Origin of the sequence: Chromobacterium sp. LK1 (assembly GCF_001043555.1) — a bacterium.
In the GTDB taxonomy this organism is placed as follows: Bacteria; Pseudomonadota; Gammaproteobacteria; order Burkholderiales; family Chromobacteriaceae; genus Chromobacterium; species Chromobacterium aquaticum.
Map to the genome: position 1 here is coordinate 1 of NZ_LDUI01000006.1, position 110,136 is coordinate 110,136.

A 110,136-nucleotide genomic window follows, 5' to 3' on the forward strand; every position below is an offset into this window, starting at 1 on the left:
TGAGCTCGGTTTCAACGCCGTATCGCCGACGCGCAGCAGATCATAAACAGATTTAAGGCTGGTAGGCGAAGTAGACGTGGGTGTGAGCCGGTTTCAGATCCTTGAACAGGTCTTCCAGCCGCGGGTCGCCGAAGGTGGTGAGGCGTTCCCCGGCCAGCGACTGGCCGGCGCGGAAGAAGTACGGCCGGGTCTTGGCGCCGAACACGGTGACTTGCCACACCCAGGGGATGTCCGCGGTCCACAACTGCTGGCCGGCGCGGTTGATGCCGGCGCGGAACGGTTGCGGTTCGCTGATGGCGATGCGGTAGCCCATGCCGGCCGCCAGCCGGGTGAAATAAGGGATGGACAGGCCGCCGGTTTCAGCCAGCTTGGCCAGCACCGCCTGCTGGCGCTGCTGGTAGGGCGCGTCCGCCGGCGGGGCCAGCCCGCAGACGCGTTCCCAGTCCGGCAGCAGGCCTTCGGCCAGCAGCGGCGTGGTGGCGCCCACCAGTTGCCGCGCGCTGTTCTGCGTGCGGTCCAGCGCCGCGCCTTCGCTGCCCAGTTCGGCCAGCAGGCGCGGGCCGTCCGGGCTGTAGCTGGTGGGCGGCAGCAGCCGGGTCAGCAATTCGCTATGCGGGGTTTGCGGGTTCATTGCAGCCCCCTCACCGTGACTTTGCCCAGGCGCAGCCATTCCACGGTTTTCTCATTCACCGTCGGTTCGATATTGGTGGCCGGCGACAGCAGTTGGCGGTCCACCACGCCGGGCAGGTCGGAGATCAGCGCTTCCAGCCGGCTCTTGTACAGCTTGCTGCCGGGCGCGAGGCTGGAGAAGTGGGCGGCCAGCGCCTGGCGCAGCGGTTCGGTCAGCGCCTGCACCGTGGTGCCGTCCACCGCCAGCCCCACTTCGATGTCCACCGGCCGCGGCGTGGGCGCCAACACCAGGCAGTTCTTGGCGGTGACCGGGCGCAGGTCTTCGATATGGGCTTGCACCGCGGCCAGGGTATCGGCCGAGGGCAGGTTGTCCTGGGCGGTGATCACCACGTCCACGGTGCCGAGGCCGCGGCGCAGCGGGTAGACATAGGCGGCGGACACGCCGGGCACTTCCAGCGCCCAGCGGCGGTAGTCGTGGCGGTTGCCGCCGGCCGGCGGGCGGCGGATCAGTTCCAATAGCCGCGCCAGCAAGGCGGCGTCGTCTTCTTCGTCCACGCCGCCGTCCATGCTGACGAAGCTGACGCGGCTGGCCAGGCCGCTGGGCGCGGCCATCAGTTCGGCCACCGCGCCGGCCGGCCTGTTGCCGGCCAGACCGGGCAGGTCCGCCGCCACCGCCACGCTGCCCTGCCCGTCCGCGTCCAGCTGGCCGGCGGCCTGGGTGGTGTAGAGCTGCTCGCCCAGGCGCACTTTCAGGCCGGCGGCGAAGCTGGCGCCGGCATTGCCGCTCAGCTTGAGCTGCCCCTTGGCCGCCACCGGCGGCTTGCGGCTGAGGCCGCGCACGCGGGCATGCTGTTCCAGGTAGTCGCGGTCGGCGCTGTCCGGGAAGATCTGGCGGGCGATCCAGCTCTGGTGCTGGTACAAGCCTTCCACCGCGCTGGCGACCGAGCTGGCGCGCACGAAGAAGTCGCTGTCGGGGCCGACGTCGGCATCGGCGCGCAGGTTTTGCAGGTCGCGCAGCAGCGCGCCGCGTATGGTTTCAAAATCCGGGGTGGACAAAGGCATCAGGCTATCCTCACATGGTGTTGGAAATGTCGGGTCTGGCCGCCGGCTTCTTCCACTTCAACCAGCAGCAGCAGGCGGCCGCTGCCGGGGCGCTGCGCCTGCACGCCGACGCGGCGGGCGCGGCCGTCGCGCAATAGCGGCTGCAGGGCTTGTTCGGCGTACTGGCAGGCGATCAGGTCGATCTGGCTGGTGTCCTTGCTGCGCGACAACAGGTGCAGGCGCGAGCCGAGTTCGGGATCGGCCCACCAGCCGCCCAGCGGAGTCATCAGCCGCAGGTAGACGGCGTTGGCCAGGGTGTCGGTGGTGCCGCCGGCGTAGTCGCCGGTGATGGGGTCCAATAGAGGGTCCATGGCGTTATTTTCCGGGTTTGCAGGGGTTGGGGATAAGGGACGCGGGTCAGTGCCGGCAGGCGTTCAACAGCGCGATATCAACGGCGTTGTTGGCGAAAAGCTTGTGTTACAAAGGTGGACTGGTCGTACCGTGCACGCCGCTATGTTGGTGGCCCACCAGGCTCTTGCCGCCGGCCACCACGTCGCCGCTGACGGTGACGCCGCCCTGGATGGCCATGCCGCCATTGCCTTTGATCTGGCCCTGGGCCACCAGCTGCGCGCTGGTGCTGAGCGTGGGCGTGGTGAAGCTGGCCTGCTCGCTGGCGTTGACCTGCCAGTTCTTGCAGCGCAGGCTGAAGGTGTCGCATTCCACTTCGATCAGCCGGCCGCGCTTGAGCACGATCTTGCTGCCTTCGTCGCTGTACAAGGCCACTTCGCCGGGCTTGAGCTGTTTCAGCCGGTAGTTGCCATGCTCGGTGGCGATCACCACGCCGTGGCTGCTGCGCCCGCCCAGCGGCAGCACCACCGCCATGCTGCCCGGCGGCGGGTTGGCGCTGTAGCCGTAATGCTGGAACAGTTCCGCGTCCTGCAGCTGTTCGCCGGCCAGCGCGTCGGCCTGCACCGTCTGCACATCGCCGCTGCTGTCCACCCGGGTCAGCACCGCGCGGAAGCCTTGCCGCACATTGCTGAAGGCGCGGCGGATTCTTTGGTCTACGTCATTCCACATGGATTCAACCTTTCCGTTAGTTCTTGCGCATGACCGGCAGCCAGCGGCCGTCTTCTTTCAGCGTCAGCCGGGTGGTGCAGCCCTGCCCGCGCCCGCCGCTGAAGGTGCGCGCCATCAGGAAGTAAGTGCCGCCCTTGATGCCGTGCGGCTCGCTTTCCACCTGGATGCGCTGGCCGGGCTTCCACAGTTCGCCGGCGCTGTTGCGGTGGCCGGCGACGGTGGCGCTGAGGGTGTAGCCGGCCAGCCTGGCGTCGGCCAGTATCTTGTCGGCGCGCGCCGCCAGCTCCGCGACGTTGGCGGCGTCCGGCTCCACCATGATGCGCGGCTTGTGGTAGGGGACGTCCGGGTCCGCCGACTGGTGCTTGAGATCGTGGCGGCCCGGGGTCAAGGCCTGGCGATGGCCCTGGCCCAGCAGGGTCAGCTGCGAGTAGCGCGGCGCGTGGGAGCGGGTTTCGCTCAGGCTGAGCACATTATTGCCCTGGCCGTCGCGGCGCAGGATCAGCTTGGCCTTGGCCGGCGCGCTGTAGTCCGGGCCGCCCACCACCAGGGTGCCGTCCGGATCGAACCAGGCGGCCAGGCCATTGGCCGCGGCGGCGCGGTTGAGCACGTCCCAGGCGCTATTGCCCGGGTCCACGCTGATTTTCTCGATCTGGCCCTTGGCCTTGGCATCCACCCGCACCCGGCTGACGCCCAGCGGCTTGACCACGTTTTCCAACACGTCGCTCAGCGTCATGCCCTTGCCGGTGAACAGCGGCGCGCTGCAATCCAGCAGCATGCCGGCCAGGTCGCGCCCGGACAGCGTCAGCTGATGGCTGCCGGCGGCCACGCTGTGGCTGATGTCGTCCACCCGGCCTTGCAGCACGATGTCCGCGCCCACCAGCACCTTGACCTCGGCGCCCGGCGCCACGCTGGGCGGCATCTCGCCGCCGGGCAGGCCCAGCGACACCTGCCAGGCGTCGGCGGCCATCGCCAGGTCGGAATCGATGCTGTACTGGGTCCAATAGCGATGGGCCTTGCCGGCGATCTGCAGGCTGACTTCGTTTTTGTCCGGCGCGGGCTTAGCGGGCGTAGCCATGGATCAGCTCTCCTGCTTGCAGATGGTTGGGATGGGCCAGCTGCGGGTTCAGACGCAGCAGCTCGGTGGCGCGGCTGCTGTCGCCGTACCACAGATGGGCCAGCTGGCGCAGGTTGGCGGCGGACTCCACCTTGCGGGTGACGATGGGCGGCTTGGCGGCGATCAGGCTGGCGGCGCTGCGCTGCACTTGCAGGCCCAGGTCGCGCAGGCTTTCTATCACTTGGCGCGCGTCCTCGCCCGGCAGCGCCTTGCGCCATTGTTCTATCGTTTGTTGCAACGCGGCGCGCACGTCGCCGGCCACCTGCTCCAGCGCCACCGGCGTCAGCGTCGGTTGCGTGGCTTCGCCGTGGAACAGGCCGGCGGCGGCCTTGGCCAGCGAGGTGGAAGCGGTCAGCTTGAGCAGCGCGTCGATGCGGATTTCATCGGCGGTCCAGACTTCCAGCGCCTGGCCGGCCTGGTTCAAGGAGTCCGACGCGCGGCCGATCTTCTTGGACACGCCATTGAGCCGGTCGCGCATCGCGTTCCAGTCCGCCAGCGTGGCCTGCGGCCATTTCACCTCGGTTTCCCACGACAGGCCGGGCCAGACTTCCAGCTTGACGCCAAAACGCCAGCTGGCGATGTCGTCGACCAGCGAGGTGACTTCGCTGATGAAGGCCTGCGGATAGGCCAGCAGGTCCACCACTTGGGCGATGCCGCGCTGCGCCATGGACGCGAGCTGACGCACGGTGTCGTTCAGTTTCACCCGCAGCGTGCCCAGCCGGATCAAGGCGGTATTGGCGTTCTGCAACAGGCCCTGGGCCTTGGCGAAGGCTTCGCCGCCCAGGCTGCGCGCCTTGGCCGCCAAGGCGTCTATCGCTTCCACCTGCTGCAAGGGTTGCTGGCTGGCGAAGAAGGGATTGCCCGGCGTGGCTTCCACCCAGCTGGCTTCCACGGTGCAGGAGTCCGGCGCGTCGGCCTCGTGGCTGATCTGGTAATCCAGCAGCTGGGCCTTGGGCATGCTGCCGAACACCGGGTGGATCAGCTCGCCCGGCCCGGACTGGTCCAGCGCGGCGACGAAGTCGCGCAGCCGCTGCTGGTAATCTCGGCCCCAGAAGAACACGCTGAGCGACACCTTGCGCGCCTTGCGGCCCAGGTCCTCGACGTCGGCGCCGTCCAGGTAGGGGTATTCGTGCATTGCGTGGTCGCGCTGGGCGCTGTCCACGCTGCGCAGGCATTCAAAACGCACCCCGCGGAAACTGGCGTCCACCAGCGCGCCGGCGGCGGAACCGGCAAACAGACTGAGATTGAACATCAGCTTCTCCTTTGTTGTTGGCTATTGGCGGCGTTGACGGCGGCGACGATGTTGCCGTTTTGGACGTCGACGGTGATTTGAATGGGTTGGGACAACATGCTGCTGAGCTGGGACAGGGTGGCTTGGAGCTGACCAAGGACAATATTTATTTGCTCTGTTGGCAGTTGACTAGTTTCTGATAGCGCGTTCTTTTGGCTAGCGCTCTCGGAGCGGCCACTAGCTTCCGCAATATTAGGTTCTACCTTTTTAGGTTCTACCTTTTTAGGTTCTACCTTTTTAGGTTCTACCTTTTTAGGTTCTACCTTTTTAGGTTCTACCTTTTTAGGTTCTACCTTTTTAGGTTCTACCTTTTTAGGCTCTACCTTCTTAGGATCTGCCTTTTTAGGATCGATTCTGGGAGAACTGGCTTTCTTTGCCTTGTTTTTTTCTACCCCCTTAGTAAAAAACCCTTCAACATTGTTTACTAAAGAATCCACCCAACCCTCCTCCGCCTTTGTCGGAGGAACAGTATCAGCCGCCGCCCCTGGCCCGGCTTGACTTCCCTTCATTTTCCCAACAGCATACTCAGCCTGTTGTTGATAATTCTCACTCTCCATTACTTTGACTACAATTTTCTTCCCATCTTTTTTCCGCGTATATGAAAGCCCGGACATACCAGCAACATTGTATTTGTGCTCTTTATCATCCAGCTTCCCTATGTCTTTATAAATCTCAAAGGGGTTGCCGGTAATGCTGCTAACATCCTTATTTGCTCCCATGGAAAGATAGTCTGTCATTTTTTTCCCACTACCATCCACGGCGATTCGCTCACCATTAGATTTTAGGAAATTCCCTACTGAGCCCGCTCCGGCTAAGTGAGATGCAGCCAACAAACCACTCTCTGTGATAGTAATGCCCGCTACTTTCTTTCCAATATAATCTTTTAAATTCAAATTCGCCCTCTTCATCAGCCGCTGAAGAGTCTGCCAATTTAATTTAGTGTATTCTTTTAAAAATTCATCTTGCACCTGGCCATTTTTTAGCCAATCAGCTTTACTTTTAATATTATTCTTTCCAACCCAATTACCCTTGGCATCAACATAGCCAAGCTTCTTCCCAACAGCCGTAACTTCATTCCTACCAAACTGGTACTTCCCGGCATACCCTAATGTGTTAACTTTCCCAATTGCACCACCACCCTCGGCCTGCCACAAAGTAGCCCCATACGTGGTTTGGGCGGCAGCTTCCTGAAAGTGGCTTACCCCTTTGGCGTTTATTTTTTCAATACCTCCAACAAAAGGCATGCCCTTAGATTGAACCGTTCCCCCTCCTGCTTTTTCCTCTTTATTTTCTTGGCCCCAATACCCCAGAACCCCTTTGCTCAACTCAGTGGCTTTGTCAGCAATTGAGCTTACAATCTGAGTCACCCCACCTTCCGCTTCTTTAGTGGAGTTTGCGGTTGGTTTGGGGCCGTGATCTGGAAATGAAAACTTTCTTGGATCAGTGGAGGCATGGCCTTTTTTAATCGTCCCATCACCCGATTTTCTATCTTCCAAAATTTCAAAGTGGACATGGTTGCCTTTACTTCTATTCCCTGTATTACCCACCGGCCCGACTGACTGCCCCTTTTTAACTGTATCGCCCACTTTCAACGGCGATGGCTTCTGCATATGGGCATAAAGTGTCTGAACGACTTTACCATTCAAGTTGTGCTCAAGAATTACGGTATTGCCGTAACCATTCATATTGCCTTTAAAAACGACCTTCCCAGCCTCGGCAGCGGGTATATCTGTTCCTGCGGGAGCCGCCCAATCTTGGCCACGGTGTGCTTCATGCTTCCCTGTCACAGGATGTTTTCTATCGGGCGACCATTCGCTGGAAACTCGGAATTTTTTACCAGGGTTATATGTAGTCATACCATTTCCTTTGGGCATGCAGATGGCTCACCCGTTTAAGGGCGAGCCATTCAACTAATTAATTACTCCATTACTTTACGCAGCGACAGCAGCTTGATATCGCGGCGCGCTTCGCTTTCCACGCCGTATTTCTCGCCCACTTCCAGCGTGAAGCAGTCCAGGTAGCTGGTGCGCTTGCCGCCCGGCGCCACCGGGAATTCGGTCAACTTGGCGCCTTCGATCGCTTCCCAATCCAGTTCGCCGGACAGCGGGATGGAGACGGTGACGGACAGCTCGTATTCCGAGATGCCGCGCGCGAAACCGCGGGCGCGGCCGCTGCTGTTCATGGTTTTCACCAGCTTGCGGCCGGTCTTGCTGCTGACGTTGAGGTCGATGACGTCGATTTCCTGGCCGTTGACTTCCAGTACGATCGAACCTGCGTATTCTTTCAAAGCCATGTGAATGTCCTTTTCGGTTTCATGTGGGCGGCCCGGCCGGTTTGACAGCGGGCCGCCGGATCAAGCGTTAACGGGGAAAACTAGGCCCACTCGGGTAAGCGCGTTGGGGCAAGGCGGCACCCCGCGTGTTTACCCATTGCCGCTTACAGCAGCAGATCGATACGGCCGGCGAACACATGCAGGCCGTTGACCACGTCCACCGGGATCTTGGCGTCCAGACGGTTCACGTCTTGCGCGTCGCGCTCAACGATCAGGCCGTCCTTGTTGGCGTCCACCGCTTCGATGATTTCCAGTTCTTCCAGCTTGTAGAGCACGTCCAGCAGTTCGGAACGGACCTTGGACGGGGTGCGGTCGGACAGCTTTTCGCGCGGGAAGCGCAGCGCCACGCGCTCGCGGCAGGCGCGGCGCACGTAGTCCAGGGTGCGGATGGTGGTCAGATCCAGCAGCGATACGTCGTCCACACCCTGCGCGTCCTTGGTGTAGGTGCTGATGGAGCGCACGATCTGCACGCGTTCGCCCGGGCCCACTTCCAGCGGGGTCACGCCGTTGTAGAGGGCGTTTTCCTGCTCGGTGCGGCTGGTACGGGTGGCCAGTTCCACCACGTCCAGGCCTTTGAGTTCCAGGGTGTTCAGCGGACGGGCCGGATCTTCCTCGCTGGCGATCACCGCGGCGTAAGCGGCGGCCAGTTCGCCCGGCAGCTTGGCGGAGCCGCGATACCAGGCGGCGCTGACGCGGCCGCTGGCCAGTTTGGACGCGATGGCGCTGACTTCTGCCAGCGCGCCGACGGCGCCGACCACGCCGATGGCGCCGCGTTGCTCCATCGGGCCGGACACGAAGTCCAGGTGGGTGCGCAGCGCGGTGAAGGCGGTGTCGTTGTTGAACGGGTTGACCACGATGTGGTGGCCGCCGCTAACCACGGCCGCCAGCGCCGGAGCGATGTCCGGATCGGCGGCGCCGCCCTTCATCGCGGCCACGGTGATGCCGAGGCCGGCGATCTGTTCCTGCGCTTTCAGCACGATGGCGTTGCCTGCCGCGCCCTTGTGGCGGGCGGTCAGGGTCAGCACTTCCTTGGCGGCGGCGGCGGTCACCGGCAGGTCAGCCAGCTTGTCGACGGCGGCCTTGGCGGCGGCGGCGATCTTGGCGGCGTCGTCGCCGGCGGTCACGGCCACGTCGATGCGGCGGCCGCCGATGAACAGGCTGGCCACGCCGGCGCCGGTGGCCGGGCCGGTGAAGGTGAAGGAGCCGGCGGCGGCGGCGGCGCTGTCCGCGTCGTCAACCGCGATCACGCTGAGTTGCAGATAGGGGTTGGCGTTGATGGCGGCGCGAGCCAGCAGATGGGCATAGGAGCCGCGGCCGAAGGCCTGGGCGGCCTGCTCGTCGCTGAACACGTCCAGCGCGGCCAGAGCCGGCTGGGCCGCATCGGCGAAGCGCTGGCCGATCACCAGCACGCGCTGCGGGTTGCCCGGCAGGGTGCGCACTGCCAGCTTGGTGTTGAACTCGAAGTATTTGCCCGGTTTGCGGATGGATGCCGGGATCTGGTCGAAGCTGATGTTGGGGCTGGCCATAGAATATGGGCTCCTGGTTGATGCGGTTGGGGAAAGGCGCCGCGCCGGACGGCGCGGCGGGATACTGCGGAAAAATCAGGCGGATGGCGGCTGCTTGACCACGTCCTGGGCCTTAACGCCCGGCTTGCCGTCCAGGCTGTAGTCCAGGCGAGTGCTGCGCCATTCGGCGGCGGGGCCTTCCAGACGGCCGCCGAAGCGGGCGAATACTTGGTCGGGATCGGCCTCGCCCTGCGGCGACGGCCAGTGGCCGTTGTCCAGCGCCTCGTCCAGCCAATGGCAGGAGAAGTCGCAAGCCACCAGGCTCCACGGCTGGCCGTCGCGCTGAGCCTGGCCCAGCGGCCGTACTTGCTCGGGCATCAGCGGCGACACCGCCAGGCCGAAGTCCTGGGCCGACAGCAAACGGCGCACCGCGTAGACCAGCTGCCAGACACCGGCGCCGGCATAGCCGTGATCCGCCTGCAGCCGATCACCGACGATGACGGTGAAGCGCGCCTGCGCCTTGTAGCGCTGGCGCAGGCTGGCCGAGGGCTGGCAGGCGCTGATGCCGCCGGCCACGGTCCACAACGCCGGCAGCCGCGCCAAGGCCTGCGGATTCAGGCCGGGGCTGCCCGCCGCCGGCGTCAGCCGGCTCTGGAACGAACCTTGCGCGAGGTCCAGACCGCACAAACCGGTTTCGTCCAGATCGGCCGCCACTTCGCGCACCATGCGGCCCAGGCCCTGGCGCAGGCGATCGGCGATGGCGTCTTGCACTTGGATCAGCAGGGACATGATTTCCTCAATGATTCAGCGGTTTATCGATATGGCTATTGTCGCGCGCCCACGGTTTTGGGCTTAGCTGAGCGATGTCAGTGGGGCTTGCGGCCGCGGGCGCGGCCGGCGGGGATCAGGCCTTGATGCAGGCCAGCAGGGCGAGGTTGCGAGGGCGGGCGGCGCCGACCGAGCTAAGGTAATTGCTCAACACGCCCTTGACGCCGGTGACATAGTGCATTTCCAGGCCGGGGTAGCCGGCCAGGTCCGGGACATCCGCGCCGAAGGCGGCGGTGCCGGCGGCCGCCTGCCCAGTGCCGACGTTGGTGCTGATGTTGTACAGCTCGTTGTCGCTGAAATACTCGTTGGCGGCGACCAGCGTGCCTTTCTGAGCGCTGCCAAGCTTGCGAGCCGGGTCCACGCCGCGGCCGTCGTCCCAGCCGCGGATGAACTCGCCGCGCAGGTCGGGCAGTTGAAACTGTTCGCTGTTTTCCGGGCGGGACGAGCCGGTTTGTTCACCCGGCGGAGTGAACTCGGCTTGGTAGCGGCACTTCTTGGAGATCATCCAATCCTGGAAGTAGCCGCCGGCGGAATCGGCGTAAATCGGATCGTGTCCATCCACCGAGAACACAATGGTGTTGTCCGGAATATTGACCTTCAGCTCGGTTTTCAGACTCCACACCAGCTTGCCGTCGACAAACAGTCGATAGGTCGTTCCGTCGTAACACAGCGCGATGTGATACCAGCGGGGCTCAGGAAAGGCATTGGCCTGCCCCTGAACGCCTTCACAAATAAAACCGGAGCCGGGACCGGCCAGCCAAACCATCGGCGCCTTGGTCTGCGAGTGGATGCCAAGGCCGATCTCGCCCCAGGGTGCCGAAGCGTTCATGCCAAAAACCCAATTGGGGTGACCCGTAAACATCGGGTAATGCCAGCCCTCGATGGTGAACGCCTCCGGGTTGAACTTGCTTTGCATCGTGAAGCGGGCGTAGCTGCCCTTGGCCTTGGTCTGCAGGCTGGTCTTGCCAAATTTGCTTTGTTCGGAACTCAGGTTCGCGGTACCAACCAGCACGGCTTCCTTGCCGCTGATCAGGTCGATCAGCTTGTTACGATCATCAAACTTGAGCAGTGCCTGGATATCGGCATCCATTTCCTTGTTGGCGAACATATCGCCAATTGCCTGGTACAAGGACGGATATTGCTGTTTGGACACCAGGGAGCCATCCGCCTTGAGCCAACCCGCGGGCGCATCCTTACGGGCGAAGTATTGGATGGCCCCGCTGGGAAGAGCCCCCGTGGACGAGCCTCCATCGCATGAAACATCGCTACCACAACACTGGTTCATTTCGATACGCACTGGATTGGCCTCAGTTTGTCCCAAGACATTGACCTGAAATTGCGGTTTGATACAGACCGTCGTTTGCGACATCTGGATTCCTTTCACAAGGTTTGGAAGGGGGGAAATTCGACGCTGCGCCGGAGGCGGGCGGATGAAACGGCGGGCCGCCGCTCAGTGCAGCAGCCGCTTGAGGAATTCGCCCAGCAGCGTCACCGCCAGCGCGGACACCGCGCCGGACAAGGCGCCGCTGCGCGCGGCCTGGACTTCGACGTCGCGCAGGCGGCTGTCCAGTTCTTCCAGTTTTTTGTCTTGTTTGGCGAGATGGGCAACGATCATGTCCAGCTTGCCCTCTATGCGGCCCAAGGCCATCAGATTGTCATGTTCCACGTGAAACCCGCCTTTCAGCCTTCGGCCAGTTGTTGGCAGATCACGCAGCGGGTGCAGCTGGGCATCACTGTCCGGCGCGCGGACGGAATGGGGTCGCCGCAATCCTCGCAGTGGCTGTAGCCCGTCTGCTCGCTCTGCTGGTAATGGCGGGCAATCGCTTGCTCGCGGAACTCGGTTTCCAGTTCGCTGGCCCGGTCGAAAAAGTCGCTCATGGTTGTGGTCCTTCGGTTGAAAACAGCCCGCCGAGCGTTGTCAGCCTTTGTTCGAGCTGCTGACACCAGGCGCCGTAGTCGGCGGCATGGGCCAGGAGGTCTGCTGCCGGTAACCCGGCATCGGCGGCGGGGGTTTGATGGGAATCTGCAGTAGATACGGCGTCGGCTGCGGGCACTGCGGCGGCGGGATAGCCGAGGATTTGCCGGTAGAGGCGCAGGCTGTCAGGGCCAAGGCCGCCGTAACGGCCGCCATCCTGTTGCACGACATATTCGATCCTTTGTTTTTGGGCTTGCAGCCTTTGCTGCGCATCCTGTTGCTGACGCAGCAAGCGGCTCTCCTGCTCGCCGACCAGCTGCTGTAAGCGCCGTTGTTGCTGCAAGGCGGCCTGTAGTTGCCGCTGCGCCTGTTCGGCTTGCTCGGCCTGGCGGCGCTGCTCCGCCGCCTGCTGTTCCGCCAGCCGCGCGCGCCAGCTGTCCGCGCCGTGGCGCAGGCCCAGCGGATACACGATGCCGGCCGCCAGCAAGGGCGGCAGCAGCCAGGCGCCCAGCCGCGGCCAGGTTGGCAGCGGCGCCATTAGCGGCCGCCCCGGTCGCGCCAGGCGGCGATCAGACGCAAGCCGGCGGAGTAGCCACCGACGATGCCGAGGTAGATCAGCCAGATCTCCGCGTCCAGGGTGCCGCGCAGCCCTTCCACCACGAACAGCAGCGTGGCTGCGGCGCAGGCGATATTGGCCCATAGCCGGGAGTGGCTCAGGCGGCGGCCGCCGGGCCGGGTCATCAAGTCGGACAGACGCATCACTTTTTCTCCTTGTCGAGGTCGGTCGAATTCAGCTCAAAGTGGGGAAACTCGCGGAACGGCGCATCCGGGCGGCCATACCAGTTCAGGCCCAGCGCGGCGCCGATCTCGCCCATCAGCTGCCAGTGCGGGTGATGGGCGTCCCAGACTGGCTTGCCGCCGATCAGCGGCACCACGTCGAAGGCCAGCGCCGCCGGGCTGCCGTGCCGCATGGCGTTGTGCGCGGACTGGCCGGCGCGCGCATTGGTGACCTTGGGCCCGGGCCGGCTGCGGCCTTGCGCGTACAGCGCGTCCTGCTCCGCGCCGGAGCGCCAGGTGCAGGTGATCAGCGCCTCCACGCCGGCATCGCGGCAGCGCCGGACGAATGCTTCGGCCAGGGGTTGCAGCTGCGGGTGCAGGTCGGAAATAGCTCTACTGGCCATGAATGCTCCTTGCTGTTGACGAAAAGTGCGGGGCTCCGCGTCCGGCCCGCGACGCGCGCAGCCCTGCCAGGCTGAGACGCGCCGCTGTTGCGGGTCCGGCGAGAATCGAACAGGATGAAATCAGGAAGGAGAAAGACGGTTTGAAGCTTGCGCGCCGAGGACCCGGCGCGCCGCGGCGGGCGCCGGCGGCTTTAATGCAGTTCTTGGCTGGGGGTTTTCAGCACACGCCACACCATGCGGTCGCTCAGCTGGTAGCGGATGGCCAGCACGCTGACCGCTTCATTGGCGCCCAGGCCCTGTTCCAGTAATTGATCGAAGTCGTTCAACAGCTGTTGATTGCGCGCCAGCCGCAATGCCTGGCTGCAGCGCGGCACGTACAGGATGTCGCCGCCGAAATGATGGGTCAGACTGGAGGCGGCATCTTCGCCTATCACTTCCACCAGCGCGGCGAAACGCAGCTGGCCCGCCTTGCTCTGGTTCTTGGAGATGGGCAGAGTGGTGCCGCCCAGCGCCTGCACCAGTTGCAAGGTACGCGGCAAGCCTATCAGCTCGGCCACCAGGCGCATGGTTTCGGGCAGGGCCGGGGCGATATTGGCTACGGTCATCGCAAAATCTCCTTGTAATCACGGAACAAAGACGATAAGTTCTAAATGAGTTATAATTACTTCTGAAAGCATACGCAGGCGGCATTTAGAACCACTGTTCTATTTTGACGCAAGCCCATGAATTCCTTGATCAACGCTTGTTGCAACAAGATGTCACTGCTTAGCCTTGACCTGCGCTTTTTGTTTTTGAACTTCACTCTCAACGTAAGTGCTATTTTAGTTCAAAACATAAAACCTAGCAATTAGTACGATGTCACTACCTGACCTAACGTACAGGTCATTTGACATGACAGAACGGGGCTCTGCCCGCATGCCAAATGGAGTTCTATATGGAAAAAAACTTGGAACAAAGTGACTTCAAGCAGCGGCTGGAGTCGCTGATCGGCGCGGAAAAGCCCTATGCCTGGGCTGCTCGCATCGGTATCAATAAGGGCTCGTTCACCAATATGTGGTATCACGGCGGCGTGCCCCGCTCCGCAACCGCCAGCAAGATCGTGGAAGCCACCGGTTGCAGGCTGGAATGGCTGTTGCATGGCAGCGGCCAGCCTTACGACACCGCGCCCGCCGCCAGCGCGCCGCGCAGATTAGAACGGGATTCGGATTGTTTTGTACCCGACAATGTGCATGAAGAGTTCTGTTTCATCCCGCGCTATAACCTGAAGGCGTCGGCCGGCTTCGGTTCTAATGCCAGCGAAGAGGCGCCGATGTTCTATATGGCCTTCCGCAAGTACTGGATCAAGAACCATCTGAACGCTTCCGCCAAGGACCTGGCGGTGATCAGCGTCAAGGGCGACAGCATGAGCGGCGTGCTGGAGGACCGCGATACCATCCTGGTCAACACCGCCGAGCACTCTCCCGGCGAGGGCCTGTACGTGATCCGCATGGGCGAGGACATCTTCGTCAAGCAGTTGCAGCGCTTGCCCGGCGGCGCGGTGCAGGTGCGCAGCGCCAATCCCTTGTACGAGACTTTCACCGTCGATCTGCAGCGCAATACCGGCGAGTTCGAGGTGATAGGCCGCGTGGTCTGGTTCGGCCGTCAGATTGGCTGAGAACGGGTTCACGATCTGCTGCGCTGCGGCGTTGAAATCGTCTTCGAAATGCTCATGCACCACGGGTACATGCCGCTTTCTCAGCCGCAACGCCTTGTCTCGCTCTAGCTCGCGAGATCGTAAACAGGTTCTGGGCCCGGCGCAGCGGGTGTAAACTGCTGTTTTGCCGCACCGCATGAAACGGATACCACCATGATTCAACACATCGAAGCCAGCCTGGGCGAGGCGCAAACCGCCTTGGCCAATCTGCTGGCGAATCCGGAAGCGCTGGCCAGCATCGACGCGGCCGCGCAAACCCTGATCGCCAGTCTGGCGGCGGGCGGCCGCATCTTTTCCTGCGGCAACGGCGGCTCGATGTGCGACGCCATGCATTTCGCCGAGGAACTGACCGGCCGCTACCGCAAGAACCGCCGCGGCATGGCCGCGGTCGCCATTTCCGACCCCAGCCACATGACCTGCGTCGCCAACGACTACGGCTACGAGTTCGTGTTTTCGCGCTATCTGGAAAGCCACGCCCGCGCCGGCGACGTGCTGATCGGCATCAGCACCAGCGGCAACAGCCAGACCATCGTCAACGCCGCGCAAGTGGCGCGCGAAATGGGCGTCAAGGTGGTGATTCTCACCGGTCGCGCCGGCACGCGGCTGGAACCGCTGGCCGACGTCTACGTCAACACGCCCGGCGGCCAGTTCGCCGACCGCGTGCAGGAGCTGCACATCAAGGTGCTGCACATCCTGATCGAACTGGTCGAACGTCACTTCTGCCCGGAAAACTATTGAGCTTTCCTGCTCTGTCACGTTTGCCATTGTGCTGATATCGCGCGCCGCGCCCCAAGCGACGCCTGTCAGTACGCCAACGGCATGATGCGATAAAAAAACCGCCGCCCGGTTCTCCCCGGCGGCGGTTTGGTTTTGCCTGCGGCGCGGCGCTAGGGCTTGTTCAAAGGCTCGCGGGCAAGAGCGAGACAAGGCGAAAACGAGCGAAAAAGCGGAATGTAGTCGTGGCACATGAGCATTTTGAGCTTGTACTCACCGTGTAACGCTTCACGAACGCAGCAGACCTTGAACAGGTTCTAACGGTTTAGGAATTCCCCGATGCGCTGGTAAACCATGCGGCAGGCGTCCGGCACGATGGCTTCCAGATTGAGGAAGGCATGCACCATGCCGTCCAGGTGCAGGTGCTCCACCTCCACCGCCGCCGCGCGCAGCTTGTCCACATAGAGGAAGTCCTCGTCGCGCAGCGGATCGAAGCCGGCCGACACCAGCAGCGTGTCCGGCAATTTGCGCGTGAACGCCCAGTGCAGCGGCGAGGCCTGCAGACGGTTTTCCGCATGCTGGAAATAGTTGTCGAAATACCAGGCCACCCGCGCCTTGGTCAGCAGATAGCCCTCGCCATTCTCGTCCACCGAAGGCTGGCTCAGCGTGTAATCGACGCTGGGATAGATCAGCACTTGGCGCTTGATCTGCAAGGACGCATCGTACTGCCCCAGGCCGCTGAGGCTGGAGGTCAGCGCGCCGCCGGCGGAATCTCCGGCCAGCGACAGCTGGCGCACATAGGGCAGTTGTCGCGCGTCCAGCGCCTGCCACACGCCCTTGGCCACGGTGGCGGCATCCTGCAGGCCAGCCGGGTACGGGCTTTCCGGCGAGCGCCGATATTCCGCCGACACCACCACGTGCCGGCTGGCGGCGGCGAGGCGGCGGCAAATCGGATCGTAGACGCTGACGCTGCCCACCATATGGCCGCCGCCGTGGAAAAACACCAGCACCGGCAGCGGCCGCTTGGGATCCGGGTGATAGATGCGCACCGGCACGGTGTAGTCGCGACCCGCCACCAGTTCGTCGTTGACCCAGGCGATGTCCGGCCCCGGCGTCACCATCTGCCGGGTCAGATTGGCCAGCGCTTCGCGCGCGCCGATGGCGGTAGCCTTGTAGCCCTTGGCCACCAGATCGGCCAATTCGCGGTTGTACTCCTCCAGCCAGACGGCCAGAGCGGGATCGAGCTGATGCATGCAAGCTCCTATCGGCCCAGGCGTGGCATACGCGCGCGGGCGCAAGCGGGGAAAGTCGGGAGAAGGCCGGGCGCGGCGCGCTGGCGGATGATCCGGTGATGGACCTGGCCAGCTTATACCATTGGTATCGCAGTGCAAGCGCGGATTGCGCACCTGGCATGCCCTACCCGCTGCCTGCTCAGCCGAACAGCCTTTCCAGCAAGCTGGGTTTGCGCATTTGCAACAAGGGCTCCGCGCCCAGCAGCAAATCATCGATCAGGCCCGGATCGGCGCGCGGCTGGCGCGCCTGCGCCGGATTGGAGCGTCCGGAGGGCTCCAGCGCCAGGTTGGGACCGCGCCGCGACAGCCGATAGCCGCCGGCGCAGCTGGGACAGAACAGCTCGTCGCCGTCGGCCGCGCTGCGCGGCACCGCGATGATGGGGCCACAGCCCTGGCAGCACTGCAGCGGAATGCCCGGCTCGCTATGGCCGATGATGTGGTCGAAACGGCCCGCCTCGCCCAACTGGATGAAACGCTCTCCCAACTCGCTGTCGAACTGGCTGCCCAGGTTTTCCCGGATGATGGCCAGCGCGCGCTCCTTGGGCATGCCGCGCCGATACGGCCGGGTGCTGGTCATCGCGTCGAAGGCGTCGGCAATGCCGACGATGCGCGCAGCCAGCGGGATGTCCTTGCCCCGCAGGCCCAGCGGATAGCCGCGGCCGTCCGGGGTTTCGTGGTGGCGCAGCACCGCGTCCAGCGCCAGTTCCGCCAGCGGGTGGTCGCGCAGCAGGTCGGCGCCCACTTGCGGATGGGTCTTGATCACCTCGTACTCGGCGTCGCTGAGCTTGTCCGGCTTGTTCAGCACAGTGTCCGGCACGCCCACCTTGCCCAGATCATGCAGGAATCCGCCCAGCGCGATGCGCTCCACTTCCGACTGCGACAGGCCCAGGCTGTCGGCCAGCGCATAGCAAAAGCGCGATACCCGCCACAAATGCCCGCCGGTATAGGCGTCGCGCGCCTCCACCATCATCGCCATCGTGTACAGCGTTTTCAGCAGTTCCTGCGCCTGTCGCATCGCCATGTCCTCGCATGCGGTGAAACCCGGCCGCGAGAGCGATATCTGCAAGCGCCCCGGCGGCGTCTCGGGCCGAATGATTTCAATATGGCATATCAATGCGGCTTTGCTGCACTGGCAGCAATACGACAGTGTCGCGGCGAAAACTAGAGCATTCATTCCATTTGCATGAAGTTTTCATTTTTCTTGGCTAGCCTAGGCGACACGCGGTCCGCGCGCAGCGTCCGGGCCGCGCGTTCCACACGAGGAGACAACAATGAAATCACTGCTATTGCTGAGCCTTGCCCTGAGCCCGCTGGCGCAGGCCGCCGCCCAGGAACCGATACAGCCGGACCCGCGCTACAGCCACGTGCTGTCTTCGTCCGGCCCGCTCAGCCGCGAGCAATTGCTGAAGACGGCGCCGCCGGCGCCGATGAGCCGCGCCGCGCGCGGCGACGCCAATATCGAACTGATGTCGGTGCCCGGCCCGGCCACTTACACCTATCTGCGCTGCTATTACCGCACCGGCGGCAGCGCCACCAAGCCCACCACCGACTACGCATGGGCCCTGGACCCAAGCAGCGGCGACTACTACCGCTTGAACGGCTATTGGTGGTCCAGCAGCGCGCTGGACTGGAAGAATATGTATTACACCGATGTGGCACAGAGCACGCTGCAAACGGTCTGCCGCGGCACCTTGCAGAAAAAGGGCATCCAGCAGAACCCGGCGATGGTGTTCGCCGCCGACAACCAGCTGTCCTTCAATTACACGGTGTGGACCAATGACAAGGCCGGCCAGGGCGCGGCCATCAACAAGATCGTCGCCTTCGGCGACAGCCTGTCCGACAACCAGAACGTCTATAACGCCTCGATGTGGACGCTGCCCAACCGCAACAGCTGGTTCCTCGGCCATTTCAGCAACGGCCAGGTGTGGGTGGAATACCTGGCCGGCCACCTGCAGCTGCCGGTCTATAACTGGGCGGTGGGCGGCGCCGGCGTGGACACGCAAAAACTGGTGATCCCCGGCGTGCAGCAACAGGTGCAGTCATGGAAGGACTACATGAAACAGGCCCGCGACTACGATCCGGCCAGCACGCTGTTCACCATGCTGATCGGCGGCAACGACTTCGTGAACTACAACAACTCGGTGGACAAGGTGATCAGCGGCCAGAGCCAGGCGCTGACCAGCCTGATCGACGCCGGCGCGCGCAACATCCTGGTGCTCAATCTGCCCGACGTATCGCGGGCGCCGGTGTTCCAGTTCAAGTCCGGCGCCACCCAGGTGGCCGCCCAGGTACGTGACTATAACCAGCGCCTGAACACGCTGGCCGCCCAACTGCGCCTCAAGTACGGCAGCGGCCTGAATCTGCGGGTGTTCGACAGCTACGCGCTGTTCAACCAGGTACTGGGCAATCCGGCGCAATACCAGTTCAGCAACACCACCCAGTCCTGCCTCGATATCAACGCGGACTCCGGCGCCAATTATCTGAGCGCCCAGAACGCGCGCGCCAATTGCGTGAATCCGGACAGCTTCGTGTTCTGGGACACGCTGCACCCCACCACCCGCACCCATAAAGTGCTGGCGGACGAGGTATACGGCTTCCTGAACGGCCGCGCCGGCTTCGCCGCGCTGCCGCGACGCTAAGCACCGCCGGCCAACGGCCAAGCCGCACCATTCAACAGGCCGCCCGCGGGCGGCCTGTTGTTTTGCAAGGCCTTTTTCGGCCATGCATTTGAGCGCGGCCGCGGCAACGCATACAATGAAGGATTTTCCGGCGCGCCCGCCTCTATGCGGCGAGCCGGCCCGGAACCGCAAGCGAAGGCCCCCGATGTCCTCCCTGACCCCATTGCTGCAACGCGCCGAAGCCGCGCGCGCAGAATTGATCGCCCGGCTGCAAGCCGAAGACACCAACTGTTACCGGCTGTTTCACGGCAGCGCGGAAGGCGCCCCCGGCCTGACCGTGGACCGCTACGGCGAGCAACTGCTGGCGCAGAGCTTCCATCAGGCGCTGAGCGATGCCGAACTGGCGGAGATTCGCGCTCACTACCAGGCCAGCCATCCCGGCCTGCCGCTGATGTACAACGACCGCAGCGCCGGCAACTCGCGCATCGGCAACGCGCTGACGCTGGAACAGCAGGCCGAGGCCGAAGCCGACCACACCATCCGCGAACTGGGCGTCAACTACCATTACCGCGCGCGCCACAAAGGCCAGGACCCGTGGCTGTTCCTGGATCTGCGCGCCGCGCGCCGCCATGTGATGCAGCTGGCGGCCGGCAAGAGCGTGCTCAATCTGTTCGCCTACACCTGCGGCGTCGGCGTGGCCGCGGCCAAGGCCGGCGCCAGCTTCGTGATGAACGTGGACTTCGCCGAATCCAGCCTCAGCGTCGGCCGCGCCAACGCCAAGCTCAATCTGCTGGCCACCCGCCCGCGCTGCGTGCAGAGCGATGTGTTCGCCGCCATTCGCCAGCTGTCCGGCATCGGCCAGCCCGAGCGCGTGCGCGGCAAGAGAATGCCTCCCTTCCCCAAGCTGGAAGCGCGCCAGTTCGACCTGGTGTTCCTGGATCCGCCGCGTTACTCCAAGAGCCCCTTCGGCGTGGTGGACCTGATCAACGACTACCAGGCGCTGTTCAAGCCGGCGCTGCTGGCCACCGCGCCCGGCGGCACGCTGATCTGCTGCAACAACGTCGCGCAGGTGGATGGCGACGCCTGGCTGGAAGCGCTCACGCGCAGCGCGGCCAAGGCCGGCCGCGAAGTGCGCGCGGCGGAATGGATCACTCCGGACGCGGACTTCCCCAGCCCGGACGGCAAGCACCCCTTGAAGATCGTCGCGCTCAGCGTCTGAGCTGTGCTCTTGACGGCGGCGGGCCCCGGCCCGATTGCCGCGGCCAGATCCAATCTCGCCAAACGCCCGCCCTGCGCGGGCGTTTTTGCATAAAAAACCACAGCCATTCAGCCATATGGCATTTTTACGCATATCTTAAAATTACCGTTTATTTTCACCTGTAGATACTTAAAGATTCCGTTACGGCATCAAGCCGCGACTGCCGCGCTAGACGGCACACGACAGACAGCTTGACTCAAATCACGTATCGGGAAAGTACAATGAAACCTCAACTGCTACGCGGCCTGCTGGCCGCCGCCGGCCTGTTCGCCGCCAGCCAGGCCCATGCTCAGCTGGACCCGCAACTGGACTATCTGTCCCCGGGCGGGCCGCTCAGCGAAGCTCAGGTCAAGGCCGCGCCGACCAAGCCGGCCGTGGCGATGGGAGCCACCACCTACACCTATCTGCGCTGTTATTACCGGCTGGACATGAACGGCGCCAAGCCGCAAACCAGCTATCACTGGGCGCTGGATCCCAGCAGCGGCGACTACTACCGCGTCAACGGCTACTGGTGGTCCGGCAGCATCGTCGCGCTGAAGAATATGTTCTATAGCGACGTGACCCAGGACACCCTGGCCGGCGTCTGCCAGAAAACGCTGGCGGCCAAGGGCATCAGCCGGCCGGTGGCGCTGTACGCCGCCGCCAACAACCAGCTGTCCTACAACCACACCATCTGGAGCCAGGACAGCGCCAGCCAGCCGGCGCGCGTCAACAAGCTGATCGTGTTCGGCGACAGCCTGTCCGACACTCAGAATATGTACGGCGCGTCGCAGTGGAAGCTGCCCAACGCCAAGAGCTGGTTCATCGGCCGCTTCAGCAATGACCGGGTGTGGGTGGAATACCTGGCCGAGCAGTTGAACTTGCCGATCTACAACTGGGCGATAGGCGGTTCCGCCGCCGACCAGCACCTGGTGGTGCCCGGCCTGCTGCAGCAGGTGGAGTCTTGGTCGCAATACATGCAGAAAGCGGCCAACTACCGGCCGGAAAACACCTTGTTCACCATGCTGATAGGCGGCAACGACCTGCTCAACTACGGCCGCACCGTGGACCAGGTGATCGCGGACCAGAGCAAGGCGCTGGAGCGTGTGATCAACGCCGGCGCGCGTCACATCGTGGTGCTGAATCTGCCCAATCTGGCCCGCACCCCGGCGGCCCAGGCCAGCGGCAAGGCCGCCGCGCTGGCGCCGCAGGTGCGCGATTACAACGCCAAGCTGGCGCTGCTGGTGACGCAATTGCAACAGAAATACGGCAGCACGCTGAAGCTGAACCTGTTCGACAGCAACACCTTGTTCGACGACTTGCTCGATCACCCGGCCAAGTACCAGGTCAGCAATGCCACCCAGTCCTGCCTGGACATCGCCGGCAACGCCAGCCTGCCCTATATCTGGGAGCAGAAGCCGCACGCGGAATGCGGCAATCCGGACAGCTTCGTGTTCTGGGACGTGCTGCATCCCACCACCCACACCCATAAGCTGTTGGGCGGCTATGTCGCCAACTTCGTCAAGGCGGCGGACCCGGCGGTTTCCGCCGCGGCGGCGCTGAAGGCGCGGCGCTAAGCGCCGGCGACGGCTCTCCTCCCCAAGCCGCCGCCATCACGCGGCGGCTTGGGGTAAGATGCCGGTTTCAGCCGGACATCCCACCATGCACCCAGCCCAGCAGACCACACTGAAACCCTGCCCCAAATGCGGCGCGCCCGCCCTTCTGATCAAGGCCGGCTCCCGCCGCTTCTGGGTGCAATGCAGCCGCTACCCGGACAACGGCAATTGCAGCGCCATCGGCGCCCAGGCCGACAACAAGAAGGAAGCCATCGCCAACTGGAACGCCAGCCGCTGAGCACATCATGAATATCTCGCCTTATCTGCTGACGCCGCTGCTGCTGGTGTTGTCCAATGTATTCATGACCTTCGCCTGGTATGCCCACCTGAAGGACATGTCGTCCAAGCCCTGGTGGCTGGCCGCATTGGCCAGCTGGGGCATCGCCTTGTTCGAGTATTTGCTGCAGGTGCCGGCCAACCGCGCCGGCTACGGCACGATGACGCTGTCGCAGCTGAAGATCATTCAGGAAGTGATATCGCTGTCGGTGTTCATACCGTTCGCGGTGTTCTACATGAACCAGCCCTTCCGCTGGGATTACGTCTGGGCCGGGCTGTGCCTGGTGGGCGCGGTCTACTTCATGTTCCGCGGCTGAAGCCGGCTACTGGTTGGCGCGCACCCAGCGGTGCCATTGGGAGAACAGCTCCGGATTGAGCGCGGCGATGGCGGAACGCTTCCAGATCACATCGCTCCAGTAATCGTCGCTGTTGAGGCTGGCGATCTGGCCGCCGGCCTCTTCCAGGATCACCGCCCCGGCGGCGTAATCCCACAGCCGCTGACCGCCATGAAGATAAAGATCGTAGCGGCCGGCCGCCAGATAACACCAGTCCAGCGTGCTGGAGCCCAGATTGCGCAGGCTGCCGCAGGGGCAGGTGCTGCCGATGCGCGCGGCCAGCTTGCCGGAGCGCAGGTATTTGACTTCGACGCTGGCGATGGCGTCGCACATGGTGTTGACCACGGTTTTCAGCGGCAGGCGCTGGCCGTTCAGATAAGCGCCCTCGCCGCGGCTGGCGTAGAACATTTCCTGGGATACCGGATTGTAGATCACGCCCAGCCGGCTCTTGCCCCCCACCATCAGGCCGACGGAAATGGCGAAATACGGCAGGCCGTTGACGAAGTTGGTGGTGCCATCTATCGGGTCCACCACCCATAGGCCATCCTGATTTTCCGCCCACAGCCGGTCCTGCTCGGCCAATTCCATCTCCTCGCCCAGCACCGGGTGCGGCAGGATGCGGGGCAAGGCGGCCTGCAAAGCCTGCTGGCAAGCCATATCGGCCTCGGTGAACAATGTGCCGTCGTCCTTGCGGCTTTTGCCCACGCGCAAAAAGCGCGGCATCACCTCGTCGCGCGCCACTTCCCTGAGCACCTGCATCACCTGTTCCAGCACCTGCATCCGTTTTCCCCCAAGGCCGCTACAATCCCATTTGCTGCAATTGCAGCAAACAAAGCAAAATACCGATATCAACAGCGACTTTCAATACGTGATGCCCAGGTTTTACATTGACGCCGACCTTAGCGTCGGCCAAACACTGGCCCTGCCGGACACGGTAGTGCGCCATGTGCAGGTGCTGCGGCTCAATGCCGGCGACGCCATCACCCTGTTCAACGGCCGTGGCGGCGAGTACTCGGCCATGCTGGACGCGGTGCTGAAGCGCGATGCCCATTGCCGCATCGAAGGCTTTGACGATGTTTCACGTGAAACACCGATCTGGATGGGTCTGGCTCAAGCCATTTCCGGCGGCGACAAGATGGAGTTCACACTGCAAAAAGGCGTGGAAATGGGCGTGTCCGCGTTTCAGCCCATCGCCGCGGAACGTTCCATCGTCAAGCTCTCCGGCGAGCGCGCCGACAAGCGCGTGGCGCGCTGGCAGGAGATCGTGGTTTCCGCCTGCGAGCAATGCGGCCGCAACAGCATTCCTCAAGTATTGCCGATTCTATCGCTGGAGCAATGGCTGAAACGGCTGCCGGACGCCGATGCACGGCTGATCCTGTCGCCGGTCGGCACTCAGCGCCTGGCCGACATCGCCGCCGCGCCGGCGCGCGCCTGGCTGATGGCCGGCCCGGAGGGTGGCTACTCCGCGCGCGAGGAGGCCGCGGCGCTGGATGCCGGCTGGACGCCGCTGAAGCTGGGGCCGCGCATCCTGCGCACCGAAACCGCGGCGCTGGCGGCGGTAGCGGCGATGCAGACGGTGTGGGGGGATTACCGCTAGGCTGAACCGCTTGCGCTTAGAGCCTGTTCACGATCTCGCGAGCAAGAGCGAGACAAGGCGAAAACAAGCGAAAAAGCGGAATGTACACGTGGTACATGAGCATTTTGAGCTCGTACTCACCGTGCGACGTTTCACGAAGCGCAGCAGACTTTGAACAGGTTCTTATAGAAAGCGCAGCGGATCGATCTTCCACTTGTCCGGCGACTCGTGCTTGACGATGCGATCGCCGCCGCCGAAGCCCATGCCGCGCCCCAGGTCCACCAGTTCCGGCGGGATATAGACATTGCTCTTGGTGCTGAAGAACACCTTCACCTTGGGCGAGATCAGATTGCTCTCGTTCTGCTCCACCACCACGCCCAGGCGGCCGCTCTCCAGCCGCACCAGGGTGCCCACCGGGTAAATGCCTATGCTGCGCATGAAGGCCTGCACCAGCTGCGGGTTGAAATGGAATTTGGACCACTCGTAGATCTTGCGCAGCGCGTCGGTGGGCGCCATGCCCTTGTGGTAGCAGCGATCCGAGGTCAGCGCGTCATAGACATCGACGATGGCCGCCATCTGCCCCAGCTGCGAGATTTCCTCGCCCTTGAGTCCGGCCGGATAGCCGCTGCCGTCGTGGCGCTCGTGATGCTGCGCGGCCACCAGCACCGCGGTTTCTGAAATGCCGGTGGTTTGCAGCAGGATCTGCTTGCTCTCCACCACATGGCATTTCATCACCGCGAATTCCTGTTCGGTCAATTTGCCCGGCTTGTTGAGGATGCGGTCCGGTATCTTCATCTTGCCGATATCGTGCAACATGCCGCCGATGCCGGCATGGTGTATCACTTCCTTGCTCATCCCCATCGCATTGCAGAAGCTGACCATCAGCGCGCCCACGCTGACCGAATGCTGGAAGGTGTAATTGTCCTTGTCCTTGATCCGGCACAGCGACAGCAACGCTCCGCCGTTGCGCAGGATGGACGAGGTCATCTTGGACACCGACGGCTCCACCATTTCCAGCTCCACCTGCTTGCCCAGCCGCACATCCTTGAGAATGCCCTGGATGATCAGGTTGGCCTCGCTATGTATCATTTGCGCGCGGCCAAACTCGGCGCCGGCCTCCACCTGCCGTTCCAGTATGCTTTTATGGCTGCCGAATTCGCGGATCTGCTCTTCCAGCTGCTTTTTCACCTCGGTGGCGGTGGGCGCGGAAGGCAGATCCAGACCCTTGCGGGTATCGATATACACCTCGTGAATGCCGGAATCGGCGATCTTGTGGATCTCCTCCTCGTTCTTGATCAAGAAACGCTTGAGCAGGAACGGGTGCGACATCCAGTCGCAATTCAAGTCATGGATATACATCCCCACCTTGAGATCGGCCACCTCTATGCACTTGATCATTCTGTGCTCTTTTCCTGCCGCGCCAGCGCGCGGCCATGTCTCCGCCGTTCGATCAACCCGCCAGCGCGGGGCGTCTCTTTCAGAATCAGCCCGGCCACCGCCATTTGCAAGTTGATCCGTCAGCCGGTTCGCAAATAAAGATAAACGCGCGGCCGGGCGCATTGAGCGCGATTCGGCCGCAAAGCCAGCTAAATAGCGCAGTCCGGCACCGGCTGTCACGCGGCTGTAAATATTGCCGCGCCGCCGGTTGTGGCGCGGCTTCCACGCGCCGGCGCGGACAAGGCCGGCTTTTAGCGCGTCGGCATGGACCGCCCGGGGTCAATGGCTTTAATGTCTATAAATAAGGGCAAGACGCCGGGCCTCGCCTCCGCTCGAGCGTCGCCGTGGCAGCGCGCCAGATAACAGGTTTCGCAAAGGCTTTGGGGAAGAAGCATGGAAAAACAGAATTGGGGCCATCTGAGCACCCGCATCATCGTGGTGGCCGCGGCCGCCATTGCCGTCGGCTTCGCCGTCATGATCGGCCTGATCGCCTGGCAGAGTTACAACTCGGCGGTGGACCAGGGCTATAAGCTGGCCTCGGAGCAAGCCAGCAGCTACGCCAAGGACGCGGAAAGCGATTTCGCGCGCAATTTCACCATCCCGCGCCACCTCGCCGACGCGGTGCAGGGCATACAGCGCGTCGCGCACCCGGACCGGAAGCTCGCCGATAATATGATCCAGCAGCTGCTGGACAATGCGCCGCAATCCGTGGGCCTGTGGATGCTGTGGGAGCCCAATGCCTTCGACGGCAACGACAACGCCTTCCGCCTGGATTGGCCGCGCCACGATCCCACCGGCCGCTATCAGCCCTATGTCACCAAGAACGACAAGGGCAAGGCGCAGATGGACGTGATGATGTCGGCGGACCGGGTCAAGGAGTTTCCCAAATTCAAGGAACACCCGGACAGCTACCAGCCGGACTACGAAAAACCGGGCTGGGGTGATTTCTATTACGTGCCCAAGCAGCGCGGCCGCGACACCATCACCGAGCCCTACCCCTACGAGGTGCAGAACCGCAAGATTCTGGAGAGCTCGCTGGCGGTGGTGATGAAGGATGCCGCCGGCAAGATGCTGGGCGTGTCCGCCACCGATATCGCGCTGGACGATCTGCAGAAGAAGTTCGGCCAGATCCGGCTGTATGAAACCGGCTACGTCAGCATGCTGTCCGAAGGCGGCCTCTATGTGGTCAATCCCGATCCGGCGCAGCTGGGCAAGCCCGCGGCCAAGGACGGCCCGCTGGCGCCCTATCTGGCCAAGATCAAACAGGGCGAGGACTTCGTCTACGAGGCCGGTGGCTTCACTCATTTCTTCCACTCGGTCAAAGTGGCCAATACCGGCCAGTTCTGGACCTTGGGCGTCAGCATTCCCACCGCCGCCATCACCGCCGACGCGCGCCGGCAAAGCCTGACCGCGGTGTTGATAGGCGTGGTGGCGCTGGCGCTGATCCTGCTGGTGCTGGCCGGCGTGGTGCGCGCGCTGACCCGGCCGCTGAACCACCTGGCCGCCACCATGGAGCAGCTGGCTTCCGGCAAGGGCGACCTGACGATACGCATCCCCATCCGCAACCGCGACGAAATCGGCCGCACCGCCGACGCCTTCAATCGCTTCATCGCCAGCCTGCGCGATATGTTCGTCGACGTGCGCGAGCAAAGCCAGGCGGTCACCGCGGCGGCGGTCTCGCTGCAGGAATCGGCGCGGCAGGTGGAAAGCGCCTCCGCCTCACAGTCGGACGCCGCCAGCGCCACCGCCGCCGGCGTGGAACAAGTCACCGTCAGCGTGCAGCACATCGCCAACACCTCGCAGCAGGCCGAGGACACCGCTCGCGAAACCGGCGCGCTGACCGAGCGCAGCGTCGCCACCGTCAATCAGGTCACCGCCGAGATCCAGCGCATGACCAGCAATATGCAGGCGCTGGCGGAGCGGGTGAACGGCCTGGGCGCGCGTTCGGCCGAGGTCAGCACCATCGTCAACGTGATCAAGGACATCGCCGACCAGACCAATCTGTTGGCGCTGAACGCGGCGATAGAAGCGGCGCGCGCCGGCGAGCTGGGCCGCGGCTTCGCGGTGGTGGCGGACGAGGTGCGCAATCTGGCCGGCCGCACCGCCGAGGCCACGGTGGAAATCAGCCGCATCGTCAACGCCATCGGCCAGGAAACCCGCGACGCGGTCAGCGATGTGCAGAAGAGCACCCAGCTGGTGGGCAATAGCGTCGCTATCGCCGAGGACGCCAACCAGGCGATGCAGACCGTGCTGGACCGCAGCCACGGCCTGGTGGGCAGCATCGTCGACATCGCCGCCTCCACCCGCGAGCAATCCGCCGCCAGCCTGGAAATCGCCCAGAACGTGGAGCGCATCAGCAGCATGGCGCAGAGCAATAGCGAAGTGGTGCGCCAGGTGGCGTCCTCGGTCAGCCATCTGCGCGAATTGTCGGCGCGGCTGGAAGCGCTGGTGGGCGATTTCCGCACTTGAACCCCGGGCCATGAAAGGACGACCCTGATGACGGCAATCGACTGGTGGCCATTCGTCGCCGCCTCGCTGCTGCTAGTGGTGACGCCGGGAGCCGGCACGCTGTCGATACTCGGCGCGCTGAGCGGCGGCGGCTTGCGCGCCGGCTACGCGGCCCAGGCCGGGCTGCTGGCCGGCGATCTGATCCTGATCGCGCTGGCCGGCGGCGGCGTGGCGGCCTTGCTGGCCGCCCACCCCGGCTGGTTCGAACTGCTGCGCTACGCCGGCGCGCTGTACCTGGCCTGGCTGGGCGCTAAGCTGCTGCTGGCCCGTGGCGACAGCGCCACGGCGGCCGCGCCAGCGCAGCGCGGCGCCGGCGCCTGTTTCCGCCGCTCGCTATTGATCACCCTGGCCAATCCCAAGGCCATTCTGTTCTTCATGGCCTTCTTTCCGCAGTTCCTGGACGCCGGCCACGCCGGCGCCGCCGGTTTCGCTCAGCTGGCCGTGGTGTTCTGCCTGATCAATATGCTCTACCTGGCGCTGCTGGTGTGGCTGGCCGGCCATCTGCGCCGCCGCGCGTTCGCCCCTGGCGGCCGTCTGCTTCTGAACCGCCTGTTGGGCATCTGTTTTCTGGGGCTGGGAATCAAATACGCGCTGCGCTGAGAACCCGTTTACGATCTGCCGCGCGTCGAAGATACAGTGTGACAAGCGCGCTCAAGGCACTTCCCGACACGGGAAGTGTCCCTTTTCTGCCATCAATTTCGATAAATGCGACACGGGTCTTACCGCCGCGCCGGAATTGGGATTACAATCCCGCAATTTTGTTCGGACCGCAGGCAATGACCCACGCAGCAGCTCTTCCCGCACGACGCACCGCCCGCCACGGCGGCGACTTGGCGTTGGCTCGAGGCCTTGCCGTTCCCGAACCCCAGCGCAGTATGAAAACAAGCTCCTGATCCCAGGGGCTTTTTTTTTATCCGCGACTCATAAAGCCACTATTGAAAGGACGCGACCATGGCCAACCCCCTCTACCGCAAACACATCATTTCCATACCGGACTTCAGCCGCGAGGAACTGGAGCTGGTGGTGGCCACGGCCGGCAAGCTGAAGCAGCAGCCGCGCAACGATCTGCTGAAGGACAAGCTGGTGGGCAGCTGTTTCTTCGAACCGTCCACCCGTACCCGGCTGTCCTTCGAGACCGCGGTGCAACGGCTGGGCGGCAGCGTCATCGGCTTCGCCGACGGCGGCAACACCAGCGCCAAGAAGGGCGAAACCCTGGCCGACTCGATCAAGATCATCGCGTCCTACACCGACGCGGTGGTGATGCGCCATCCCAAGGAGGGCGCGGCGCGGCTGGCCAGCGAGTTCTCCGCCGTGCCCATCATCAACGGCGGCGACGGCTCCAACCAGCACCCGACCCAAACCCTGCTGGACCTGTTCACCATCCGCGAAACCCAGGGCACGCTGGAAAACCTGACCGTGGCCTTCGTCGGCGACCTCAAGTACGGCCGTACCGTGCACTCGCTGACCCAGGCGCTGTCGCTGTTCGGCGCGCGCTTCTACTTCGTCGCGCCGGAACAGCTGGCGATGCCGGACTACATCTGCGAGGAACTGGACGAAAAAGGCATCCAGTACACCGTGGTCGGCAGCCTGGACGATGTGATTCCGCAAGTGGACGTGCTGTACATGACCCGGGTGCAGCGCGAACGCTTCGACGAGGCCGAATTCAAGAAGATCCAGGGCAAGTTCGTGCTGCGCGCCGACATGCTGCACAGCGCCCGCACCAATATGAAGATACTGCACCCGCTGCCGCGCGTGGACGAGATCGAAACCAGCGTGGACGCCACGCCGCACGCTTATTACTTCGAACAGGCCAAGAACGGGGTCTACGCGCGCCAGGCGCTGCTGTCGCTGGTGTTGAACGAGACCGTCTGATTCAGGAAAAGGAAAACCATCATGCAATACACCCGCACCGTAGAAGCGCTGAAGCAAGGCACCGTCATCGACCACATCCCGGCCGGCCAGGGCCTGACCATCCTGCGCCTGTTCAAGCTCAGCGAAACCGGCGAGCGCGTCACCGTGGGGCTGAACCTGTCCAGCCGCCACATGGGCGCCAAGGACATCATCAAGGTGGAGAACATCGCGCTGTCGGAGGAGCAGGCCAACGAGCTGGCGCTGTTCGCGCCGCAGGCCACCGTCAACGTGATCGACAATTTCGAAGTGGTGAAGAAACACAAGCTGGCGCTGCCGGACACCATCGAAGGCATCTTCTCCTGCCCCAACTCCAACTGCATTTCGCATAATGAGCCGGTGACCAGCTTTTTCTATGTCAAACCCCAGGCGCGCGACACAAAAATGAAATGCAAGTATTGCGAAAAGGTGTTCAGTAGGGATATCGTTGCAGAGGTGCGCTAAGTCGTACAAGGGTGAATAGAGAAATATCAAGAAAACACTGCATTCGACAGTGGTAAAAAGCACGAGCAAGCGCCGCAGTCATCTGCGGCGCTTCTCATTTCCGCACTGGACGACCCGATGCCCCGCCCGGCCGCCTTGCTTCGCCAGCTCCACCTCCCCGACCTGCCCGCCGCCGTGCTCATCGGCCTGTTGGGCGCCGCCGCCGTATCCGGCTTCCACCTGGCGCTGAACGCGCTGGAACACCTGCTCACCGGCATGAGCGGCAGCCTGGTCGGCATCGCCCGCCAACTGCCCGCCTGGCAACGCGCCGCCCTGCCCGCCGTCGGCGGCCTGCTGGCCGGCTTGGTATTGCAACACGGCCTGCGGCTGGCGCGCGGCTCGGCCGGCGGCGACTACCTGGAAGCGGTGCGCGTCGGCGACGGCCGCCTGGGCCTGCGCACCGTGCTGATCAAATGCCTGTCCTCGCTGTGCACCGTCGCCTCCGGCGGCTCCATCGGCCGCGAGGGCGCCATGGTGTCACTGGCCGCGCTGGGCGGCTCGCTGCTGGCGCGGCGGCCGCGCCTCTCACTGCCGCGCCGCCGCCTACTGGTGGCTTGCGGCATCGCCGCCGGCTGGTCTGCGGCCTACCATGCCCCCTTGGCCGGCGTCTTGTTCGTCTGCCAAGTGGTACGGCCGCGCCGGCGCTGGCGCGGCCTGCCGCCGCTGATCGTCGCCTCCGCCGTCGCCAGCCTGGCCTCCGGCGCCTGGTTCAAGCTGCCGGCGATCTACCACGTTCCGCCGCTACCGGCGCTGACAACGACGGCCCTGCTGGCCTATTGTCTGGTGGCCTGCGCGCTGGGCCTGCTCGCGCCGTGGTTTCTGCAAGCGATGAACGCCGCGCGGCGCGCCTTCGCCGCCATCGGCCTGACCTTGCCGACGCGCATGGCGCTGGGGGGATTGATCGTGGGAAGCCTGGCCTGGTTCTGGCCGGAAATGTGGGGCAACGGCTATAGCACGGTGTCCGCGCTGCTGACCGCCGCGCCGCTGTGGCAGACCTTGCTGGCCCTGCTGCTTTGCAAGCTGCTGGCCACCGCGGCCACCAGCGGCTCCGGCGCCGTGGGCGGAATCTTCACGCCCATGCTGTTTGTCGGCGCCGCCGGAGGCGCCTTGATCGGCCTATCGCTGAACGCGCTGTGGCCCGGCGCGGCGCCGCTGGCCGGCGTCATCGTCACCGGCATGGCGGCATTTTTGGCTGCCACCGCGCAAGCGCCGTGGCTGGCCGTGGTCATGATGCTGGAGATGACCGCCAGCTTCGGCCTGGCCGCGCCCTTGCTGTTGGCCTCCTGGCTGGCTGCGCGCCTCAGCCGCCGCTTGCTGGGCGGCCGGGCGCTGTACGACGGTCGTTAAAGCGGTTACGATCCGCGGCGCCTCGCAAGGCCGCCTCGCGTGACCGTGAACCGGCTCATGGCGTCGCCGGGCCCTCGCTGGCGCCGTCGATGAAACGCTGCAGAAACACCAGGTCCAGCCAGCGGCCGAACTTGAATCCCACCTGCGGCAGCATGCCCACTTGCTGGAAACCCAATTTTTCATGGAAGCGGATCGAGCCCTCGTTGGCGGCGTCCACCGCGCCCACCATGGTGTGCTTGCCCAAGGCCTTGGCGCGCGGGAACAAGGCCTGCACCAAGGCGGTGCCTATGCCCTTGCCGCGGGCATCGGCCGACAGGTGCACGCTGTGTTCCACGGTGAAGCGGTAGCCCGGCTTGACGCGGAAATCGCCAAAGCTGGAAAAGCCCAGGATCTTGCCGCTCTCTTCGGCCAGCAGCACCGGGTAGCCGGCGGCGGTGCGGTCCTGGAACCACACGGCGAATTCGCCGGCGGACAGCGGATCGTCGTTGTAGATGGCGGTGGTGGTGGCGATGACCTCGTTGTAGATGTCGAGAATCGCCGCCAGGTCTTCCAGCGTGGCGTCGCGGATAATCATGTTCTGTCCCTTGCGAATATGGCTTGTTGTACGGATCGCGGGCGCATGCGCCGGCGCTGACCCTTGGAATGCAAACAGTGTACCAGCAGCCGTGTCAGGCGGCCGCCGCCGGCTTTTTACGCGGGCTGCGCTTCTTGCGCACCGGCGCTTCCGGTGTCGCTTCGGGCTCGGGCGGCGCGGACACGGCGGCGGCGGGCGCCGGTTCGCCGTCCTGCTTGAGCCGGATTTCACAATGCAGCTTGGAGCCGTTGCGGCTTTCCTGCACCGTCAGGAAATCCAGCTTCTTCACCATTTGCGACAGCCGGGAATGACCATAAACACGCGGGTCGAACGAGGGGTCGTTCTTGGCCAGGTAGGTGCCCACCACCGATAACTCGGCCCAGCCGCTGTCGCGCGCCACCGCCTCGATCGCATTGGTGAACATGTCCTGCAGCGGGTGGCGCTCCTTCTCCTTCTCCGGCTGCGGCTTGGCGCGGCTGCGGGTGCTGCGCGTCTTGGGCCTGTCGCCCGCGCTCTTGGCCGCCGGCTCCGGCCGCAGAATCTCGGTGAACACGAATTTGTCGCAGGCGGCGATGAAGGGCCGTGGCGTCTTGGACTGCTCGCCCAGGCCTATCACCATCAGGCCGGACTCGCGCAGCCGGGTGGCCAGACGGGTGAAATCACTGTCGGAGGACACCAGGCAGAAACCATCGAAATTGCCGGTGTAGAGCAGATCCATCGCGTCGATGATCAAGGCGGAGTCGGTGGAATTCTTGCCCTTGGTGTAGGCGAATTGCTGAATCGGCGAAATCGCGTATTGATGCAGCACTTCCTTCCAGCCCTTCAATTGGCTGGTGGTCCAATCACCGTAGGCGCGCTTGACCACGGCGGTGCCGTACTTGGCCACTTCGGCCAGCAGTTCGGCAATCAGCGCCGACTGTGCGTTGTCGGCGTCTATCAATACCGCCAGTTTGCGGTTTTCCATGCTTGATTTCCGTAATGCGACCGAACCATGCTAAAACCGGCGCTCGCCGCTGTCAAAACCGGCAAACGACGCCGCTAGGGCAGTCCGCCATGCAAGACCTGCTCGACGATGGCGGCAATCCGTCCTTCCCGTTTCATCCGTTCCAGCACGGCGTTGAGTTGCTGGATGAAATCGTCCTGATACGGGTAGCGCTGGGATCCGCGCTTGCTGAAGCCGATATAGGCCTGCTCGCCGTTCAGGCTGACCGCCTCCACCAGTTCGCCGCGCTGACTGGCGCTGATCGCGCCGCGCCGCTGCAAGCGGTCCAGCATATAGTGGATGGACAGCTTGTCGTTCAAATAACAATCCATGCGCCCGTTGATCAGCTTCAACAGATTGCCCCGCGTGTCCGGCGCCTCGTCCAGCTGGATCTCGCCGCGCTGCACCGCTTGCCAGAACGCCTTGCCGCCGGGCCGGAAGCCGGTATTGTTGCCAAAGCGCAGACCAAGGAAATCCGCCGGCCAGTGCTGTCGAGGCGTGCGCATCACTTCCGCCCGGCAATACACCACCACCTGCTCCTGCCAGAACGGCGCCGAATAACTCATGTACTCGCGCTCCGGCCGATAATACGGTGGCGACAACGCCATGGCGCGGCCGGCTTCCAGCTCGACCAGGCCACGCTTCCACGGCACCGGCCGCAACTCGATGCGATAGCCTTCCATGCGCTGCGACGCCGCGCGCAACACCTCGTTGTAAACGCCCACCGCGCGTCCATCCGCCTCGTAGGAATACGGCGGATAACCGTTATCGGTCAGCACCACGACCTGGCGCGGCGGGACGGAGGCACCCAGCGCCAAGCCGGCCCAGCACAGCAGTAAGCCGCATCGAATCATTTGAATGACATATCCCGTGTCGATAAACACTTTATAGCCGCTGCGCCGCCCGGCGTTGGCACGAGTCTTGCGCTGACACCAGCGTCCATCGTTCCCGCCGCGAGGCCGCCATGAAACTATTTTCGCGCAACACCGCCGCCGCCACCAGCGAAGTGGTGATGTTCAACTATCGCCGACCGGTGCGCGCGCGCCAGGTGGCGCTGGGCAGCGGCGGCCGGCTATGGCTGATAGAGGCGCTGGACCCCACCCACAACGTCTGGGTATGGCAGGACGAAGCCTGCCAGGCCGAGGCCGCGGTGGACACCGCGCGCCGCCTCAGCCTGATGCTGAACTGACCCATTCTGGTGCATCGGCACCAAGCTGGCGCGATGCGGCAATAAAAAAGCCGCCTCAACGGGCGGCTTGTGCGATGAAGCGTGGCTTGATCATTTCTTGGCGATGTTCTTGCCGAAACTTTCCGCCGCGGCGCGCATCTTCGGCAGCAACACCGGTTCGGCGGCCTTCAGCGTGTCGCCGGCGATGGTGTTGATGATCTGCGGCTGCTGCTTCAGCAGCTTCTGACCGGCGGCGGTCTTGTAGAAGGCGTTGATCTGCTTGAGTTCGTCGGCGCTGAACTGGGCGCTGTAGGCCTTGGCCACGGTCTGCTCGAACTGCTGCTTGGCCGCGCTGGAGCCAAAGTAATCACTGGCCAGCTTGTGCACGTTCTCGCCGTAGGTCTTGAAGCCTTCCTGCGCTTTCTTCTGCTGGGCTTCGCTCAGCTTGATCTTGTTCTTGACGAAGTATTCCTGCAGCAGCGGCATCGCGCTGGCGGTGGTGCGCTGCGCCAGTTCCGGCAGCATATTGTTCAGGTTCAGCGTGGCGGACAACTCTTTGACGGCGGCGTCCTGAGCGGCGTCGGCGTGCGCCAGCAGCGGCAAGGTCAGCGCCAGGGCGGCCAGGCCGGCTTTGAGCGGGCGTGATGCGAACATGTGGAATCCTTTGGCTTTGAGTTGGAAACAGCTGGCGCCGGCGCTGCCGACGCGGAAACACCGGCAGTGTGACACCGCCGCCGCCGCAGGTCAAAAAAGCCGTGGCGTCGCGCGGCTAGCGCCCGGCTGCCGCGGAAGCCGACGACTGCGGCCCCTGCCAGCCTTGATAAGCGCCGATATTGTCGCGGGTGATCAGCTGCACCGGCACCGTCACCGTGCGCGGCTTGAGCTTGGGATTGGCCAGCAGCTGGCGGCCCAGCTTCACCGCCTCCACCCCCATGGCGTAAGGCGCCTGGCTGGAGGAGGCCACGATCTGGCTATCGCCGCGCAGCGCTTTCTCGATGTCCGGCGAGCCGTCCACGCCGGCTATCATCACTTCCTTGCGCCCGGCGGCGCGCGCCGCCTGTTCCGCGCCCAACGCCTGGCGGTCGTTGCTGGCGAACACGCCGTTGATCGCCTGGTAGCGCAACAGCAGCTGCGCCATCAGCCGCTTGCCGCCCCAGCTGGACGCCAGCCCGCTCTCCTGATGGCTGAGCAGATGGATCTTGGGAAACGCGGCCAGGCTGCGGCGGCAGCCCGCCACCCGGTCCCAGACCGAGGATACCGGCGGGCCGTTCTGGATCACGAAATTACCCTCGCCATGCATTCGCTCCGCCAGATAGCGGCAGGCCAGCACGCCGGCCTGGACATTGTCCGATTTGACCGTGCCATCGGCGCCGACGGCGTCCACATCCACCGCCACCACCCGCACCCCGGCCTGCTGCGCCTCGCGCACCAACGGCGCCACCGCCTTGCTGTCCGCGGCCACCAACAGGATCAGCTCCACGCGCAGGCGCAGCAGTTGCCGCACCTGTTCCCGCTGCCGCTCCAGGCTGAAATTGGCGGACAGCGTGGTGATCTGGGCCTGAGGATTGAGCGCGCGCGCCTCCTGCAAGGCGCCGCGCGCGACGATCTGATAAAAGGGGTTGTCCAGCGCCCCCACGGAGATGCCGATGCGGCTCGGCGGCGGCGCGGCGCTGGCGGCCCCGGCCAGCAGCGGCCAGCAACAGGCAAGGAATCGGCTCGGTTTCATGGCCACCCGGGATGCTTGAATGCGTGTCACCCCAGTTTAGACCACGCCGCTCCCGCTGCGAAAGCGCGCACAACGCCCGCTCGACGTCTCGCGGGCGGCAGATCGCAAACAGCTACTCAGCGCCTGTTCAAAGTCTCGCGAGCTAGGGCGGGACAAGGCGTTGCGGCGGAGAAAGCGGAATGTACACGTGGTACATGAGCACTGAGCTTGGTTTCAACGCCCATTTCTATCCATCCCGCCGACGCGCAGCAGATCGTAGACAGGTTCTCAGGCCGCCTGGCTCAGGCTGGCCCTCACCCGCTGCGCCAGCAACTCCAGCTGCAGCCAGCCTTCTTCCCACTGGCAGTGGCCGGACTCCACATTGATGTGACCAGCCTGGCGCAGCCAGGCGATGGGCGTGCGCCAGTAGCCGGCCAGCCGCGCCGCGCGCGGCGTCTTGCAGAACGGGTCATTGCTGCTCGCCACCATTCTGGCCGGAAACGGCAAGGGCTGGCGCGGCGTCGGCGCGAAGCCCATCAGCTCGCGCGGCACGAAGGGGCGTTCCACGTCCGCCGGCGCCACCAGCAAGGCGCCGGCAATCCGCTGTGGCTGACGCTGCGCGTAATGCGCCACCGCCACGCAGCCCAGGCTGTGGGCGATGACGATGACCGGCTTGCGGGCCAGCGCCAGCGCCCGATCGAGGCCTTGCAGCCAATCCTCCAGCTGCGGCGCGTCCCAATCGCCGGTCTCCACCCGCGTAGCGCCCAGACGCCGCTGCCAATGGCTTTGCCAGTGCCGTGGGCCGGAGTTGCGCCAGCCGGGCTGAATGATCAAGTCGAAATCGGCCAGCGAAGGTTCCATCGCTCAGCTCCTCAAAGGTTGAGTTCGCACTGTAGGCCGGCTTTGATATTTCTGGAAATGATATCGAACAAAATGTTTATTCCGTATATCTATAAAAAGACCTATTTCATATAGATTTATTTGGAATTTAAAGATGAAAAACAATCACTTCTGGCGCTAAAACATTTCTGATTAGATGCAAGCATCGTTCGCTTTCCCGGGAAACCACCATGCCTCGCCTCACCCTTCGTCACGCCCTGCTGTCCCTATCCTTGCTGAGCGCCGCCGCGCCATTGCTGGCCGCCGAGCTGCTCAATGTCTCCTACGACCCCACTCGCGAGCTGTATCAGGACATCAACAAGGCCTTCGCCGAGCAATCGAAGAAACAGGGCGGCGACGTCGCCATCAAGCAATCGCACGGCGGCTCCGGCAAGCAATCGCTGGCGATCCAGCACGGCCTGGAAGCCGATGTCGCGACACTGGCGCTGGCCTACGACATCGACGTGCTGGCGGACCAAGGCCTGCTGCCCAAGAACTGGCAAAGCCGGTTGCCGGACAACAGCTCGCCCTACACCTCCACCATCGTGTTCCTGGTGCGCAAGGGCAATCCCAAGGGCATCCGCGACTGGGGCGATCTGATCAAGCCCGGCATCCAGGTGATCACGCCCAATCCCAAGACCTCCGGCGGCGCGCGCTGGAACTACCTGGCGGCCTGGGGCTACGCGCTGAAACAGCCCGGCGGCAACGAGGCCAAGGCCCGCGCCTATGTAGGCGAGCTGTACAAGCATGTGCCGGTGTTGGACACCGGCGCGCGCGGCGCGACGCTGACCTTCGCCCAGCGCGGACTGGGCGACGTGCTGCTGGCCTGGGAAAACGAAGCGGTGCTGGCGGTGAAGGAGTTGGGACCGGACAAATTCGACATCGTCACCCCCTCGCTGTCCATCCTGGCCGAGCCGCCGGTGGCGGTGGTGGACAAGGTGGCCGACAAGAAGGGCAATCGCAAGCTGGCCGAGGCTTATCTGAAGTTCCTGTACACCCCGCAGGGCCAGACCATCGCGGCGCAGAACTACTACCGCCCGCGCGACGCCAAGATCGCCGCGCAATACGCCGGCCAGTTCCCCAAGGTCAAGCTGTTCACGCTGAAAGACACTTTCGGCGACTGGCGCGGCGCCCAGCGCAAGCACTTCGCCGACGGCGGCGTGTTCGATCAGCTAATCGCCAAGAAATAGCGCCCCTCAATGCGAACAGCCCGGCAACGCCGGGCTGTTGTGCTTGCGGGAACCGCGGATCAGGCCGCCTGGCTTTCGCGCCAGGTCAGCCATACCCGCATATCGAATTCCAGCTGGTGATAGTCCGGCTCCATATGGCAGCACAGTTGGTAGAAGGCCTTGTTGTGGTCCTTCTCCTTCAGATGAGCCAGCTCATGCACCACGATCATGCGCAAGAACGGCAGCGGCGCGTCGCGGAACAAGGCGGCGACGCGGATTTCGTTCTTGGTCTTCAGCTTGCCGCCCTGCACCCGCGACACAAAGGTATTGGTGCCCAGCGTGCCCTTGACCGGGTGCTGCTGGTTGTCATACATCACCTTGGCCGGCAAGGCCGCGTTTTTCAGATAGCGCTGCTTGAGCTCGGACACGTACTGGTACAGCGCCTTGTCGGTCTGCACCTCATGGGGGTCCGGATACCTGCGCGCCAGCCAGGCGCCCAGCTGGCCGGAGTCCAGCAGCGCCTGCACCTGACCGAGCAAGGCGGCGGGGTAGTGCTGCAAATAATTGAGAGTCGGCATCGCGCCATTGTAAAACGATGCGGCGGCCAGGTGTTGCGGCGGCGCAAACCGGCGCTACAACAAGCGGGACGGATCATCCCACTGATAGCTGAGCGCCTGCGCGCGGCTGCCGGCCGCGGTGTCCACCTCGCGCGGCGTCGACGCCACGCCTCCCAGCGAGCGGTAAAAACCGCAGGCGGCGTGATTCGCCTGGTACACCCACAGATACAACGGCCTGCCCGGCGCGACGCGCAGCGCCTCCGCGGCGGCGGCGGCCATCAGCGCCCGCCCCACGCCGCGCCCCTGCTGCCCCGGCAGCACATGCAGATTGTCCAGGTAAACGCCGCGTTCCGGCGCCTCGTCCGGCAGTAGACAGACGAAACCCACCGACTCGCCGTACCACAAGGCCAGCCGCACCCACGGCGGCGACGCCGCGGCGAAGCGCTGGCGCCACAGCGTCAGGCGTTCGTCCCAGGCGCGCTGGTCCAGGTATTCATCCGGCAGGATGCCGCGATAATGCTGCTGCCAGCTGGCGACATGCAGAGCGGCGATCCGCTCGACATCACGAGCATCGGCCGCGCGCAACAACAGCCTCTTGGTCATGTTCACTCCCCTGTCACGGTGGTTCCACGCCAACGGCCCGACTGGCTCTGGTCACGGCCGCCGGCAATCGAGACAATGCCGATTCCCTCACCTTACTCCAGGAAGGTCTTGTATGCATGTCGTGATTTTCCGCGCCGCCACGCGGCAACTGGATGCCGAATACTTCGCCGTGGCGCAGCAAATGCGCCAACTGGCGCTGGAGCGTTTCGGCTGTCTCGCCTTTGTCTCCGCCAGCGAGGACGGTCAGGAGATCGCGCTGTCCTACTGGCCGGACACCGACAGCATCCGCGCCTGGAAGGCGCACGCCGATCACGTGTTGGCGCAGCAGCTGGGACGCGAGCGCTGGTATCGGCAGTACCGGGTGGAAGTGGCGCGCATCGAACGCAGTTATGAATGGGAGCCCACGCCATGATGTATACGCCTGACGCATTCTCGGGCCGCCTGGCCGCGCTGCCGGAACTATTGGCCGCCCATCCCTTCGCCACCCTGATCACCCCGCAGACCAACGGCGAGCCGTGGATCAGCCACTTGCTGCTGCTGGCCGATCCCGAACAGCCGGACTGCCTGCTCGGCCACCTGGCGCGCGCCAACCCGCACAGCCAGGCGCTGCTGCGCGGCCGCAGCGTCGCATTGTTTCACGGGGAACATGGCTATGTGTCGCCGGCCTGGTACGCCGCCGGCGGCGCCCAGGTGCCCACCTGGAACTACCGGGTCGCGCATGCTCACGGCGTGGTGGAAGAAATGGAAGGCACGGCCCTGCTGCGGCAGCTGGAACTGCAGGTGCGCCGGTTCGAAGGCGAATCCGGCTGGCGGCTGCCAAGCGAAAGCGCGGCCATCCAGGCGATGCAGCGCGCCATCGTCGGTTTCCGGCTGCGGGTGGAACGCTGGGATCTCAAGGAAAAACTGAGCCAGAACCGCAGCGCGGCGGACCAGGACGGCGTGGTCGCGGCGCTGGAACGCATCGGGGGCGATGACGGCGCCTTGGCGCGCGCAATGCGCGCCGCGCGGCGCGACTAGCGCCTTTTTATCCGCGGCGGCGGATTCTTTAGCCGCTTTTTACACGTCGAGGCCTAGCATGCGAATGTCCTTTTGCCGCGAGACCTTGCCGATGAGCACCCGCAAATCCGCCATCCGCGCGCAGCCAGCGCGCGGCATCCCCGACTATCTGCCGGATGAAGACGCGGCGCCGCTGGCGCTGCGCCGCTATATTCTCAACGCCCGCTTCCCGCACGAAGAGCGCGAGACAGCCGCGCGCGGCTGGCGCGCCTCCTTGCGTGCCTGGTGGCGGCAAGTGAGCGCGCAACGATGAGCCGCTGTGTCCACACCCTGCGCCACCACCGTGTATTGAGCGCCCATGCCCAGGCCCGCCATCAGCGCATGCCCTGGCTCAAGCGCAAGGCGCGCTTGCCGCGCGCGGCGCAAGCCGGCTGGCTGACGCGCTTGCGCGCCTGGCTGTGCGGCTGAGAACCTGTTTACGATCTGCTACGCGTCGACGATACGGCCTTGCACAGGCGCTGCGCGTCTTATTTGAGGCGCAGCGGCTCCACCAGCACATTGCTGGTTTCGTCGGCCAGCCAGAGTTGGCCGTCCTGGATGGTGGCGCTCAGCTGCATGCTGCGCTGGCAAATGGCGACCAACTCAGCCAGCGTGGCCGGTTCGACGCGGAACACGCTGAGCTTGTCCAGGCGCGCCAGCTTGTTCTCCAGCTGCGGCCACCATACTTCGCTGGCGCGGCCGCCATAGCTGTACAACACCACTTTATCGGCGCGGCTGCAGGCCTTTTTCAGCCGTTTCTCATCCGGCTCGCCCAGTTCCACCCACAGCTCGATGTCTTCGGCGTAACTCTTCTGCCACAACTCGGGCTCGTCGTCGGCGCTCAGGCCGCGGCTGAACTGCAGGGATTCGCTGGCGTTGAGCGCGAAGGCGGCCAGGCGCAGCATCATGCGCTCCACGGTTTCGGACGGGTGCTGGGCCAGCGTCAGCTGATGACTGGCGTAATAGCCGCGATCCATGTCGGACACGGCGAGATTGGCTTTGTAAATGGTGGCGGACAGGGCCATGCGGAAACCGGCTTTGCGAAAAAAGAAGCTATTGTACGGGTCAGCCGGCTTTTGCGCGCAATCATCGCGGATGGCCGGCGCCGCGCTGTCTCAGAACCTGTTCAAAGTCTGCTGCGCTTCAGCGATACGGCGTTAAAAACGAGCTCAAAATGCTCATGTACCACTTGTACATTCCGCTTTTTCGCTCGTTTTCGCCTTGTCTCGCCCTTGCTCGCGAGACTTTGAACAGGCTCTCAGGGCGATGGCTGGCTGGAGCAATCCAAGGGCTCGCCGCGCCAGGTGATGCTGGCCTCGCGCCCCTTGATCCACAACTCCAGGCCCGGCGCCGCATAGCGCGCGCCGCTGCCGCTCAGGCCCTGGTGCAGAATGGCGGTGGAACCGTTGTATTCCAGTTTCACCGTGGGCGGATGGGTGCGGTAGAACGTTGCCAACACGGTGCGGGTGGCATTGCCCTTGCAGACATAGCGCAGCGGCGTCAGCGCCGGCGCCAGGCCCCAGGCCGCCTGCAGCTGGGTGATGCGCATGATGTAGACGTCGCCCAGGCACATATGCATGTCCTCGGTCTTGACGCAGTCCTTCAGGCTTTTCACCCAGCGGCGCTGCTCGGCGATCAGTTTGGCCTCGGCGCCCGGCCGCCCCTGCTGCGCCAGCTCCAGCGCCTGGGCGTAGACCTTCTCCAGCCTATTATCCTGACGGGTCAGGCTGTCGTCCTGGCACACCATGGCTTCCACCGGATTGCCCGGCTTGTCGCAGTTGAAATCGGTGGCCACCGGCGCGCCGGCCTCGGTCGCTTCCTCGGCCGGTTTGCCGCCGTCGGCCACGCGGCCATGTCCGCCGTCGCCGCGACCGTGGTCGTTCCTGCCGGCGGCCAGCGCCAGCGCCGGACACAATATGATCAAGCCGATCAGCCTATGGGCGGATCCAGGCATACCGATTTCCTCTGAACTGCGTTATCGCCACCCGACTCCGGGTGGCCACATCCAAACAGGCATCCGCCGGCGCCGGCCAGGCACATAGTGCCGCACCGGCGCGAAGCCAACATGATACCAGTTCGCTCATGCGCATTTATTAATAATAAGCGCCGCCGCCGTATCCCGGAGCGGCGCGTGATTCCGCTGGAATGGATATGACAATGCGGCGACAAGTTCCCAAAACGGCCATTTGCCGGTACACTCCGGCCTCCCGCGCGCAAAATTCCAATCTTTGCGCGCCGCGCGCGCTTCATCCGGAAGCGCCCACCGCATACCCCTAACTTTTTCCCGTCAGCCTGGATTGGTTCGCACATACTGCGATAGGCCGTCGCAGGAGCAAACATGTCCACACTCACCTTTGCCGACCTCGGTCTGGCTGAACCGTTGTTGCGCGCCGTCAGCGAAACCGGCTACACCACCCCCACCCCGATCCAGGCGCAGGCCATTCCGCAAGTGCTGCAAGGCGGCGACCTGCTGGCCGCGGCCCAGACCGGCACCGGCAAGACCGCCGGCTTCACCCTGCCGCTGCTGCATCTGCTGATGGGCAAGCCGGCCACCCAGCCGGGCCGCCCGCGCGCGCTGGTGCTGACGCCCACTCGCGAGCTGGCAGCCCAGGTGGAAGAATCGGTGCAGACCTACGGCAAACACCTGCCGCTCAAATCCATGGTGATGTTCGGCGGCGTCAACATCAATCCGCAGACCCGTGCGCTGCGCAAACCGCTGGACATCCTGGTGGCCACTCCCGGCCGCCTGCTGGACCACGCCGGCCAACGCAATATCGATCTGTCCGGCGTTGAGATCCTGGTGCTGGACGAAGCCGACCGCATGCTGGACATGGGCTTCATCCACGATATCCGCAAAGTGCTGGCGCTGCTGCCGGCCAAGCGCCAGAACCTGCTGTTCTCCGCCACCTTCTCCGACGAGATCAAGGGCCTGGCCGATCGCCTGCTGGACAATCCCAAGCTGGTGGAAGTGGCGCGCCGCAACACCACCAACGAACTGGTGAACCAGAAAGTCCACCTGGTGGACCGCGACCGCAAGACCGAACTGCTGATGCACCTGATCAAGGAGCACAACTGGTTCCAGGCGCTGGTGTTCACCCGCACCAAGCACGGCGCCAATCGCCTGGCGGAAAAACTGGACAAGAGCGGCATTCCCGCCGCCGCGATTCACGGCAACAAGAGCCAGAACGCACGTACCCGCGCCTTGGCTGACTTCAAGAGCGGAGAATTGCAAGTACTGGTGGCCACCGATATCGCCGCGCGCGGCCTGGACATCGACCAATTGCCGCAAGTGGTCAACTTCGAACTGCCCAATGTGCCGGAAGACTATGTGCACCGCATCGGCCGCACCGGCCGCGCCGGCAGCAAGGGCGAGGCGGTGTCCCTGGTGTGCGTCGACGAATTCAACTTCCTGAAAGACATCGAGAAGCTCACCAAGCAGTCGATCGAGCGCTTCAGCGTGCCGGGCTTCGAGGCGGACTTGTCGGTGAAGCCAGAGCCCATCCCGATGGGCGGCGGCAATCGCCGCGGCCAGCCGCAACGCCAGGGCGGCGGCGGCAAACCGCGCCACCAGCCGGACAGCAAGCCCACCGGCCATGGCCACCGCGCGCCGGCGTCCAAGCCGCGCCAGGGACAAGGTCAGGGACAGGCCAAAAACACAACAGGCGGCCAAACCGGCCAGCGCGCGCAGCAAGGCCAGGGCCAGCGCGGCAAGCCCGCCGCCTCGCGTCCGAGCTCGGCGCTGTTCAGCCCGCCTAAAGGCCGCTAAAACCGCGCGCGGCGCCGCACCCACAGGGCGCGGCCGCCGCCGCGGCCATCCACGTCCCTCCCTCCGCCGCGGCTTGTCCGCGCCCTCGCCGGCCCCGCGGCGCTGGAAGCGCTTTACGGCGGACGGCAAACCTGCCTACGATTCAGCAACAAACAATATCGAGCGGAAGCTGCCCGCGCCGCGCTTCACGCGGGCGGCACGCATACAGCGCGCACAGATCGAGCAAGGATTCGGGGAATGATGAGACTTCGCAGCTGGCTGCTGGGCAGCCTGGCTGTAGTCCTGCTGGCGGCAGCTCAGCCGCAGGCCGCGCCACGTCTGAAAGTCATCCTGTCCAACCAGGAGTGGCCACCCTATATGGGCAAGGAACTGCCGTACGACGGCATTTTGTCGCGCTTGGTGAAAGAGGCGTTCGCCCGCGCCAATGTCGACGTGACCTTCCGCTACTATCCCAATAACCGCACGCTGCAATCGGCGCGCAACGGCACCGTGGACGGCAGCTTCGGCTGGGCGCCGACGCCGGAGCGCAAGCAGGATTTATTGTTCACCCAGCCGGTGCTGCATGCGCGCATGGTGTTCTTTCAGCGCCGCAACGCCAGCTTTCCCTGGAGCGACCTGTCCAATCTGCGCAATGCCAGGGTGGGCGTCACCGTAGGGAATTTCTACTCCGACGAATTCAACCAGCAAGTGGCCGCCGGCCGGCTGATTCCGGACGTGGCGCCGGACGACGTCACCAATCTGCGCAAGCTGCTGGCCGGACGCATCGACCTGTTTCCCATCGACCAGGAAGTGGGCCAATACCTGATCGCCCGCAACTTCCCGCCGCGGCTGGCGCAGCAATTGGAACCGCAAAGCAAATCGTTCTGGGTGGCGCCGCTGCATGTGGTGATCTGGCGCAAGCATCGCCAGGGCCCGGAGCTGGTGGAGCGTTTCAATCGCGGCCTGAAGGCGCTGCAGGACAGCGGCGAGTTTGAACGCCTGGTGGCGGACACCCGCGCCGCCAGCTTGGCTTATCACCGGCCGATCCGGATGCCCTGAACGCGCCGCTTACCCGAGATCGGCGCTGCTGAGCACCACCGGGCGGCTATGAAAATAACCCTGGAACCAGTCGAAACCCAGCTCGCAGCAACGCTCGAACTGCACGTGGCTGTCCACCTTTTCCGCCAACAGGATGCCGCCGAAACCGTCCAGCTGCGCCTTCAACACTGGCAAGTGCGCGGCGTCCACCGCCGCCACGTCCACCTTGACGATGTCCACCAGCGGCAGCATCGCCATCTGATCGGCCCCCAGGTGGACCACATCGTCCAACGCCAGGCGGAAACCACGGGCGCGCAATTGCGCCATGCGCAGCAGCAACTCGTCGGTGACCGTCACGGTTTCCAGGATTTCCAGCACCAGCCGTTCCGCCGGCAATTGATCCAGGATACGGTCTTGCAGCAAATCGGCGCTGGCATTGATGAAGCCGGGAAACTGCCCCAACACGTCCACATTGCCCAATTCGCCGAAAGCGTTGCGCAACACCTCGGCGCTGGCCAGCAGATCGTCGCGCACCAGGGCGAAATTGGCCGGACTGGAGCGGAACAATAGCTCATAGGCCACCAGTTGCTGCTGACGGTCGACGATGGCCTGGCGGCCGAGATAACGGAAGGAATCGGGCATGCGTCGATATTACAGGATATTGCCGCCGCTGTTGGGCATCTCCTGCCGACGCGCTGAAAGAATATGACAGCTTATGCCTGACCATCGCCGTTAAATGCGGTAAGGTTGCAGATTACCCCGGTCAAGAGAGCCGCCATGTTGCCAACCCGACAAATTCCGCGCGAGGAAATCAAGACCCTGCCACTGTTCGCCGGCCTGACGCCGGAACAAGTGCGGCTGGCGGAAACGCCGGAGCAGGCCGCCGCCGCACTGCAGGTGCTGGCCGGCTGCGCGGTGCTGGGTTTCGACACCGAATCGCGCCCGACTTTCCACAAGGGCGAGAAACCCACCGGTCCGCACCTGATCCAGCTAGCCAGCGACGACGGCGCTTGGCTGTTCCCGATACAGGACGGCCAGTGCGCGTCGGAACTGAAAACCCTGCTGGAAGACCCCAAGCGGCTATTGGTGGGCTTTGAGCTGAGTTCGGACCAGGCACTGCTACAACAGCGGCTGGGCATCCGCTGCGGCCGGGTGCTGGACCTGGTGGACCACTTTCCCAGCGACGATGCGCGCATCACCGTCGGCGCGGTACAGGCGGTGGCGCGGCTATTCGGCCAGTACTTCCGCAAATCCAAGAAGCTGTCCACCACCAACTGGTCCAAGCTGCCCTTGAGCCCGGCGCAGCAGGCCTATGCCGGCAACGACGCCTGGGTGGCGCTGCGGGTATACCGCGAGCTGGACGCCCGCGGCGGTTTGCGGCGCGGCGGCTAAGCCGCGCCGGAACAAACATCAGGGCAGCCGCGTAATGCGGTTCAGCGCCGGCACCGCCACCGGCGACGCGCTGGCGAAATAGCTCTCCAGCACATCCACGTCCACCTTGCCGCCAACCCGGTTGCTGCCCTGGGTCAACACGGTGAAGCCATCGCCGCCGCCGGCGATGAAGTTGTTGACCTGCACCCGGTAGCTTTGCTGCGGATCGATGGCGATGCCGTTGATCTTGATGCTGCCGATATCCACCTTGCTGCCCGCCGGCGCCGACTGGCTCCAGCTATAGCTGAAACCCTGGGACACTTGCAGGATCTTGGCCCGGGTCGGATCGCTCCACTGCTGTTCCAGCAATTGGTCTATCTGCGCGCCGGTCAAGGTCAGCGTGGTCATCACATTGCCGAAGGGCTGGGTGGTGAACAGTTGATTGTAGGTAACGTTGCCGCCGGCGCCGGGAATGATGTCGGCGCGCACGCCGCCCGGATTCATGAAGGCCACCACCGCGCCCTGGGCGGCGCCGGCCGCCAGTTGCGCGTCGGCCACCACATCGCCCAGCGCGGTTTCGCCGGCCGGCGACGCGCTACGATCCAAGGTGCCCGCCGCCTGGCCCACCACGCGGTTGGCCACCGGCGCCACCAGGTCCTTGTACAGCTTGATCAGATTGCTGACCGAGGCCAGCGGCGCGATGTCCTGGCTCACCACCCGGTTCTGCGCCTGTATCGTACCGGGCTTGATGTCGCGGGTGGCCGGGTCCAGCACGAAGTCGATCTCGGTGAACAACTGGCCGTAGTTCTTGGCGCTGGTCACCTGGCGACCGTCGATCACGCAGTTGTAAGCCTGGTGGGTGTGGCCGGTGACCACCAGCTTCACCGCCTTGTCCAGCTTCTTGACGATGTCGACAATCGCGCCGGACACGCCGTTGCAATCATTGAAGCCGCCGCTCTGGTAGCCGCCCTCGTGCACCACCACCACCACGGCTGAAACGCCCTGCCGTTTCAGCTGCGGGATCAGCTGGTTCACCGTGGCCGCCTCATCCTGGAAGCTCAAGCCCTTGATGCCGTCCGGCGACACGATCTCCGGCGTGCCCTTCAGCGTCATGCCGATGAAGGCCACCGGGATGCCGCCGAACTTCTTGATCTCGTAAGCCGGCAGCAGCGTGCCGCCATCGCTTTTTTTGACGTTGGCGGCCAGGAATTTGAATTTGGCGCCAACGAACTTGCCGTTCTGGCAGGAGGTGGTGGGCGCGTCGGCCTTGCAGCCGCCGTTCTGCATGCGCAGCAGTTCCTGCTGGCCGTCGTCGAACTCGTGGTTGCCGACGGCGTTGAGGTCCAGGCCCAGCAGGTTCATCGCCTCGATGGTGGGTTCGTCGTGAAACAGGCCAGACACCAGCGGGCTGGCGCCGATCAGGTCGCCAGCCGACACCACCACGCTATTGGGCGACTTGGCGCGCAACGCCTGCACCCAGGCCGCCAGATAATCGACGCCGCCGGCGTTGACCTTGATGGTCTTGCCCGGGTTGGCCGGGTCCGGCACCGTCAATTGGCCGGGCATTTCCAGATTGCCGTGGAAATCGTTGAAGGCGATCATCTTCACCGCCACCGGTTGCCGCGACACGCCGGAATTCTGGTCGCCGGGCGCCCAGCCGCCGGAGCCGGAGGAACAACCGAACAGCGCCAGGCTCAAGGCCAGGCACAAGCTTGCAGTCTTCAGTTTCACGAAACCCATCCTTAGTCTTGTATGCCGCCGCGACCCGCCGGCCGCCAGCGATGGAGGAGACGCCGCGCCCACTGCCATGGACATCGGGCGGCGTTCCGATCGCGCGCACTATAGCAAACAAAAATGACAAAGAATTAAAACTTTCGTGATACGAAGCAAACTGACTCACCGCCCTCAATCGGCGCGCGGCTGCGCCTGCAACGCCGCCAGCGCGTCGGGAGTGTTGAGATTGGGAAAGGCGTAATCGAACTCGACTTCGACATGATCCAGACCGGCCAGCCAGCCGCGGATGGAGCGGCCGCCGCCGGCCAGGTAGGCGGCCAGTCCGACGCTGAGACCGGGCGCCAGCGCCAGCAGGCTGGGATGCCAGCCGTCGCGGTCGCGCGCGCTGGCCGCCTGGCGGCCATCAGCCAGCGCCGCCAGCAAGCGGCGCGAGAAATCGGCCGGCAGCCGCACCGCGTCGCAGGGCATCACCAGCCAGACCGCGCCGTCGTCGCGCTCCAAGGCCGCCAGCACTCCGGCCAACGGTCCCGGGTAGTCCGGCAGGCTATCCGGCAGCAGCGGACAGCCGAAGCCGGCGTACACCTCCAGATTGCGGTTGGCAGAGATCCACACCCGCGCCGGCGCCGGCAGCTGCGCGGACAAGGCGGACAAGGCGTGCGCCAGCAGCGGCCGGCCCGACAGCGCCACCAGGCCCTTGTCGGCGCCGCCCATGCGCGTGGCGCGGCCGCCGGCCAGGATCAGCGCCTGATGGCTCATTGCCAGCGTTCCGCCGCCTGGGCGTCGCTGTGCTTGGCTTCCACCCAGCGCTCGCTGCCGTCAACCAGGATTTCCTTCTTCCAGAACGGCGCGTCCTGCTTCAGGTAGTCCATCAGGAATTCGGCGGCGGCGAAGGCGTCGCGGCGGTGGCTGCTGGCCACCACCACCAACACGATGGGCTCGCCCAACGCCAGCCGGCCGATGCGGTGTATCAATGTGGCCGCCTGCAGCGGCCAGCGCCGGCGCGCTTCTTCCACGATGGCGGCCAGCGCCTTCTCGGTCATGCCCGGATAATGCTCCAGCTCCAGCGCGGTCACATCGCGGCTGTCGCCGTAATCGCGCACCAGGCCGCTGAAGCTGACCACCGCGCCGCAGGCCGGATTGCCGGACAGGGCGTCGATCTCGACGCCGGCGTTGAAGCGTTGCGGCTGCACCCGCACCGTGAACGGCTCCATGCTCAACCTCCGGTCACCGGCGGGAACACCGCCACTTCGTCGCCATCCTTCAACACCGTATCCAGCCGCGCCATTTGCTGGTTCACCGCCACGCGGAACACCCGGTCGGCGGCCAATTCCCGCGTCCAGGCCTCGCCGCGCAGCCGCAGTTCCACCAGCAAGTCCGCCACCGTGGCCGCCTCGCTGTCCAGGTGTTCGCTCTCCAGACCGAATTCGTCCCGCAAGCGGGCAAAATACAAAAGACTCAGTTTCATCGCCTGCCTCTGTTCACAATTGAGCGGATACCGCAGTGTAAGCAATCCGCGCCGGGCCTCCAATACGTCAAGGTGGCTAGGCCTGTCCGCAAAAAAGCCCGCACGCGGCGGGCTCGTAGGGGAAAAGCAGCGGATCTTTACTTAACGATCTGCGCCAGTTCGCCCTTCAGGTATTTATTGGCCATGGTGTCCAGGTTGATCGCCTTGATCTTGCTGGCCTGACCGGCGGAGCCGAAGGCTTCGTAGCGGGCGATACAGATGTCGCGCATCGCGTCGGTGGACACTTTCAGGTATTTGCGCGGATCGAACTCGGCCGGGTGCTGGGCCAGGAAGCGGCGGATCGCGCCAGTGGAGGCCAGGCGCAGGTCGGTGTCGATATTGACCTTGCGCACGCCGTGCTTGATGCCTTCCACGATCTCTTCCACCGGCACGCCGTAGGTTTCGCCCAGATCGCCGCCGAACTCGTTGATGATCTGCAGCCATTCCTGTGGCACGCTGGAGGAGCCGTGCATCACCAGGTGGGTATTGGGGATGCGCGCGTGGATTTCCTTGATGCGGTCGATGCGCAGCACGTCGCCGGTGGGCTTCTTGCTGAACTTGTACGCGCCGTGGCTGGTACCGATGGCGATGGCCAACGCGTCCACGCCGGTGTCCTTGACGAACTGGGCGGCTTCTTCCGGATCGGTCAGCAGCTGGCTGTGGTCGAGCACGCCTTCGGCGCCCACGCCGTCCTCTTCGCCGGCCATGCCGGTTTCCAGGCTGCCCAGGCAGCCGATCTCGCCTTCCACCGACACGCCGCAGGCGTGGGCGAAATTAACCACGGTGCGAGTGACATCGACGTTGTAGGCGTAATCGGCCGGGGTCTTGCCGTCGCTCTTCAGCGAGCCGTCCATCATCACCGAGGAGAAACCGAGCTGGATCGAGCGCTGGCATACGTCCGGGCTGGTGCCGTGGTCCTGGTGCATCACCACCGGGATGTGCGGGAATTCTTCCACCGCGGCCAGGATCATGTGGCGCAGGAAGGGCGCGCCGGCGTATTTGCGCGCGCCGGCGGAGGCCTGCACGATCACCGGGGCGTCCACCTTGTCGGCGGCCTCCATGATGGCGCGCATCTGCTCCAGGTTGTTGACGTTGAAGGCCGGCAGGCCGTAGCCGAATTCCGCTGCGTGGTCCAGCAGCTGACGCATGGAAACGAGAGCCATGGTGTTCAATCTCCGCAAACTGCTCCGCCGGGGCGGAGCATGGTTGGCGCCCGGACCGCGCGGCGGCCCGAGGCGAATTCATCAATTCAGTGTCTGGACACGCTGGACAACAACAGGCCGGCGCCGACGAAAGCGCCGCCGGATACCTTGTTGACCAGCTTGAGGCGCCGCGCGCTGTTCAGCCAGCCGGCCAAACGCGCGCCGCCGCCGGCGTAAGCCAGCTGCCACGACGCCTCGATCACGTAAAACGTCGCCGCCAGGATCGCCAGCTGCGGCCCCTGCGGCTGCTGCGCGTTCATGAACTGCGGGAACAGCGCGGTAAAAAAGATAAAGGCCTTGGGATTGCTCATCGCCACCAGAAAGCCGGTGCGGAACATGCCCCAGGGCGTGTGCTTGCCGGTCGCCGCCTCGCGGATTTCCTCCACCGGCTGCGGCTGGCTACGCCAGGTCTTGATCCCCAGATAGATCAAGTAGGCGGCGCCGGCGTATTTTACCAAGGAAAACAGCAGTTCGGAGGTGGCCAGCAGCGCGCCCAGGCCGGCGGCGGAGCCGAACATGATCAAACCCAGCGCCGTCATCAGGCCAAGACAAGTCATCAGCGTGCGCCGCACCCCGTAATGGATGCCGTGCGTCATCGCCAGCAGCATATTGGGGCCGGGCGTGGCCGAGACGAAAAACACGGTGGTGACGAACAACAACCAGGTTTGCAATGGCATCGCGGCTCCTCAGGATTCGCTGGTATCCGTTTTCTCGTGCTCAATCTTACGCTTATCGGCGATCGCGCGCCGCGATTTGCTGAAACGGCGGCGCAGCCACCACCATGCCACGCCGGCCGCCGCGAAGGGCAGCAGCACGCCGCACAGCGTCAACAAGGCGCCGGAACTCTGGCCCAGCACCTGCAGCCAGCGCTGCCAGACGCCCGGCGGGGTCGGCATCAGATTCACCGTGACCGGCTGGGTGTTCAGCATCGCGGCGGAGATCGCCGCCTGCTCCGCCTGCAGCCGCGCCACCGCGGCCAGCCCCTGACGCAAGGCCTCGCTCTTGCCGGCGGACGCATCCTTGCTGGTCTTGGCGCTGTCGCGCACGTCCTGCTCCAGTTGAACGATCTCCTGGCGCCGCGCCGCCAGCGCGCTGGACTGGTGCAGCAACACCCCCTGCTTGCGCAGGAAGGCCAGATAGGGTTCGACTTGCTCGTGCGGCAAGCGGGCGCTGATGCGCGCCTCGCCGCTGCCGTTGTCGTCATAGCGGCGATACTGGGCTTCTTCCAACAGGCAGCCCAGTTTCAAACACTCGGCGCGCACCGCCAGCCAGCGCGCTTCCACTTGCTCGTCCGGCACTTCCAGGCCCAGATCATGGCGCAGATTGCGCGCCACCAATTGCTGCAATTGATTGCCGCCCTCGCCATTGTCGCCGATCCGGACCTCGCTGGATGGCGTGCTGGCATCGATGCCGGCCGACATCTCGGCGCCGTCCGGCATGCCCTTCTTGCCGCAGCCGGCCAATAGCGCCGGCAACAGGATGGCCAGCAGCAAAGCGCTCTTGCTTGTTCTTTTCATTTCGGATGCATAAAAACAGTGATGGATACCGTCGGCATTATCCCCGATGCCATCATGCTTTGTCCTCTGCAAACGCAAGCAGCCATTCACGACCCCGCGAGCGCGCCACCAAGCGCGGCTGGTCGTGAACAGGCGCTGAAACAGAAAAAGACCCTGCCGGCATGCCGGCAGGGCCTGGTCGCTTACTGCGCGCGTTCGGCCAGAATGGCCACCGCCGGCAACTCCTTGCCTTCCAGGAATTCCAGGAAGGCGCCGCCGCCGGTGGAAATGTAGCTGATATCGTCGGTGATGCCGTACTTGGCGATCGCCGCCAGGGTGTCGCCGCCGCCGGCGATGGAGAAGGCCGGCGAGGCCGCGATGGCCTGGGCCAGGGTCTTGGTGCCGCCGCCGAACTGCTCGAACTCGAACACGCCCACCGGGCCGTTCCACACCACGGTGCCGGCCTTGGCGATGATGGCGGCCAAGGCCTGCGCGGAATCCTGGCCGATGTCCAGAATCATGTCGTCGGCGCTCACCTCGGCCGCGCCCTTGGTGACGGCGGCGGCGGTTTCGGCGAATTCCTTGGCGCAGACCACGTCGGCCGGCAGCGGCACGTCGCCGCCGCGGGCGCGGATCTTGGCGATCACCTTTTTGGCCTCGTCGACCAGCTCGGCCTCGGCCAACGATTTGCCTATGGCCTTGCCTTCGGCCAGCAGGAAGGTGTTGGCGATGCCGCCGCCGACGATCAACTGGTCCACCTTGTCGGCCAGCGATTCCAGAATGGTCAGCTTGGTCGACACCTTGGAGCCGGCGACAATGGCCACTAGCGGCCGCGCCGGCGCTTGCAAGGCCTTGCCCAGCGCTTCCAGCTCGGCGGAGAGCAGCACGCCGGCGCAGGCGGTCGGCGCGAACTGGGCCACCGCGTGGGTGGAGGCTTCGGCACGATGGGCGGTGCCGAAGGCATCGTTGACGAACACGTCGCACAAGGCGGCGTAGGCGCGGCCCAGATCGGCGTTGTTCTTTTTCTCGCCCTTGTTCAGGCGCACGTTTTCCAGCATCGCCACTTCACCGGGCGCCACGCTGAAGCCCGACCGCCAGTCCGCCACCAGGCGCACCGGCTTGCCCAGCAGGCTGGACAGGCGCTCCACCACCGGCGCCAGGCTGTCTTCCGGCTTGGGCTCGCCTTCGGTGGGGCGACCCAGATGGGTCATCAGGATCACGCCGGCGCCGGCCTTCAGGCACAGCTCGATGGACGGCAGGCTGGCGCGGATGCGGGTGTCGTCGCCGATAACGCCGTTTTTCACCGGCACGTTCATGTCCACGCGGATCAGCACGCGCTTGCCGGCCAGGGCCTGTTCGGAAAGTTTATTGAATTTCATCGTTCGCTCGCTCGGGTTTGGATTCGCTTGTCGATTGATTCATCGGCGCAGGCTCCGGCTTGGCGCCGGGGCGGCCGCATTTTTTGCAGTACGGAAAAAAGGCGAAATTGCGCGCGCCGCAGTCGCAGCCGCGGAACAGCTGCAGGCCGCAATGCACGCAGTAGTCGGCGTCGTCGCCGGCAATATTGTATTGATGGTCGCAGGACGGGCAAGTTTTCTTCTGGTAGGCGCCCAAGGCCTGGGCGTAGGCCACGTGGCGCGCGCGCTCGCTCTGGCTTTGCTGCAGTTCGGCGCGCTTTTTCTCGGCGTAGCGCTGGAAGGCCTGGATCATGCGCAGGCCGGCGAACACCGTCAGCGCGATGCCCACCGCCAGCCGCACATAACCGCCGAAATTGGGCAGATAGGGCAGCAGCTCGACGAAGAAGGCGAATAGCGCGAACAGGCCGAAGCCGTAAACGAAGAACCAGTAGCGATGCGTCCGATAGCGGCTGAACAGCCACACCGCCAGCAATAGCAGCGGCAGGATCACCGCCAGCCGCAGCAGGAACACTTTCAATTCGAAACGCTGATAGGCCTGCTGGTAACGGTCCTGGGCGACGGCCTCCACCTTGGCGATCTCTTCTTGCAGCGCTTGCCGGCGCTGCTCCAGCGCGCGCAGGCCATCGCTCGCGTGGTCTTCCTTCTGCTGCCATTGCAGGATCTGCGCCTGCAAGGCGTCCAGCTCCCGGGTGCGGCGGCTGACTTCGGCGCTTTGCTGCGGATCGGCGCTGGCGGCGCGGCTGGCCAGCCAGTTGGCCAGGCCCTTGCGCTGGGTCTGGTAATTGCGCTCCAGTTGCTCGCGAGTGGCGCCGAGGTTTTCCAGTTGGGCGCGCTGCGCGTCGTTCTGGCGCTGCAGCGTCTGCTGCCGTTGCCGCAGCGGCTCGATGCCGGCCTGCCGTTGCAGCGTTTCCAACTGCGGCGGGCCGCCGTCCGGCAGGTAGAACAGGTCGCGGATCACCAGTTCGCCCAGATTGGACAGAAAGCCGGCGAACACCAAGGCCACCAGCCAGGAGGCCAGCCGGACCCATTTTTCCGGGCGGGACAGTGCTTGGTTTTGTCGCATGCAGCTCTCCTGTGACGGCGGGTTCAGCGGGGGCGATAGCCGTGATCGCCCGGCAAGTGTATGCCAAAAAAACGGCCCTACCTTAACACCAATCAAATGCCGGTGGATGTAGCGCCGGCGCTAGCAGACGCAAAAATCCGGTCCGGCAGCACGCTGCCGGACCGGATTTCCTGGATTACCTCGTCGTCAGCAAGCGAACATCGCGCGCGCGGTGCGCAGCATCTGGCAGCTGAAACCCCATTCATTGTCATACCAGGCCAGCACTTTCACCATATTGCCGCCAGTCACCTTGGTCAGCGTGGAGTCGAAGGTGGAGGCTTCTTCGGTGTGGTTGAAGTCGCCGGACACCAGCGGCAGGGTGTTGTAGCCCAGGATGCCCTTCATCGCGCCGTTGGACGCTTCCTTCAGGATGTCGTTGACCTCGTCCTTGGTGGTGTCGCGCGCGGCGCTGAAAGTCAGGTCCACCAGCGACACATTGATGGTGGGCACGCGCACCGAGAAGCCGTCCAGCTTGCCCTTCAATTCCGGCAGCACCAGGCCGACGGCCTTGGCCGCGCCGGTCTTGGTCGGGATCATATTGTCGGTGGCGGAGCGGGCGCGGCGCAGGTCCTTGTGCTTGACATCGGTCAGCACCTGGTCGTTGGTGAAGGCGTGGATGGTGGTCATCAGGCCTTTCTTGATGCCGATGGCCTGGTGCAGCGCCTTGGCCACCGGGGCCAGACAGTTGGTGGTGCAGCTGGCATTGGACACCACGGTCATTTCCGGCTTCAGCACATCGTGGTTGACGCCGTAAACGATGGTGGCGTCGACATCGTCGCCGCCCGGCGCGGAAATCAGCACCTTCTTGGCGCCGGCGTCCAGGTGGGCCTGGCATTTTTCCTTGCTGGTGAAAGCGCCGGTGCATTCCAGCACCAGGTCCACGTCCAATGCCTTCCACGGCAGTTCCGCCGGATTGCGGGTGCTGAAGAACGGAATCTTGTCGCCGTTCAGGATCAGGTGGGCGTCGTCCTGCTCGACCTCGCCGGGGAAGCGGCCATGCACGGTGTCGAACTTGGTCAGGTGGGCATTGATGTTGAGATCGCCGGTGGCGTTGACGGCCACGACTTTGAAATCGTCATGCAACTGGTTTTCGTAGATGGCGCGCAGTACCTGGCGGCCGATGCGGCCGTAACCATTGATGGCGATGCGGATAGTCATGCTTCTCAATCTCCTGGAGGGCGATCCGGAGCGCCCGGCTTCCCGGCCGGCGCTCCGCGTGTTGTGTAGTGCGTCCACTACATGAAACGGCGAACAAAAGGCCATTGCTTTCGCAATGGCCTGTCTTTACATCACAGCAGCGCTTTGGTCTTGGCCACTACATTGTCGACGGTGAAACCGAAGGCCTGGAACAGCTGCGGCGCCGGGGCGGATTCGCCGAAGTGATCGATGCCGACCACGTCGCCGTCCAGGCCCACGTATTTGCGCCAGAAGTCCGGATGGCCGGCTTCGATCGCCAGCCGCGGCAGGCCGGCCGGCAGCACGCTATCGCGCCAGGCCTTGTCCTGCCGGTCGAACACATTGGTGCACGGCATGGACACCACGCGCACGGCGATGCCCTCCGCCGCCAGCGCGTCCTGCGCCTTCAGCGCCAGTTCCACTTCGGAACCGGTGGCGATCAGCACCGCGCGGGCGCCGGCGGCGTCGCGCAGCACATAGCCGCCCTTCTGGATCGCGGCCAGCTGCGCCGCGTCGCGGACGACGAAGGGCAGATTCTGGCGGCTCAGCACCATGCTGCTCGGCGTGGTCTTCTGCTCGACGGCGTGCGCCCAGGCCGCCGCGGTTTCGGCGGTGTCGCACGGGCGCCAGGTGTGGTGGTTGGGGATGTAGCGCAACGTGGCCACTTGCTCCACCGGCTGGTGGGTGGGGCCGTCTTCGCCCAGGCCGATGGAATCGTGGGTGAACACGAAGATCGGGTTGATCTTCATCAGCGAAGCCATGCGCAAGGCGTTGCGCGCGTATTCGCTGAACATCAGGAAGGTGCCGCCGTACGGACGCAGGCCGCCGTGCAGGGTCATGCCGTTCATGATGGCGGCCATGCCGAACTCGCGCACGCCGTAGCTGATGTAATTGCCCTGGCCGTCGTGGTCTATCCACTTGGAGCCGGACCAGTTGGTCAGGTTGGAGCCGGTCAGGTCGGCGGAACCGCCGACGAATTCCGGCAGCACCGGCGACAGCGCTTCCAGCGCGATCTGGCTTGCCTTGCGGGTGGCCACGGTCTGGGCGGCGTCGGCGATCTTGGCCAGCGCGGCGGCCTTGGCCTCTTCCCAGCCGGCCGGCAGTTCGCCGCTCATGCGGCGGCTGAATTCGGCGGCCAGTTCCGGGAAGGCGGCGCGGTAGGCGTCAAAGCGCTTGTTCCATTCGATCTCGGCCAGCGCGCCCTTGTCGCGCGCGCTCCACTCGGCGTAGATCTCGGCCGGGATTTCGAACGGCGCGTGCGGCCAGTTCAGGCCTTCGCGCGCAGCGGCGATTTCGGCCGCGCCCAGCGGCGAGCCGTGGCAATCGTGGCTGCCCTGCTTGGTGGGCGCGCCAAAGCCGATGGTGGTCTTGCAGCAGATCAGCGTCGGACGCGCGCCTTCCTTCTGCGCGGTGGCGATGGCGGTGGCCACTTCCACCGGGTCGTGGCCGTTGACGTTCTTGATCACCTGCCAGCCGTAGGCTTCGAAGCGGGCCGGAGTGTCGTCGGTGAACCAGCCTTCCACGTGGCCGTCGATGGAGATGCCGTTATCGTCCCAGAAGGCGATCAGCTTGTTCAGGCCCCAAGTGCCGGCCAGCGAGCAGGCTTCGTGGCTGATGCCTTCCATCAGGCAGCCGTCGCCCAGGAAGGCATAGGTGTGGTGGTCGACGATTTGATGGCCGTCGCGGTTGAACTGCGCCGCCAGCATTTTCTCGGCCAGCGCCATGCCCACCGCGTTGGTGATGCCCTGGCCCAGCGGGCCGGTGGTGGTTTCAATGCCGGGAGCGTAGCCGTATTCGGGATGGCCGGGAGTCTTGGAGTGGAGCTGACGGAACTGCTTGAGGTCTTCGATGGAGAGGTCGTAGCCGGAGAGGTGCAACAGGCTGTAGATCAACATGGAACCGTGACCATTGGACAGTACGAAGCGGTCGCGGTCTGGCCAGTTGGGATTGGCCGGGTTATGTTTCAGGTGATCGCGCCACAAAACTTCCGCGATGTCTGCCATCCCCATCGGGGCGCCGGGGTGACCGGATTTGGCTTTTTCAACGGCATCCATGGACAGGAAGCGGATGGCGTTGGCAAGCTCGGTACGGGTGACCATTTCGGGAAAACCTCAAGACTTGTGTGGAAACCGGGACGACGGCAGCGCCATCCGAAACATGCCTCCGGCATGGATCAACCGTCGCAAAATCATGGAATTATCGCTGATTTTCACCATTGGCGGCAACCGCCGCGCCGCGCAAAATAATGCGGCGGCATGGCCGGACGCGAAAAACCGCCGAACAGCGCCGTTTTGCCGGATAATGCCGCAAATGGCAAAAATGCATTTCGAATCAAAAACCTGTCGTCGACGCTGCGACCGGCATTGTCGATGACAAACGGGCAGAATGCAGGGCAAACACGCTTCCGAAGAAACCCGGAACGCGAATCATGGTCAGTCTGGGTCCATCTTGATGGCGCGCAAGCGCCGCAACCCCGAGTGGCAAAACCTTTTTGGAGATTTCGATGCAATCATTCGACGCGCTGCCCATGCCGCGCAAAGTCGCGTTCAGCCGCGGCTGGCGCTGGATCGTGGAAGCGTTCTACATTGTCCGCCAGCAACCGCTGACCTGGATTCTGCTGGCGCTGGCCTATCTGGTGATCAACTTCATCGTCAGCATGATCCCGCTGCTGGGCGGCCCGCTGTCCTTCTTCCTGGCGCCAGTGTTCGCCGCCGGCTTCATCCTGGCGGCGAAAAAGAGCGAGCAAGGAGCGGAGCTGGAGCTGGGCGATCTGTTCGCCGGCTTCAAGACCGCGCTGCGGCCGCTGATCAATGTGGGCATGCTCTACCTGGCCATCCTGATCGTCATCGGCATTGCGCTGGGCCTGCTGATGGGCGTGCTGGGCATCAGCGTCAGCAAGAGCGATCCCAACGCGATCCCGGTGATCGCCGGCCCCATCGCGCTGGCCGCCTTCATCGGCGGCGTGGCCGTGTTCCTGGTCAGCCTGGCTTACTGGTTCGCGCCGGCGCTGGTCACGCTGCAGCAGCTGGGTCCGTGGCAAGCGATCCGCACCAGCCTGCAGGCCGGGCTCGCCAACTGGGGCGCGGTGCTGGTCAGCGGTCTGATGCTGGCGGTGCTGGCCTTCATCGCGATGATTCCGCTGGGCCTGGGCCTGTTGCTGTGGTTCCCGGTGCTGTACGTGACCGCCTACACCGGCTGGAAGGATATCTTCGGCCAATCCGCGGCGCCGGCGCGTCCGGACGAGCCGGTGGTGTTCTAAACCCGGCTGGCTCACTTCCCCATATCAAGCCCCGCCCAGCGGGGCTTTTTCATGCCCTCACAGCAGCATCGCGGCGATCCAGCCAAAGCCCAGCAAGGGCAGGTTGAAGTGCAGGAAGGTGGGCACCACCGTTCCCCACATATGATCATGCTGGCCATCGGCGTTCAGGCCGGCGGTCGGCCCCAGCGTGGAGTCGGATGCCGGCGAGCCGGCGTCGCCCAGCGCCGCGGCGGTGCCGACCAGGGAGACGATGGCCAGTTCGGAAAACCCGAAACCCAAGGCCAGCGGCACATAGATGGACGCGATGATGGGCACGGTGGAGAAGGACGAGCCTATCCCCATGGTGATCAACAGCCCCACCAGCAGCATCATGAAAGCGGCCAGCCCGCGATTGTCGCCGATCAGGTCCACCGAGGAGCGAACCAGCGATTGGACATCACCGCTGGCGTTCATCACGCTGGCGAAGCCCGCGGCGGCGATCATGATGAAACCCACCTGGGCCATCAAGCGCATGCCCTGGGTGAAATGGCTGTCCAGTTCGGTCCAGCGCATCACTCCGGAACCGGAAATCAAGGCGAAGCCCACCAGGCCGCCGAACACCATGGAGCCGGTCCACAGCTGCGCCAGCAGGGACAGCAGCAAGGCCGCGCCAATCGATACCCGCTGCCATAGCCCCAGTTTGACGCTGCCGCGCTCGCCGCCAGCCACGGCAACGTCCTGGTAATGCCGCGGCCGCCGGTAACTGAACAGCAAGGCCAGCGCCAGGCCAAACACCATGCCCGACGCCGGAATCAGCATCGCCAGCGGCGCCGCGCTCAAGCCGACTTGAAAACCGCTGGCTGCGCCGGCCTTATTGATGTTGCCCACCAGGATATCGTTTAGGAAAATCGAGCCGAAGCCGATCGGCATCGTCATATACATCACGGTAATGGAGAAGGTGATGGAGCAGGCCACCGCGCGCCGGTCCAGTCGCAGCCGGTTCATCACCAGCAACAAGGGCGGCACCAGGATGGGAATGAAGGCGATATGCACCGGGATGACGGTGCCCGAGGCGAAGCCGGCCAGCACCAGGCAGGCCAGCAAGCTCCACTTGACCACGCGCAGCATGCGCTCGGAGTGTCCTCCGTTCTGGATGTAGCCGACGATCCGACCCGACAAGCCTTGCACGATGCCGGTGCGCGACAGCGCGATGGCGAAAGCGCCCAGGGTGGCATAGGCCAGCGCCACCGGCGCGCCGGCGCCCAAGCCGCCGTTGAACGCTCGCACCACCGCCTCTGGCGACATGCCGGCGTAAATGCCGCCAATGGCGGCGGAAAGAATCAGGGCCAGCACCACCGGCACCCGCGACAGGCTCAAGGCCATCATCACCAACACGGCTAAGACCACGGCATTCATGGGAATCTCCTCGTCGGCGCCCGTCAATGGCGGGCGCATCGATAGTCTGGCGTCCCGGCGTCGCCGGGCTCCTATCCCCGAACTCCACAGATCATTGCCTGCTGGTTCTTCATTCTGTTCCGCGCGTCAAACCCCGCGCGGATGCGAAAACACCAGCCGCCTCCGTGCAGAGGCGGCTGGCGATCTCGTGATTACAGCGACGGCAGCAGGCCGGCTTCGAAAAAGCGGTTGTAGGAACCGCTGGCCACCAGCGCGGCGGCTTTCTCGATGTCCGGCGCGAAGTAGCGGTCCTTGTCGTAGAAGCTCACCTGTTCGCGCAGTTCGGCCTTGGCCGCTTCCAGCTTGGCCGAGGTCTTGTGCGGCGCGCGGAAGTCCACGCCCTGGCAGGCGGCCAGCAATTCCACCGCCAAGATGCCGGCGGTGTTGCCGGCCATGTCGCGCAGACGGCGGCCGGCGAAAGTGGCCATCGACACATGGTCCTCCTGGTTGGCCGAGGTGGGCAGGCTGTCCACCGAGGCCGGATGCGCCAGCGATTTGTTTTCCGAAGCCAAGGCCGCGCCGGTGACCTGGGCGATCATGAAGCCGGAGTTGACCCCGCCGTTATTGACCAGGAAGGGCGGCAGCTTGGACAGATTGCTGTCGATCAGCAGCGCCATCCGGCGTTCGGACAGCGAACCGATTTCGGCCAGCGCCAGCGCCAGGTTGTCGGCGGCGAAGGCCACCGGCTCGGCGTGGAAGTTGCCGCCGGACAGGATGTCGTTGTCGGCGGCGAACACCAGCGGGTTGTCGGACACCGAGTTGGCTTCCACCACCAGCACCGCGGCGGCCTGGCGGATCTGGGTCAGGCAGGCGCCCATCACTTGCGGCTGACAGCGCAGCGAATACGGGTCCTGCACCTTGCCGCAGTTTTCGTGCGAATGCTCGATCTCGCTATGCTCCAACAGGCTGCGGTAAACGCGGGCGGCGTCGATCTGGCCGGCGTGGCCGCGCACCGCGTGGATGCGCTCGTCGAACGGGGTGCGGCTGCCCAAGGCGGCCTCCACCGACAGCGCGCCGGCCACCGAGGCCGAGGCGTACAGGTCTTCCGCGGCGAACAGGCCTTCCAGCGCGAAGGCGGTGGACGCCTGGGTGCCGTTCAGCAAGGCCAGGCCTTCCTTGGGCGCCAGGGTGATGGGCTCCAGGCCGGCGGAACGCATCGCCACCGCGCCCGGCACGCGAGTACCGTTGACGAAGGCTTCGCCCTCGCCGATCAGCACCGCGCTCATATGCGACAGCGGCGCCAGATCGCCGGACGCGCCCACCGAGCCCTTCTGCGGGATCACCGGGTAGATGCGCTGGTTGAATAAGGTGATCAGCGCCTCGATCACCAGCCGGCGGATGCCGGAAAAACCGCGCGCCAGCGAGTTGATCTTCAAGGCCATCACCAGGCGCACGGTGGACTCGTCCATAGGCGCGCCGATGCCGGCGGCGTGGGACAGCACGATGGAGCGCTGCAACAGCTCCAGCTCTTCCGGCGCGATGCGGGTATTGGCCAACAGGCCGAAACCGGTGTTGATGCCGTAGGCGGTGCGGCCTTCGGACAGCACCCGCGCCACGGTGGCGGCGGAGGCGTCGATGGCGGCATGGCTGGACGGGTCCAGTTGCAGTTGCAGGCTGGTTTCACGTGAAACGCGGCGCAGTTCGGCCAGGCTGAGCGTGCCGGGAACAATGTTCAATACCATCTGATACTCTCCTTCATAAAGCGTTTGCAGCGCCGCTGGCCGCGGTGAGCGCTGGTCTTGTGTTATCGCGCCCTGCCGGCAAGCGGCTTGAGTATTCCGGCGAGCCCGCGCCCGCCGGACAAAAAACGTCGATGCGCGCCTTTAGGCGGCGTCGCGCTGAGCCTCCGCCTCCGCGCCGGGCGCCAGCACCCGGCTCCACAGGAAGTGGCCGGCCACCACCAGCGCCACCCAAGCGGCGCCAACCAGCAGCGCGGAGCGAGTGTCCTCGAAGTAGCCGAGCACGCCGATGACGAACAGCATGAAGCCAATCGCCGCCAGCGGCGCGTAAGGCCAGAACGGCACCGGGAACTTCAATTCCGCGGCTTCCTCCTTGCTCATCTTGCGGCGCATCGCCACCTGGGCCAGCAGAATCATCAGCCACACCCACACCGTGGCGAAGGTGGCGATGGACGCGATCAGCAGGAACACATCCTTGGGCATCAGGTAATTCAGCACCACGCCCACCAGCAGCGCGGCCGCCATCACCAGCACCGTCATCCACGGCACGCCGTTGGACGACAGCTTGGCGAAGCTCTGCGGCGCCTGACCCTGGCGCGCCATGCCATACAACATGCGTCCGGCGCCGAAGATGTCGCTGTTGATCGCCGAGATCGCCGCCGAGATCACCACCGCGTTCAGGATATGGGCGGCGGCGGGAATGCCCAGGCTCTCGAAGATCTGCACAAAGGGGCTGCCCTGGCTGCCGATCTGCGGCCACGGATAAATCGACATCAGCACCGTCAGCGTCAGCACGTAGAACAGCAGAATACGCACCGGCACCGCATTGATCGCGCGCGGAATGGTCTGCTGCGGATTCTGCGCCTCGCCAGCGGAGATGCCGATGATCTCGATGCCGCCGAAGGCGAACATCACCACCGCCAGCGAGGCGATCACCCCGCCCCAGCCATTGGGCATGAAGCCGCCGTGCGACCACAGATTGTGCAGGCCGCTGGCCTCGGCGCTGCCGAAGCCGAACAGGATGATGGCCACGCCGCCGAGTATCATCGCGACGATGGCGCCCACCTTGACGATGGACAGCCAGAACTCCATCTCGCCGAACACCTTGACGCTGCACAGATTCAAGGCGCCGATGAAGAAGATGATGCTCAGCACCCAGATCCAGCGGTCCACTTCCGGAAACCACAAGCTCATATAGATGCCGAAGGCGGTCACGTCGGCCAGGCAGACGATGATCATCTCGAAGGCATAGGTCCAGCCGGTGATCACCCCGGCCAAGGGTCCCAGATAGCTGGTGGCGTAATGGCCGAAGGAACCGGCCACCGGATTGTGCACCGCCATTTCGCCCAGCGCGCGCATCACCATGTAGACGGCGGCGCCGCCGATCAAATAGGCGAGCAATACCGCCGGACCGGCCATCTGTATCGCCGCCGCCGAACCGTAGAACAAGCCGGTGCCGATGGCCGACCCCAGCGCCATGAAACGGATGTGACGGGCGGACAGGCCGCGCGTCAGCGTTTGTGTTTGCATCTCTCTCTCCTCCTTGGCATGGCTGTGCTTGCCGGTCGGACGCGGATGCGCCCGCTACGCCGCCTCCCGCGGCCCGGCATGTTTCGCTGCGCAGTCAGTCAAGCGCCGGCAGACTGTAGGGCCAGCGGCGGCGGACCACAAGGCCGCGCAGCGCGAACGCGCGGCGGGCCATGACGAAACACGCGGACAACAGGCGCGGACGCGCCAGTGCGTCTCAGTGGACAGGCAAGGACAACATGACTGGTTTTTTTTCCTTTGCAACACGCTTTACTGCTCCCGCCGCTTGTTTTGAATTCAGCTTGTTCGGTCGGGATGACGGCGTCCACGCGGACTAGCGCCTAGACGCCGCAGCCCGCCGCCGGCGTGCGCGCGGCGGCGGTATGCCTGCTTCACTACATGTTCACGCTAAAACGAGGCAAGGCGTTGCGGCTGGCACCGCGGAATGTTCATAGCATTCCGCGGCGCAGCTCCCCGTATTACGACGCCTCACCACGCGCGGCTGATCGCACGCAGGTGCTCAGCGTTTCAGCATCGGCAGGTCCAGGCCCTGCTCTCTTGCGCAGTTCTCTGCGATCTCGTAGCCGGCGTCGGCGTGACGCATCACGCCAGTGCCCGGATCGTTGCGCAGCACGCGGCCCACGCGCTGGGCCGCGGCGTCGCTGCCGTCGCAGACGATGACCACGCCGGAGTGCTGGGAGAAGCCCATGCCCACGCCGCCGCCGTGATGCAGCGATACCCAGGTGGCGCCGCCGGCGGTGTTGAGCAAGGCGTTCAGCAGCGGCCAGTCGGACACGGCGTCGGAGCCGTCCTTCATGCTCTCGGTCTCGCGGTTGGGCGAGGCCACCGAGCCGGAGTCCAGATGGTCGCGGCCGATCACGATGGGCGCTTTCAATTCGCCGTTCTTGACCATCTCGTTGAAGGCCAGGCCCAGGCGGGCGCGGTCCTTCAGGCCCACCCAGCAGATGCGCGCCGGCAGGCCCTGGAAGCTGATGCGCTCCTTGGCCATGTCCAGCCAGTTATGCAAGTGCGGATCGTCGGGGATCAGTTCCTTGACCTTCTGGTCGGTCTTGTAGATGTCTTCCGGATCGCCGGACAGCGCCACCCAGCGGAAGGGGCCGATGCCTTCGCAGAACAGCGGGCGTACATAGGCGGGCACGAAGCCGGGGAAGTCGAAGGCATTGGCCACGCCCTCTTCCAGCGCCATCTGGCGGATGTTGTTGCCGTAGTCCAGCGTGGCGGCGCCGCGCTCTTGCAAAGTCAGCATCGCGCGCACCTGCACCGCCATCGATTTCTTGGCGGCGGCGGTGATTTCGGCGCCGGAGATCTTCTGCTTGGCGCGCCATTGCTCCACGGTCCAGCCCTGCGGCAGATAGCCGTGCACCGGGTCGTGGGCCGAGGTCTGATCGGTGACCACATCCGGGGTGATGCCGCGCGCCACCAGTTCCGCGAACACGTCGGCGGCATTGCCCAGCAAGCCCACCGATACCGCCTTGCCGCTGTGCTTGGCCTCGTCAATGATGGCCAGCGCCTCGTCCAGGGTCTTGGCCTTGCGGTCCACATAGCGGGTTTTCAGGCGGAAATCGATGCGGGTTTCGTCGCATTCGACGGCGATCATGCTGAAGCCGGCCATGGTGGCGGCCAGCGGCTGGGCGCCGCCCATGCCGCCCAGGCCGCCGGTCAGAATCCAGCGGCCTTGCGGCTTGCCGTCGAAATGCTGATTGGCGACGGCGAAGAAGGTTTCGTAAGTCCCCTGCACAATGCCTTGCGAGCCGATGTAGATCCAGGAGCCGGCCGTCATCTGGCCGTACATCATCAGGCTCTTCTTATCCAGCTCGTTGAAGTGCTCCCAGTTGGCCCAGTGCGGCACCAGATTGGAATTGGCGATCAACACCCGCGGCGCATCGGCGTGGGTCTTGAACACGCCCACCGGCTTGCCGGACTGCACCAGCAGGGTTTCGTCGTCCTCCAGACGCTTGAGCACGTCCAGGATGGTGTCGTAGCACTGCCAGTCGCGGGCGGCGCGGCCGATGCCGCCGTACACCACCAGGCTTTGCGGATGCTCGGCCACTTCCGCGTCCAGATTGTTCTGGATCATGCGGTAGGCGGCCTCGGTCAGCCAGCTCTTGCAAGTCAATTCGCTGCCGCGCGGCGCGCGGATGTGGCGGGTCGGATCAAAACGCGGGTCGGACATCGGTATTCTCCTTTGTAAACCCGCCGCCGGTTGTGGTCCGGCGGGCGGGGAATGACGCTATCGCTACGAACGGGTTCAAGCCTGCTTCAGATGCCGGCCTATGCTCCATGCCAGCCGGGCGGCGGTCTTGGCGCCGTGGCTGTCGATGTCGAAGGCCGGGTTCAGTTCCACCAGGTCGGCGGCCGCCAATTTGCCGCTTTCGGCCAAACGCCGGACCAGGGCCTCGACCACGGGCAGCGCCACCCCCATGGCGGCGGGGGCGGAAACCGCCGGCATCACGCTGGCGGGTAATACATCCAGGTCTATGGTCAGGTAGACGATGTCCACCTGGTCGACGAAGGCCATCATCGCGCTGCGCACCGTGGACAGGGTGTCCAGCGTCATGTCGCTGTCCAGCGTCCATTTGACGCCGAGCGCGCGAGCGCGGGCGAACAGCGCCTGGGTATTGGACGGCTCGGCCACGCCCAGGCACAGGTAATGGAAGGGGCGGCCGGCCTGCGCGCAGTCAGCGGCGATTTGGGCGAACGGGGTGCCAGAGGTGGCTTCGGCCGCTTCGCGGATATCGAAATGAGCATCGAAATTGACGATGCCTATCACCTTGTCCGGATGCGCGGCCGCCAGCCCGCGCCAGGTGCCGTAGGCGGTTTCGTGGCCGCCGCCCAACACCAGCGGGAAATGGCCGTCGGCGCGCAACTGACGCACCCGCTCGCCCAAGCGGATATGGGCGGCGTCCAGGTCGCCGTCGGCGCAATCCACGTCGCCGGCATCGCACAGCGGCAGCGGCTGGTGCCAAGCCAGATTGGCCAACGCCTTGCGGATCGCCGCCGGACCGGCGGCGGCGCCGACGCGGCCCTGGTTGCGGCGCACGCCCTCATCGCTGACAAAGCCGATGATGCCCACGCCCGGCTCCAGCCCGGCGGCGTAAGGCCGCGCCAGTTGGTGCCAGCGCCGCGCCAGATCGCCTTCGCCAGCGTCGACGCGGCCGCTCCAAACACTCATGTCCACGCTCATGCTTCAACAGCCTTTCATATGCTGCGCCACGCCGCGGAACACGCGCTGGCGCAAGGGATTGTCGCCGAGACCGTAAACGATCTCGGCCGGGGAATCGATGTCCCACAGCAGCAAGTCGGCGACCTGGCCGGCGGCCAGCCGGCCATGGCTGGCGCCGCGGCCCAAGGCCTGCGCCGCGTGGCGGGTGACGCCGGCCAGCGCCTCTTCCGGGGTCAGGCCGAACAGCACGCAGGCCTGGTTCATCGCCAGCCGGATCGACGCGAACGGGCTGGTGCCGGGATTGAGATCGGTGGACACCGCCATCGGCACGCCGGCGGCGCGCAACAGCTCCACCGGCGGCTTTTGGGTTTCGCGCAGGAAATAGAACGCGCCCGGCAGCAACACCGCCACGGTGCCGGCGGCCTTCAGCGCGGCCACGCCGGCGGCGTCCAGGTATTCGACATGATCGGCGGACCAGCCGCCGAACTCGGCCACCAGTTCGGCGCCGTGCAGATTGGACAGTTGCTCGACATGGCCCTTGATCTTGAGGCCGTGCGCGCGCGCCGCTTCGAACACGCGGCGAGTCTGCGCCGGCGAGAAGCCCACGCTTTCGCAGAAAGCGTCCATCGCCTCGGCCAGGCCCTCGCTCGCGGCGGCCGGCAGGATGACGTCGACAATGTAGTCGATATAGGCGTCGGGCCGGCCGGCGTATTCCGGCGGCAGCGCATGGGCGGCCAGCAGGGTGGCGGACACTTCCACCGCCAGTTCATCCTGCAAGCGCCGCGCCGCGCGCAGCTGCTTGAGTTCGTCTTCCAGGCTCAGGCCGTAGCCGGATTTGATCTCCACCGTGGTCACGCCCTCGGCCATCAAGGCGCGCAAGCGCGGCTTGGCGGCGGCGGCCAGGCCGGCTTCGTCCAGCGCCCGGGTGGCGCGCACGGTGGAGACGATGCCGCCGCCCTCGGCGGCGATCTGCTGATAAGGCACGCCATTGAGGCGCTTTTCCCATTCGGCGGCGCGGTTGCCGCCGTAAACCAGGTGGGTGTGGCAGTCGATGAAGCCGGGCGTGATCCAGGCGCCCTTGGCGTCGATCACCGCGCCGTCGAAACTGGCGGGATCGATGTCGGCGGTCGGCAGCAGCGCGGCGATGCGGCCGGCTTCCAGCAAGAGCGCATGGCCTTCCAGCGCGCCATACGGCGCCGGGCGGCTCGGGTCCATCGTCGCCAGCCTGGCATTGATCCACAGGCTGCGGCGATCCGCTTGGGCTTGGTTCATGGTTCGGCTCGATCAGGTTATTTGTATATACAATTAATCCTATACCGACAGCCTGTCAAGTTTGCAGCCGCGATTTTTGTAAACACGCAGAATGGCCTGAATAGGCTTATAGAGCAGGCAGTTGATGTTGCAAAGCAACAAAAAAGCCGCCCTGTGGTGGCGGCTTGGATCGGAAAAATTCAGCGTCCATTTGTATATACATTGACGCGCAGAACATCGCGAGTCCGACTGCGCCGCAACATGGCTCCGGCGCTCAGCGCCAGGCCCAGAGCCTGGCCGGCAGCACAAACCGGACCCTGCGGCGGGAGCGCCGGAGTGCGCAAACGCCACACGGCGCAGCAGGCTTTGCACAGCTTCTTAGAACCTGTTTACGATCTCGCGAGCTAAGGCGAGACAAGGCGAGACAAGGCGAAAACGAGCGAGAAAGCGGAATGTACAGATGGTACATGAGCATTTTGAGCTCGGTTTCAACGCCCATTTCTATCCATCCCGTCGACGCGCAGCAGATCGTAAACAGGTTCTTAGAGCCTGTTCAAAGTCTCGCGAGCAAGAGCGAGACAAGGCGAAAACGAGCGAAAAAGCGGAATGTACAAGTGGTACATGAGCATTTTGAGCTGGTTTTCAACGCCGTATCGCCGACGCGCAGCAGGCTTTGAACAGGTTCTTAGCGCTTGACCCGAGTCTGCGAACGCAGCTTGTAGCGCGACCCCGGATGCGTCAGCCGCGCGAAGCTGACCAGCTTCTTGTGCGACCAGGTGCGGCGCAACACCAATAGGCAGGGCTCTTGCGCGCTCATGTCCAGCATCGCCTGCTCCGCCGCGCTGGGCAGCACCGCCTCCACGCTGTGCTCGATATCGGTCAGCGGGCAGTTCTTCATCAGGAAGTCGTTGGGCGTGCGGCTGCTGAAATCCTGTTCCAGATAATCCGGCGCGAAGACTGGATTGACGTAGCGGTCTTCCAACTGGATGGCGACCTCGTCCTCACGGTGCACGATGAGCGAGCGGAATACCGTGCTGCCCTCCTTCACCCCCAGGCGCAACGCCACGTCCTCGTTGGCCGCCACCGCCTTGAGCTCGTAGACATCGGCGCTGTGGCGATGGCCGCGCGCCTCGATCTCCTCGGCGATATTGTTGATGTCCAGCAGCGGCGACTCCGCCTTGCGCTCCGCCACATAAGTGCCGTCGCCGGCGAAGCGCAGCAGGATGCCGGCCTCGGCCAGATCTCGCACCGCCTTGTTGACGGTCATGCGCGATACCTGGAACTGACGCGCCAACTCCAGTTCCGGCGGAATCTTGCCGCCGGGCAGGAATTGGCGGGAACGAATGCCTTCAAGGATGTATTCCTTGATGCGCAGATAACGCGGTTGTGCTGTGGATGACACCTATCGGAACCCAAACTATTGAACGGTTTACACAAGGATTGTAGCCCAAAGCGGCACGGCGCCCCCTGATCCAGCGCAGACAAAACCGGCCGCGGGCATTGCCGCCGCCGCGCGGCTGCGCCAAGATGGAAGTCCGTCGCCCATTTGCGAGGCTCTCAATCATGACGCTAGAGCAATGGTTGCAAGAATATGACCTCAGCCACCGCCATCCCGTCAATATCCGCATCCACAAAATCTGCGTGCCCGCCATCGTGTTCGCGCTCCTGGGCCTGCTCTACAGCGTGCCGGCGCCGCTGAATCCGGCCTGGCTGGCGGTGGCCGCCGGCCTGCTGTTTTATTGGCGGCTGGGCCGCGCCCCAGCTGTGGCGATGGCGGTGTTGTGCCTGCCCATGCTGCTGGCGCTGGACATCATCGCGCGCGCCGGCCTGCCGCTGGCCTGGCCAGCCTTGCTGCTGTTCGCCGTCGCCTGGGTGGGCCAGTTCGTCGGCCACGCAATCGAAGGCAAGAAGCCCTCCTTTCTGCGCGATCTGCAATTCCTGCTGATCGGCCCGCTGTGGACGCTGCGCCGCTGGCTGTAGCGCGCTATCATCGTTTCTTTTGCCCGGAAGCTCCGTATGTCCGCCGCCCTGCCTCCCGCCGCCGCGCTGTCCAGCCGCGCGCCCGGCGTCGATATCCTCGTGATCGCCACCCCGGACTTCCACGCCGAAATCTCGCTGCAGGGCGGACAATTGCTCGGCTTCCGCGCCGCCGGCCAGCAACCCTTGCTGTATTTGTCGCCGCAGGCGCGCTACCAGCCGGACAAGGCGATCCGCGGCGGCGTGCCGCTATGCTGGCCCTGGTTCGGCCCGCACCCCGACGATGCGAGCCTGCCGGCTCACGGCGTGGCGCGCACCCATGTCTGGCGTCTGGACGAGGTCCGCGAGGACGCTGGCGTGTTCCACGTGAAACTGTCCGGCCCTGAGCGCGATGGTCTGAGCGCCGAGATCGAATACCATCTGGGCGCAACCCTGCAGGTGGCATTGACCACCCGCAACCACGGCGACCGTCCGCAACGCCTCAGCGCGGCGCTGCACAGTTATCTGGCGGTGGGCGACGCGACGCAAGCCTCGCTGTCCGGTCTGGCCGGCGCGCGCTGCCACGACAAGGTGGCCGACCGCGAGGGCCGCTGGCCGGACACCGATTTCCATTTCCACGGCGAAGTGGACTGCATCGTGTACAGCGAACGGCCGGCCGTCCTGCGCGACCCGGTCTGGAACCGTTGCATCCGCGTCACAGCCGAAGGCGCCGGCAGCGTGGTGGTGTGGAACCCAGCGGCGGAAAAAGCCGCGCGGCTGAGCGACTTGCCGGACGCCGGCTGGCGCGACTTCGTCTGCGTGGAGACCGCCAACGCCGGCGACGATGCCCGATTGCTCGCGCCCGGTTCCAGCCACCGGCTGGCCTGCCGGCTGACACTGGAGCCCTTAGCCGCCGAGTGCGGGGTATAATGGCAGACCATAGCCGCCGCGACGCCTAGTCCGGCCGGTGGCGTTTTTCAGTTCCGGAACCCCTAGCGATGGCCAGACCAGACAAGATTTCCCGTTTCCTGCCGATCTCCTTTGCCAACGGCAACAGCGTGCGCCGCTTCGGCAAGCATTGCCCCAGCTGCCGCGCGATGGTGGGCTCGGAACACATGGAAGGCATCGCCAGCAAGCAGCAAGACAAGATTTTCCTGGCGGCCCAGGCGCGCTGCCCATCCTGCGGCGCCGGATTTCCGGTGCGCTGCGTGATCACCGACGACAAGCGCGTGCACCGCGTGCTGCTGCCGCACTGGGCTTTCCGCATGTGGCTACACATGGCCACCCGCAACGACCCACAGCCGCCCGGCGAGGACAATTGGACGCTGGAGACGCCGCAGACTCAAGCCCCCCAGGGCACGGTGCTGCCGGACAACGCCTTCGTCACCCGCTCCGAGGAAGTGCTGGGTCGTTTCCAGGGCGAGCCCATCAATGCCTGGATCGAATACCAGGGCCAGCGCTTCGTGTTCGAGCGCGCCGCGCCGCCTAGCGGCGACACCCGGCTGGACGCCAGCGAGCTGCTGTTTGAAGGCCGACTGATCTACCGTCAGGCCTGAAGGCTTCTGAGTCAGGACAAAGAAAACGGCAGCCCTTGGGCTGCCGTTGTCATGCGCGGCCTCGGCACATGTTTACAATCCCGCGCGCAAGGGCGAGACCAGGCGAAAATGAGCGAAAAAGCGGAATGTACTCGTGGTACATGAGCACTGAGCTGGTACTCACCGTGTAACGCTTCACGACGCGCAGCAGATTATGAACAGGTTCTCAGAGCGCCGCGGCCGGGTAGCGCTCCCTCACCCAGGCTTCGAAGCGGCGGCACATCTCCGCCTCCCCCGCCTCGTTGTCGGCGATCAGCTCGGCGCCGTGCACCAGCCGTATCGTTGCGTCCAGCCGCTGCGGATAATCCTGCGCGTATACGCGCTCCGCCGCCGCCGCGATCTGCCGCTCCGCCTCCCGCCAGGCCTCGTCCACGCTGCGCTGGCAGGCCTCGGCCAGATAGCGGGCGTTGAAGTGCTCGCCGGTCAGGCTCAGCAAGGTGGCGTCGTGGCTCAAGCTATTGCCCGGCGCCCAATAATGTTCGGCCAGCAGCGGCCCGATCGCCGGGTTGTCGGTCAGATAACCATGCTCGCGCAGGAAGTGGGCGCGGGTCTGGTACACCGCCATATGCGCCAGCAGATAGCCGTGGTAGGACGCCGCCGACTCCTGGTTCAGCAGATGCGGAATCGCCAGCAGCGGCCGCGGGCCGCATTCGACGCCGAGAATCTCGCGCTCGCAACGACGCGCCAGCGCCAGCACCGTCTCCGGGCTCAACTCCGCCTCCGGCAGCCGATACAGCTCGCGCTCGAAATAGACGACCACGGCGATGGAGCGTTCGGCGAAGGCGAAGAAAGGCTGGGTCGCCTCGATGCGCGCGCGGATCAAGGCGTCCGGCATCGGCTCGCCCGCGGCGTTGCGCGCGTAGCGCTTCAGCCAGTCGGCATCGTTGAGCAGGCTGTCGCAGAACATGCTCTGGGTTTCGGCGTAAGCCATCGAGGTGGGCGCGAACTCCTGCGAGAAGCACGGCGCGTTCTGGGTGACATTGGCGAAGTGAGCGGCGTGGCCGCCTTCGTGGAACAGGGTGTTGATCGCGCGCGCGCCGCTGCCCACCTGGTCCGGCGTGGCGTCGGCGGTGAAATTGATCTGCCCTGGAACCCAGCGGCCGCCATCGTAATAACTGGGTATCGGACCGTGGCAAAAGCCGTTCTGGTACTTGCCCTTGCGTTCGACCAGGTCCAGCTGCATCGTGGCTTGCCGGTATTGCACGCCCAGCCGGCGGAAGCTCAGCACCCAGCGCTCCACCGCCTTGGAGAACGGCAGATAGGGATCCATCTGCCGGGTCACGTCGCCGCTCATGTGGAAACGCAGATTGTAGGGCTGCAGCGCGTCCTCGCTCTTGTCCTCCGCCAGCCGCCGCAGCGCTTGCCGATTGGCGTCGCGGGTGCGCGCCTCGAAATCGTCGAGCACGGCGAACAGCGCCTGCGGCGTCATCTGCTCGTTCTTGCGCACCTTGTATTCGAAGTAATCGGCGCTGCCCAGGCTGCGCGCCAGCGCGTTGCGCTGTTTGACGATGTCGAGGAAGCCGTTGGCCAGCACCCAGCGCTCGAGATCGAGCAAGGCGTCGTGCGAGCTCTTGCGCGCGGCGAGATCCGGGTTGGTGGCCATATTGATCGCCAACATGGTCAACGTCGCCTCTTCGCGCTCGCCGCGTTCATTGATGTGGCTGAGCGCCAGGTCGCGGCGCTTGGCGAACAGCTCGGCCTCCATCTCGATCAGCCTGCGCATCTGCTGCTGCGCCGCCGCGCTGTCGACGATATTGCTTTCAAACAGCGCCAGCCAGCCTTGATAGCCGTGCAGCAAAGCATCGCGCTCGGCGCCGGACGGCTGCTCCCGCAGCCGTTCCAGCGCCGCGCGCACCGCGACCAGCCGTTCCGGACTGGAAATGAAGGCCTTGTACGCGGCTTCGGCGCGGGCGAAACCGTCATGATCGTCGGACACCGCCATATAGGTATCCCAGAACAGGTCTTCCTTGGTCTTGTGCACCGCCAGGTAATCGCGGTTGAGTTGGTCGAACTCCGCGCGCAGTTCGGCAATCGCAGTCATCTTGCTGATTCTCCTTTGCGCTGGCCGTGGGCCGCTTGTGACGGCCCAGGACAGTCTGTTATGAAATTTGCATTGAGTGTGCGCGCCGGGATCGCACCGGTCAAGATTCAGCCGCCGCGCGCCAGCTGCAAGACTTCGCGCCGCGGACCGGAAAACGGCGGCGGCACCACGGACAAGAGCAGGCTCAGCCGCGGCCGCTCGCCCAGCGGCTGCACCACGAAGCCCAGCCGCCGCGCCAACTGCAGCATGGCGATATTGCCGGGCGCGCAATCGACCCAGATCCGGTGCCAGCCCAGCTGGCGATAGCCGAAATCCAGCATCACCCGCGCCGCTTCCAGCGCATAGCCCTGGCCCCAGGCCTGCTCCGCCAGCTCGATGCCGAAACTGGCCTCGCCGCCGCGTCCCAGGCCGCGCAGGCCGACCGAACCGAGCAGCGCCTTGTCCGCGCTGCGCCAGATCGCCAATTGCCAGCCGCGCCGGGGAGAGTCGCGCTGCTGCGCCAGAAAGCTCAACAACAACTGGCCGCTGCGCGCCGGCGTGATTTCTTCCGGTGGGTAATGGCGGGCGAATTCCCGGCCGCTGCGCACCAGCGCGTAAGCGCCGTGGTCCTCCGGCCGGAAATCGCGCAGCAACAGGCGACGGCTATAGAGCAAGGGACTCAGCATAAGCCGCCCTTCTCCAGCCGCAGACGATGAATGTCGCGTTCCAGCTCGACGCGTCGCTGTTCAACTGCTTGGATGGAAGTGTGTTCGCGCAGCCAGGCGCGCTCGGTCGACGCCATGCGGTCGTCGCCAAGAATGTCGCGCAGCAAATGCCGCGACAGGGGAAAAAAGAACAATGCCATGATGGCGGTACCTGTAAAGAACGATAAAGATCATGGACGTCCGGCCCGCGGGGAGCGGGCGAATGTCCGGCATGCGCCGCCGGGCTGGTGGAGCCTGGCGACGCAGCGCAGTCTGCTACCGGGATGGCATGGCGTCAAGCATAATCTGAGCGAAACATCCGCATGACATGAACAGGAGAAACCGGAGCGCCGGCCGCGTCGACGCTCAGCGCCACCAGCCCAGGTAGCGAGCCAGGCTGGTGGAAATCGCGGCATCGGTCAGGCCCAGTTGCAGGCCGACCAGCGCGGCGTAAAGCTGCATGCCGTGCTCGTCCGGCATATAGGGCAGCGCCCAGTCGCTGAGCATCGGATACAACAGCCAGGCCAGCAACAAGCCACCGGCCAAGGCCGCGCCCACCCAGGCGCGGGAACGCGCGCGCAACGCCAGCCGGATCAGGATGTCGGAACCAAAGAAAACCACACTCACCAGATAGAGCGCCATGACGCGCCTCCTTGCAAAGTAACGGCCACATTCCGCCGCAAACAACGCGGGGACGGCCTGGGACGGATGCTTGTTTTTGGGGCAAACAGGGCGGCAATGGCATCGCAACGATGCATGGGTGGCGCGGTGCGGCCGCGCTCGAAACGCTTGAACGACAGGCGCGGGCCGGCTTCGGCTCGGCAATGGGCTGGCGCCGGAAACACTCGGCGCTCAGCCCATTGAGTGGTTTATAGCAAACTCTCCTAATGAAAACAGCCCGCATTTCTTGCGAAACGCGGGCTGCTCAGACGGCGGGAAAACTCAGGCCGCGGCGGCGCGCCGTCCCTGCCACAACTGCAGCAAACCAGCGGCGGAATACAGCAGCAGCGCCGCCCAGATCAGGCCGAAACCCAGCGCGCGGCCGCTGTCGAACGCTTCGCCGAACAACAACACGCCCAGCGCCAGCTGGATGCTGGGTCCGATGTACTGGATCACGCCCACCGTCGCCAGCTTGAGCCGGCGCGCGCCGGCGGCGAACAGCAGCAGCGGCACCGCGGTCACCACCCCGGCCCCCATCAGCAGGCCGGTCTGCGCGGCCGAACCATGGCCGAAGGCGCCCTGCCCCTGCCACTCGAACCACAACAGCGCCAGCACCGCCAGCGGCGTCATCAGGAAGGTTTCCAGCGCCAGCCCTTCCAGCGAGGCCAGCGGCGCCTTCTTGCGCAGCAGGCCGTACAGACCGAAGGTGGCCGCCAAGGACAATGCGATCCACGGCAGCGCGCCGGCGCTATAGGTGATCCAGGCCACGCCGGCCGCCGCCAGCAGCAAGGCGGTGTTCTGCAGGCCGCTCAGACGCTCGGACAAAAAGATCCGGCCCAACAGCACATTGAACAGCGGATTGATGAAATAACCCAGGCTGCCCTCCACCACGTGGCCGGCGTTCACCGCCCAGATGTAGATCAACCAATTCAGCGACAGCAGCAAGGAGGACAGGCCGAAAATGGCCAGCTTGCGCGGCTCGCGCACCGCCGCCGGCAGCCAGCCCCAGTGATTGCGCACGGTCAGGATGATGGCGACGAACACCGCCGACCAGGCGATGCGATGGCACAGAATTTGCAAAGCCGGCACGTCGTGCAGCGGTTTCCAGTACAAGGGAAACAAGCCCCAGCAGATAAAGGCGGCAACGGTGAAAGCGACGCCGCGGCTGCTTTCGGAAGAAGAAACAGAACTCATGGGATATCACACAGCAAGGGAGGGGCTCAGGATGACAGCTTAACCAAATTGCCGCGGCGGAAAAACCGTCAAGTAATCAACAGATTGTTCAGTAATTAAAACAATGACTTTCCATGATCGCTCTATGCTGCGTTGGCACAATCGCCGCAGTCGCCGTCCACATCAGTCAATCTCTTTGACGTTGACGTAAACGTAACTTATAGTCCGATCAAATAGAGAAAAGACTCTAGAAACCAGCCCCGGACCAGGGACCGCGCCGGCATGCCGACGATTAAAAAAACACCGGCTGGAGATGGAGCTCAACCGCTGACAGCAAAGGAGAAGCCGTCGGCGCCACATAGACCGCAAACATGCGGCGGGCGCAGACACGCCGGGCCGCCGCCCCGGATGGAGCCTGTTTACGATCGTAAATAGGTTCTTGAAAGGCGGTGGCACCGGGCCAGCGGGTCTAAAACTTAAGGAGAAGGCCGGCCACACGCGTCCACAAGGCGCAGGCCGGCCCCATCGCCACAAGCGATGGGACGTCCGCCGCGCGGCGCTTGCGCCCGCCGGACGCGCCCGAGAATGACAGGAGGAGAAACCATGTCGATCCGCCACGCAGACCTGGAAGAAAAATACACGGCCCCCACCGGCCAGGTGCTGATGACCGGGATTCAGGCGCTGGTGCGCCTGCCCATGCTGCAACAACAACTGGACCGCGCCGCCGGACTCAACACCGCCGGCTACGTCACCGGCTACCGCGGCTCGCCGCTAGGCAATGTCGACCAGACCATGCAGAAGGCCGAGAAATACTTGAAGGAACACAATGTGGTGTTCCACCCCGGCCTCAACGAAGACCTCGCCGCCACCGCGGTGTGGGGCACCCAGCAGGTGAATATGTTCGACGGCGCCAAATACGACGGCGTCTACGCGCTGTGGTACGGCAAGGGCCCCGGCGTGGACCGCTCCGGCGACGTGCTCAAGCACGGCAACGCCGCCGGCACCAGCCGCCACGGCGGCGTGCTGCTGGTGGCCGGCGACGACCACGCGGCCAAATCGTCCACCTTTCCACACCAGTCCGACCACATCCTGGCCGCCAGCATGATTCCGGTGCTGAGCCCGTCCGGAGTGCAGGAAATCCTGGACTACGGCCTGCACGGCTGGGCGATGAGCCGCTATTCCGGCTGTTGGGTGTCGATCAAGGCGATTTCCGACACCATAGAGAGTTCGGCCATCGTCGACATCTCGCCGGAACGGCTGCAGTTCAAGATTCCGGCGGACTTCCCGCTGCCCGAGGACGGCCTCAACATCCGCTGGCCGGACGCGCCGCTGGCGCAGGAAAAACGCGTGCTGCACCACCGCCTGTACGCGGCGCTGGCCTACGCCCGCGAAAACAGGCTGAACCACATCACGCTGGACTCGCCCAAGCCGCGGCTGGGCATCATCACCTGTGGCAAGAGCTATCTGGACGTGATGCAGGCGCTGGACGACCTGGGCATAGACGAGGCGCTGGCCGCCGATATCGGCCTGCGCATCTTCAAGGTGGGCATGGTGTGGCCGCTGGAACCGGAAGGCGTGCGCCAGTTCGCCGAAGGCCTGGAAGAAATCCTGGTGGTGGAGGAAAAACGCCAGATCATCGAATACCAGTTGAAAGAACAGCTGTACAACTGGCGCGACGACGTGCGTCCGCGCGTGGTGGGCAAGTTCGCCGAAAAAGGCGAATGGGCGCTGCCGCACGGCGACTGGCTGCTGCCGGCCGCCGGCGAGCTGACCCCGGCGATGATCGCGCGCGCCATCGCCGGCCGGCTGGCGCTGATCTTCGACAGCCCCATCATCCACGACCGGCTGAAGTTCTACGACGAAAAAGAAGCCCAACTGGTCCAGCCGCGCGAATCCATCGCCCGCGTGCCGCACTACTGCTCCGGCTGTCCGCACAATACCAGCACCAAGGTGCCGGAAGGCAGCCGCGCCGTCGCCGGCATCGGCTGTCACTACATGGCGCACTGGATCCAGGCCGACAGCACCAAGACCTTCACCCAGATGGGCGGCGAAGGCATCACCTGGGTGGGCCAGGCGCCGTTCACCCACACCAAGCACATCTTCACCAACCTGGGCGACGGCACCTACTTCCACTCCGGCCTGCTGGCCATCCGCGCCGCGGTGGCGGCCAAGGTCAACATTACCTACAAGATCCTGTACAACGACGCGGTGGCGATGACCGGCGGCCAGCATGTGGACGGCTATCTGGACGTGCCCATGATCACCCGCCAACTGGCGGCCGAGGGCATCAAGCGCATCGTGATCACCAGCGACGACCCGGACAAGTACCAGAACGTCCAGGGACTGGCCGCCGGCGTGGAGGTGTTTCACCGCCGCGAGCTGGAGCGGCTGCAAAAAGAGCTGCGCGAAACCGAGGGCACCACCATCCTGATCCACGATCAGACCTGCGCCGCCGAGAAACGCCGCCGCCGCAAGCGCGGCGACTTCCCCGACCCGGCCAAGCGCGCCTTCATCAACCAACAGGTGTGCGAGGGCTGCGGCGACTGCGGCCAGAAATCCGGCTGCCTGTCGGTGCTGCCGGTGGAAACCCCGCTGGGCCGCAAGCGCAAGATCGACCAGTCCAGCTGCAACAAGGACTACTCCTGCGTCGAGGGCTTCTGCCCCAGCTTCGTCACCGTGGAAGGCGGCCAGCTGAAGAAATCCGCCGGCAGCAGCGCCAGCCTGAGTTCGCTGCCGGCGCTGCCGGAACCGACGATTCCGCAGGTGCATGAGCCGTTCAGCATCATGGTCACCGGCGTCGGCGGCACCGGCGTGGTCACCATAGGCCAGGTGCTGGGCATGGCCGCCTACCTCGACCGCAAGGGCGTCACCGTGCTGGACATGGCCGGCTTGGCGCAGAAAGGCGGTTCGGTGTGGTCGCATGTGCGCATCGCCGACAGCCAGGACAAGCTGCACGCGGTGCGCATCGCCGCCGGCGACGCCAACCTGGTGCTGGGCTGCGACCTGGTGGTCACCGCCGCCGAGGAAGCGCTGGCCAAGATGCGCGACGGTTTCAGCCACGCCATCGTCAACAGCTACGAATCGCCGACCAGCGCCTTCCTGAAGAACCCGGACGTGCGCTTCCCCAGCAAGGCGATGAAGGACGCCATCGTCGAATCGGTGGGCGCCGGCCGCTACAGCGAGGTCAACGCCACCCGGCTGGCCACCTCGCTGCTGGGCGACGCCATCGCCAGCAATATGTTCATGCTCGGCTACGCCTGGCAAAAGGGTTTGGTGCCGGTGACGCTGGAAGCGATCATGGAAGCGGTGCGCTTGAACGGCGCCGCGGTCAAGTTCAACCAGGACGCGTTCAGCTGGGGCCGTCACGCCGCCCATGATCCGGCGCGCATCGAGGCGCTGGTCAGCCCGTCGGCGGTGGTGGCCTTCGTTCCACGTGAAACTCCGGACGCGGTGCTGCACCACCGCTCCAGCGCGCTGACCGCCTACCAGAACGCGGCGCTGGCCGAACGCTACAAGGCGCTGGTGGCGCGCGTGCGCCAGGCCGAGGAAGCGCTGAACCCGGCCAGCACTGCGCTGACGCTGGCGGTGGCCAAGAACTACTTCCATGTACTGGCGTACAAGGACGAGTACGAAGTGGCGCGGCTCTACACCGACGGCCAATTCCAGCGCGAACTGGCGCAACAGTTCGACGGCGACTACCAGCTGCGCTTCCACATCGGCGCCAGTTGGATCACCGGCGGCCAGCCGCGCAAAGTGGCTTTCGGCCCCTGGCTGCTGACCGGGATGAAGTGGCTGGCCAAGCTGCGCTTCCTGCGCGGCGGCATGCTGGATCCGTTCTCCTGGCAGTCGGACCGCAAGCTGGAGCGGCGGCTGATCGGCGAGTTCGAGCAACAGGTGGAAGACTTGCTGAGCGGACTGACGCTGGACACGCTGCCGCGCGCGGTGGAGCTGGTGAAAACCTGGGAAGGCGTGCGCGGCTTCGGCCACATCAAGGAGCGCAACTACCAGCAGGCCAAGAGCAAACAGGCGCAGCTGCTGGGCGACTTGAAGCCGGGAGGCAAAAACCGCCAGGTGGCCTAAGAACCTGTTTACGATCAGCTGCGCTTCGTGGAGCGTTGCACGGTGAGAACAAGCTCAAAATGCTCATTTACCACGAGTACATTCCGCTTTTTCGCTCGTTTTCGCCTTGTCTCGCCCTAGCTCGCGAGATCGTAAACAGGTTCTAGGTTGAACAGATTGAAGTTGCTGTAAACGTAGTACCCGAGTGTTCCTACAGCTTGCGGGCGTCGACCATGGTCGACGCCCTCTTTTTTTCCGCCCGTTCTTTCTGCCGGCTGCGCCCAACTCGAATTGGAAATGTCAATCGCATTTTCTAGTATTGAAGATGGTGTAGTGCTGCCAACTCAAAACTCGAACAATCCAATAAGGAGACTTGCCATGCCCCTGACCCCTCGCCACTGGCTGCTGGCTTCCGCCTGCGCGCTCTTGCTCGGCTGCGCGTCCACTCCCGGCAGCGACCGCTGTGCCGGCCAGACCCAGCCGGCCTTGCCCGGCATGGCCACGGTGGACAATCCCGATCTGCTGAACAGCGCATTGGGCCAGCCCGGCAAAGGCGGCCTCTGCGCCGGCCAGGTGCGACGCCAGGAACCGGCGGATCAAACCGTGACGGTCTACCGCGTCTACGACAACAATAAGGTCAATTCGCGCTTGGGCCGCTGGTGGTCGTTCAACCAGCCACGGGGCCCGGTGGCCGCCTACCGCGCCGCCAATGCCATCTGCCCAAGCTGGAGCCAGCTCAACCGCGTGGTGCGCTGCCAGCTGAAAGTGGGCGCGCAAGTGGTGGTGGGACCTGGCCAGAGCGCCGATTGCGCGCCGGACGCCAATTACCCGCCGTCGGCGGTCAACCAGGTCTATATCCCCAACTCCGGACCGGACACATTGTGGGTGGAGCAATGCCAGGACATGGGCGATTTCCCGCCGACCTCTTGAGCCGGGCTCCGGATCTGCAGCGCTGCGGCGCGATAGATTGGAATAGGGTTTGAAAACAATGTTTTAAACGTCGCGGCCGGCGAAGCAATCCACGATGAAATCGATCAACACCCTGACCTTGGCCGGCTGCGGCTTTTTATGCGGATACACCAGGTAGACCGCGGCGCCGGGCGTGTCGTAATCGGCCAGCACCCGGCGCAGCCGTCCCGCGCTCACCGCGCCGGCGGCGACGAAATCCGGCAGGCGCGCGAAACCGGCGCCGGCCTCAGCCAGCCGCTCGTTGAGGCTGTAATCGCTGATTTGCAGCCAATGCCGCGCCGCCACTTCCTCCACCTTGCCGCCTTGGGTGAACAGCCAGTGCGCGCCGGCGCGCTGGCCGGCGTGGATCACGCAAGGCAGCGCCGCCAAGTCCGCCGGCCGCTGCGGCGCGCCATGGCGCTGCAACAGGCTGTCGGCGGCCACGATCCAGTCGCGGGTATGGAACAGGCAACGCGCCACCAGCGACGGCGCCAGTCGCGGCGCGCTGCGGATCGCCAGGTCATAGCCGTCCGCCTCCAGGTCCAGCAAGGCCGGGCTGATGTCCAGTTCCAGCCGCACCGCCGGGTATCGTTGATGAAAAGCCAACAGTAGCTCGGCCATGAAGGCGCCACCGAACATCGCCGGCACCGTCATCCGCACCCGCCCGCTCGCCTCCTCGCGCAGTTCGCGCATCGCCGCCGTGGATTGCCGCAACAGTTCGCGCAGCTGGCGGCAGTACTCCAGATACCGCGCGCCGGCCTCGGTCAGCGTCAGCCGGCGCGTGCTGCGGTATAGCAGTTGCACGCCCAGCTCGCGCTCCAGCCGGCTCAACTGCTTGCTGATCCGGGATTTGGAGCTGTGCATCGCCGTGGCGGCGGCGGTGATGCTGCCTGCCTCCACTACCGCCAGGAACGCCAGCGCCAGTTCCGAAGAAGGTTCGATTGTTTCCATATCGATTCCAATCATTCCACATTTCCCCGGTTTTTCCCAAGCCGCGCGCCGCCTATGCTCAGTGCTCCCCACAACACTGGAATGCATGAAGGAGCGAAACATGAAGATTTTATTGATCGGAGCCAGCGGCCACATCGGCCAGGCCGTCATCGCCGCCCTGGACGGCCGCCACGAACTCATCACCGCCGGCCGCCACAGCGGGGAGGTCCGCCTGGACATCGAGGACGAAAACAGCATCATCGAGCTGTTCCGCCGCCTGCCCAGGCTGGACGCGGTGGCGGTGGCCACCGGCGGGCGCAACGGCCACTTGGCGCCGCTGAGCGAGATGCGCGCCGAACACTACCGCGTGGGCCTGGAGTCCAAGCTGCTGGGCCAGGTCAACACCGTGCTGCACGGCATGGACAAACTCAATGACGGCGGCTCCTTCACCCTGGTCGGCGGCGTCTGGGACCCGCAGAGCATCGTGCCGCTGTTCAGCAATCTATATATGGTCAACGGCGCGCTGGAAGCCTTCGTCGTCGCCGCCGCCACCGAGCTGCCGCGCCGCCAACGCATCAATCTGGTGGCGCCGCTGCTCTTGAGCGAGTCCGCGCCGCAATACGGCCACCTGTTCCGCGGCGCGCCGCAAGTGTCCGCCGCCGAGGTCGCGCGCGCTTACAGCCTGAGCATAGAAGGCATTCAGAACGGGCAGATTTACCGTTTCGGCGCCGGCCATGGCTGAGGCGGCATGGTTGACGCCTCCAGCCTAAGCCATCAGCATGGTCGTTTGTTCCAACAAGAGAAAACGACCATGCGCCTTAAATCCATGCTCGCCGCCGGTCTGTGCGCCGCCCTATTCCACGCCGGCCCGGCGCTTGCCGCCGAAGACAGCGTCGCCGCCGCCAAAGCGCTGCTGCAGTCCATGCGTTACGACGAGATGATCGTGCAATCCATGCAGCAGATGGAAAGCACCATGCAGCAGCAAATGGAGCAGCAGCTGTGGCAAACCCTGCCGGACTGCGCAGAAACGCCGGACTGCAAAAGCAAGGCCAGCGCGCTTTTGCAGCAGGTGCTGAAAACCCAGCAAGACTATTTCCGCTCGCCCGAAACCCGCAAATTGATGAACGAGATGCAGGTCCAGGCGCTGAGCAAGAATTTCAGCGTCGCCGAAATTCACGAGATGAACGCGTTTTATCAAACCCCCACCGGCAGCAAGATGTTGCGGCTGATGCCCAAGATCATGGCGGAAACCGGCCCGCTGCTGATGAAGGACATGGGCCAGCGCCTGCTACCCAAGCTCAAGCTGCAAATGGATGAGTTCGCGCGCCAGCACAGCGCGCGCTGAGAGCCGGTTCCAAAGTCTCGCGAGCGAAGGCAAGACAAGGCGAAAACGAGCGAAAAAGCGGAATGTACACGTGGTACATGAGTATTTCGGAGACGTTTTCAACACCGTCTCACTGAAGCGGCGGATGACAAAACGGGGCCAAGGGCCCCGTTATCGCGCTTGCGCCGCTCAGCCCTGGCGCACCACCATCGCCTGCTCCGGCGCCGGGAAGCCGGCGGCGGCCAGGGTTTCGCGAATGGCGCGGTTGCTGTCGAAATACACCTGCCAGTAATCCTGCGGCTTGCAGTACGGCCGCACCGCCAGCACCGGGCCCAAGGGCGTGAACTCCAGCAGGCCGATGTCCGGCGCCGGGCTGGCCAGCACATTGGGCACCTTGGCCACAGCCTCCCGCAACAGGCTCATCGCCGCCGCGTGATCGGCGCTGGCCGCCAGCTGGGCTTTCAGGTCCACCCGCCGCTGTTCGTTGACGCTGAAGTTCTGGATGGTGTCGGAAAAGATCTTGTTATTGCCTATCAGGGTCAGCACTCCGTCCGGCGTGTCCACCGCGGTGGCGAACAGGCCGATGTGCTTGACCGTGCCGACGATGCCGGCGACGCCCACCGCGTCGCCCACCTTGAACGGCCGCAGCACCACCAGGAAGATGCCGGCGGCGAAATTGGCCAGCAAGCCGCTCCAGGCCATGCCTATGGCCACGCCGGCGGCGGCGATCACCGCGGCGAAGGTGGTGGTCTGCACTCCGAAGAAGCCGAGGATACCGATCACCAACACGATGGTCAGCGTCACATCCAGGAAGGATTTCACATACTGGCGAATGGTGTGGTCCAGCGACTTGCTGGCCAGCTTGGCGTCCAGCATCCGGGTGGCGAACTTGATCAGCCAACGGCCGACCAGCCACAGCAGGATGGCCGACACGATATTGAGGCCAATCTTCACCGCCAGATCCGCCCAGTGGCTCCAGTTGATGGCATCCATTTGTAAATCCCCTTTTTAACGGTTTCGCAACATGATTAAAGATAGGAGCTTACTGCAAAAATACCAAACGAATCTTGCGGCCTTGCCGGCCGTGGCTTCAGGCCTCCGCCAGCGCGCGGCAGGTCTCGCCTATGCCGCCCTGAATGCGCAGATCGAACGCATGATCCATGCGCGTGGGCGTGTAATTGATCAAGGCGGTGGCCACGCCGGCCTGCGCCGCCTCCAGCGGGATCAGATTGACCGGCGACACCTCCAGCGATGAGCCCAGCACCAGCAGCAGATCCGCCTGCAGCGCGGCGTCGAAGGCCAGGTCGATCAAGGGCACCGCCTCGCCGTACAGCACCACGTCCGGCTTGAGCACATCGTGGCACAGTCGGCAGATGGGCAGCGGGTGGTGCAGAATGTAGTCCAGCGCATGCGTGGTGCCGCAGCCGGGGCAGCTGGCGGTCAGCAGGCTGCCGTGCAATTCCAACACCCGGCTGCTGCCGGCGCGCGCGTGCAGGCCGTCTATGTTCTGAGTCAGCACCGTCACCCGCTTGCCCTGTTGCTCCAGTTCCGCCAGGAACTGGTGGCCGGCGTTGGGCCGATAATCGCCGATCAGCTTGATGCGGAAGATCTCGCGGAACGCCTGCCAGAACGCCTCCGGATCGCGGCGGAAATAATCGATGGACACCACCTCGGCCAGGCTCATGCTGCGCGACCACAGGCCGTTGGCGGAGCGAAAGTCGGGGATGCCGGATTCGGTGCTCATGCCGGCGCCGGTCAAGGCCACAATGGTTTCCGCCTGCTCCAGCATCTGGCGCAGGCGGTGGATTTGCTCGGACATCTATGCATTCCAGCTAGTGAATTAAGCAAAATGTTAAGCCAGGCTCGGCCCGCGGCAACCGCGCCAAGCCCCAGCTTAACTTTTTCATGACAAAGGCTCAGCCGGCCGTTGGCACAGGGTATTTGATGGCGTTCTTGGCCATCTTGTCGCGGACCGCCGCGTCCAGATCCACCCCGGTCACCATCGCCAGCCGCGTCAGGTAGAGCAGCACGTCGGCGATTTCCTCCTGCAGATGGGTGAAGCGCGCCGGATCGGCGCGCAGTGCGGCGGCTTCCTCGTCGCTCAGCCATTGGAAGATTTCCGCCAGTTCGCCCACCTCGCCCACCAGCGCCAGCATCAGGCCGCGCGGCGTGTGGTAGCGGTTCCAGTCGCGTTCATCGGCGAAACGCTGCAATGCGGCGGTGAGTTTTTCAGTAGAGATCAGGGTTTCGCTCATCGTTCTATCCGGGTTTCACGTGGAACAACAGCCGCTTGCCGCCTCAAAGCCTGCTCAAGGCTCGCGAGCAAGAGCGAGACAAGGCGTTGCGGCTGAGAAAGCGGAATGTACACGTGGTACATGAGCATTTCGAAGCGGTACTCACCGTGTAACGTTCCACGACGCGCAGCAGACTATGAACAGGTTCTCATGCGCCAAGCACCTTCAAGGCCGCCTGCTCCCCCCACCACGCCGCCTCCTCGAACAGCGACAGGCCGCTGAGATCGGAATGGGCGAACAGGAGCGGGCCATCGGCCGCGCGCAAGGCTTGCAAGCCGGGGTTGGACAAAAAACCCGGCGCCGGGCTGGCCATCGCGTGGCCGCGCGCGGTCAACTCCACTTGCAGCAGCGACTGACGGAAACGCCAGCCGTACACGCTCAGCAGGTCGGCGGCGGCGGTGGCGAACAAATCCTCGGCGCTGGCGGCCTCCAGCATTTTACGCGCATCCGCCGGCGCCAGGTCGGCGAAGGCGTGGTAGCTGGTGAACACGCTCTGCTCCGGCTTGGCCGCGCGGATCAATTGATGGGTGGACACCACATAGCCCAGGCCGCGGCTGCCGTACACCACATTGTCCCAGGCCAGCGGCGCGGCGACCGGCTCCGCCGGGAAACGGTCGATCAGGAAATTGCCTATCAGCCACGGCGCGCGCGGCGGCAGATGGCGGCGCTCGAAGCCCAGCTCCGGCAATTGGCCGCTCAGATGCAGGCTGACATGCAGCGGCGTCGCCAGGATCACCCGTTCGGCCAGCAGGCGCCGGCTGGCGCCGGCCGCGTCCAGATAGTCCACCGCCATGCCGGCGCCAGCCGGCGCCACTCGCCAGGCCACGCCCGGCCATTGCCGCTCAGGGCCGATGCGGGCGCGCAGATGGCGGATCAGCGGATTCAGCCCGTCCGGCCAAGTCAGCACCGCGCCCTCCTCGGCATTGGCCGCCTGGCCGCCGCGGCTGCAGAAATAATGCAGGCCGGCCCAGGCCGAGGTGGCGGCCAGCGCGCTGCCGTAATCGTCGCGGCAGCAGTAGTCCAGATACCACAGCAGGCCGGGCGCGGTGTAGCCGTTGGCGCGCAGCCAGTCGGCGAAGCTCAACCGATCCAGCGCGGTCCAGGCCGGGTCTTGCGAGGACAGCGCCAACGGCACGCAGAACACGCGGCGGCCATCGCGGCCGCGCTGTTCGCGCCAGGCGGCGGTCTGGGCGAGAAAACGCCGCTGCTGCGCCAGTTCGTCCGCATCCATGCCCAGCCGCGGCAGCAAGCCTTCCTGCCACTGGCCGTTTACCCACAGCCGCTCGTCCGGCGCGTGCACGGTCACGTTCTCGTCGAAGCGCGGCCGCGCGGCGAAGGGGTCGGCCTCGATCACGCCCATCTCGGCCAATAGTTCGCGCACATGGCGCGACTCCATCGACGGCAGCGGCAGATAGTGGGCGCCGGTGGGATAGCGATAGCCGCCGAAGGCGCCGGCGGCGGCGTTGCCGTCCGGCTCCGGCCCGTCCAGCACCACCACGTCGTCGAAGCCCTCCTTGCGCAGCCGCCAGGCGGCGAACAGGCCGGCCACGCCGCTGCCGACGATGGCGACGCGGCAATGCCGGGTTTCACGCGGCGGCGGCGGCGTCATGCCGCCGCGCAGCCGGTGGCCGGCGGCCATGCCCGGCCGGTTCAGCCGCAAGGGCAGGCCCAGCCGCATCACCCGCTCACAGCCGGACAACACCGGCAGGCCGGCCAGCGCCGCCGCCAGTTGCAACACCTCGCGCCGGCGCATCAACGCAGCACCTGCGACCAGTCCTGCTCGAAGTAGTGCACCAATTGCTGATTGTTCAGCTCATTGGGCAGCACCTTCCAGCGCGGCATGTCGGGCGGGAAGAAGAACATCTGGCGCGTGGCCTCCTTGTCCAGGAAACGCAGCGGCACCGTATAGCGTTCCGGCGGCGTGTAGCCGGGCTTCTTGGACGCGATGATGAAGCCCCATTCGCCGAAGGACGGCACATAGGCATGGTAGGGCGTGGTGTGCAGGCCGGCGGCGCGCAAGGTGGCGTCCACGCTCCAGAACGAGCGCGGCGCGTGCATCGGCGAGGTGGACTGCACCACCGCCAGGCCGTTTTCCGCCAGGTGGCGCGCCAGCAGCCGGTACAGCGGCACCGAATACAATTTGCCCAAGGCGAAATTGGATGGGTCCGGGAAGTCGACGATGACGGCGTCGAAACTGCCGTGGTCCTGTTCCAGCCAGCGCGCGGCGTCGTCGTTGACCACGGTGACGCGCGGATCGGTCAGGGAGCCCTGGTTCAAGGCGCGCAGCGGCTCGGAGCGGCTGAACAGCCGGGTCATCGCCGGGTCCAGGTCCACCAGGGTGATGTGCTGGATATTGCGGTATTTCAGCATCTCGCGCACCGCCAGGCCGTCGCCGCCGCCCAACACCAGCACATTGCGCGCCCACGGCAGCTTGGCCAGCACCGGATGCACCAGCGCCTCGTGGTAACGGTGTTCGTCGCGGCTGGAGAATTGCAGATTGCCATTGATGTAGAGCCGCAGATCGCTCTTCCACTTGGTGATCACCAGCCGTTGATAGGGCGTGGTCTCGGCGTGGATGATCTCGTCGCCATATACCGCCTTCTCGCTCCAGCGCGTCAGCTGGTCGGAGGCCAGAAAACCGCCGATCAGCAGCAGCAAGACCACGCCGCTGCGCGCCAGCTGCAGGCCGGGCCGGCGCAATTCATGGCGGAAGGCGCGGCAGGCCCATAGCGCCACGCCGGCGTTGAGCAGGCCGAACAGCAGCGCGCTGCGCGACAGGCCCAGCCTGGGCGCCAACACCAGCGGGAACAGCAGCGACACCGCCAGCGCGCCCAGGTAGTCGAAAGTCAGCACCTGGCTGACCAGCTCGGAAAAGCTGGCCTGGCGCTGGTTCATCGCCCGCATCACCAGCGGGATCTCCATGCCCACCAGCACCCCGATCACGAAGACCAGACCATAGAGCACCAACCGGAACGGCTCGCCGGCCCAGGCGAACACCAGGAACAGCACGGCGGCGGACACGCCGCCGATCAGGCCGACCAGCAATTCGATTTCGATGAAGGCATCCAGCACCCGCTCGTCCTTCACGTATTTGGACAGATGGGAGCCCACCCCCATCGCGAACAGGTAACAGCCTATGATGGAAGAGAATTGCAGCACCGAGTCGCCCAGCAGGTAGCTGGCCAGCGCGCCGGTGATCAGCTCGTAGGCCAGCCCGCAGGAGGCCACGATAAACACCGATACTATCAACAAGCGATTTCGCATTGGATTGTCATTGTGGGTAGAATAGCCGCCATTATGCCCCAGCCCACGGCCTACCGCCGTGCGCGCACCGCACCGACAAAGGACGCCCGACCATGATTGCCGCCTTCCTGCCCGCCCTGCTCGCCTACCTGACTTATATGGGCAGCGGCCTCGCGCTGTTGGCGCTGTTCGCGGTGATCTATTGCTGGGTCACCCCGATAGACGAGCTGAAGCTGATCCGCGACAACGGCCACGCCGCCGCGGTGTCCTTCGCCGGCGCGCTGCTGGGCTTCTCGCTGACGCTGGCCTCCAGCGCCTGGCACCTGAACAACTGGAACAGCTTCATGCTGTGGGCGCTGCTGGCCATGCTGGTGCAGATCGTCGTCCACATGGTGGTGGCGCGCTGTCTGAAGGATCTGAGCCGCGCGCTGATAGACAATAATCTGGCGATGGGCATCCTGGCCGGATCCATCCACCTGGCGGTGGGACTGATCAACGCCGGCAGCCTGTCCTGAACCCGGCCGCGCCTTTTCAATTGGAGCAGACACTATGAGCCTGATGTCTTTCATCAAGAAGCAGTTCATCGACATCCTGGAGTGGCAGGAACAGGAAGACGGCGTGCTGGCCTGGCGTTATCCGATGCAGGACAACGAGATCCAGTACGGCGGCAGCCTGACGGTGCGGGAATCGCAGGCGGCGGTGTTCATCAACGAAGGCAAGATCGCCGACGTGTTCGAACCCGGCATGTACAAGCTAACCACCCAGACCCTGCCGGTGCTGACCTATCTGAAGAACTGGGACAAGCTGTTCGAATCCCCCTTCAAATCCGATGTGCACTTCTTTAGCACCCGGCTGCAACTGGGCCGCAAATGGGGCACCGCCCAGCCGCTGACGATACGCGACCAGGACTTCGGCATGGTGCGGCTGCGCGCCTTCGGCGTCTATTCCTACCGCGTGGCCGATCCGCGCCTGTTCTTCACCGAGGTCAGCGGCACCCGCGACAGCTATACCCGCGACGAACTGGAACAACAGCTGCGCAACCAGGTGGTGGCCACCATGAGCAGCGTGCTGGGCGGCAGCGGCGTGCCCTTCCTCGACATGGCCGGCAACCAGGGCCTGATGGCGGACAAGATCCGCGAGGCGCTGGTCCCGGTTTTCCAGCGCCTGGGCCTGGCGCTGGACAGCTTCGCGGTGGAAAACATCTCGCTGCCGGAAGAGCTGCAAAAAGCCATAGACAAGCGCATCGCCATGGGCATGGCCGGTGATCTCAACCAGTACACCCGCTACCAGGCGGCGGAAAGCATTCCGCTGGCGGCTCAGAACGAGGGCGGCATCGCCGGCCTGGGCGCCGGGCTGGCGGCAGGCGTCGGCGTCGGCCAATTGATGGGCCAGGCCATGCAGCAGGCGGTGCAGCCGGAGGCCGCGCCCACCGCACAAGCAACGCCGGCCGCCGCACCGGCGGCGGACAATCCGCAAGCCAAGCTAGCCCAGCTCAAGGGCCTGCTGGACCAGGGTCTGATCACCCAGGTGGATTACGACGCGGCCAAGGCCGACGTGCTGAAGAAACTGGTGGGCTAAGCTAGCGCATGTACCGTATTGCCTGCCCCTCCTGCGGCGCCGATGTCGAGTTCAAGTCCGAGGCCTCCGCCATGGCGGTGTGCGCCTATTGCCAGAGCACGCTGCTGCGCGACGCGGACAGCGTGCGCGACATCGGCAAGATGGCGGCGCTGCTCAATGATTACTCGCCGCTGCAGATCACCAGCTGCGGCCAGTACCTGGGCCGCGGCTTCAACGTCGTCGGCCGCATCCAGCTGCGCTACGACGCCGGCCTGTGGAACGAATGGTATTTGCTGTTCGACGACGGCGGCGACGGCTGGCTGTCGGAAAGCGTCGGCCAGTACACGCTGACGCTGGCCGGCGGCGCGGTGCAGGAAGCCGGCGGCTTCGACAGCCAGCTCCCCGGCGCGCCCTTCCGCCACGGCGACGCCGATTTCGTGATTTCCGATGTGCGCACCGCCGAGTGCACCGCTGGCGAGGGCGAACTGCCGTTCCAGGTGGGCGCCGGCTGGCAGGCCAAGGTGGTGGACGCGCGCCGCCAGGCGCAATTCCTGACGCTGGATTACTCCGACGATCCACAACACCCCCAGCTCTTCCTCGGCAACGCCGTCACCCTGCCGCAACTGCGCATGGAGCGGCTGCGCGACACGCGGATGATAGAAGAGGCCACCGGCAAGCTGAAAGGCAGCGTCGCTTCGCTGGAATGCCCGTCCTGCGCCGCGCCGCTGAGCTACCGCGCCGGCACCGCCACCCAACTGGTCTGCGGCCACTGCCACGCCCAGGTGGACGCCAGCGGCGATCGCGCCGTGGCGCTGGGCGCCGCGCAACAACAGCTGGACACGCCGCTGACGCTGGAACTGGGCAAGACCGCCACCATAGACAAGCTGCCGTGGACGCTGACCGGCGCGCTGGTGTGGGCCGAAGCAGAGGACCCCGACAGCCGCTGGTGCGAATACCTGCTCTACAACGTGGACAAGGGCTTCCGCTGGCTGGTGGAAAGCGGCGACGGCTGGTTCATCGGCGAACTGATGGACGTGTGGGTGGACAGCTTGCGCGCCGATTACGCGATGCTGGGCAACAAGGCCTATCAGCGCGCTTATCCAGACTACGCCGCCCGCGTCGTCTACGCCGCCGGCGCCTTCCCCTGGCGCGCCAAGCTGGGCGACCAGGTGCAGCTCAGCGAATACCAGATCTCCGGCGGCCAGAAGCGCTTGTCGCGCGAGCTGTCGGCGCAGGAACTGACCTGGAGCTGCAGCAGCCTGGCCACCTCGGTCGAGGTCGGCCGCTGGTTCGGCAGCGCCACGCCGATAGAGCCGGGCTTTTCCGCCGCCGAGGACGACGGCGGGGACTTGAAGGCCATCGCCGTCAAATTCGGCCTGGTGCTGTTATTGATCAATCTGCCGCTGGCCTTCCTGAGCCAGGATATCGGCGATGGTCTGCTGATCTGCTTCTTCGCCTGCTGCGTGCTGGCGATACCGCTCAAGCAGAAGGAATGAATGCCGATGTCGCCAGGACTCTATAAAGCATTTTGCCTGCTGGTGATCGTGATCACCACCATGCTCAATTTTTCCAATATGGACAGCCGCACCTCCAGCACCCGCAGTTGGAGCAGCGGTAGCGGCGGCGGCTCCTCCGGCTGGGGCAGCGGCGGCGGCGGCCATAAATGAAGACGGCGATTGGCCGGCATCTGCTGGCGGATTTTCACGGCTGTCCGCCGCAGCGCCTCAGCGATCCGGCCCAGGTGGAACAGGCGCTGCGCCAGGCGGCGCAGGCCGCCGGCGCCACCGTGCTGGCCGGCCATGTCCATCACTTCGGCGAGGCCCAGGGCGTCACCGGCATCCTGCTGCTGATGGAATCCCACCTCAGCATCCACACCTGGCCGGAACACGGCTACGCCGCGCTGGACCTGTTCATGTGCGGCCAGGCCCGCATCGACGCCGCGCTGGCGCGGCTGCGCGAGGCGCTGCAACCGGCCGAGGTCCACAGCCAGCTGCATAAACGCGGAGATCCTCTTGCCCCTCTCTCCAAGCCCTCTCCCATAAGGGAATGAGGGGCGTTAACGACAACTACTCCACCAGCTCCAGGCTCACCGAACCGTCGCCATGCTCCGCCGCCAGGCGGAACTGCGGCTGGCGCGCCAGATAGCGCAGCGCGCCGGCGCCGGTGTCGAAACGCATCGCGACGCCGGCCACCGGCTGGATGCGCCAGGCCGGCTTGGCCGCCGGGTTCACCACCTTGCGCTCGGCCAGATAGGCCGCCACCGCCGCGCGGTTTTCATCCGGCGAATCCACCACCACGCGGCTGGCGTCGATGCCGGGGAAGTGGCCGCCGCCGGACGCGCGGTAGTTGTTGGTGGCCACCAGGAAGCTGGCGTTCTCGTCTATCGGCTTGCCCTGATAGCTCAACTTGACGATGCGATGGCTGTCCGGCGCCGCCAGCTTGCCGTCGGCGTCGTAGCGCGCCGGCCGGCTGACGTCGATCTCATAGCTGACGCCGGCGATGCTGTCGAAGTTGTAGGAGCGGAATTCAGGGTTCAGCAACGGCTGGCTCTTGGCTCCCTTGGGATCGACGCGCAGGAACTGCCCGGCCGACATCTCCAGCCATTCGCGCACTTCGCGGCCGCTGACCTTCACCGCCTTCAGCGTATTGGGATAGATGTAGAGATCGGCCAGATTGCGTATCGCCAGCGGGCCGGCCGGGATGTCGGTGTAGTAATTCCAGCCCTGGCGGCCGCCGGCCTTGAATGGCGCGGCGGCGGACAAGACCGGCAAGCCTTCGTACTCGGTGCCCTTGACCGTGTTCTTCACATACCAGGCCTGGGCCTCGGCCACGATCTGCACCGAGGGATCGTCCGCCGCCTGGGCGAAGTAGCTGTAGATAGGCGCGCGGGTTTCCGCCACCTTGCCACGCACATAGTCCAGCGTCCGACGGTGTTCGGCGGCGATCAGCTCGGCCACCTTGGGCTCGGCGGCCGCCAGCGATTTCTTGGCCTGCTTGTCGTAGATGGCGCGCAGGCCGGCCTGTTTGCCGCTGACTTTCCAGCCGCCGTCGCCGCGCTCCAGCACCAGGTCCACCACGCCGATATGATCGCCCCAGCGTCCCGGCATCACCGCCGGCACGCCGTTGATGGTGCCGGCGGCCAGGTCCACCTTGGGATAGCCGGCGAAGGCGGAAGACGGGAATTCCGCGTGGGCGTGGCCGAACAGGATGGCGTCGATGCCGGCCACCTCGGCCAGGCCGGCCACCGAGTTCTCGGCGAAGCGCGCGCTGTCGCCTTTTTCGAAACCGGAATGGGGCACCGCGATCACGATGTCGGCGCCCTTCTGCTTCAGTTCAGGCAGATAGCGGCGCGCGGTGTCGACGATGTCCCTCACCTCCACCTTGCCCTGCAGATTGGCCTTGTCCCACTGCATGATCTGCGGCGGCACAAAGCCGATCACGCCGATGTTAAGCGTCTGCGGCTGGCCGTCCTCGTCCTTGAATTCGCGCTTGAGCAGCACATAGGGCTGGAAATACGGCCGGCCGGTCCTGGCGTCCACCACATTGGCGTTGACATAGGGGAAGGCCGCCGTCTTCAGCGCCTGGCCGAGAAAGGGCAAGCCGTAATTGAATTCGTGGTTGCCGATATTGCCGGCGTCGTAGCGCAGCCAGTTAAGCACTTTGTAGGCGGGATGAACCTCGCCGGCGCGCAGCGGCTGAATCTTGGCCACCAGATCGCCCAAGGGATTGCCCTGCAACAGATCGCCGTTGTCTATCAGCAGGCTGTTGCGCGCCTCTTGCCGCGCCGCGCGGATCAGCGTCGCCGCGCGCGCCAGGCCGAAATCCTGCGTCGGCTTGTCCTGGTAGTAGTCGTAATCCAGCAGGTTCATGTGCACGTCGGAGGTTTCCAGCACCCGCAGTTTCAGCGGGGCGGCCCAGCCGTTTGCGGCCAGCGCGGCCAACAGGGAGGAGACGAGGAGAGGCGCAAGTTTCACGGGACAGCCCTTTTCTGGTTTTATCGCGCCCGCATTATACGCCCGCCGTCGGCCGCTCCAGATAGAAAGCACCCCAGGCGCACATCGCGTCTATCACCGGCCGCAGCGTGTCGCCCAGCTCGGTCAAGCGGTATTCCACCCGCGGCGGCACCTCCGCGTAAACCGTGCGCGCGATCAGGCCGTCGCGCTCCAGTTCGCGCAGCTGCTCGGTCAGCACCTTCTGCGACACCCCGCCCAGCAAGCGGCGCAGTTCGCCGGTGCGCCGGCTGTCCTCGGACAAGTGGCACAGTATCGCGCACTTCCATTTGCCGCCCACCAGCCGCACGGTGGCGTCGATGGGAAAATTCAGTTCGCTCATGCGGACACAGTTACCTTTTGGTACTTATGAAACAAAAAAGTGCATACTTATCAAAAACTTGATCCATTGCTAGCATGGCCGCTCCCATTTTACAGGAAGCGTCATGAAAACCCTGATCATCGTTGCCCACCCCGATCTGGAACAATCCCGCATCAACCGCCGCTGGATGGCCGCGCTGAGCCGGCATCCGGAGCACTACACCGTGCACTCGCTCTATCAGGCCTATCCGGACGGCAAGATCGACGTGGCGCGCGAGCAAGCGCTGCTGAACCGCCACCAGCGCATCGTGCTGCAATTCCCGCTGTACTGGTTCAGTTCGCCGCCGCTGTTGAAAACCTGGCAGGACCAGGTGCTGGACGAGGGTTTCGCCATCGGCGCATGGCCGGAAGACTGGCGCATGCGGGACAAGCGCATCAGCGTGGCGGTGTCCACCGGCATACGCGAGCGGGACTTCGCGGCGGACGGCCGCTATCGGTACCGGATGGAGGAAGTGTTGCGGCCATTCGAACTGACCTGCCGCTACATCCGCGCTGAATGGCTGCCCGGCTTCGCGCTGCACGGCGCCGAGCACGATCTGAGCGATGCCGAGATCGAGGCCAGCGCGGACGCGTATCTGCGGCACCTGCAGGCCGAGGCAGTATAAATCCACCCGCGATGAAAAATGCCCGGCCGGAGCCGGGCATGATCTTGTCTGGAACAGCGAACTTATTCCTGTTCCAGTTGGAATTATTCCAGCAAGCCTTCCGCCTTCAAAGCCTGCTGCACGAAGGGCAGCGCCGCCACGCGTTTCTGGAAATCGATCAGCGCCGGGAAATCGCCCAGCGAACGCTGCACGAACTGCGCCCAGTTCAGGCAGGTGAACAGATAGGCGTCGGCCACGCTGAAACGCTCGCCCAGCAGATACGGCGTTTTCGCCAGTTGCTGCTCCACCAGCCCCAGGCGGCGGGTCAGCTTGTCCCAGGTCTGCTGCTTGAGTTCATCGCTATTGGGATAGAACAGCGGCGAGAAGCCCTTGTGCACCTCGGTGGCGATATAGTTCAGCCATTCCTGCAGCCGATAGCGCTCCAGCGTGCCATTGGCCGGCGCCAATTGCTTGGCCGGCACCTGGTCCGCCAGGTATTGCACGATGGCCACGCCCTCGGCCAGCAGTTCGCCGTTATCCAGCAGCAAGGCCGGCACATAGCCGCGCGGATTGATGGTGGAGAAATCCACCCCGCCCTCGGTCAGATGCGGCTGCACCTTGAGATTGACCTTCTCGGTTTCAAACGGCAGGCCGCTGGCGAACAACACGATATGCGGCGACAGCGAGCAGGCGCCGGGGGACAAATACAGTTTCATCGTTCATCTCCTGTCAGGATCATTCAGAACAAAACACACTGCATGCGAAAACCCCGACAGCCTGAGCCAAATCAATGACGCTTGCAACCCTGCCGCCGATAGGGCCGCTGTCGCGGAGACTCAGCCCAGCAGAGAGACGATCCAGCCCGGATGAATGTTCCAGCCGGCGAAACCCGCCAGCCAGAAAAACACGCCCAGCGCGCCAAAGCCCCAGGCGCACAATAGCGGGATGAAATTGGCGGCCAGCGCCGCCACCGCGGCGCAGGCGACGGCGATGGACAGGCCGGCGTCGCTGACGTCGAACAGCTCATGACGCGCGTTCAACTCCTCGAAGCCCTGCTCCTTGGCCTTGGCCTTGAGCTGCAAGGCCTGCACCTCCGCCGCGTAGCGGGCGATATCGTGTTGAATCGCCGCCTGCTCCGGCCGCAAGGCCGCCGCCGCCGCCGGGTTGGCCAGCGCCAGCAAGCGCGCCTGGCGCTGGCTGCTTTCCGCCAGGTGCTGCTTGATCTTCTTGGACTGGTATTCGGACCAGCTGTCCACCGCGTCCGCCTTCAATAGCTGGCGCGCCTGCACGATATTGTCGTCCTTCAGCTTGCCCAGCCCCATGAACACCGACAGCAGCACCACGGTCAGCGCCACCAGGCTGTTCAAGTACTTCTTCTCCGCTTCCACGCTGATTTCCAGTTCCATCTCACGCTCCCGGCTGACGATAGGGGGTTCCCATCGCCATAACGCAATACAGCGTCAAACCGTGGACAGGGACAATGGATCGTCAGGACGATTTTTTGGAAAACAGCCGCGGACGAGAATCCGTTCCGGAACCGGCGGCCGCCTGCGGCCGGGTCTTCAGCGCCACGAACAAGTCTTCCACCTGCTGGCGCGCCCACGGGGTGCGGCGCAAGAAGGCCAGGCTGGATTTGACGCTGGGATCGTGATTGAAGCAGCGGATCTGGATGCGCCGGCCCAGCTCCGGCCAGCCGTAGTGGCCGACCAGCTGGTTCAGCATCTGCTCCAGCGTGACGCCGTGGGTGGGATTATTGGCTTGGCTTGCGTTCATGCATGTGTTCTCTGGCTTTGGCCGGCGCAGTGTACCCCGCGCCGGCGCCGCGGCAAAGCCGCGCTCAGGCCGCCGGCTTGGGCTTGCGCTGACGCGGCGCGCGTTTGCTCGCCGGCTTGACCGTTTCCGCCGCCGCGCCGCCGTTGCGCTGCGCCACCCCCATCGCCAGCGCCAGCCGGCCTAGCCGCTGCTGCTTTTCCTGGCTGATGGGGCCGGCCGCCTGCAATAGCAGAATCGCCAGTTCCAGCGCGAAGCGGCGCTGCTGATCGGTGGGCAGCAGCTGCTCCAGCGTCGCCAGCGCGCGCTTCTCATCGTTGCGCACCAGCCAGGTCTGGCGTCGCACCGCCTGCTTGAACTGCTCCAGCGTCAGATCCTCGCCCAGCGCGGTTTCCTGCATCACCCGGCGGATGGCGTTGAACGGCCGCACATCCACCACGCCATTGCCGATGGCGACATAGATCAACAGCCGCAAAAACCCATCCACCGGCCCGCCTTCGGCGTAATGCGCTTCCAGTTCCTGACGCTTGAGCCGCAGCATTTCACTGCGCTCCCAGCTGCCGTCCGCCTTGCGCACCCCGTATTCGCGCTGCGGCTTCAAACCGGCCAGCGCCGCGCTCCACGGCGACTCGAACAGCGCGCGGAAGCTCAGCTCCTGCCAGGCGTCGCGGCCGTCGCGCCAGCCGTCCAGCGTGGTTTCCACCAATTGGGCATAGCTCTGCTGCCACTGCCAGAAGGGATTGTCCTCCGTCACCGGCCGCCGCTCCTCGCGCACCCGCTCCGCCCATTGCCGCACCCCGGCCAGCCAGGGATTGCCGCTGGAAAACCAGCGCCGCTCCAGGCGAGACGGGTGCATTGCGCGCAGCCAGCGCGCGGCGTGTTCATTGCCGTACAGCCGCAGCCACGGCGAGACAAAGGTGTCGTACAACTGCTGGTTGACCTCGCCCACCCGGCGCACCACCTCGAAAGCGGCCTCGCCCTGGCGGCCGTCGCCCAGCGCCAGGATATCGTCGATATCGCGCGGCTCGAAGCGGATCACATAGCGCCCTTGCAGATACTCCAAGCCGGCCATTTCAGGATGGGTATCGGTGATCACCGCCTCGTACAAGCCCGGCGGCAGCACATCGATCAGATCCAGCGCGCTGGCTAGTTCGCTGTGTTCCTTATTGGCCACGCCGGCGGACACGAAAATGCCCAGGTGGCCGACCTGCTCGTGCAGGCAATAGACTATGGTCTGTTCATTGACGCGGATGTCCTCCACGCTGCCGTAAAGATCGGCGATCCAGAACAGCGCCTGCTGCGGCGGGGTGATATTGTCGCCCCAGGAAGCGAACACCACGATGGGCGAGCGGATATTGCGCAGATCCACCGCCTGCCGCCCCTGCTCCAGCGTCACCTCGCCGTGGCTCAAGCGGTTGCCGACGAACAGGTTCTGGGTGATCCACTCCATCTCCGCCTTGTTCAGCAGATAATGACCGCCCCACCAGCGTTCGAACTCCAGAAAGCGCTCGCGCTCGGAATCCACCTTGGCGTACAGGGTGTACGGTTTCTTCCAGTAGGTATTGGCCGGGTCCAGCTGCTCGAAATTGCTGACCAGGTTGGCGCCGTCGAACTGCCCATGGCCCAGGTCTCCGGCCAGCGAGGCCATCCAGGTGCCGCCGTACAGGCCGCCGGAATAACGCATCGGGTTCTTGCCGGCCACGCCGGCCCAATAGGATAAGGGCGAGCCGGCCAGCAGAATCGGCCCCACCAGTTCCGGCGCGGTGGCCGCCAGCATCGCCAGCGCCCAGCCGCCCTGGCAATTACCGATGACGAAGGGCTTGCCGGCGCTGTGCGGATGCAGTTGATTGACCTTTTGCAGAAAGACTTTCTCGGCGCGCCATACGCATTCTATGGTCTGCTTGGGCTCGGGCACCGGGAAGAACATCACGAAATAACACGGGTGTCCCTGACGCAGCGCGATGCCGATCTCGCTGTCCATCTTGAAGCCGCCTATGCCCGGCCCATGGCCGGCGCGCGGGTCTATCACCACGAAGGGCCGCTTGGCCGGATCCGGTTTCGGGCAGCCGTCCGGCGGGCGGATCGCCGACAAGGCATAATTGACCGGCTGCTCCAGTTCGCGGCCATCGACGATGATGTCGTAATCGAACACCAACACCGGCGGATGACCGGAAGCGGCGTGCTCCAGATAAGTATCGCCGCGCTGGCGCAGGATGTCGCAATACAACACCGAACGCTGCCAGGCGTCCACCCAGTAGTCCACCAGCGCGCCATTCAGCGCGGCGAGCCCGGACGCGGGGAAAAACGGGAAAGAAGAAGCTGGCTGACTCATGCGAAAGCGCTCCGGCGGCGAGACGGGGATGCCGCATTTCACTCTAGTCCAAATCGCCGTCGTGAACGGGAAAAAGCCCGCCATCAAATCGCTTGCCGCGACGCTTTACATTTGGTAACAATTGCGAATGGCCGACTCATACTTAATTGACAATCGTCGCCCAGAATACTGGAGTAAACCTAAACCGACGCCGCTCACGCCGCGTCGCCGCCATTGACGGAATGGCCCGCCCTATGAAACCGCTGATACCCCTTGTTTTAGCCTGCCTGCTCGCCGGCGCCGCCCAGGCCGCGCGGCCGGAAATGGACTGCCCGCCGATGGGCAGCTTCGCCGGCCGGCCGTGGAAAATCGACCCGGCCAAGCGCGACGCCTTCATCGCCCAGCACCAGAAGGCGCTGCACGACAAGCTGAAGATCCAGCCGGCGCAGGAAGCCGCCTGGCTGGCCTTCGCCAGCGCCAGCCGCCCCGGCGCGATGCCTCCCTGCGCCGACAGCGGCGACACCGCGCCGGAACGCATGGAACAGCGCGTGCTGATGGCGCAGCGCCACTTGCTGAACCTGCAGAAGCGGCTGGAAGCGCTCAAGTCCTTCTACGCCCAGCTCAATCCGGAGCAGCGCAAGATCATGGACAAGGACAGCCCGCCGCCGATGGGCGGCAGAGGCCAGGGCCCGATGCGCAAGCTGCAGGCAGGCCAGTCCAGCGAGCCGCACAACTGAGAACCTGTTTATGATCTGCTGCGCGTCGTGGACGCGTTACGCGGTGAGTACCAGCTCAAAATGCTCATGTACCACGTGTACATTCCGCTTTTTCGCTCGTTTTCGCCTTGTCTCGCCTTAGCTCGCGAGATCATAAACACCTTCTGAGAACCAGGCCGGAGCCAAGCGCCGGTCGCAGCCCCCGCGCTCCGCGCCCCGCGTCCTTCCATCCGTCTCCTTTTGTTGCCCCGCCCGGTTTTTTAACATTCCGCAACAAGCGCGCGGCCGTCAGCAATACTTGCCTGACATCCATCGCCAATACTGACTGCGTAATCAACCTCGGTAGGAGTCTTCAATCATGACCAAGCTGTTCAAGCCCATGCTGATCGCCACCCTGCTCGCCGCCGGCGTCGCCGGTTCCGCGCTGGCCGCCGACGATGCGCCGTCGCAAAATCCGATGCTGATGATGGGCAAAGGCCGCCACATGGACCCGGCCCAGCGCGAAGCCATGGCCGCCCGCCACCTGCAGGCGCTGCACGATCAATTGAAACTGCAAGCCAAGCAAGAAGCCGCCTGGAAAACCTACACCGAATCGATGAAGCCGGGCGAACGGGCGATGCCGCCCAAGCCACAGGCTGGCGAAACCGCGCCACAACGCATGGAACGCATGCTGGACATGATGAAACAGCACCAGGACGGCATGCAGAAGCGCCTGGACGCGTTGAAAACCTTCTACGCCCAGCTGACGCCGGAGCAGCAGAAGGTGATGGATCAATGGCACGGCCCGATGGAGCATAAAGGCCGCATGGGTTCGATGGCCAAGCCGCAGCCCAAATAAGCGCCGCGCGCCGGCCAAGAAAAACGGCAGCCTCAGGCTGCCGTTTTTACTTGCTGACTCCGCGCCTATCACTCAAGCGCGTCCAAACCACCTGTCGCCGAAGTTGACCAGCAACACTCCGCCCACCACCAGCGCCGCGCCCAGCAGCCGCGGTAGATTCACTTCGCGCAGCGGCATCGCCAGCCAGCCGAAACGGTCGAACAACAGCGACACGCATACCTGACCGGCGATCACCAGCGACAGCATCGCCGCCACGCCCAGCCGCGGCGCCAGCAAGGTGGTGCCGAACACGAACATCGCCCCCATCGCGCCGCCCAGCAGCATCCACCATTCCACCCGGCCTAGCGCCGCCAGGTCCTGCCATTTCTGGCCGGTGGCGACCGACAACCCACCCAGGCACAGGCTGCCCACCGAGAACGACACCAGGGCCGCCAGCAGCGTGCTATTGCCCAGCACGCCCTTGAGCTGGTTGTTGATGGCGGCCTGCAGCGGCACCACTACGCCAATGGCGAAAGCGAATAAAGGATAAATAGGGTTCATGACGATCCTGTCGAGTCAACGGAGGGTTTCACGTGAAACAGCGCTCACGCCGCGGTGTTGCGATGGAAGGCGATCTTCTGCGGGTTGCGGGTATACGCGCAAAAGCCTGGCTTGGGACCCACCTTGGGGTGGTTGCGACAGGTATTCGGCCGCCGCTCGTAGATGGTGCACAAGCGGGTTTTCTGATCCAGTTGCATGCAATCGCCGTTGGCGCGCCGCGCCAGCGTGAACAACTCGCGCTTGAAATTAAAATGCTGGATCAAGCGCTGTTTTTCCAGGCGCTTGGCGATGTTCTTGATCGGCTCTTCCAGCTCGAACTCGTCCACCACCCCCATGCGCACCAGGTCGGACAGCCGCACCTCCACCGGCATGGAGCAGCAGCTGCCCATGCAGTCATCGCACAAACCGTTCTTGTATTTGACCCAGGTGTCCAGGCGCTCGATGTCGGCCACGTTTGATTCCCCGTGCTGCCGGCGTGGCCGGCGAATGATTTAAGAATTGTTCCGGATAGGAAAAAGAAAGAAGCGCATTTTACCCGCCTCCCCGCCATTGGCGCGCAAACCCTTATTGCGGCCGCTGCTTGAAGAAGGTCAAGGGCGCGGTGTACGCCACCTCGCTCGGCGGCGGCGTCTTCAGGATGTGCTTTTTCATCTTGCCCATCACATGCATCTCGCAGGGCCGGCATTCGAACTTCAGCGTGTAAGTCTCGTTGCCGGACTTCAGCGTCATCGGATCGGCGCGCACCTGGCCCATCACCCCCTTCACGCCCTTGGCCTGCTTCGGACACAGATTGAAGGAGAAGCGCAGGCAGTGCTTGGTGATCATCAGGCTGACCTCGCCCTCTTCCTCGTGCGCCTCGTAGGCGGCGTCGATGAGCTCCACCCCGTGCTTGCGATAGAACTGCCAGGCCAGATTGTTGTAGACATTGGCCAGATAGCTCAGCGTCTTCTCCGGATACGGCGCCGGCGGCTGCAGTGCCGCCTTGCGCGGCTGGCGCGGCCAGGCCTGCACGCGCGCCGCTTCCAGCCGGGCGATGGCGTCGCGGCGCAGCGCGTTGATCGCCGAAGCCGGCGCGAACCACGGCTGCGACAGCTGCAGCGTCACATCGTGGGCGACGAACATGGTATTGCCCAGCTTCCCCAGATTGTCGCGCAGGCCGGCCAGCGCCTTGTCGGCGTCCTTGGCCGGCTCCAACGCCAGCGGACTACAGGCGGAGGCGCTGACGCCGTCCTCGTCGGTAATGTTCAGTTCCAGGCCGTCGGCGTTTTCGCTCAGCGTCATCCACACGCCCACCTTGCGCTCGGCGGACTTTTTCAGCAGCGCCAGTTCCCAGGCGTGATCGCGGTTGCGGCAGATGTCCACGCCGGGCTTGAGGCCGGCCAGCACCGAAACGTCGTTGGGAAACACCCGCCACAGCAATTCGCCGTCCGCGGTCTTGCCCACTTGCTGCACGGTATTGGCCTGCACACCCACCACTTCGCGCTTCTTCATGAAGTTGATGCCGTCGCCATTGCTCATGGTTTCGGCGGTGGCGATCTCCAGCCAGTCCGGGCCCACCTTGCTGACCACGCCCAGGCCGACGCCGACGAATTTGGGCGAATCGAAGGCGCCGATGTCGATCTTGCGGCCGGTGGCGAAGTAATCGGTGCCGCCGCGGTGGAAGGTCTTGTCCGGGTCCGGCGCGAAGAAGATCTCGCTGTCGCCGCTGGAGGCGCGCGCCAGCTCCGGCCGCCGCTCGATGATTTCGTCCAACAGCAACCGGTAATGGGCGGTGATGTTCTTCACATAGGACACGTCCTTGTAACGGCCCTCGATCTTCAGCGAACGCACGCCGGCGTCCAGCAGCGCTTCCAGATTGGCGCTCTGATTGTTGTCCTTCATCGACAGCAAGTGCTTGTCGAACGCCACCACGCCGCCGTCCTTGTCGGTCAGCGTGTACGGCAGCCTACAGGCTTGCGAGCAGTCGCCGCGGTTGGCGCTGCGGCCGTTGTCGGCGTGGCTGATATAGCACTGGCCGGAGAAGGCCACGCACAGCGCGCCGTGGATGAAGTATTCGATGGTGGCGTCGTAGCCCACCGCGTCCGCCGCCTTGCGGATTTGCGGAATGGTCAGCTCGCGGGCCAGCACCACCTGGGAGAAACCGGCGTCGGACAGGAAACGCGCTTTTTCCGGCGTGCGGATGTCGCATTGGGTGGACGCGTGCAGCTGGATAGGCGGCAGGTCGAGTTCCAGGATGCCCATGTCCTGGATGATCAGCGCGTCCACGCCGGCGTCGTACAACTGCCAGATCAGCTTGCGTGCCGGCTCCAGCTCCGCGTCGTGCAAGATGGTGTTGAGCGTGGCGAAGATGCGCGCGTGGTAGCGGTGAGCGAACGCGGTCAGGCCGGCGATATCCTCCACGCTATTGCAGGCATTGTGCCGCGCGCCAAAGCTGGGCCCGCCGATATACACCGCGTCGGCGCCGTGCAGAATGGCCTCGCGGCCGATTTCGGCGGTCTTGGCGGGCGATAGCAACTCGATCTGGTGCGACAACAGGCTCATGGCGTTTCCTGACATTTAGTATAGGTGGCCGCGTCGGGCGATGGCGGCCGCAAAGGGCCGGAATTATAACGGAATCATGGAGTTATAGATAGAGATTTACTGCGCCGGCTTTCAAGTTTGGCCAGCGGAAGCCCGCTGCCGCCTTGGACGGCGCGCCAGCATTTGGAACAGACAAAATCCGTATCAAAGCTTGCATCCGGAGAGCCCCATGTTCAACCGCCTGACCATAGCCCAGCGTTTAAGCGCGCTCGTCGTCGCCCTGCTGGCCATTCCCATCCTGATCGGCCTGTTTGGCCAGCACGCTCAGCAGGGCATACTCGACGACTTCGCCACCACCTATAACGACCGCGTGGTGTGCCTGAAACAGCTGAAAATCGTCGCCGACAGCTATGCGGTGGGCATTGTCGACGGCGCGCACAAGCTACAGGCCGGCAGCATCAGCGCCGACAGCTTTCTCGGCGGCCTGGCCAGCTCGCAAGCGGCCTTGAAAAAACAATGGGGCGATTACCGCGCCACCTATCTGACCGCCGAGGAAAAAACCCTGGCCGACCAGGCCGAAACGGCGATGCGTCACGCCGACGCCAGCGTGGCTCGGCTCAAAACCCTGGCCCAGTCCGGCGACCGCGCCGCGCTGCAACACTTCCTGGACAAGGAAATGTATCCGGAGATCGACCCAATCGCCTCCCGCATCGGCGCGCTGATCGATCTGCAGCTACGGGTGGCGGCGGAAGAATTCGCCCAAGCCCAGCAACGCGCCGCCACCAGCCACCTCATCGCCTTGCTGCTGCTGGCCGGCGGCGTGGCGATAGGCGCCGGCCTGGCCCTGATCATCATCCGCTCGCTGCTGGCCGAGCTCGGCGGCGAACCGCGCGACGTGGTGGCCTTGACCGAACGCATCGCCAACGGCGACCTCAGCCAGAGGCTGCAGGTCAAGGCCGGCGACCAGCACAGCATCGTCGCCTCGATGGCGCGGATGCAGAGCGGGCTGATCCGCATGGTGCGCGCGATGCAGCACGTGATCACCCAGCTGGGCAACAACGCCACCGAACTGGCGGCGGCGGCGGAACAGGTAGCCGCCAGCGCCGAGGAACAGACTCGCGCCGCCTCGTCGATGTCAGCGTCGGTGGAACAGCTATCGGTCAGCATCTGCTCGGTGGACGACAACACCACCGACGTGGCCACCGAATCCGTTTCCACCGGCGAACTGGCCACCCGCGGCGAGTCCATCATCGACCAGACCCTGCACACCATAGAATCGGTGGCGGAAATGGCGCGCGCCTCGCAGGCGCAGGCCGACTTGATGAGCAGCCGCTCGCAGCAGATTTCCAATGTGATCCAGGTGATACGCGATGTGGCGGACCAGACCAATCTGCTGGCGCTGAACGCGGCGATAGAAGCGGCGCGCGCCGGCGAACAGGGCCGCGGCTTCGCGGTGGTGGCGGACGAAGTGCGCAAGCTGTCCGAGCGCACCGCCCAGTCCACCGCCGAGATCAGCGGCAGCATCCGCGAGATGCTGGATAGCAGCGCCCACGTGGTGCAGAACATCCACCACACCGTGGACCACATGGAAGTGGGCTTGCAGCAGGCCAGCGACGCCCGCTCCGCCATCACCGGCATCAACGACAAGGTGGCCAGGGTCAAGCAATCGCTGAGCGCGATCTCGGTGTCGCTGCACGAGCAGCAGGCCGCCGGCACCGGCATTGCCGCCAATGTCGAGAAAGTGGCGCAGATGTCCGAGGAAACCAGCGCCGCCGCCAGCCAGACCGCCGACTCCGCCTGCCAGATGGAGCAAATGTCGAACGAGCTGCAAGCCAGCATCAACTACTTCACCTTGCCCCAATCCGGACAAGGCCAGCTCGAGGAAGCATCACGCCAAACCAGCCATTCACTTGCGGCCGCGAACTGAAGCGCCCAACCCCTTCTCTCTCCGCACTTGGCCTGGCGCTTGCCAGGCTTTTTTTTATTCTGGCAATGGCCCGCCCCGTTTTTTGGACTATGGGACAGCGATGGGCCGACAGGCGCGGCGGATGAATATTGCATTGCAGCAATGTCGTCAAACGAAAGCAGCCACCACTGATCCACCTGATTCAAGCAGCAAAACTTCGTTATCGCGGCGGATAGTTCGTTGGCAGCCCAAAAACTGATCGCAAAGCAAAAAAGTACACGGTTTTCACTCGCATTCAGCACTTATCTCCCGGCTTTCCCCAACTTTTCACCACAACTCAATGTGCATGGCAGCATTGCAACATTATGACGAAATATTTTGCAATACCAATGAGATACCAATTGAGAACCAGTAAAAGACCAGATAGTTTTAGCGCAGGACATCCGCCAGAGATGTTGCCACGTGATTGGAGTGACTGAAATGCCTAAACTGACCAAGCTTGCCCTGCTGCTATTGAGTGCGCTGCCCTGTGCGGCGATGGCGGCGGAAGACGCGATTCCGGCCAACGACACCTCGCCCACCCAGGGCGCGCCGGCCACCTTTGAACCGGTGGACGTCTACGACCTGATCACCAAGTCGGAAACCACCGTCAGCGCCATCTATTACGGCCGTAACCGCCAGGCGGACTGGTCGGCCCCGCCCAATCGGGACGACATCACCGTCAACGCGCTCAACCTGGGCCTGAACTTCCGCTCCGGCTACGCCTGGAACAAGCTGGGCTTCGACGCCGCCGCCCACGCCGCCCTCCGTCTGGACAACGGCAAGGGTTGGTCGGAAGTGCTGTACCACGATATCAACGACAGCACCCAACCCGGCGGCATGGACAAGAGCAGCGCGGTCTTGAGCCAGGCGGCGCTGAAATTCCGCCAGCACGAGGACGGCCAGGGCTTCTCCGCCCGCGCCGGCTACACCCCGATAGGCATAGGCACGCTGGGCACCTCCGGCGGCCTGCAATCCCACGCCTACCGCGGCGTGGAAATGAAATACAAGTTCGGCGACTTCGAAGTGGGCTATGGCTGGGCCGACCAGTTCCGCAATGAATGGGACACCCGCTTCCGCGACATGAGCAACTCCTGGGAACAGGGCCGCAGCAATGGCAGCGCCGCCAAGCGCGTCGACTACGTCAACAGCCTGGGCTTCCGCTACGCGCCCAAGAACGGCTTCGTCGACTTCGGCATCGGCGAAGGCAAGGACTACCGCCGCAACGCCCAGATCGCCGGCTCCTATTCCTGGCAGCTCAATGGCGACGACAAGCTGACCGCCACCGGCTATTACTTCACCGCCAAATACCAGACCCAGCTCTCCGGCATTCAGAACCCCAAGAACGAGTATCACACCAGCGGCAGCCTCAGCTACGCCACCAACGGCTGGACGCTGATGGGCGGCCTGGGCTACACCAAGGCGCCGGACTCCGGCGAACTCAACTTCCGCCTGACGCCTTGGGGCAATAGCGACAACCGCAACTTCATCCAGACCTGGGGCCAGCTGGACGACTTCGTCTGGAACGGCATGACGGTTTACAAAGTCGGGGTCAACTACGACTTCGCCAAGCAGGGCATTCCCGGACTCACCGTCGGACTCTCCGGCAATTACTCCACGGGAGCTAAAAACCCGGTCAGCAATCGTAGCCATACCTTGCGCGAAGTCGACTTCAGCGTGGGTTACACCGTGCAGAGCGGGCCGCTCAAGGGCGCCAGCATCGGCGTCTATCCGGCCTGGTTAAGGACCGACGGCTTCGGCGCCAACAACGGTGTCGCCAGCTACGGCAAATCCGATCGCAACGACGTGAAAGTCATCGCCTCCTATAGCAAGACTTTCTGATCCACGCATTCCGGCCGCGGCGCGCCCGCGGTCGCACTGGCATTGCAGTGGTATCGCTTTCATCAAAACCTCTTCAATGCCACAATGCCGCAACAAGACATTCAAATAGCATAATATTGCACCCTGGCCGCCACGGCTGACGCCAGCGCCGGCCTCAAAGGAGAAACATCATGAAACTCAACGCCTTCGCTCGCGCCGCCCTGCTCATCGCCGGCTGCGCCGTCGCCCTGCCGGCGCTGGCCGCCGACAAACCGGTGCTGGAAGTGTGGACCATGAGCTTGTCGCCCAAATTCGACGGCTACTTCAAGGATCTGGTCGGCAAGTACAACGCCCAGAACCCCAATGTCGAAATCAAATGGACCGACTACCCCTGGGACGTGATCCAGTCCAAGTTCACCGCCGCCGTCGGCGCCGGCAAGCCGCCGGCCCTGGTCAACCTGAACGTGCCCTGGGCATACGACTACAAGCAAAGCGGCCTGCTGCAGCCGCTGGACGGCGTGATCAACAAGGGCCAGTACGTGGACGGCGCGATCAAGGACGTGACCTTCGACGGCAAGGTCTACGCCTTCCCGCACTACAACGGCGCCAACGTCATCGCCTATAACGCCGAACTGTTCAAGAAAGCCGGCCTCAACCCGGCCAAGCCGCCCAAATCGCTGGACGAGCAGCTGGCTTACGCCAAGACCATCAAGGCCAAGACCGGCGTCGCCGGCTTCGCGCCGGCGCTGGGGCCCACCAAGATCGAGGGCTTCCTGATCCAGAACGGCCTGCCCCTGCTCAAGGACGGCAAGCCGGTGTTCAACAGCCCGGCCCACGTGGCCATGCTGAAAAAACTGGGCGACGCCTACAAGTCCGGCGCGCTGCTGAAGGACAATCTGTTCGCCCAGGATAACTTCCAGGTCTCCATCGCCGCTTACAACGGCGGCCGCATGGCCATGCTGGTGACCACCCCGGCCTCGCTGACCCGGGTGCGCGACGAAGCGCCCAAGCTCTACCAATCCACCCTGGTGGCGCCGGCGCCCATAGGCCCCACCGGCATCGCCGCCGGCGGCTGGATGTTCAACTTCGGCGTGGCGCGCAACGTCAACAAGGCGCTGCTGCCGGAGATAGGCAAGTTCGGCAACTACCTGACCAACGCCGACAACCAGCTCGCCTTCGCCAAGTTGGCCGGCACCCTGCCCACCGCGCGCAAGGCAGCGCAAGACCCCTACTTCCAGAAAGTGGCCAATGACGCCGGCGCGGCGGAAAAAGCCGTAGGCGTGGCCGCCGCCAGCCTGGACAAGACCCGCACCATCTACCTGGCCGGCGTCAAGGACCCGGACGTGCTGTCCGCTCGCCTGGCCGCCGCGGTGGAAAAAGCCGTCACTGGCCGCCAGGACCCCAAGGTCGCGCTGGACGAGGCGGCGGCGTTCTGGAGCGGCAAGCTCTAAGAACCTGTTCAAAATCTCGCGAGCCAGGGCGAGACAAGGCGAAAACGAGTGAAAAAACGGA

General features: G+C 64.5%; 112 protein-coding genes. 42 read left to right on the forward strand and 70 right to left on the reverse strand.

Features of this window, described 5'->3' with window-relative positions:
* Window positions 1-52: 52 nt before the first annotated feature.
* The 17 genes from VI26_RS03895 to VI26_RS03975 form a co-directional block, all read right to left on the reverse strand.
* Entirely contained in the window at window positions 53-631 is a 579-nt protein-coding gene (locus tag VI26_RS03895; protein ID WP_048408447.1) for a YmfQ family protein, read from the reverse strand.
* Window positions 628-1,692: a baseplate J/gp47 family protein gene (locus VI26_RS03900; protein ID WP_048408448.1), complete on the reverse strand. Its 1,065-nt coding sequence runs from the start codon at window positions 1,690-1,692 to the stop codon at window positions 628-630. Before VI26_RS03900 ends, VI26_RS03895 begins: the two co-directional genes overlap by 4 nt.
* Complete coding sequence (locus VI26_RS03905) at window positions 1,692-2,042, reverse strand: phage GP46 family protein (protein ID WP_048408449.1); 351 nt, start codon at window positions 2,040-2,042, stop codon at window positions 1,692-1,694. Before VI26_RS03905 ends, VI26_RS03900 begins: the two co-directional genes overlap by 1 nt.
* Before the next feature lie 106 nt (window positions 2,043-2,148).
* Window positions 2,149-2,748 carry a phage baseplate assembly protein V gene (locus VI26_RS03910; protein WP_048408450.1) on the reverse strand — a complete coding sequence of 200 codons (600 nt, stop codon included), beginning with the start codon at window positions 2,746-2,748 and terminating at the stop codon, window positions 2,149-2,151.
* Between the two features lie 16 nt (window positions 2,749-2,764).
* Window positions 2,765-3,823 carry a phage baseplate assembly protein gene (locus VI26_RS03915; protein WP_048408451.1) on the reverse strand — a complete coding sequence of 353 codons (1,059 nt, stop codon included), beginning with the start codon at window positions 3,821-3,823 and terminating at the stop codon, window positions 2,765-2,767.
* Complete coding sequence (locus VI26_RS03920) at window positions 3,807-5,114, reverse strand: DNA circularization protein (RefSeq protein WP_048408452.1); 1,308 nt, start codon at window positions 5,112-5,114, stop codon at window positions 3,807-3,809. Before VI26_RS03920 ends, VI26_RS03915 begins: the two co-directional genes overlap by 17 nt.
* Window positions 5,114-7,009, reverse strand: a complete 1,896-nt coding sequence (locus VI26_RS23590; RefSeq protein WP_197081373.1) for a M23 family metallopeptidase — start codon at window positions 7,007-7,009, stop codon at window positions 5,114-5,116. The genes VI26_RS03920 and VI26_RS23590 overlap by 1 nt, the downstream gene beginning before the upstream one ends.
* Before the next feature lie 62 nt (window positions 7,010-7,071).
* On the reverse strand, window positions 7,072-7,446 hold the full coding sequence (locus VI26_RS03930) for a hypothetical protein (protein WP_048408454.1): 375 nt from the start codon (window positions 7,444-7,446) through the stop codon (window positions 7,072-7,074).
* Window positions 7,447-7,589: 143 nt separating this feature from the next.
* The gene (locus VI26_RS03935; RefSeq protein WP_048408455.1) at window positions 7,590-9,011 is read right to left on the reverse strand and encodes a phage tail sheath C-terminal domain-containing protein; all 1,422 of its coding nucleotides are present in this window, start codon (window positions 9,009-9,011) and stop codon (window positions 7,590-7,592) included.
* A 75-nt stretch (window positions 9,012-9,086) separates the two neighbouring features.
* Window positions 9,087-9,779: a DUF1834 family protein gene (locus tag VI26_RS03940; RefSeq protein WP_048408456.1), complete on the reverse strand. Its 693-nt coding sequence runs from the start codon at window positions 9,777-9,779 to the stop codon at window positions 9,087-9,089.
* Between the two features lie 115 nt (window positions 9,780-9,894).
* Window positions 9,895-11,187, reverse strand: coding sequence for a tail fiber protein (locus tag VI26_RS24780; RefSeq protein ID WP_082150872.1), 1,293 nt, complete (start codon window positions 11,185-11,187; stop codon window positions 9,895-9,897).
* 81 nt (window positions 11,188-11,268) lie between these two features.
* Window positions 11,269-11,484, reverse strand: coding sequence for a hypothetical protein (locus VI26_RS03950; protein ID WP_048408457.1), 216 nt, complete (start codon window positions 11,482-11,484; stop codon window positions 11,269-11,271).
* Window positions 11,485-11,498: 14 nt separating this feature from the next.
* A complete protein-coding gene (locus VI26_RS03955; protein WP_048408458.1) occupies window positions 11,499-11,696 on the reverse strand; it encodes a TraR/DksA family transcriptional regulator in 198 nt (65 codons plus the stop codon).
* A complete protein-coding gene (locus VI26_RS23085) occupies window positions 11,693-12,271 on the reverse strand; it encodes a hypothetical protein (protein WP_053074210.1) in 579 nt (192 codons plus the stop codon). Before VI26_RS23085 ends, VI26_RS03955 begins: the two co-directional genes overlap by 4 nt.
* Window positions 12,271-12,492 carry a hypothetical protein gene (locus VI26_RS03965; RefSeq protein WP_048408459.1) on the reverse strand — a complete coding sequence of 74 codons (222 nt, stop codon included), beginning with the start codon at window positions 12,490-12,492 and terminating at the stop codon, window positions 12,271-12,273. The genes VI26_RS23085 and VI26_RS03965 overlap by 1 nt, the downstream gene beginning before the upstream one ends.
* Window positions 12,492-12,914 carry a M15 family metallopeptidase gene (locus tag VI26_RS03970; protein WP_048408460.1) on the reverse strand — a complete coding sequence of 141 codons (423 nt, stop codon included), beginning with the start codon at window positions 12,912-12,914 and terminating at the stop codon, window positions 12,492-12,494. Before VI26_RS03970 ends, VI26_RS03965 begins: the two co-directional genes overlap by 1 nt.
* Before the next feature lie 191 nt (window positions 12,915-13,105).
* A complete protein-coding gene (locus tag VI26_RS03975; protein WP_048408461.1) occupies window positions 13,106-13,519 on the reverse strand; it encodes a Mor transcription activator family protein in 414 nt (137 codons plus the stop codon).
* A gap of 329 nt (window positions 13,520-13,848) precedes the next feature.
* On the opposite strand from VI26_RS03975, the gene VI26_RS03980 reads away from it, so the two are divergent.
* Both VI26_RS03980 and VI26_RS03985 read left to right on the forward strand, forming a co-directional pair.
* Window positions 13,849-14,568: a helix-turn-helix transcriptional regulator gene (locus VI26_RS03980; RefSeq protein WP_197081374.1), complete on the forward strand. Its 720-nt coding sequence runs from the start codon at window positions 13,849-13,851 to the stop codon at window positions 14,566-14,568.
* Between the two features lie 192 nt (window positions 14,569-14,760).
* Window positions 14,761-15,345 carry an SIS domain-containing protein gene (locus VI26_RS03985; protein ID WP_048408462.1) on the forward strand — a complete coding sequence of 195 codons (585 nt, stop codon included), beginning with the start codon at window positions 14,761-14,763 and terminating at the stop codon, window positions 15,343-15,345.
* Window positions 15,346-15,638: 293 nt separating this feature from the next.
* Here the strand turns inward: VI26_RS03985 and VI26_RS03990 are convergent, their stop codons facing one another.
* Window positions 15,639-16,574: an alpha/beta hydrolase gene (locus VI26_RS03990; protein WP_048408463.1), complete on the reverse strand. Its 936-nt coding sequence runs from the start codon at window positions 16,572-16,574 to the stop codon at window positions 15,639-15,641.
* 178 nt (window positions 16,575-16,752) lie between these two features.
* Entirely contained in the window at window positions 16,753-17,628 is an 876-nt protein-coding gene (locus tag VI26_RS03995; protein ID WP_048408556.1) for an HD-GYP domain-containing protein, read from the reverse strand.
* A 256-nt stretch (window positions 17,629-17,884) separates the two neighbouring features.
* Here VI26_RS03995 and VI26_RS04000 point away from each other — a divergent pair, with 256 nt between their 5' ends.
* The 5 genes from VI26_RS04000 (at window position 17,885) to VI26_RS04020 (ending at window position 22,677) form a co-directional block, all read left to right on the forward strand.
* Window positions 17,885-19,252 (forward strand): SGNH/GDSL hydrolase family protein, encoded by a 1,368-nt coding sequence (locus VI26_RS04000; RefSeq protein ID WP_231580951.1) that lies wholly within the window; start codon window positions 17,885-17,887, stop codon window positions 19,250-19,252.
* A gap of 184 nt (window positions 19,253-19,436) precedes the next feature.
* Window positions 19,437-20,450, forward strand: coding sequence for a class I SAM-dependent rRNA methyltransferase (locus VI26_RS04005; protein WP_048408464.1), 1,014 nt, complete (start codon window positions 19,437-19,439; stop codon window positions 20,448-20,450).
* Window positions 20,451-20,710: 260 nt separating this feature from the next.
* Window positions 20,711-22,045, forward strand: coding sequence for an SGNH/GDSL hydrolase family protein (locus VI26_RS04010; protein ID WP_082150873.1), 1,335 nt, complete (start codon window positions 20,711-20,713; stop codon window positions 22,043-22,045).
* Window positions 22,046-22,130: 85 nt separating this feature from the next.
* On the forward strand, window positions 22,131-22,322 hold the full coding sequence (locus VI26_RS04015) for a Lar family restriction alleviation protein (protein WP_048408465.1): 192 nt from the start codon (window positions 22,131-22,133) through the stop codon (window positions 22,320-22,322).
* A gap of 7 nt (window positions 22,323-22,329) precedes the next feature.
* Window positions 22,330-22,677, forward strand: a complete 348-nt coding sequence (locus VI26_RS04020; RefSeq protein WP_197081375.1) for a DMT family protein — start codon at window positions 22,330-22,332, stop codon at window positions 22,675-22,677.
* 6 nt (window positions 22,678-22,683) lie between these two features.
* Here VI26_RS04020 and VI26_RS04025 read toward each other — a convergent pair whose 3' ends face one another.
* The gene (locus VI26_RS04025) at window positions 22,684-23,469 is read right to left on the reverse strand and encodes an inositol monophosphatase family protein (RefSeq protein WP_197081382.1); all 786 of its coding nucleotides are present in this window, start codon (window positions 23,467-23,469) and stop codon (window positions 22,684-22,686) included.
* A 97-nt stretch (window positions 23,470-23,566) separates the two neighbouring features.
* On the opposite strand from VI26_RS04025, the gene VI26_RS04030 reads away from it, so the two are divergent.
* On the forward strand, window positions 23,567-24,292 hold the full coding sequence (locus VI26_RS04030) for a 16S rRNA (uracil(1498)-N(3))-methyltransferase (protein WP_048408560.1): 726 nt from the start codon (window positions 23,567-23,569) through the stop codon (window positions 24,290-24,292).
* Window positions 24,293-24,454: 162 nt separating this feature from the next.
* On the opposite strand, the gene VI26_RS04035 is transcribed toward VI26_RS04030, so the two are convergent.
* Window positions 24,455-25,669 (reverse strand): HD-GYP domain-containing protein, encoded by a 1,215-nt coding sequence (locus VI26_RS04035; protein ID WP_048408467.1) that lies wholly within the window; start codon window positions 25,667-25,669, stop codon window positions 24,455-24,457.
* Window positions 25,670-26,101: 432 nt separating this feature from the next.
* On the opposite strand from VI26_RS04035, the gene VI26_RS04040 reads away from it, so the two are divergent.
* The 5 genes from VI26_RS04040 (at window position 26,102) to VI26_RS04060 (ending at window position 31,954) form a co-directional block, all read left to right on the forward strand.
* Window positions 26,102-28,177, forward strand: a complete 2,076-nt coding sequence (locus VI26_RS04040; RefSeq protein WP_048408468.1) for a methyl-accepting chemotaxis protein — start codon at window positions 26,102-26,104, stop codon at window positions 28,175-28,177.
* Between the two features lie 27 nt (window positions 28,178-28,204).
* Window positions 28,205-28,816: a LysE family translocator gene (locus tag VI26_RS04045; RefSeq protein ID WP_048408469.1), complete on the forward strand. Its 612-nt coding sequence runs from the start codon at window positions 28,205-28,207 to the stop codon at window positions 28,814-28,816.
* A gap of 351 nt (window positions 28,817-29,167) precedes the next feature.
* Complete coding sequence (gene pyrB, locus VI26_RS04050; RefSeq protein WP_048408470.1) at window positions 29,168-30,088, forward strand: aspartate carbamoyltransferase; 921 nt, start codon at window positions 29,168-29,170, stop codon at window positions 30,086-30,088.
* A 21-nt stretch (window positions 30,089-30,109) separates the two neighbouring features.
* Window positions 30,110-30,568: an aspartate carbamoyltransferase regulatory subunit gene (pyrI, locus tag VI26_RS04055; protein WP_048408471.1), complete on the forward strand. Its 459-nt coding sequence runs from the start codon at window positions 30,110-30,112 to the stop codon at window positions 30,566-30,568.
* Window positions 30,569-30,685: 117 nt separating this feature from the next.
* Window positions 30,686-31,954, forward strand: a complete 1,269-nt coding sequence (locus tag VI26_RS04060; protein WP_048408472.1) for a chloride channel protein — start codon at window positions 30,686-30,688, stop codon at window positions 31,952-31,954.
* Between the two features lie 55 nt (window positions 31,955-32,009).
* Here the strand turns inward: VI26_RS04060 and VI26_RS04065 are convergent, their stop codons facing one another.
* The 3 genes from VI26_RS04065 to VI26_RS04075 form a co-directional block, all read right to left on the reverse strand.
* The gene (locus tag VI26_RS04065) at window positions 32,010-32,528 is read right to left on the reverse strand and encodes a GNAT family N-acetyltransferase (RefSeq protein ID WP_048408473.1); all 519 of its coding nucleotides are present in this window, start codon (window positions 32,526-32,528) and stop codon (window positions 32,010-32,012) included.
* A gap of 94 nt (window positions 32,529-32,622) precedes the next feature.
* Window positions 32,623-33,492 (reverse strand): NYN domain-containing protein, encoded by an 870-nt coding sequence (locus VI26_RS04070; protein ID WP_048408474.1) that lies wholly within the window; start codon window positions 33,490-33,492, stop codon window positions 32,623-32,625.
* A 74-nt stretch (window positions 33,493-33,566) separates the two neighbouring features.
* Window positions 33,567-34,364 (reverse strand): ABC transporter substrate-binding protein, encoded by a 798-nt coding sequence (locus tag VI26_RS04075; RefSeq protein WP_053074212.1) that lies wholly within the window; start codon window positions 34,362-34,364, stop codon window positions 33,567-33,569.
* A gap of 110 nt (window positions 34,365-34,474) precedes the next feature.
* Between VI26_RS04075 and VI26_RS04080 the strand changes: the two genes are divergently transcribed.
* Window positions 34,475-34,699 (forward strand): hypothetical protein, encoded by a 225-nt coding sequence (locus tag VI26_RS04080; RefSeq protein ID WP_048408475.1) that lies wholly within the window; start codon window positions 34,475-34,477, stop codon window positions 34,697-34,699.
* Window positions 34,700-34,789: 90 nt separating this feature from the next.
* On the opposite strand, the gene VI26_RS04085 is transcribed toward VI26_RS04080, so the two are convergent.
* The 3 genes from VI26_RS04085 to VI26_RS04095 all read right to left on the reverse strand — a co-directional run bounded on the left by VI26_RS04085 (window position 34,790) and on the right by VI26_RS04095 (window position 37,244).
* The gene (locus tag VI26_RS04085) at window positions 34,790-35,332 is read right to left on the reverse strand and encodes a DUF2059 domain-containing protein (protein ID WP_048408476.1); all 543 of its coding nucleotides are present in this window, start codon (window positions 35,330-35,332) and stop codon (window positions 34,790-34,792) included.
* Between the two features lie 115 nt (window positions 35,333-35,447).
* Window positions 35,448-36,404, reverse strand: coding sequence for a substrate-binding domain-containing protein (locus VI26_RS04090; protein WP_053074213.1), 957 nt, complete (start codon window positions 36,402-36,404; stop codon window positions 35,448-35,450).
* Window positions 36,405-36,671: 267 nt separating this feature from the next.
* Window positions 36,672-37,244: an alpha/beta hydrolase gene (locus tag VI26_RS04095; protein ID WP_048408477.1), complete on the reverse strand. Its 573-nt coding sequence runs from the start codon at window positions 37,242-37,244 to the stop codon at window positions 36,672-36,674.
* A 209-nt stretch (window positions 37,245-37,453) separates the two neighbouring features.
* Between VI26_RS04095 and VI26_RS04100 the strand changes: the two genes are divergently transcribed.
* Window positions 37,454-38,452 carry a sulfate ABC transporter substrate-binding protein gene (locus VI26_RS04100; RefSeq protein WP_082150874.1) on the forward strand — a complete coding sequence of 333 codons (999 nt, stop codon included), beginning with the start codon at window positions 37,454-37,456 and terminating at the stop codon, window positions 38,450-38,452.
* 59 nt (window positions 38,453-38,511) lie between these two features.
* Here VI26_RS04100 and VI26_RS04105 read toward each other — a convergent pair whose 3' ends face one another.
* Both VI26_RS04105 and VI26_RS04110 read right to left on the reverse strand, forming a co-directional pair.
* Window positions 38,512-39,009, reverse strand: coding sequence for a M48 family metallopeptidase (locus tag VI26_RS04105; protein ID WP_048408478.1), 498 nt, complete (start codon window positions 39,007-39,009; stop codon window positions 38,512-38,514).
* A gap of 54 nt (window positions 39,010-39,063) precedes the next feature.
* Entirely contained in the window at window positions 39,064-39,591 is a 528-nt protein-coding gene (locus tag VI26_RS04110) for a GNAT family N-acetyltransferase (RefSeq protein WP_053074214.1), read from the reverse strand.
* 112 nt (window positions 39,592-39,703) lie between these two features.
* Between VI26_RS04110 and VI26_RS04115 the strand changes: the two genes are divergently transcribed.
* The 4 genes from VI26_RS04115 to VI26_RS24280 are packed head-to-tail and all read left to right on the forward strand — an operon-like array spanning window position 39,704 to window position 41,055.
* Window positions 39,704-40,003, forward strand: a complete 300-nt coding sequence (locus tag VI26_RS04115; protein ID WP_048408479.1) for an antibiotic biosynthesis monooxygenase — start codon at window positions 39,704-39,706, stop codon at window positions 40,001-40,003.
* Window positions 40,000-40,608 carry an FMN-binding negative transcriptional regulator gene (locus tag VI26_RS04120; protein WP_197081376.1) on the forward strand — a complete coding sequence of 203 codons (609 nt, stop codon included), beginning with the start codon at window positions 40,000-40,002 and terminating at the stop codon, window positions 40,606-40,608. Before VI26_RS04115 ends, VI26_RS04120 begins: the two co-directional genes overlap by 4 nt.
* A 58-nt stretch (window positions 40,609-40,666) precedes the next feature.
* A complete protein-coding gene (locus tag VI26_RS04125; RefSeq protein WP_156183731.1) occupies window positions 40,667-40,900 on the forward strand; it encodes a hypothetical protein in 234 nt (77 codons plus the stop codon).
* Window positions 40,897-41,055: a hypothetical protein gene (locus tag VI26_RS24280; protein ID WP_156183732.1), complete on the forward strand. Its 159-nt coding sequence runs from the start codon at window positions 40,897-40,899 to the stop codon at window positions 41,053-41,055. The genes VI26_RS04125 and VI26_RS24280 overlap by 4 nt, the downstream gene beginning before the upstream one ends.
* A gap of 59 nt (window positions 41,056-41,114) precedes the next feature.
* Here the strand turns inward: VI26_RS24280 and VI26_RS04130 are convergent, their stop codons facing one another.
* Window positions 41,115-41,651 (reverse strand): YaeQ family protein, encoded by a 537-nt coding sequence (locus VI26_RS04130; RefSeq protein ID WP_048408482.1) that lies wholly within the window; start codon window positions 41,649-41,651, stop codon window positions 41,115-41,117.
* A 233-nt stretch (window positions 41,652-41,884) separates the two neighbouring features.
* Complete coding sequence (locus VI26_RS04135) at window positions 41,885-42,580, reverse strand: MliC family protein (protein WP_053074215.1); 696 nt, start codon at window positions 42,578-42,580, stop codon at window positions 41,885-41,887.
* A gap of 384 nt (window positions 42,581-42,964) precedes the next feature.
* Here VI26_RS04135 and VI26_RS04140 point away from each other — a divergent pair, with 384 nt between their 5' ends.
* Together VI26_RS04140 and VI26_RS04145 are read left to right on the forward strand one after the other, a co-directional pair.
* Window positions 42,965-44,392, forward strand: a complete 1,428-nt coding sequence (locus VI26_RS04140; RefSeq protein ID WP_048408483.1) for a DEAD/DEAH box helicase — start codon at window positions 42,965-42,967, stop codon at window positions 44,390-44,392.
* Between the two features lie 237 nt (window positions 44,393-44,629).
* Entirely contained in the window at window positions 44,630-45,430 is an 801-nt protein-coding gene (locus tag VI26_RS04145; RefSeq protein WP_053074216.1) for an ABC transporter substrate-binding protein, read from the forward strand.
* A 9-nt stretch (window positions 45,431-45,439) separates the two neighbouring features.
* Here VI26_RS04145 and VI26_RS04150 read toward each other — a convergent pair whose 3' ends face one another.
* Complete coding sequence (locus VI26_RS04150; RefSeq protein ID WP_053074217.1) at window positions 45,440-46,051, reverse strand: EAL and HDOD domain-containing protein; 612 nt, start codon at window positions 46,049-46,051, stop codon at window positions 45,440-45,442.
* A 135-nt stretch (window positions 46,052-46,186) separates the two neighbouring features.
* On the opposite strand from VI26_RS04150, the gene VI26_RS04155 reads away from it, so the two are divergent.
* Complete coding sequence (locus VI26_RS04155; protein WP_048408484.1) at window positions 46,187-46,801, forward strand: 3'-5' exonuclease; 615 nt, start codon at window positions 46,187-46,189, stop codon at window positions 46,799-46,801.
* An 18-nt stretch (window positions 46,802-46,819) separates the two neighbouring features.
* Here the strand turns inward: VI26_RS04155 and VI26_RS04160 are convergent, their stop codons facing one another.
* From VI26_RS04160 to tkt, 11 genes are all read right to left on the reverse strand, one after another.
* The gene (locus tag VI26_RS04160) at window positions 46,820-48,511 is read right to left on the reverse strand and encodes a bifunctional UDP-sugar hydrolase/5'-nucleotidase (protein ID WP_048408568.1); all 1,692 of its coding nucleotides are present in this window, start codon (window positions 48,509-48,511) and stop codon (window positions 46,820-46,822) included.
* Between the two features lie 174 nt (window positions 48,512-48,685).
* The gene (mobA, locus tag VI26_RS04165; protein WP_048408485.1) at window positions 48,686-49,270 is read right to left on the reverse strand and encodes a molybdenum cofactor guanylyltransferase MobA; all 585 of its coding nucleotides are present in this window, start codon (window positions 49,268-49,270) and stop codon (window positions 48,686-48,688) included.
* Window positions 49,267-49,725: a molybdopterin synthase catalytic subunit MoaE gene (moaE, locus tag VI26_RS04170; protein ID WP_048408486.1), complete on the reverse strand. Its 459-nt coding sequence runs from the start codon at window positions 49,723-49,725 to the stop codon at window positions 49,267-49,269. Before moaE ends, mobA begins: the two co-directional genes overlap by 4 nt.
* Window positions 49,726-49,727: 2 nt before the next feature.
* Entirely contained in the window at window positions 49,728-49,979 is a 252-nt protein-coding gene (gene moaD / locus VI26_RS04175; RefSeq protein ID WP_048408487.1) for a molybdopterin converting factor subunit 1, read from the reverse strand.
* A 137-nt stretch (window positions 49,980-50,116) separates the two neighbouring features.
* Complete coding sequence (fba, locus tag VI26_RS04180; RefSeq protein WP_048408488.1) at window positions 50,117-51,181, reverse strand: class II fructose-bisphosphate aldolase; 1,065 nt, start codon at window positions 51,179-51,181, stop codon at window positions 50,117-50,119.
* Between the two features lie 86 nt (window positions 51,182-51,267).
* Entirely contained in the window at window positions 51,268-51,897 is a 630-nt protein-coding gene (locus VI26_RS04185) for a LysE family translocator (protein WP_048408489.1), read from the reverse strand.
* Window positions 51,898-51,906: 9 nt separating this feature from the next.
* Window positions 51,907-52,737 carry a DUF4349 domain-containing protein gene (locus VI26_RS04190; RefSeq protein ID WP_156183734.1) on the reverse strand — a complete coding sequence of 277 codons (831 nt, stop codon included), beginning with the start codon at window positions 52,735-52,737 and terminating at the stop codon, window positions 51,907-51,909.
* A 182-nt stretch (window positions 52,738-52,919) separates the two neighbouring features.
* On the reverse strand, window positions 52,920-54,095 hold the full coding sequence (locus VI26_RS04195; RefSeq protein WP_048408491.1) for a phosphoglycerate kinase: 1,176 nt from the start codon (window positions 54,093-54,095) through the stop codon (window positions 52,920-52,922).
* Complete coding sequence (locus tag VI26_RS04200; protein WP_197081377.1) at window positions 54,082-55,197, reverse strand: zinc ribbon domain-containing protein; 1,116 nt, start codon at window positions 55,195-55,197, stop codon at window positions 54,082-54,084. The genes VI26_RS04195 and VI26_RS04200 overlap by 14 nt, the downstream gene beginning before the upstream one ends.
* 186 nt (window positions 55,198-55,383) lie before the next feature.
* Window positions 55,384-56,394 carry a type I glyceraldehyde-3-phosphate dehydrogenase gene (gene gap / locus VI26_RS04205; RefSeq protein WP_048408492.1) on the reverse strand — a complete coding sequence of 337 codons (1,011 nt, stop codon included), beginning with the start codon at window positions 56,392-56,394 and terminating at the stop codon, window positions 55,384-55,386.
* A 131-nt stretch (window positions 56,395-56,525) separates the two neighbouring features.
* The gene (tkt, locus tag VI26_RS04210) at window positions 56,526-58,511 is read right to left on the reverse strand and encodes a transketolase (RefSeq protein ID WP_048408493.1); all 1,986 of its coding nucleotides are present in this window, start codon (window positions 58,509-58,511) and stop codon (window positions 56,526-56,528) included.
* Between tkt and VI26_RS24285 the strand changes: the two genes are divergently transcribed.
* Both VI26_RS24285 and VI26_RS04215 read left to right on the forward strand, forming a co-directional pair.
* Window positions 58,480-58,785 carry a hypothetical protein gene (locus VI26_RS24285; protein WP_156183735.1) on the forward strand — a complete coding sequence of 102 codons (306 nt, stop codon included), beginning with the start codon at window positions 58,480-58,482 and terminating at the stop codon, window positions 58,783-58,785. The genes tkt and VI26_RS24285 overlap by 32 nt on opposite strands.
* A 130-nt stretch (window positions 58,786-58,915) precedes the next feature.
* On the forward strand, window positions 58,916-59,671 hold the full coding sequence (locus VI26_RS04215; RefSeq protein ID WP_048408494.1) for a BPSS1780 family membrane protein: 756 nt from the start codon (window positions 58,916-58,918) through the stop codon (window positions 59,669-59,671).
* A gap of 57 nt (window positions 59,672-59,728) precedes the next feature.
* Here VI26_RS04215 and VI26_RS04220 read toward each other — a convergent pair whose 3' ends face one another.
* From VI26_RS04220 to hutC, 7 genes are all read right to left on the reverse strand, one after another.
* Window positions 59,729-61,066, reverse strand: a complete 1,338-nt coding sequence (locus tag VI26_RS04220; RefSeq protein WP_048408495.1) for a Na+/H+ antiporter family protein — start codon at window positions 61,064-61,066, stop codon at window positions 59,729-59,731.
* Window positions 61,067-61,257: 191 nt separating this feature from the next.
* Window positions 61,258-62,787 carry a histidine ammonia-lyase gene (hutH, locus tag VI26_RS04225; protein WP_048408496.1) on the reverse strand — a complete coding sequence of 510 codons (1,530 nt, stop codon included), beginning with the start codon at window positions 62,785-62,787 and terminating at the stop codon, window positions 61,258-61,260.
* A gap of 141 nt (window positions 62,788-62,928) precedes the next feature.
* On the reverse strand, window positions 62,929-64,314 hold the full coding sequence (locus VI26_RS04230; RefSeq protein ID WP_048408497.1) for an amino acid permease: 1,386 nt from the start codon (window positions 64,312-64,314) through the stop codon (window positions 62,929-62,931).
* Window positions 64,315-64,831: 517 nt separating this feature from the next.
* Window positions 64,832-66,505: a urocanate hydratase gene (hutU, locus tag VI26_RS04235; protein WP_048408498.1), complete on the reverse strand. Its 1,674-nt coding sequence runs from the start codon at window positions 66,503-66,505 to the stop codon at window positions 64,832-64,834.
* A 75-nt stretch (window positions 66,506-66,580) separates the two neighbouring features.
* Window positions 66,581-67,504: a formimidoylglutamase gene (gene hutG, locus VI26_RS04240; protein WP_156183736.1), complete on the reverse strand. Its 924-nt coding sequence runs from the start codon at window positions 67,502-67,504 to the stop codon at window positions 66,581-66,583.
* A 15-nt stretch (window positions 67,505-67,519) separates the two neighbouring features.
* Window positions 67,520-68,767, reverse strand: coding sequence for an imidazolonepropionase (gene hutI / locus VI26_RS04245; protein WP_048408500.1), 1,248 nt, complete (start codon window positions 68,765-68,767; stop codon window positions 67,520-67,522).
* A 664-nt stretch (window positions 68,768-69,431) separates the two neighbouring features.
* Window positions 69,432-70,148, reverse strand: a complete 717-nt coding sequence (hutC, locus tag VI26_RS04250) for a histidine utilization repressor (protein WP_048408501.1) — start codon at window positions 70,146-70,148, stop codon at window positions 69,432-69,434.
* Between the two features lie 161 nt (window positions 70,149-70,309).
* On the opposite strand from hutC, the gene VI26_RS04255 reads away from it, so the two are divergent.
* The 3 genes from VI26_RS04255 to VI26_RS04265 all read left to right on the forward strand — a co-directional run bounded on the left by VI26_RS04255 (window position 70,310) and on the right by VI26_RS04265 (window position 72,258).
* Complete coding sequence (locus VI26_RS04255; RefSeq protein WP_048408502.1) at window positions 70,310-70,726, forward strand: DUF962 domain-containing protein; 417 nt, start codon at window positions 70,310-70,312, stop codon at window positions 70,724-70,726.
* A 36-nt stretch (window positions 70,727-70,762) separates the two neighbouring features.
* The gene (locus VI26_RS04260; protein WP_048408503.1) at window positions 70,763-71,632 is read left to right on the forward strand and encodes a D-hexose-6-phosphate mutarotase; all 870 of its coding nucleotides are present in this window, start codon (window positions 70,763-70,765) and stop codon (window positions 71,630-71,632) included.
* A 68-nt stretch (window positions 71,633-71,700) separates the two neighbouring features.
* Window positions 71,701-72,258 carry a hypothetical protein gene (locus VI26_RS04265; protein WP_048408504.1) on the forward strand — a complete coding sequence of 186 codons (558 nt, stop codon included), beginning with the start codon at window positions 71,701-71,703 and terminating at the stop codon, window positions 72,256-72,258.
* A 205-nt stretch (window positions 72,259-72,463) separates the two neighbouring features.
* Here the strand turns inward: VI26_RS04265 and VI26_RS04270 are convergent, their stop codons facing one another.
* The 5 genes from VI26_RS04270 to rarD form a co-directional block, all read right to left on the reverse strand.
* Window positions 72,464-74,338, reverse strand: a complete 1,875-nt coding sequence (locus VI26_RS04270; protein ID WP_048408505.1) for a M3 family metallopeptidase — start codon at window positions 74,336-74,338, stop codon at window positions 72,464-72,466.
* Window positions 74,339-74,445: 107 nt separating this feature from the next.
* Window positions 74,446-75,003, reverse strand: coding sequence for a GNAT family N-acetyltransferase (locus VI26_RS04275; protein ID WP_053074218.1), 558 nt, complete (start codon window positions 75,001-75,003; stop codon window positions 74,446-74,448).
* Entirely contained in the window at window positions 74,997-75,182 is a 186-nt protein-coding gene (locus tag VI26_RS04280; protein WP_048408506.1) for a hypothetical protein, read from the reverse strand. The genes VI26_RS04275 and VI26_RS04280 overlap by 7 nt, the downstream gene beginning before the upstream one ends.
* A 205-nt stretch (window positions 75,183-75,387) precedes the next feature.
* Entirely contained in the window at window positions 75,388-75,663 is a 276-nt protein-coding gene (locus VI26_RS04285) for a hypothetical protein (RefSeq protein WP_048408507.1), read from the reverse strand.
* 300 nt (window positions 75,664-75,963) lie between these two features.
* Window positions 75,964-76,875, reverse strand: coding sequence for an EamA family transporter RarD (rarD, locus tag VI26_RS04290; RefSeq protein WP_048408508.1), 912 nt, complete (start codon window positions 76,873-76,875; stop codon window positions 75,964-75,966).
* A 582-nt stretch (window positions 76,876-77,457) separates the two neighbouring features.
* Here rarD and VI26_RS04295 point away from each other — a divergent pair.
* Window positions 77,458-80,934 (forward strand): indolepyruvate ferredoxin oxidoreductase family protein, encoded by a 3,477-nt coding sequence (locus VI26_RS04295; protein ID WP_048408509.1) that lies wholly within the window; start codon window positions 77,458-77,460, stop codon window positions 80,932-80,934.
* Window positions 80,935-81,291: 357 nt separating this feature from the next.
* A complete protein-coding gene (locus VI26_RS04300; RefSeq protein ID WP_048408510.1) occupies window positions 81,292-81,843 on the forward strand; it encodes a hypothetical protein in 552 nt (183 codons plus the stop codon).
* 63 nt (window positions 81,844-81,906) lie between these two features.
* On the opposite strand, the gene VI26_RS24290 is transcribed toward VI26_RS04300, so the two are convergent.
* Entirely contained in the window at window positions 81,907-82,812 is a 906-nt protein-coding gene (locus VI26_RS24290; protein WP_197081378.1) for a LysR family transcriptional regulator, read from the reverse strand.
* Between the two features lie 100 nt (window positions 82,813-82,912).
* Between VI26_RS24290 and VI26_RS04310 the strand changes: the two genes are divergently transcribed.
* Together VI26_RS04310 and VI26_RS04315 are read left to right on the forward strand one after the other, a co-directional pair.
* Window positions 82,913-83,533: a short chain dehydrogenase gene (locus VI26_RS04310; RefSeq protein WP_048408511.1), complete on the forward strand. Its 621-nt coding sequence runs from the start codon at window positions 82,913-82,915 to the stop codon at window positions 83,531-83,533.
* A 69-nt stretch (window positions 83,534-83,602) separates the two neighbouring features.
* Entirely contained in the window at window positions 83,603-84,136 is a 534-nt protein-coding gene (locus VI26_RS04315) for a DUF2059 domain-containing protein (RefSeq protein ID WP_197081379.1), read from the forward strand.
* A 168-nt stretch (window positions 84,137-84,304) separates the two neighbouring features.
* On the opposite strand, the gene VI26_RS04320 is transcribed toward VI26_RS04315, so the two are convergent.
* The 5 genes from VI26_RS04320 to VI26_RS04340 form a co-directional block, all read right to left on the reverse strand.
* Entirely contained in the window at window positions 84,305-85,108 is an 804-nt protein-coding gene (locus tag VI26_RS04320; protein ID WP_048408513.1) for a mechanosensitive ion channel family protein, read from the reverse strand.
* A 97-nt stretch (window positions 85,109-85,205) separates the two neighbouring features.
* A complete protein-coding gene (locus VI26_RS04325; RefSeq protein WP_048408514.1) occupies window positions 85,206-85,934 on the reverse strand; it encodes an NAD-dependent protein deacylase in 729 nt (242 codons plus the stop codon).
* A 97-nt stretch (window positions 85,935-86,031) separates the two neighbouring features.
* Window positions 86,032-86,370 carry a nucleotide pyrophosphohydrolase gene (locus tag VI26_RS04330; protein ID WP_048408515.1) on the reverse strand — a complete coding sequence of 113 codons (339 nt, stop codon included), beginning with the start codon at window positions 86,368-86,370 and terminating at the stop codon, window positions 86,032-86,034.
* A gap of 187 nt (window positions 86,371-86,557) precedes the next feature.
* Window positions 86,558-88,162 (reverse strand): NAD(P)/FAD-dependent oxidoreductase, encoded by a 1,605-nt coding sequence (locus VI26_RS04335; RefSeq protein WP_048408516.1) that lies wholly within the window; start codon window positions 88,160-88,162, stop codon window positions 86,558-86,560.
* Window positions 88,162-89,673: a polyamine aminopropyltransferase gene (locus tag VI26_RS04340; RefSeq protein WP_048408517.1), complete on the reverse strand. Its 1,512-nt coding sequence runs from the start codon at window positions 89,671-89,673 to the stop codon at window positions 88,162-88,164. The genes VI26_RS04335 and VI26_RS04340 overlap by 1 nt, the downstream gene beginning before the upstream one ends.
* Window positions 89,674-89,765: 92 nt before the next feature.
* Here VI26_RS04340 and VI26_RS04345 point away from each other — a divergent pair, with 92 nt between their 5' ends.
* From VI26_RS04345 to speD, 5 genes are read left to right on the forward strand one after another with little or no spacing between them, the layout of a single operon-like run.
* Window positions 89,766-90,167 (forward strand): DUF350 domain-containing protein, encoded by a 402-nt coding sequence (locus VI26_RS04345; RefSeq protein WP_048408518.1) that lies wholly within the window; start codon window positions 89,766-89,768, stop codon window positions 90,165-90,167.
* A gap of 40 nt (window positions 90,168-90,207) precedes the next feature.
* Window positions 90,208-91,230 (forward strand): SPFH domain-containing protein, encoded by a 1,023-nt coding sequence (locus VI26_RS04350; RefSeq protein ID WP_197081384.1) that lies wholly within the window; start codon window positions 90,208-90,210, stop codon window positions 91,228-91,230.
* Window positions 91,231-91,238: 8 nt separating this feature from the next.
* A complete protein-coding gene (locus VI26_RS04355) occupies window positions 91,239-92,705 on the forward strand; it encodes a DUF4178 domain-containing protein (RefSeq protein ID WP_048408520.1) in 1,467 nt (488 codons plus the stop codon).
* Between the two features lie 6 nt (window positions 92,706-92,711).
* The gene (locus VI26_RS24785) at window positions 92,712-92,876 is read left to right on the forward strand and encodes a hypothetical protein (RefSeq protein ID WP_197081380.1); all 165 of its coding nucleotides are present in this window, start codon (window positions 92,712-92,714) and stop codon (window positions 92,874-92,876) included.
* On the forward strand, window positions 92,873-93,259 hold the full coding sequence (gene speD, locus VI26_RS04360) for an adenosylmethionine decarboxylase (protein WP_048408521.1): 387 nt from the start codon (window positions 92,873-92,875) through the stop codon (window positions 93,257-93,259). The genes VI26_RS24785 and speD overlap by 4 nt, the downstream gene beginning before the upstream one ends.
* Before the next feature lie 16 nt (window positions 93,260-93,275).
* Here the strand turns inward: speD and VI26_RS04365 are convergent, their stop codons facing one another.
* Both VI26_RS04365 and VI26_RS04370 read right to left on the reverse strand, forming a co-directional pair.
* Window positions 93,276-95,183: a bifunctional 2',3'-cyclic-nucleotide 2'-phosphodiesterase/3'-nucleotidase gene (locus tag VI26_RS04365; protein WP_048408522.1), complete on the reverse strand. Its 1,908-nt coding sequence runs from the start codon at window positions 95,181-95,183 to the stop codon at window positions 93,276-93,278.
* Window positions 95,184-95,217: 34 nt separating this feature from the next.
* Entirely contained in the window at window positions 95,218-95,541 is a 324-nt protein-coding gene (locus tag VI26_RS04370) for a helix-turn-helix domain-containing protein (protein WP_048408523.1), read from the reverse strand.
* A gap of 103 nt (window positions 95,542-95,644) precedes the next feature.
* Here VI26_RS04370 and VI26_RS04375 point away from each other — a divergent pair, with 103 nt between their 5' ends.
* Window positions 95,645-96,184, forward strand: coding sequence for an NAD(P)H-dependent oxidoreductase (locus tag VI26_RS04375; RefSeq protein WP_048408524.1), 540 nt, complete (start codon window positions 95,645-95,647; stop codon window positions 96,182-96,184).
* 83 nt (window positions 96,185-96,267) lie between these two features.
* Here the strand turns inward: VI26_RS04375 and gstA are convergent, their stop codons facing one another.
* The 4 genes from gstA to VI26_RS04395 all read right to left on the reverse strand — a co-directional run bounded on the left by gstA (window position 96,268) and on the right by VI26_RS04395 (window position 100,265).
* Entirely contained in the window at window positions 96,268-96,879 is a 612-nt protein-coding gene (gene gstA, locus VI26_RS04380; RefSeq protein ID WP_048408525.1) for a glutathione transferase GstA, read from the reverse strand.
* A 120-nt stretch (window positions 96,880-96,999) separates the two neighbouring features.
* Window positions 97,000-97,569 carry a DUF4337 domain-containing protein gene (locus VI26_RS04385; RefSeq protein WP_048408526.1) on the reverse strand — a complete coding sequence of 190 codons (570 nt, stop codon included), beginning with the start codon at window positions 97,567-97,569 and terminating at the stop codon, window positions 97,000-97,002.
* Window positions 97,570-97,651: 82 nt separating this feature from the next.
* The gene (locus tag VI26_RS04390) at window positions 97,652-97,936 is read right to left on the reverse strand and encodes a VF530 family DNA-binding protein (RefSeq protein WP_048408527.1); all 285 of its coding nucleotides are present in this window, start codon (window positions 97,934-97,936) and stop codon (window positions 97,652-97,654) included.
* Between the two features lie 64 nt (window positions 97,937-98,000).
* A complete protein-coding gene (locus VI26_RS04395) occupies window positions 98,001-100,265 on the reverse strand; it encodes a TerB family tellurite resistance protein (protein WP_048408528.1) in 2,265 nt (754 codons plus the stop codon).
* A 233-nt stretch (window positions 100,266-100,498) separates the two neighbouring features.
* Between VI26_RS04395 and VI26_RS04400 the strand changes: the two genes are divergently transcribed.
* Window positions 100,499-100,981 carry a Spy/CpxP family protein refolding chaperone gene (locus VI26_RS04400; RefSeq protein WP_053074219.1) on the forward strand — a complete coding sequence of 161 codons (483 nt, stop codon included), beginning with the start codon at window positions 100,499-100,501 and terminating at the stop codon, window positions 100,979-100,981.
* Window positions 100,982-101,318: 337 nt separating this feature from the next.
* Window positions 101,319-101,798, forward strand: a complete 480-nt coding sequence (locus VI26_RS04405) for a Spy/CpxP family protein refolding chaperone (protein ID WP_053074220.1) — start codon at window positions 101,319-101,321, stop codon at window positions 101,796-101,798.
* Between the two features lie 72 nt (window positions 101,799-101,870).
* On the opposite strand, the gene VI26_RS04410 is transcribed toward VI26_RS04405, so the two are convergent.
* The 3 genes from VI26_RS04410 to VI26_RS04420 all read right to left on the reverse strand — a co-directional run bounded on the left by VI26_RS04410 (window position 101,871) and on the right by VI26_RS04420 (window position 104,879).
* Entirely contained in the window at window positions 101,871-102,338 is a 468-nt protein-coding gene (locus VI26_RS04410) for a DMT family transporter (RefSeq protein ID WP_048408529.1), read from the reverse strand.
* A 44-nt stretch (window positions 102,339-102,382) separates the two neighbouring features.
* Window positions 102,383-102,727, reverse strand: coding sequence for a YkgJ family cysteine cluster protein (locus VI26_RS04415; protein ID WP_197081385.1), 345 nt, complete (start codon window positions 102,725-102,727; stop codon window positions 102,383-102,385).
* A gap of 175 nt (window positions 102,728-102,902) precedes the next feature.
* Window positions 102,903-104,879 (reverse strand): U32 family peptidase, encoded by a 1,977-nt coding sequence (locus tag VI26_RS04420; protein ID WP_048408531.1) that lies wholly within the window; start codon window positions 104,877-104,879, stop codon window positions 102,903-102,905.
* 208 nt (window positions 104,880-105,087) lie between these two features.
* Between VI26_RS04420 and VI26_RS04425 the strand changes: the two genes are divergently transcribed.
* The 3 genes from VI26_RS04425 (at window position 105,088) to VI26_RS04435 (ending at window position 110,075) form a co-directional block, all read left to right on the forward strand.
* A complete protein-coding gene (locus VI26_RS04425) occupies window positions 105,088-106,785 on the forward strand; it encodes a methyl-accepting chemotaxis protein (protein WP_048408532.1) in 1,698 nt (565 codons plus the stop codon).
* 459 nt (window positions 106,786-107,244) lie between these two features.
* On the forward strand, window positions 107,245-108,645 hold the full coding sequence (locus VI26_RS04430) for an OprD family outer membrane porin (protein ID WP_048408533.1): 1,401 nt from the start codon (window positions 107,245-107,247) through the stop codon (window positions 108,643-108,645).
* A 170-nt stretch (window positions 108,646-108,815) separates the two neighbouring features.
* Window positions 108,816-110,075 (forward strand): ABC transporter substrate-binding protein, encoded by a 1,260-nt coding sequence (locus tag VI26_RS04435; protein ID WP_048408534.1) that lies wholly within the window; start codon window positions 108,816-108,818, stop codon window positions 110,073-110,075.
* Window positions 110,076-110,136: the final 61 nt, after the last annotated feature.

Excerpts from the sequence above, each read along its gene's own strand:
- VI26_RS04320 (WP_048408513.1), bottom strand. The coding sequence starts at position 85,108 with ATGGATGCCATCAACTGGAGCCACTGGGCGGATCTGGCGGTGAAGATT.
- VI26_RS04325 (WP_048408514.1), bottom strand. The coding sequence starts at position 85,934 with ATGTCCGAGCAAATCCACCGCCTGCGCCAGATGCTGGAGCAGGCGGAA.
- VI26_RS04270 (WP_048408505.1), bottom strand. The coding sequence starts at position 74,338 with ATGACTGCGATTGCCGAACTGCGCGCGGAGTTCGACCAACTCAACCGC.
- VI26_RS03930 (WP_048408454.1), bottom strand. The coding sequence starts at position 7,446 with ATGGCTTTGAAAGAATACGCAGGTTCGATCGTACTGGAAGTCAACGGC.
- fba (WP_048408488.1), bottom strand. The coding sequence starts at position 51,181 with ATGGCTCTCGTTTCCATGCGTCAGCTGCTGGACCACGCAGCGGAATTC.
- hutU (WP_048408498.1), bottom strand. The coding sequence starts at position 66,505 with ATGTCCGACCCGCGTTTTGATCCGACCCGCCACATCCGCGCGCCGCGC.
- hutI (WP_048408500.1), bottom strand. The coding sequence starts at position 68,767 with ATGAACCAAGCCCAAGCGGATCGCCGCAGCCTGTGGATCAATGCCAGG.
- VI26_RS04280 (WP_048408506.1), bottom strand. The coding sequence starts at position 75,182 with ATGGCATTGTTCTTTTTTCCCCTGTCGCGGCATTTGCTGCGCGACATT.
- VI26_RS04255 (WP_048408502.1), top strand. The coding sequence starts at position 70,310 with ATGACGCTAGAGCAATGGTTGCAAGAATATGACCTCAGCCACCGCCAT.
- VI26_RS04045 (WP_048408469.1), top strand. The coding sequence starts at position 28,205 with ATGACGGCAATCGACTGGTGGCCATTCGTCGCCGCCTCGCTGCTGCTA.
- VI26_RS03910 (WP_048408450.1), bottom strand. The coding sequence starts at position 2,748 with ATGTGGAATGACGTAGACCAAAGAATCCGCCGCGCCTTCAGCAATGTG.
- VI26_RS04295 (WP_048408509.1), top strand. The coding sequence starts at position 77,458 with ATGTCGATCCGCCACGCAGACCTGGAAGAAAAATACACGGCCCCCACC.
- VI26_RS04200 (WP_197081377.1), bottom strand. The coding sequence starts at position 55,197 with ATGCGACAAAACCAAGCACTGTCCCGCCCGGAAAAATGGGTCCGGCTG.
- VI26_RS04340 (WP_048408517.1), bottom strand. The coding sequence starts at position 89,673 with ATGCGAAATCGCTTGTTGATAGTATCGGTGTTTATCGTGGCCTCCTGC.
- pyrB (WP_048408470.1), top strand. The coding sequence starts at position 29,168 with ATGGCCAACCCCCTCTACCGCAAACACATCATTTCCATACCGGACTTC.
- VI26_RS04410 (WP_048408529.1), bottom strand. The coding sequence starts at position 102,338 with ATGAACCCTATTTATCCTTTATTCGCTTTCGCCATTGGCGTAGTGGTG.
- VI26_RS03895 (WP_048408447.1), bottom strand. The coding sequence starts at position 631 with ATGAACCCGCAAACCCCGCATAGCGAATTGCTGACCCGGCTGCTGCCG.
- mobA (WP_048408485.1), bottom strand. The coding sequence starts at position 49,270 with ATGAGCCATCAGGCGCTGATCCTGGCCGGCGGCCGCGCCACGCGCATG.
- VI26_RS03965 (WP_048408459.1), bottom strand. The coding sequence starts at position 12,492 with ATGCGTCTGTCCGACTTGATGACCCGGCCCGGCGGCCGCCGCCTGAGC.
- VI26_RS04215 (WP_048408494.1), top strand. The coding sequence starts at position 58,916 with ATGCAATCATTCGACGCGCTGCCCATGCCGCGCAAAGTCGCGTTCAGC.
- VI26_RS04120 (WP_197081376.1), top strand. The coding sequence starts at position 40,000 with ATGATGTATACGCCTGACGCATTCTCGGGCCGCCTGGCCGCGCTGCCG.
- VI26_RS04190 (WP_156183734.1), bottom strand. The coding sequence starts at position 52,737 with ATGAAAAGAACAAGCAAGAGCGCTTTGCTGCTGGCCATCCTGTTGCCG.
- VI26_RS04335 (WP_048408516.1), bottom strand. The coding sequence starts at position 88,162 with ATGCGCCGGCGCGAGGTGTTGCAACTGGCGGCGGCGCTGGCCGGCCTG.
- VI26_RS24285 (WP_156183735.1), top strand. The coding sequence starts at position 58,480 with ATGGCGTTGGCAAGCTCGGTACGGGTGACCATTTCGGGAAAACCTCAA.
- VI26_RS04390 (WP_048408527.1), bottom strand. The coding sequence starts at position 97,936 with ATGAACGCAAGCCAAGCCAATAATCCCACCCACGGCGTCACGCTGGAG.
- VI26_RS04430 (WP_048408533.1), top strand. The coding sequence starts at position 107,245 with ATGCCTAAACTGACCAAGCTTGCCCTGCTGCTATTGAGTGCGCTGCCC.
- VI26_RS04140 (WP_048408483.1), top strand. The coding sequence starts at position 42,965 with ATGTCCACACTCACCTTTGCCGACCTCGGTCTGGCTGAACCGTTGTTG.
- VI26_RS04105 (WP_048408478.1), bottom strand. The coding sequence starts at position 39,009 with ATGCCGACTCTCAATTATTTGCAGCACTACCCCGCCGCCTTGCTCGGT.
- VI26_RS04145 (WP_053074216.1), top strand. The coding sequence starts at position 44,630 with ATGATGAGACTTCGCAGCTGGCTGCTGGGCAGCCTGGCTGTAGTCCTG.
- VI26_RS04300 (WP_048408510.1), top strand. The coding sequence starts at position 81,292 with ATGCCCCTGACCCCTCGCCACTGGCTGCTGGCTTCCGCCTGCGCGCTC.
- moaE (WP_048408486.1), bottom strand. The coding sequence starts at position 49,725 with ATGGAGCCGTTCACGGTGCGGGTGCAGCCGCAACGCTTCAACGCCGGC.
- VI26_RS04345 (WP_048408518.1), top strand. The coding sequence starts at position 89,766 with ATGATTGCCGCCTTCCTGCCCGCCCTGCTCGCCTACCTGACTTATATG.
- tkt (WP_048408493.1), bottom strand. The coding sequence starts at position 58,511 with ATGGTCACCCGTACCGAGCTTGCCAACGCCATCCGCTTCCTGTCCATG.
- VI26_RS04080 (WP_048408475.1), top strand. The coding sequence starts at position 34,475 with ATGAAACTATTTTCGCGCAACACCGCCGCCGCCACCAGCGAAGTGGTG.
- VI26_RS04100 (WP_082150874.1), top strand. The coding sequence starts at position 37,454 with ATGCCTCGCCTCACCCTTCGTCACGCCCTGCTGTCCCTATCCTTGCTG.
- hutH (WP_048408496.1), bottom strand. The coding sequence starts at position 62,787 with ATGGTATTGAACATTGTTCCCGGCACGCTCAGCCTGGCCGAACTGCGC.
- VI26_RS04330 (WP_048408515.1), bottom strand. The coding sequence starts at position 86,370 with ATGAGCGAAACCCTGATCTCTACTGAAAAACTCACCGCCGCATTGCAG.
- VI26_RS04435 (WP_048408534.1), top strand. The coding sequence starts at position 108,816 with ATGAAACTCAACGCCTTCGCTCGCGCCGCCCTGCTCATCGCCGGCTGC.
- VI26_RS04040 (WP_048408468.1), top strand. The coding sequence starts at position 26,102 with ATGGAAAAACAGAATTGGGGCCATCTGAGCACCCGCATCATCGTGGTG.
- hutG (WP_156183736.1), bottom strand. The coding sequence starts at position 67,504 with ATGAGTGTTTGGAGCGGCCGCGTCGACGCTGGCGAAGGCGATCTGGCG.
- VI26_RS04420 (WP_048408531.1), bottom strand. The coding sequence starts at position 104,879 with ATGAGCCTGTTGTCGCACCAGATCGAGTTGCTATCGCCCGCCAAGACC.
- VI26_RS04155 (WP_048408484.1), top strand. The coding sequence starts at position 46,187 with ATGTTGCCAACCCGACAAATTCCGCGCGAGGAAATCAAGACCCTGCCA.
- VI26_RS24780 (WP_082150872.1), bottom strand. The coding sequence starts at position 11,187 with ATGTCGCAAACGACGGTCTGTATCAAACCGCAATTTCAGGTCAATGTC.
- VI26_RS03920 (WP_048408452.1), bottom strand. The coding sequence starts at position 5,114 with ATGTTCAATCTCAGTCTGTTTGCCGGTTCCGCCGCCGGCGCGCTGGTG.
- VI26_RS03915 (WP_048408451.1), bottom strand. The coding sequence starts at position 3,823 with ATGGCTACGCCCGCTAAGCCCGCGCCGGACAAAAACGAAGTCAGCCTG.
- VI26_RS03970 (WP_048408460.1), bottom strand. The coding sequence starts at position 12,914 with ATGGCCAGTAGAGCTATTTCCGACCTGCACCCGCAGCTGCAACCCCTG.
- VI26_RS04130 (WP_048408482.1), bottom strand. The coding sequence starts at position 41,651 with ATGGCCCTGTCCGCCACCATTTACAAAGCCAATCTCGCCGTGTCCGAC.
- VI26_RS03985 (WP_048408462.1), top strand. The coding sequence starts at position 14,761 with ATGATTCAACACATCGAAGCCAGCCTGGGCGAGGCGCAAACCGCCTTG.
- VI26_RS03995 (WP_048408556.1), bottom strand. The coding sequence starts at position 17,628 with ATGCGACAGGCGCAGGAACTGCTGAAAACGCTGTACACGATGGCGATG.
- VI26_RS23085 (WP_053074210.1), bottom strand. The coding sequence starts at position 12,271 with ATGGCGCCGCTGCCAACCTGGCCGCGGCTGGGCGCCTGGCTGCTGCCG.
- VI26_RS04260 (WP_048408503.1), top strand. The coding sequence starts at position 70,763 with ATGTCCGCCGCCCTGCCTCCCGCCGCCGCGCTGTCCAGCCGCGCGCCC.
- VI26_RS04395 (WP_048408528.1), bottom strand. The coding sequence starts at position 100,265 with ATGAGTCAGCCAGCTTCTTCTTTCCCGTTTTTCCCCGCGTCCGGGCTC.
- VI26_RS04195 (WP_048408491.1), bottom strand. The coding sequence starts at position 54,095 with ATGAAATTCAATAAACTTTCCGAACAGGCCCTGGCCGGCAAGCGCGTG.
- VI26_RS04405 (WP_053074220.1), top strand. The coding sequence starts at position 101,319 with ATGACCAAGCTGTTCAAGCCCATGCTGATCGCCACCCTGCTCGCCGCC.
- VI26_RS03980 (WP_197081374.1), top strand. The coding sequence starts at position 13,849 with ATGGAAAAAAACTTGGAACAAAGTGACTTCAAGCAGCGGCTGGAGTCG.
- VI26_RS04135 (WP_053074215.1), bottom strand. The coding sequence starts at position 42,580 with ATGCCTGGATCCGCCCATAGGCTGATCGGCTTGATCATATTGTGTCCG.
- VI26_RS04265 (WP_048408504.1), top strand. The coding sequence starts at position 71,701 with ATGGCCAGACCAGACAAGATTTCCCGTTTCCTGCCGATCTCCTTTGCC.
- VI26_RS04310 (WP_048408511.1), top strand. The coding sequence starts at position 82,913 with ATGAAGATTTTATTGATCGGAGCCAGCGGCCACATCGGCCAGGCCGTC.
- gstA (WP_048408525.1), bottom strand. The coding sequence starts at position 96,879 with ATGAAACTGTATTTGTCCCCCGGCGCCTGCTCGCTGTCGCCGCATATC.
- VI26_RS04000 (WP_231580951.1), top strand. The coding sequence starts at position 17,885 with ATGAAATCACTGCTATTGCTGAGCCTTGCCCTGAGCCCGCTGGCGCAG.
- VI26_RS03955 (WP_048408458.1), bottom strand. The coding sequence starts at position 11,696 with ATGAGCGACTTTTTCGACCGGGCCAGCGAACTGGAAACCGAGTTCCGC.
- VI26_RS03900 (WP_048408448.1), bottom strand. The coding sequence starts at position 1,692 with ATGCCTTTGTCCACCCCGGATTTTGAAACCATACGCGGCGCGCTGCTG.
- VI26_RS04075 (WP_053074212.1), bottom strand. The coding sequence starts at position 34,364 with ATGATTCGATGCGGCTTACTGCTGTGCTGGGCCGGCTTGGCGCTGGGT.
- VI26_RS03905 (WP_048408449.1), bottom strand. The coding sequence starts at position 2,042 with ATGGACCCTCTATTGGACCCCATCACCGGCGACTACGCCGGCGGCACC.
- VI26_RS04060 (WP_048408472.1), top strand. The coding sequence starts at position 30,686 with ATGCCCCGCCCGGCCGCCTTGCTTCGCCAGCTCCACCTCCCCGACCTG.
- VI26_RS04355 (WP_048408520.1), top strand. The coding sequence starts at position 91,239 with ATGTACCGTATTGCCTGCCCCTCCTGCGGCGCCGATGTCGAGTTCAAG.
- VI26_RS04415 (WP_197081385.1), bottom strand. The coding sequence starts at position 102,727 with ATGGGCAGCTGCTGCTCCATGCCGGTGGAGGTGCGGCTGTCCGACCTG.
- VI26_RS04110 (WP_053074214.1), bottom strand. The coding sequence starts at position 39,591 with ATGACCAAGAGGCTGTTGTTGCGCGCGGCCGATGCTCGTGATGTCGAG.
- pyrI (WP_048408471.1), top strand. The coding sequence starts at position 30,110 with ATGCAATACACCCGCACCGTAGAAGCGCTGAAGCAAGGCACCGTCATC.
- VI26_RS04220 (WP_048408495.1), bottom strand. The coding sequence starts at position 61,066 with ATGAATGCCGTGGTCTTAGCCGTGTTGGTGATGATGGCCTTGAGCCTG.
- VI26_RS03935 (WP_048408455.1), bottom strand. The coding sequence starts at position 9,011 with ATGGCCAGCCCCAACATCAGCTTCGACCAGATCCCGGCATCCATCCGC.
- speD (WP_048408521.1), top strand. The coding sequence starts at position 92,873 with ATGAAGACGGCGATTGGCCGGCATCTGCTGGCGGATTTTCACGGCTGT.
- VI26_RS04150 (WP_053074217.1), bottom strand. The coding sequence starts at position 46,051 with ATGCCCGATTCCTTCCGTTATCTCGGCCGCCAGGCCATCGTCGACCGT.
- moaD (WP_048408487.1), bottom strand. The coding sequence starts at position 49,979 with ATGAAACTGAGTCTTTTGTATTTTGCCCGCTTGCGGGACGAATTCGGT.
- VI26_RS04090 (WP_053074213.1), bottom strand. The coding sequence starts at position 36,404 with ATGAAACCGAGCCGATTCCTTGCCTGTTGCTGGCCGCTGCTGGCCGGG.
- VI26_RS04030 (WP_048408560.1), top strand. The coding sequence starts at position 23,567 with ATGCCCAGGTTTTACATTGACGCCGACCTTAGCGTCGGCCAAACACTG.
- VI26_RS04385 (WP_048408526.1), bottom strand. The coding sequence starts at position 97,569 with ATGGAACTGGAAATCAGCGTGGAAGCGGAGAAGAAGTACTTGAACAGC.
- VI26_RS04085 (WP_048408476.1), bottom strand. The coding sequence starts at position 35,332 with ATGTTCGCATCACGCCCGCTCAAAGCCGGCCTGGCCGCCCTGGCGCTG.
- VI26_RS03940 (WP_048408456.1), bottom strand. The coding sequence starts at position 9,779 with ATGTCCCTGCTGATCCAAGTGCAAGACGCCATCGCCGATCGCCTGCGC.
- VI26_RS04015 (WP_048408465.1), top strand. The coding sequence starts at position 22,131 with ATGCACCCAGCCCAGCAGACCACACTGAAACCCTGCCCCAAATGCGGC.
- rarD (WP_048408508.1), bottom strand. The coding sequence starts at position 76,875 with ATGAGTTCTGTTTCTTCTTCCGAAAGCAGCCGCGGCGTCGCTTTCACC.
- VI26_RS04275 (WP_053074218.1), bottom strand. The coding sequence starts at position 75,003 with ATGCTGAGTCCCTTGCTCTATAGCCGTCGCCTGTTGCTGCGCGATTTC.
- gap (WP_048408492.1), bottom strand. The coding sequence starts at position 56,394 with ATGACTATCCGCATCGCCATCAATGGTTACGGCCGCATCGGCCGCCAG.
- VI26_RS03975 (WP_048408461.1), bottom strand. The coding sequence starts at position 13,519 with ATGACCGTAGCCAATATCGCCCCGGCCCTGCCCGAAACCATGCGCCTG.
- VI26_RS04035 (WP_048408467.1), bottom strand. The coding sequence starts at position 25,669 with ATGATCAAGTGCATAGAGGTGGCCGATCTCAAGGTGGGGATGTATATC.
- VI26_RS04400 (WP_053074219.1), top strand. The coding sequence starts at position 100,499 with ATGAAACCGCTGATACCCCTTGTTTTAGCCTGCCTGCTCGCCGGCGCC.
- VI26_RS04315 (WP_197081379.1), top strand. The coding sequence starts at position 83,603 with ATGCGCCTTAAATCCATGCTCGCCGCCGGTCTGTGCGCCGCCCTATTC.
- VI26_RS24280 (WP_156183732.1), top strand. The coding sequence starts at position 40,897 with ATGAGCCGCTGTGTCCACACCCTGCGCCACCACCGTGTATTGAGCGCC.
- VI26_RS03990 (WP_048408463.1), bottom strand. The coding sequence starts at position 16,574 with ATGCATCAGCTCGATCCCGCTCTGGCCGTCTGGCTGGAGGAGTACAAC.
- VI26_RS04285 (WP_048408507.1), bottom strand. The coding sequence starts at position 75,663 with ATGGCGCTCTATCTGGTGAGTGTGGTTTTCTTTGGTTCCGACATCCTG.
- VI26_RS04185 (WP_048408489.1), bottom strand. The coding sequence starts at position 51,897 with ATGCCATTGCAAACCTGGTTGTTGTTCGTCACCACCGTGTTTTTCGTC.
- VI26_RS04005 (WP_048408464.1), top strand. The coding sequence starts at position 19,437 with ATGTCCTCCCTGACCCCATTGCTGCAACGCGCCGAAGCCGCGCGCGCA.
- VI26_RS04125 (WP_156183731.1), top strand. The coding sequence starts at position 40,667 with ATGCGAATGTCCTTTTGCCGCGAGACCTTGCCGATGAGCACCCGCAAA.
- VI26_RS04020 (WP_197081375.1), top strand. The coding sequence starts at position 22,330 with ATGAATATCTCGCCTTATCTGCTGACGCCGCTGCTGCTGGTGTTGTCC.
- VI26_RS23590 (WP_197081373.1), bottom strand. The coding sequence starts at position 7,009 with ATGACTACATATAACCCTGGTAAAAAATTCCGAGTTTCCAGCGAATGG.
- VI26_RS04370 (WP_048408523.1), bottom strand. The coding sequence starts at position 95,541 with ATGAGCGAACTGAATTTTCCCATCGACGCCACCGTGCGGCTGGTGGGC.
- VI26_RS04230 (WP_048408497.1), bottom strand. The coding sequence starts at position 64,314 with ATGCAAACACAAACGCTGACGCGCGGCCTGTCCGCCCGTCACATCCGT.
- VI26_RS04095 (WP_048408477.1), bottom strand. The coding sequence starts at position 37,244 with ATGGAACCTTCGCTGGCCGATTTCGACTTGATCATTCAGCCCGGCTGG.
- VI26_RS04115 (WP_048408479.1), top strand. The coding sequence starts at position 39,704 with ATGCATGTCGTGATTTTCCGCGCCGCCACGCGGCAACTGGATGCCGAA.
- VI26_RS04375 (WP_048408524.1), top strand. The coding sequence starts at position 95,645 with ATGAAAACCCTGATCATCGTTGCCCACCCCGATCTGGAACAATCCCGC.
- VI26_RS04065 (WP_048408473.1), bottom strand. The coding sequence starts at position 32,528 with ATGATTATCCGCGACGCCACGCTGGAAGACCTGGCGGCGATTCTCGAC.
- VI26_RS24290 (WP_197081378.1), bottom strand. The coding sequence starts at position 82,812 with ATGGAAACAATCGAACCTTCTTCGGAACTGGCGCTGGCGTTCCTGGCG.
- VI26_RS04010 (WP_082150873.1), top strand. The coding sequence starts at position 20,711 with ATGAAACCTCAACTGCTACGCGGCCTGCTGGCCGCCGCCGGCCTGTTC.
- VI26_RS04070 (WP_048408474.1), bottom strand. The coding sequence starts at position 33,492 with ATGGAAAACCGCAAACTGGCGGTATTGATAGACGCCGACAACGCACAG.
- VI26_RS24785 (WP_197081380.1), top strand. The coding sequence starts at position 92,712 with ATGTCGCCAGGACTCTATAAAGCATTTTGCCTGCTGGTGATCGTGATC.
- VI26_RS04425 (WP_048408532.1), top strand. The coding sequence starts at position 105,088 with ATGTTCAACCGCCTGACCATAGCCCAGCGTTTAAGCGCGCTCGTCGTC.